General features: G+C 36.3%; 92 protein-coding genes, 8 tRNA genes and 1 pseudogene (2 of these 101 running past the window's edge). 51 read left to right on the top strand and 50 right to left on the bottom strand.

All coding sequences use genetic code 11. The annotated features are described in order from the left end of the window. From L6469_RS01835 to L6469_RS01825, 3 genes are all read left to right on the top strand, one after another. Window positions 1-1,771, top strand: partial view of a glycosyl hydrolase gene (locus tag L6469_RS01835; protein WP_006282934.1) — the 3' portion only. 893 nt of this gene lie to the left of the window's left edge; the window shows 1,771 of its 2,664 coding nt (coding positions 894-2,664); its start codon lies off the left edge, out of view; the stop codon is at window positions 1,769-1,771. Next, a complete protein-coding gene (gene uvrA, locus L6469_RS01830) occupies window positions 1,768-4,653 on the top strand; it encodes an excinuclease ABC subunit UvrA (RefSeq protein WP_006282935.1) in 2,886 nt (961 codons plus the stop codon). Before L6469_RS01835 ends, uvrA begins: the two co-directional genes overlap by 4 nt. Before the next feature lie 222 nt (window positions 4,654-4,875). Then, entirely contained in the window at window positions 4,876-5,865 is a 990-nt protein-coding gene (locus tag L6469_RS01825; protein WP_006282587.1) for an IS30 family transposase, read from the top strand. Between the two features lie 41 nt (window positions 5,866-5,906). On the opposite strand, the gene L6469_RS01820 is transcribed toward L6469_RS01825, so the two are convergent. Further along, entirely contained in the window at window positions 5,907-6,278 is a 372-nt protein-coding gene (locus tag L6469_RS01820; protein WP_006282936.1) for a 2-amino-4-hydroxy-6-hydroxymethyldihydropteridine diphosphokinase, read from the bottom strand. Window positions 6,279-6,414: 136 nt separating this feature from the next. Here L6469_RS01820 and L6469_RS01815 point away from each other — a divergent pair, with 136 nt between their 5' ends. The 4 genes from L6469_RS01815 to cdd all read left to right on the top strand — a co-directional run bounded on the left by L6469_RS01815 (window position 6,415) and on the right by cdd (window position 9,944). Further along, window positions 6,415-7,350: a glucosaminidase domain-containing protein gene (locus L6469_RS01815; protein WP_006282937.1), complete on the top strand. Its 936-nt coding sequence runs from the start codon at window positions 6,415-6,417 to the stop codon at window positions 7,348-7,350. 33 nt (window positions 7,351-7,383) lie between these two features. Then, window positions 7,384-8,625 (top strand): M64 family metallopeptidase, encoded by a 1,242-nt coding sequence (locus L6469_RS01810; protein ID WP_006282938.1) that lies wholly within the window; start codon window positions 7,384-7,386, stop codon window positions 8,623-8,625. 28 nt (window positions 8,626-8,653) lie between these two features. Continuing rightward, window positions 8,654-9,394, top strand: coding sequence for a tetratricopeptide repeat protein (locus L6469_RS01805; RefSeq protein ID WP_006282939.1), 741 nt, complete (start codon window positions 8,654-8,656; stop codon window positions 9,392-9,394). 64 nt (window positions 9,395-9,458) lie between these two features. Next, window positions 9,459-9,944 (top strand): cytidine deaminase, encoded by a 486-nt coding sequence (gene cdd / locus L6469_RS01800; protein ID WP_006282940.1) that lies wholly within the window; start codon window positions 9,459-9,461, stop codon window positions 9,942-9,944. A 57-nt stretch (window positions 9,945-10,001) separates the two neighbouring features. Here the strand turns inward: cdd and L6469_RS01795 are convergent, their stop codons facing one another. Further along, window positions 10,002-11,432 (bottom strand): choice-of-anchor Q domain-containing protein, encoded by a 1,431-nt coding sequence (locus tag L6469_RS01795; RefSeq protein WP_039870808.1) that lies wholly within the window; start codon window positions 11,430-11,432, stop codon window positions 10,002-10,004. Window positions 11,433-11,931: 499 nt separating this feature from the next. Between L6469_RS01795 and L6469_RS01790 the strand changes: the two genes are divergently transcribed. Genes L6469_RS01790 through L6469_RS01780 form a run of 3 tightly spaced genes read left to right on the top strand, consistent with a single transcriptional unit; the run spans window position 11,932 to window position 19,502 of the window. Beyond that, window positions 11,932-15,195: a SusC/RagA family TonB-linked outer membrane protein gene (locus L6469_RS01790; protein ID WP_006282942.1), complete on the top strand. Its 3,264-nt coding sequence runs from the start codon at window positions 11,932-11,934 to the stop codon at window positions 15,193-15,195. An 18-nt stretch (window positions 15,196-15,213) separates the two neighbouring features. Continuing rightward, window positions 15,214-17,262, top strand: a complete 2,049-nt coding sequence (locus tag L6469_RS01785; RefSeq protein WP_006282943.1) for a RagB/SusD family nutrient uptake outer membrane protein — start codon at window positions 15,214-15,216, stop codon at window positions 17,260-17,262. A gap of 23 nt (window positions 17,263-17,285) precedes the next feature. Continuing rightward, window positions 17,286-19,502, top strand: coding sequence for a hypothetical protein (locus tag L6469_RS01780; RefSeq protein WP_006282944.1), 2,217 nt, complete (start codon window positions 17,286-17,288; stop codon window positions 19,500-19,502). 683 nt (window positions 19,503-20,185) lie between these two features. On the opposite strand, the gene L6469_RS01775 is transcribed toward L6469_RS01780, so the two are convergent. Both L6469_RS01775 and spt read right to left on the bottom strand, forming a co-directional pair. Then, window positions 20,186-20,323, bottom strand: coding sequence for a hypothetical protein (locus L6469_RS01775; protein WP_155815432.1), 138 nt, complete (start codon window positions 20,321-20,323; stop codon window positions 20,186-20,188). A 351-nt stretch (window positions 20,324-20,674) separates the two neighbouring features. Beyond that, window positions 20,675-21,862 (bottom strand): serine palmitoyltransferase, encoded by a 1,188-nt coding sequence (gene spt, locus L6469_RS01770; RefSeq protein WP_006282945.1) that lies wholly within the window; start codon window positions 21,860-21,862, stop codon window positions 20,675-20,677. 182 nt (window positions 21,863-22,044) lie between these two features. Here spt and L6469_RS01765 point away from each other — a divergent pair, with 182 nt between their 5' ends. After that, entirely contained in the window at window positions 22,045-23,076 is a 1,032-nt protein-coding gene (locus tag L6469_RS01765) for a diacylglycerol/lipid kinase family protein (protein WP_006282946.1), read from the top strand. Here L6469_RS01765 and L6469_RS01760 read toward each other — a convergent pair. Then, a complete protein-coding gene (locus L6469_RS01760) occupies window positions 23,073-23,798 on the bottom strand; it encodes a tRNA1(Val) (adenine(37)-N6)-methyltransferase (protein WP_006282947.1) in 726 nt (241 codons plus the stop codon). The two genes, L6469_RS01765 and L6469_RS01760, sit on opposite strands and share 4 nt — an antisense overlap. 137 nt (window positions 23,799-23,935) lie before the next feature. Between L6469_RS01760 and lon the strand changes: the two genes are divergently transcribed. The 7 genes from lon (at window position 23,936) to L6469_RS01725 (ending at window position 32,415) form a co-directional block, all read left to right on the top strand. Beyond that, window positions 23,936-26,407: an endopeptidase La gene (lon, locus tag L6469_RS01755; RefSeq protein WP_039870810.1), complete on the top strand. Its 2,472-nt coding sequence runs from the start codon at window positions 23,936-23,938 to the stop codon at window positions 26,405-26,407. Then, window positions 26,404-27,531, top strand: coding sequence for a tRNA guanosine(34) transglycosylase Tgt (tgt, locus tag L6469_RS01750; protein WP_006282949.1), 1,128 nt, complete (start codon window positions 26,404-26,406; stop codon window positions 27,529-27,531). The genes lon and tgt overlap by 4 nt, the downstream gene beginning before the upstream one ends. Window positions 27,532-27,593: 62 nt before the next feature. Continuing rightward, a complete protein-coding gene (locus tag L6469_RS01745; RefSeq protein ID WP_223918700.1) occupies window positions 27,594-28,769 on the top strand; it encodes an LptF/LptG family permease in 1,176 nt (391 codons plus the stop codon). A gap of 52 nt (window positions 28,770-28,821) precedes the next feature. Then, on the top strand, window positions 28,822-30,489 hold the full coding sequence (locus tag L6469_RS01740) for a DEAD/DEAH box helicase (protein ID WP_006282951.1): 1,668 nt from the start codon (window positions 28,822-28,824) through the stop codon (window positions 30,487-30,489). A gap of 249 nt (window positions 30,490-30,738) precedes the next feature. Further along, window positions 30,739-32,073, top strand: coding sequence for an NADP-specific glutamate dehydrogenase (locus tag L6469_RS01735; protein WP_006282952.1), 1,335 nt, complete (start codon window positions 30,739-30,741; stop codon window positions 32,071-32,073). 170 nt (window positions 32,074-32,243) lie between these two features. After that, window positions 32,244-32,317: transfer RNA gene (locus L6469_RS01730), tRNA-Asp, on the top strand. A gap of 24 nt (window positions 32,318-32,341) precedes the next feature. Further along, a tRNA-Asp gene (locus tag L6469_RS01725) sits at window positions 32,342-32,415 on the top strand. 87 nt (window positions 32,416-32,502) lie between these two features. On the opposite strand, the gene L6469_RS01720 is transcribed toward L6469_RS01725, so the two are convergent. The 4 genes from L6469_RS01720 to L6469_RS01705 form a co-directional block, all read right to left on the bottom strand. Then, window positions 32,503-33,561, bottom strand: coding sequence for a glycosyltransferase family 2 protein (locus tag L6469_RS01720; RefSeq protein WP_006282953.1), 1,059 nt, complete (start codon window positions 33,559-33,561; stop codon window positions 32,503-32,505). Next, window positions 33,558-33,983, bottom strand: coding sequence for a hypothetical protein (locus L6469_RS01715; protein WP_006282954.1), 426 nt, complete (start codon window positions 33,981-33,983; stop codon window positions 33,558-33,560). The genes L6469_RS01720 and L6469_RS01715 overlap by 4 nt, the downstream gene beginning before the upstream one ends. 10 nt (window positions 33,984-33,993) lie before the next feature. After that, complete coding sequence (recR, locus tag L6469_RS01710; RefSeq protein WP_006282955.1) at window positions 33,994-34,605, bottom strand: recombination mediator RecR; 612 nt, start codon at window positions 34,603-34,605, stop codon at window positions 33,994-33,996. A gap of 113 nt (window positions 34,606-34,718) precedes the next feature. Continuing rightward, the gene (locus L6469_RS01705) at window positions 34,719-36,236 is read right to left on the bottom strand and encodes a carbon starvation protein A (RefSeq protein ID WP_006282956.1); all 1,518 of its coding nucleotides are present in this window, start codon (window positions 36,234-36,236) and stop codon (window positions 34,719-34,721) included. Between the two features lie 185 nt (window positions 36,237-36,421). On the opposite strand from L6469_RS01705, the gene L6469_RS01700 reads away from it, so the two are divergent. Next, entirely contained in the window at window positions 36,422-37,858 is a 1,437-nt protein-coding gene (locus tag L6469_RS01700; RefSeq protein ID WP_006282957.1) for a glycoside hydrolase family 10 protein, read from the top strand. Here L6469_RS01700 and L6469_RS01695 read toward each other — a convergent pair. Both L6469_RS01695 and L6469_RS01690 read right to left on the bottom strand, forming a co-directional pair. Next, the gene (locus L6469_RS01695; RefSeq protein WP_006282958.1) at window positions 37,845-39,425 is read right to left on the bottom strand and encodes a vWA domain-containing protein; all 1,581 of its coding nucleotides are present in this window, start codon (window positions 39,423-39,425) and stop codon (window positions 37,845-37,847) included. The genes L6469_RS01700 and L6469_RS01695 overlap by 14 nt on opposite strands. Window positions 39,426-39,612: 187 nt before the next feature. After that, a pseudogene (locus L6469_RS01690) lies at window positions 39,613-40,539 on the bottom strand (AAA family ATPase); the annotation flags it as partial. Between the two features lie 132 nt (window positions 40,540-40,671). On the opposite strand from L6469_RS01690, the gene L6469_RS01685 reads away from it, so the two are divergent. Beyond that, entirely contained in the window at window positions 40,672-41,169 is a 498-nt protein-coding gene (locus L6469_RS01685) for a T9SS type A sorting domain-containing protein (RefSeq protein WP_006282960.1), read from the top strand. Then, window positions 41,166-43,421: a right-handed parallel beta-helix repeat-containing protein gene (locus L6469_RS01680; RefSeq protein WP_006282961.1), complete on the top strand. Its 2,256-nt coding sequence runs from the start codon at window positions 41,166-41,168 to the stop codon at window positions 43,419-43,421. Before L6469_RS01685 ends, L6469_RS01680 begins: the two co-directional genes overlap by 4 nt. Window positions 43,422-43,743: 322 nt before the next feature. Here L6469_RS01680 and L6469_RS01675 read toward each other — a convergent pair. The 4 genes from L6469_RS01675 to L6469_RS01660 all read right to left on the bottom strand — a co-directional run bounded on the left by L6469_RS01675 (window position 43,744) and on the right by L6469_RS01660 (window position 45,951). Further along, a tRNA-Lys gene (locus L6469_RS01675) sits at window positions 43,744-43,816 on the bottom strand. Between the two features lie 26 nt (window positions 43,817-43,842). After that, window positions 43,843-43,915 (bottom strand) — tRNA-Lys (locus L6469_RS01670). A 262-nt stretch (window positions 43,916-44,177) separates the two neighbouring features. Next, a complete protein-coding gene (locus L6469_RS01665) occupies window positions 44,178-44,498 on the bottom strand; it encodes a hypothetical protein (RefSeq protein WP_143067200.1) in 321 nt (106 codons plus the stop codon). A 91-nt stretch (window positions 44,499-44,589) separates the two neighbouring features. After that, complete coding sequence (locus L6469_RS01660) at window positions 44,590-45,951, bottom strand: NAD(P)-dependent oxidoreductase (RefSeq protein WP_006282962.1); 1,362 nt, start codon at window positions 45,949-45,951, stop codon at window positions 44,590-44,592. Window positions 45,952-46,176: 225 nt separating this feature from the next. Between L6469_RS01660 and L6469_RS01655 the strand changes: the two genes are divergently transcribed. Next, the gene (locus L6469_RS01655; RefSeq protein WP_006282963.1) at window positions 46,177-50,313 is read left to right on the top strand and encodes a hybrid sensor histidine kinase/response regulator transcription factor; all 4,137 of its coding nucleotides are present in this window, start codon (window positions 46,177-46,179) and stop codon (window positions 50,311-50,313) included. 379 nt (window positions 50,314-50,692) lie between these two features. On the opposite strand, the gene L6469_RS01650 is transcribed toward L6469_RS01655, so the two are convergent. Then, window positions 50,693-51,556, bottom strand: coding sequence for an N-acetylmuramoyl-L-alanine amidase-like domain-containing protein (locus L6469_RS01650; protein WP_006282964.1), 864 nt, complete (start codon window positions 51,554-51,556; stop codon window positions 50,693-50,695). 47 nt (window positions 51,557-51,603) lie between these two features. Then, window positions 51,604-52,587, bottom strand: coding sequence for a Gfo/Idh/MocA family protein (locus L6469_RS01645; RefSeq protein WP_006282965.1), 984 nt, complete (start codon window positions 52,585-52,587; stop codon window positions 51,604-51,606). Between the two features lie 67 nt (window positions 52,588-52,654). Between L6469_RS01645 and yihA the strand changes: the two genes are divergently transcribed. The 3 genes from yihA to rho all read left to right on the top strand — a co-directional run bounded on the left by yihA (window position 52,655) and on the right by rho (window position 57,194). Then, window positions 52,655-53,257 (top strand): ribosome biogenesis GTP-binding protein YihA/YsxC, encoded by a 603-nt coding sequence (gene yihA / locus L6469_RS01640; protein ID WP_006282966.1) that lies wholly within the window; start codon window positions 52,655-52,657, stop codon window positions 53,255-53,257. Window positions 53,258-53,259: 2 nt separating this feature from the next. Then, window positions 53,260-55,041 carry an ABC-F family ATP-binding cassette domain-containing protein gene (locus L6469_RS01635; RefSeq protein ID WP_006282967.1) on the top strand — a complete coding sequence of 594 codons (1,782 nt, stop codon included), beginning with the start codon at window positions 53,260-53,262 and terminating at the stop codon, window positions 55,039-55,041. A 146-nt stretch (window positions 55,042-55,187) separates the two neighbouring features. Next, on the top strand, window positions 55,188-57,194 hold the full coding sequence (gene rho / locus L6469_RS01630) for a transcription termination factor Rho (protein ID WP_006282968.1): 2,007 nt from the start codon (window positions 55,188-55,190) through the stop codon (window positions 57,192-57,194). Between the two features lie 68 nt (window positions 57,195-57,262). Here rho and L6469_RS01625 read toward each other — a convergent pair whose 3' ends face one another. Together L6469_RS01625 and L6469_RS01620 are read right to left on the bottom strand one after the other, a co-directional pair. Next, window positions 57,263-59,464 carry a tetratricopeptide repeat protein gene (locus tag L6469_RS01625; protein WP_006282969.1) on the bottom strand — a complete coding sequence of 734 codons (2,202 nt, stop codon included), beginning with the start codon at window positions 59,462-59,464 and terminating at the stop codon, window positions 57,263-57,265. A 2-nt stretch (window positions 59,465-59,466) separates the two neighbouring features. Continuing rightward, window positions 59,467-60,372, bottom strand: coding sequence for an ABC transporter substrate-binding protein (locus L6469_RS01620; protein WP_006282970.1), 906 nt, complete (start codon window positions 60,370-60,372; stop codon window positions 59,467-59,469). A 61-nt stretch (window positions 60,373-60,433) separates the two neighbouring features. Between L6469_RS01620 and radA the strand changes: the two genes are divergently transcribed. Beyond that, a complete protein-coding gene (gene radA / locus L6469_RS01615) occupies window positions 60,434-61,855 on the top strand; it encodes a DNA repair protein RadA (protein WP_006282971.1) in 1,422 nt (473 codons plus the stop codon). On the opposite strand, the gene queC is transcribed toward radA, so the two are convergent. Beyond that, on the bottom strand, window positions 61,856-62,509 hold the full coding sequence (gene queC, locus L6469_RS01610; protein ID WP_006282972.1) for a 7-cyano-7-deazaguanine synthase QueC: 654 nt from the start codon (window positions 62,507-62,509) through the stop codon (window positions 61,856-61,858). A 181-nt stretch (window positions 62,510-62,690) separates the two neighbouring features. Between queC and L6469_RS01605 the strand changes: the two genes are divergently transcribed. Both L6469_RS01605 and L6469_RS01600 read left to right on the top strand, forming a co-directional pair. Beyond that, window positions 62,691-63,944: a phosphoglycerate kinase gene (locus L6469_RS01605; RefSeq protein WP_006282973.1), complete on the top strand. Its 1,254-nt coding sequence runs from the start codon at window positions 62,691-62,693 to the stop codon at window positions 63,942-63,944. A gap of 86 nt (window positions 63,945-64,030) precedes the next feature. Then, window positions 64,031-65,719: a putative transporter gene (locus L6469_RS01600; RefSeq protein ID WP_237851110.1), complete on the top strand. Its 1,689-nt coding sequence runs from the start codon at window positions 64,031-64,033 to the stop codon at window positions 65,717-65,719. A 59-nt stretch (window positions 65,720-65,778) separates the two neighbouring features. Here L6469_RS01600 and L6469_RS01595 read toward each other — a convergent pair whose 3' ends face one another. After that, window positions 65,779-66,579, bottom strand: coding sequence for a DUF4738 domain-containing protein (locus tag L6469_RS01595; RefSeq protein ID WP_006282976.1), 801 nt, complete (start codon window positions 66,577-66,579; stop codon window positions 65,779-65,781). Between the two features lie 250 nt (window positions 66,580-66,829). Here L6469_RS01595 and L6469_RS01590 point away from each other — a divergent pair, with 250 nt between their 5' ends. The 13 genes from L6469_RS01590 (at window position 66,830) to L6469_RS01530 (ending at window position 79,547) form a co-directional block, all read left to right on the top strand. Beyond that, complete coding sequence (locus L6469_RS01590; protein WP_027453401.1) at window positions 66,830-67,897, top strand: SPOR domain-containing protein; 1,068 nt, start codon at window positions 66,830-66,832, stop codon at window positions 67,895-67,897. Then, entirely contained in the window at window positions 67,897-68,436 is a 540-nt protein-coding gene (locus tag L6469_RS01585) for an FHA domain-containing protein (protein WP_006282978.1), read from the top strand. The genes L6469_RS01590 and L6469_RS01585 overlap by 1 nt, the downstream gene beginning before the upstream one ends. 201 nt (window positions 68,437-68,637) lie before the next feature. Further along, window positions 68,638-69,501, top strand: a complete 864-nt coding sequence (gene purU, locus L6469_RS01580) for a formyltetrahydrofolate deformylase (RefSeq protein ID WP_006282979.1) — start codon at window positions 68,638-68,640, stop codon at window positions 69,499-69,501. Then, window positions 69,501-70,112 carry an imidazole glycerol phosphate synthase subunit HisH gene (gene hisH, locus L6469_RS01575; RefSeq protein WP_006282980.1) on the top strand — a complete coding sequence of 204 codons (612 nt, stop codon included), beginning with the start codon at window positions 69,501-69,503 and terminating at the stop codon, window positions 70,110-70,112. The genes purU and hisH overlap by 1 nt, the downstream gene beginning before the upstream one ends. A 3-nt stretch (window positions 70,113-70,115) precedes the next feature. Continuing rightward, window positions 70,116-70,844 (top strand): 1-(5-phosphoribosyl)-5-[(5-phosphoribosylamino)methylideneamino]imidazole-4-carboxamide isomerase, encoded by a 729-nt coding sequence (hisA, locus tag L6469_RS01570; protein ID WP_006282981.1) that lies wholly within the window; start codon window positions 70,116-70,118, stop codon window positions 70,842-70,844. 9 nt (window positions 70,845-70,853) lie between these two features. Continuing rightward, window positions 70,854-71,621 carry an imidazole glycerol phosphate synthase subunit HisF gene (gene hisF / locus L6469_RS01565; RefSeq protein WP_006282982.1) on the top strand — a complete coding sequence of 256 codons (768 nt, stop codon included), beginning with the start codon at window positions 70,854-70,856 and terminating at the stop codon, window positions 71,619-71,621. Window positions 71,622-71,636: 15 nt separating this feature from the next. Then, window positions 71,637-72,287 carry a bifunctional phosphoribosyl-AMP cyclohydrolase/phosphoribosyl-ATP diphosphatase HisIE gene (hisIE, locus tag L6469_RS01560; protein ID WP_006282983.1) on the top strand — a complete coding sequence of 217 codons (651 nt, stop codon included), beginning with the start codon at window positions 71,637-71,639 and terminating at the stop codon, window positions 72,285-72,287. Window positions 72,288-72,302: 15 nt separating this feature from the next. Then, complete coding sequence (locus tag L6469_RS01555; RefSeq protein WP_006282984.1) at window positions 72,303-73,028, top strand: cell division ATP-binding protein FtsE; 726 nt, start codon at window positions 72,303-72,305, stop codon at window positions 73,026-73,028. A gap of 33 nt (window positions 73,029-73,061) precedes the next feature. Beyond that, entirely contained in the window at window positions 73,062-74,381 is a 1,320-nt protein-coding gene (locus tag L6469_RS01550; RefSeq protein ID WP_006282985.1) for an aspartate kinase, read from the top strand. Window positions 74,382-74,404: 23 nt separating this feature from the next. After that, the gene (gene lysA / locus L6469_RS01545; protein ID WP_006282986.1) at window positions 74,405-75,562 is read left to right on the top strand and encodes a diaminopimelate decarboxylase; all 1,158 of its coding nucleotides are present in this window, start codon (window positions 74,405-74,407) and stop codon (window positions 75,560-75,562) included. Window positions 75,563-75,614: 52 nt separating this feature from the next. Then, entirely contained in the window at window positions 75,615-76,757 is a 1,143-nt protein-coding gene (locus L6469_RS01540) for a glycosyltransferase (protein ID WP_006282987.1), read from the top strand. Window positions 76,758-76,867: 110 nt separating this feature from the next. Then, a complete protein-coding gene (locus tag L6469_RS01535) occupies window positions 76,868-77,563 on the top strand; it encodes a hypothetical protein (RefSeq protein WP_006282988.1) in 696 nt (231 codons plus the stop codon). A gap of 7 nt (window positions 77,564-77,570) precedes the next feature. Beyond that, complete coding sequence (locus L6469_RS01530; RefSeq protein WP_006282989.1) at window positions 77,571-79,547, top strand: fructose-bisphosphatase class III; 1,977 nt, start codon at window positions 77,571-77,573, stop codon at window positions 79,545-79,547. A 234-nt stretch (window positions 79,548-79,781) separates the two neighbouring features. Here L6469_RS01530 and L6469_RS01525 read toward each other — a convergent pair whose 3' ends face one another. The 14 genes from L6469_RS01525 to L6469_RS01460 form a co-directional block, all read right to left on the bottom strand. After that, a complete protein-coding gene (locus tag L6469_RS01525; protein ID WP_006282990.1) occupies window positions 79,782-80,243 on the bottom strand; it encodes a hypothetical protein in 462 nt (153 codons plus the stop codon). Window positions 80,244-80,321: 78 nt separating this feature from the next. Then, window positions 80,322-81,293 (bottom strand): F0F1 ATP synthase subunit gamma, encoded by a 972-nt coding sequence (locus tag L6469_RS01520; RefSeq protein WP_006282991.1) that lies wholly within the window; start codon window positions 81,291-81,293, stop codon window positions 80,322-80,324. Between the two features lie 5 nt (window positions 81,294-81,298). Then, window positions 81,299-82,885, bottom strand: coding sequence for a F0F1 ATP synthase subunit alpha (gene atpA / locus L6469_RS01515; RefSeq protein ID WP_074803288.1), 1,587 nt, complete (start codon window positions 82,883-82,885; stop codon window positions 81,299-81,301). A 6-nt stretch (window positions 82,886-82,891) separates the two neighbouring features. After that, window positions 82,892-83,428 carry a F0F1 ATP synthase subunit delta gene (locus L6469_RS01510; RefSeq protein WP_027453394.1) on the bottom strand — a complete coding sequence of 179 codons (537 nt, stop codon included), beginning with the start codon at window positions 83,426-83,428 and terminating at the stop codon, window positions 82,892-82,894. A gap of 8 nt (window positions 83,429-83,436) precedes the next feature. Then, on the bottom strand, window positions 83,437-83,943 hold the full coding sequence (gene atpF, locus L6469_RS01505) for a F0F1 ATP synthase subunit B (protein WP_006282229.1): 507 nt from the start codon (window positions 83,941-83,943) through the stop codon (window positions 83,437-83,439). Window positions 83,944-83,981: 38 nt separating this feature from the next. Next, window positions 83,982-84,227, bottom strand: coding sequence for an ATP synthase F0 subunit C (gene atpE, locus L6469_RS01500; protein ID WP_006282230.1), 246 nt, complete (start codon window positions 84,225-84,227; stop codon window positions 83,982-83,984). Between the two features lie 39 nt (window positions 84,228-84,266). Continuing rightward, complete coding sequence (atpB, locus tag L6469_RS01495; RefSeq protein WP_006282231.1) at window positions 84,267-85,352, bottom strand: F0F1 ATP synthase subunit A; 1,086 nt, start codon at window positions 85,350-85,352, stop codon at window positions 84,267-84,269. A 3-nt stretch (window positions 85,353-85,355) separates the two neighbouring features. Further along, window positions 85,356-85,781, bottom strand: coding sequence for a hypothetical protein (locus L6469_RS01490; protein ID WP_006282232.1), 426 nt, complete (start codon window positions 85,779-85,781; stop codon window positions 85,356-85,358). 1 nt (window position 85,782) lies between these two features. Continuing rightward, a complete protein-coding gene (gene atpC / locus L6469_RS01485; RefSeq protein ID WP_027453393.1) occupies window positions 85,783-86,022 on the bottom strand; it encodes an ATP synthase F1 subunit epsilon in 240 nt (79 codons plus the stop codon). Between the two features lie 47 nt (window positions 86,023-86,069). Continuing rightward, window positions 86,070-87,596, bottom strand: a complete 1,527-nt coding sequence (atpD, locus tag L6469_RS01480; RefSeq protein ID WP_006282234.1) for a F0F1 ATP synthase subunit beta — start codon at window positions 87,594-87,596, stop codon at window positions 86,070-86,072. Between the two features lie 228 nt (window positions 87,597-87,824). Beyond that, entirely contained in the window at window positions 87,825-88,802 is a 978-nt protein-coding gene (pfkA, locus tag L6469_RS01475; RefSeq protein WP_006282235.1) for a 6-phosphofructokinase, read from the bottom strand. Window positions 88,803-88,851: 49 nt separating this feature from the next. After that, window positions 88,852-90,198 carry an SLC13 family permease gene (locus tag L6469_RS01470; protein WP_006282236.1) on the bottom strand — a complete coding sequence of 449 codons (1,347 nt, stop codon included), beginning with the start codon at window positions 90,196-90,198 and terminating at the stop codon, window positions 88,852-88,854. A 353-nt stretch (window positions 90,199-90,551) separates the two neighbouring features. After that, window positions 90,552-91,532: a glycosyltransferase family 2 protein gene (locus L6469_RS01465; RefSeq protein ID WP_006282237.1), complete on the bottom strand. Its 981-nt coding sequence runs from the start codon at window positions 91,530-91,532 to the stop codon at window positions 90,552-90,554. Next, the gene (locus L6469_RS01460; RefSeq protein ID WP_006282238.1) at window positions 91,525-93,009 is read right to left on the bottom strand and encodes an oligosaccharide flippase family protein; all 1,485 of its coding nucleotides are present in this window, start codon (window positions 93,007-93,009) and stop codon (window positions 91,525-91,527) included. The genes L6469_RS01465 and L6469_RS01460 overlap by 8 nt, the downstream gene beginning before the upstream one ends. A gap of 44 nt (window positions 93,010-93,053) precedes the next feature. Between L6469_RS01460 and L6469_RS01455 the strand changes: the two genes are divergently transcribed. The 3 genes from L6469_RS01455 to L6469_RS01445 are packed head-to-tail and all read left to right on the top strand — an operon-like array spanning window position 93,054 to window position 95,976. After that, entirely contained in the window at window positions 93,054-93,938 is an 885-nt protein-coding gene (locus tag L6469_RS01455) for a glycosyltransferase family 2 protein (RefSeq protein WP_006282239.1), read from the top strand. Next, entirely contained in the window at window positions 93,893-94,870 is a 978-nt protein-coding gene (locus tag L6469_RS01450; protein WP_006282240.1) for a glycosyltransferase family 2 protein, read from the top strand. The genes L6469_RS01455 and L6469_RS01450 overlap by 46 nt, the downstream gene beginning before the upstream one ends. After that, window positions 94,867-95,976: a glycosyltransferase family 4 protein gene (locus tag L6469_RS01445; RefSeq protein ID WP_006282241.1), complete on the top strand. Its 1,110-nt coding sequence runs from the start codon at window positions 94,867-94,869 to the stop codon at window positions 95,974-95,976. Before L6469_RS01450 ends, L6469_RS01445 begins: the two co-directional genes overlap by 4 nt. 327 nt (window positions 95,977-96,303) lie before the next feature. Here the strand turns inward: L6469_RS01445 and L6469_RS01435 are convergent, their stop codons facing one another. After that, complete coding sequence (locus tag L6469_RS01435) at window positions 96,304-96,840, bottom strand: 30S ribosomal protein S16 (RefSeq protein ID WP_006282242.1); 537 nt, start codon at window positions 96,838-96,840, stop codon at window positions 96,304-96,306. Window positions 96,841-96,979: 139 nt separating this feature from the next. Beyond that, a complete protein-coding gene (locus tag L6469_RS01430; RefSeq protein WP_036858078.1) occupies window positions 96,980-97,615 on the bottom strand; it encodes a DUF4923 family protein in 636 nt (211 codons plus the stop codon). A 148-nt stretch (window positions 97,616-97,763) separates the two neighbouring features. Between L6469_RS01430 and L6469_RS01425 the strand changes: the two genes are divergently transcribed. Next, complete coding sequence (locus L6469_RS01425) at window positions 97,764-98,657, top strand: glycosyltransferase family 2 protein (RefSeq protein ID WP_006282244.1); 894 nt, start codon at window positions 97,764-97,766, stop codon at window positions 98,655-98,657. Here L6469_RS01425 and L6469_RS01420 read toward each other — a convergent pair. Further along, window positions 98,632-99,435: an MBL fold metallo-hydrolase gene (locus tag L6469_RS01420; RefSeq protein ID WP_027453385.1), complete on the bottom strand. Its 804-nt coding sequence runs from the start codon at window positions 99,433-99,435 to the stop codon at window positions 98,632-98,634. The two genes, L6469_RS01425 and L6469_RS01420, sit on opposite strands and share 26 nt — an antisense overlap. Window positions 99,436-99,525: 90 nt before the next feature. On the opposite strand from L6469_RS01420, the gene L6469_RS01415 reads away from it, so the two are divergent. Further along, a complete protein-coding gene (locus tag L6469_RS01415) occupies window positions 99,526-100,008 on the top strand; it encodes a hypothetical protein (protein WP_027453384.1) in 483 nt (160 codons plus the stop codon). On the opposite strand, the gene L6469_RS01410 is transcribed toward L6469_RS01415, so the two are convergent. Further along, complete coding sequence (locus L6469_RS01410; RefSeq protein WP_006282464.1) at window positions 99,962-102,160, bottom strand: BamA/TamA family outer membrane protein; 2,199 nt, start codon at window positions 102,158-102,160, stop codon at window positions 99,962-99,964. The genes L6469_RS01415 and L6469_RS01410 overlap by 47 nt on opposite strands. A gap of 127 nt (window positions 102,161-102,287) precedes the next feature. On the opposite strand from L6469_RS01410, the gene L6469_RS01405 reads away from it, so the two are divergent. From L6469_RS01405 to hisB, 3 genes are read left to right on the top strand one after another with little or no spacing between them, the layout of a single operon-like run. Continuing rightward, window positions 102,288-103,061 (top strand): RNA methyltransferase, encoded by a 774-nt coding sequence (locus L6469_RS01405; RefSeq protein ID WP_006282465.1) that lies wholly within the window; start codon window positions 102,288-102,290, stop codon window positions 103,059-103,061. Beyond that, on the top strand, window positions 103,042-103,899 hold the full coding sequence (locus tag L6469_RS01400) for a hypothetical protein (RefSeq protein WP_006282466.1): 858 nt from the start codon (window positions 103,042-103,044) through the stop codon (window positions 103,897-103,899). Before L6469_RS01405 ends, L6469_RS01400 begins: the two co-directional genes overlap by 20 nt. Further along, on the top strand, window positions 103,896-104,966 hold the full coding sequence (gene hisB / locus L6469_RS01395) for a bifunctional histidinol-phosphatase/imidazoleglycerol-phosphate dehydratase HisB (RefSeq protein WP_006282467.1): 1,071 nt from the start codon (window positions 103,896-103,898) through the stop codon (window positions 104,964-104,966). Before L6469_RS01400 ends, hisB begins: the two co-directional genes overlap by 4 nt. Here hisB and L6469_RS01390 read toward each other — a convergent pair. The 9 genes from L6469_RS01390 to nspC all read right to left on the bottom strand — a co-directional run bounded on the left by L6469_RS01390 (window position 104,963) and on the right by nspC (window position 109,758). Continuing rightward, the gene (locus L6469_RS01390) at window positions 104,963-105,562 is read right to left on the bottom strand and encodes a 4'-phosphopantetheinyl transferase family protein (RefSeq protein WP_006282468.1); all 600 of its coding nucleotides are present in this window, start codon (window positions 105,560-105,562) and stop codon (window positions 104,963-104,965) included. The genes hisB and L6469_RS01390 overlap by 4 nt on opposite strands. 27 nt (window positions 105,563-105,589) lie before the next feature. Continuing rightward, window positions 105,590-106,816, bottom strand: a complete 1,227-nt coding sequence (gene gldE, locus L6469_RS01385) for a gliding motility-associated protein GldE (RefSeq protein WP_081456332.1) — start codon at window positions 106,814-106,816, stop codon at window positions 105,590-105,592. A gap of 105 nt (window positions 106,817-106,921) precedes the next feature. Beyond that, window positions 106,922-107,347, bottom strand: coding sequence for a single-stranded DNA-binding protein (locus tag L6469_RS01380; protein WP_006282470.1), 426 nt, complete (start codon window positions 107,345-107,347; stop codon window positions 106,922-106,924). Window positions 107,348-107,378: 31 nt separating this feature from the next. After that, on the bottom strand, window positions 107,379-107,924 hold the full coding sequence (locus L6469_RS01375) for a hypothetical protein (protein WP_006282471.1): 546 nt from the start codon (window positions 107,922-107,924) through the stop codon (window positions 107,379-107,381). Window positions 107,925-107,994: 70 nt separating this feature from the next. Then, a tRNA-Gly gene (locus L6469_RS01370) sits at window positions 107,995-108,067 on the bottom strand. Window positions 108,068-108,094: 27 nt separating this feature from the next. After that, window positions 108,095-108,178: transfer RNA gene (locus L6469_RS01365), tRNA-Leu, on the bottom strand. 21 nt (window positions 108,179-108,199) lie between these two features. Then, window positions 108,200-108,281, bottom strand: a tRNA-Leu gene (locus L6469_RS01360). A 43-nt stretch (window positions 108,282-108,324) separates the two neighbouring features. After that, window positions 108,325-108,397 (bottom strand) — tRNA-Gly (locus L6469_RS01355). 194 nt (window positions 108,398-108,591) lie between these two features. Next, window positions 108,592-109,758, bottom strand: coding sequence for a carboxynorspermidine decarboxylase (nspC, locus tag L6469_RS01350; RefSeq protein WP_027453382.1), 1,167 nt, complete (start codon window positions 109,756-109,758; stop codon window positions 108,592-108,594). 108 nt (window positions 109,759-109,866) lie between these two features. Between nspC and L6469_RS01345 the strand changes: the two genes are divergently transcribed. Continuing rightward, on the top strand, window positions 109,867-110,475 hold the full coding sequence (locus tag L6469_RS01345; RefSeq protein ID WP_027453381.1) for a thiamine-phosphate pyrophosphorylase: 609 nt from the start codon (window positions 109,867-109,869) through the stop codon (window positions 110,473-110,475). Window positions 110,476-110,510: 35 nt separating this feature from the next. After that, window positions 110,511-111,452 carry a ribose-phosphate pyrophosphokinase gene (locus L6469_RS01340; protein ID WP_237851108.1) on the top strand — a complete coding sequence of 314 codons (942 nt, stop codon included), beginning with the start codon at window positions 110,511-110,513 and terminating at the stop codon, window positions 111,450-111,452. Window positions 111,453-111,533: 81 nt separating this feature from the next. On the opposite strand, the gene glgP is transcribed toward L6469_RS01340, so the two are convergent. Both glgP and L6469_RS01330 read right to left on the bottom strand, forming a co-directional pair. Then, the gene (gene glgP, locus L6469_RS01335; protein WP_237851106.1) at window positions 111,534-114,095 is read right to left on the bottom strand and encodes an alpha-glucan family phosphorylase; all 2,562 of its coding nucleotides are present in this window, start codon (window positions 114,093-114,095) and stop codon (window positions 111,534-111,536) included. A gap of 32 nt (window positions 114,096-114,127) precedes the next feature. Next, window positions 114,128-115,343 carry the 3' portion of a glycogen/starch synthase gene (locus tag L6469_RS01330; RefSeq protein ID WP_006282476.1) on the bottom strand. 446 nt of this gene lie beyond the right edge of the window, so the window shows 1,216 of its 1,662 coding nt (coding positions 447-1,662); the start codon falls outside the window, past its right edge; the stop codon is at window positions 114,128-114,130.

The following is a 115,343-nucleotide window of genomic DNA, read 5'->3' as shown; positions in this document are numbered from 1 at the left end:
AACTGATAAGACAGCCCAGCAAGTTATCATGGATTATCGTGAAACCATGAGTGAGATGCTGCTCCATAATTTTACACAAACATGGGCAAATTGGGCTCACCAACATGGTGCAATTGTAAGAAATCAAGCACACGGTTCACCAGCCAACCTTATAGACCAATATGCTACTGTTGATATACCTGAAATTGAAGGATTTGGTTTAAGCGATTTTGGAATTAAGGGGTTACGCAAAGACGAAGGAAAGACTCGTAAGAACGACAGCGACTTGAGTATGCTGAAATATGCTCCAAGTGCCGCACATATCACAGGCAAAAATCTAACTTCTAGCGAAACTTTCACTTGGCTTACAGAGCACTTCCGTACATCACTTTCACAAATGAAACCTGATTTGGATTTGATGTTTGTTAGTGGCGTGAATCGTATGTTTTTCCATGGTACTGCATATAGTCCTAAGGATGCTGAATGGCCAGGATGGAAATTCTATGCTTCTGTAGATATGAGCCCTACCAACACGATATGGCGAGATGCTCCTTTCTTAATGAAATATATTCAGAGAAGCCAGAGTTTCTTACAATGGGGTAAACCAGATAATGATTTTTTAGTATACTTACCAATCCGCGATATGTGGAGCAAGAATCTTGACAAAAAATTCATGCAATTTGCTATTCATAATATGGGACAGCGAGCTCCAGAATTTATCAAGGATGTACTCGCCATCGATGCACAAGGTTTCGACTGCGATTATATTTCTGAGAAATATATTCTCTCGACCCAATTCGTGAATGGTATGCTCCAGACTGAAGGTGGTACACGCTATAAAGGTTTAATACTAACTTCTGCCAACACCTTAATGTCAGAAGAAGTAAAAAAACATATAGCCAACCTGAAGGCACAAGGAGCTAATATCATTATCGGAACTGAAGCATCTGACATGAGCAAAGCTGCAAAAGCTGAAGAAATAAAAAGCAAATTAAAGCTGAAAATGATCAGACGATCTAACGATAATGGATACCATTATTTTATTGCAAATCTCACACCAAACAATGTAAATGAGTATGCAGCGTTGGCAGTACCTTTTAAAAACGCTATGTGGTTTAATCCTATGAATGGTGAACGCTATGCTGCAGATATCAAAGACGGTAAGATAAAGGTTAATCTGAGTTCTGGAGAAAGCATGATACTCGAAACCTTCACAAAAACTACACCAAAATTGATTCAGGATATTAAGGCGTTAGGACTCCGAAAGGATACTCCCTATGACAAAACCGGCAAATTGCTACGTGGAGGATGGACATTACATTTCCAGAATAGCATACCGGAACTTGATAATGCCTATTTCATCGACGACATTAAGACTTGGGAGAATATTAATGACTCTACCAAAAACCTAATGGGAACAGGTGTATACGAGACCAAATTAAAACTTACAGCAAAAGATTTGCAGGGTTCAGATACATGGGCCATAAATCTAGGCGACGTTCGCGAAAGTGCTCGTGTATATATCAATGATGAATTTGTGGGTTGCGCATGGTCTGTTCCATACGTACTCACCTTTACCAATAAATTGAAAGTTGGCACCAACAAAATTCGTATTGAGGTTACCAATCTACCAGCCAATCATATCGCTCAAATGGATCGTGATGGCGTAAAATGGCGTAAGATGAAAGATATTAATATCGTAGACATCAATTATAAAAGAACAACATATGCTGACTGGAAACCTGTTCCGTCAGGTCTAAACAGCAATATTCTGCTGTATAAAGTAAAATGAAAGAAAAAAGTAAACCAGAAGAATTCCTCCGCTCTAATAAAGACGAGGGATTCATCGAAGTAAAAGGTGCGAGAGTAAATAATCTGAAAAATATCTCACTCACCATACCACGAAATAAACTTATCGTGATTACGGGTGTGTCGGGTTCAGGTAAATCATCTCTGGCTTTTGACACTCTCTATGCAGAAGGACAGCGTAGATATGTAGAAAGTTTATCTGCTTATGCCCGACAATTTCTTGGACGTATGAGTAAGCCTGAATGCGACTTTATCAAAGGCTTACCTCCAGCAATCGCTATCGAACAAAAGGTTACTTCGCGTAATCCACGAAGCACTGTAGGCACAAGTACAGAAATTTATGAATATATGCGCTTGCTTTATGCACGCATTGGCAAAACTTTTTCACCTGTAAGTGGCAAAGAGGTGAAACGACACACCACAGAAGATGTACTAGAGTGCACTTTACAGTTTGACAAAGGCACAAAATTTGTTATACTGGCTCCAATGCATATCATTGAGGGTAGAACCATCGTAAGGCAACTCGAGATGGAATCTCAGCAAGGCTACAGTCGTATCTATATCGATGACGACTTTATGCGTATCGAAGACTATTTAGAACAGCATCAGAACGATGAGACGACTCAGACGGATCAGCCTATCTATATAGTTATCGACCGAATGTCAGTTTCAAACGAAAAAGATACTGTAGCCCGATTAATTGACTCTGCAGAAACGGCCTTTTATGAAGGTAATGGTGAGCTCAGACTACTATTTATGCCTAGCCAACAAGTATTCGACTTCAGTACCAGATTTGAAGCTGACGGGGAAACATTCGAGGAACCCACAGAGAATATGTTTGCATTTAACTCTCCCCTTGGAGCATGTCCTACATGTGAAGGCTTTGGTAGTGTAGTGGGTATCGATGAGAAACTGGTTATCCCCAACACCTCTCTCTCCGTTTATGATGGATGTGTGCAGTGCTGGCATGGCGAAAAAATGGGCATGTGGCAGAAAGAATTCATACGCAGAGCTGCTGATGACAATTTTCCTATCTTTAAGCCATATTATGAACTAACTCGTCAAGAGAAAGATATGCTTTGGCATGGTTTGCCGTCTGATAAGAAAAAAAATAAGGATATTCATAACCAGGTTAGCATCGATGCCTTTTTTGAAATGCTCAAGGAAAATCAGTATAAGATACAATACCGAGTGATGCTTAGCCGATTTAGAGGTAAAACTGTATGTCCAGACTGTCACGGCACACGCCTAAAGAAGGAAGCTACATATGTAAAGGTAGCCGACAAAAATATTACAGAATTGGTAGAAATGCCTATTCATAAACTCCGCACATGGTTTGACGAACTAAAATTATCTAAGCACGATGCAGAGGTGGCTAAAAGACTATTAACCGAAATTCGTAACCGTTTGCAATTCCTTGACGAGGTAGGCTTAGGGTATCTTACACTGAACAGAAAGAGTAATAGCCTTTCTGGTGGTGAAAGCCAACGTGTTAGTCTGTCCACCAATTTGGGAAGTAGCTTAGTAGGTAGTCTTTATATCTTAGATGAGCCTAGTATTGGTCTACACAGCCGAGACACCGATCGCCTTATCCATGTACTTCGAGAATTACAAGAATTAGGCAATACTGTCATCGTAGTAGAACACGATGAAGATATTATGCGAGCAGCAGACTACATTATAGATATAGGTCCTGAAGCAGGAAGACTAGGAGGCGAAGTTGTATACGAAGGTAATGTACCTGAGGATAAACAATTAACAGAAAACGGTAAACAGCTCTGTGAACAATATCCATCATCACATACCATTAAGTATCTTACAGGTACAGACATCATCACTGTACCAACAAGCAGAAGATCTTGGAATCAGTCAATCATACTTAAAGGTGCCCGAATGAATAATCTGAAAGGAGTAGATATTGAGATTCCATTGAATGCCTTTACCGTTGTAACAGGTGTTTCTGGTTCTGGAAAATCAAGCCTCATCAAGGGCACTCTATATCCTGCTTTGAAGCGCCATCTTGACGAAGTGTGCGATGCTCCTGGAGAATATTCCAAGTTAGAGGGTGACTGGAAAAAAGTGAAACATGTAGAATTTGTTGATCAAAACCCTATCGGCAAAAGTACACGAAGTAATCCTGTAACCTACGTAAAAGCCTACGATGCCATACGACAACTCTTTGCGGATCAACCTTTGAGCAAACAATTAGGCTTTACTCCACAATATTTCAGTTTTAATGCAGAAGGTGGACGGTGCGAAGAGTGCAAAGGCGCAGGTGTTATCACTGTAGAAATGCAGTTTATGGCAGATTTGGTCTTGGAATGTGATGCATGTCATGGTAAGCGATTCAAACAAGACATACTTGATGTACGTTTCCATGAGAAAAACATCAATGATGTGCTCAACATGACAGTAAATGAAGCTGTTGATTTTTTTGAGAAATATGAACAGAAAGCTATTTATGCTAGACTGAAGCCATTACAGGATGTAGGTCTAGGCTATATCAAATTAGGGCAAAGTTCAAGTACACTATCTGGAGGTGAAAACCAACGTGTGAAACTTGCCTACTTTATCGGACAAGAGAAACAGGAACCTACACTATTCATTTTTGATGAACCTACTACTGGTCTACATTTCCACGATATTCAAAGACTACTCAATGCCTTCAATGCATTAATAGAAAGAGGACATACCATTCTAGTTATCGAACACAATCTAGATGTAGTAAAATGTGCAGACTATCTTATAGACATGGGGCCAGATGGTGGAGACAGAGGTGGCCAAGTAATCTTTGCTGGTAAACCTGAAGATATTGTCAAAGAAGAAAAAAGTATAACTGGCAAATATCTAAAAGAAAAGCTATAAATAGTTGGCTATCATATAAAAATAACCGTATCCATTATTCTAACGGACACGGTTATTTTTATATGATAGCTCTTCCTTGAATTCAAATTGATAATGCAACAAATGTGTCAAAGAAGTAAGTGAGCAAGGAGCATGAAAAAAGGGACAAAAGTTCCACAAGATCTTTCGTCCCCAGCATTAAATGCTTACCTTTGCAGACAAACTTCCACATAAGTTGCAAATATGACAAAGCATCTAACTGCGCAGCAAAGGTACGAAATATCTTTCAGACTGCAAAAAAAAGAACGTTCAACAGACATAGCCAGGGCTCTTGGTGTGCACCGCAGCACCATTAGCCGAGAAATTAGGCGCAACAAGGCACCCCATGGCAGGTATAATGCGGAAAAGGCCCAGTGGCTGTCAGACAGGAGAATGAGCGCAAGAAAGCACTATACCGTCCTTACGGACGAAATAAAGGTTTACATTGACCATAAGCTCACACAGGAACAGTGGTCTCCCGAGCAGATATCCGGAAGACGGCGTGCACTGGGATTACCGCCCATCTCACACGAAACCATCTACAGATATGTGTGGGAGGAGAAGCACAAATGGGGGAAGCCTCTCTATAAGCATCTGCGCCACAGGGGCAGGCGCTATAACAAGCGCGGTTCATCGTATAAGTCAAGGGGAATACCTGGACGTGTCGGGATAGAGCAAAGACCTGCGGTCGTTGATGAGAAAGGAAGGTTCGGAGATCTGGAGATCGACACCATTGTGGGGAAGAACAGGCGGAGCGTCATCATGACAATCAATGATAGGGAGTCCGGGTTCCTAATCATGAGAAAGCTTCCTTCAAAAGAGGCAGAGCCTCTGGCGGAGGCAGCCATTGCCGCACTTAAGCCGATAAGAAAGGGATTGCATACCATGACCGCAGATAATGGTACAGAGTTCTCCAGGCACCAGCAGATTGCTAGAGCACTGAAAATAGACATCTTCTTTGCAAGACCATACCACTCATGGGAAAGAGGTGCTAATGAAAACACTAACGGTCTAGTCAGGCAATATTTCCTTAAAGGGAGTGATTTTACAAAGATAACAGATAAAGACATCAATATGGTACAGGACAGAATCAACAACAGACCTAGAAAGAGATTGAATTACAAAACGCCTGTCGAGTTTATCAGACAAAAATACGGAGAGAATAAAACAATTATAAAGTTGTTGCGTTATTAATGTGAATCCTGCTTCAAACAAAGAAAGCGAAACTTATTAAATTATAACAATACCATCAACTGTTTTACATAAGGACGCTCCCAGTCTTTAAGATGCAAACGTTTATCTCCATACTTTAAAATATCAATGTCCATATGGACAGTACCTCTTTCTTTATCTTCTGGCTGGCGACCACACAACTGTTCAATCTTCTTCAATTCAAACTGAAGTTTGTCTAAATGCATAGCAGTCATAGCTTCAGCCATACAGTTAACATATTTGTCGGATACAATACCAATAGGCTCAGTCCAAATCATCTCCGTGAAATGAATATTATCTAAAAGACACTTTAAAAGAGATTTGGCATAAAGCACATTTTCCATCTGATTCACATTTGAACCTATAGACAATATAATCTTAACAGAATTTGACATTGATACTATTCATGAATTCAATATGCAAAGATACTAAAAAAATGTACATAATAATATGTATATTCATCATTTTTTGCTAATTTTGCAAACGTAGGAATATTCAACCTATCTCACTTTACCCGGATTAGACTCTTATATGAAATATAAAAAAAATACCCATCACAATATTTTTATCATTAGCTTGCTTATGCTGACGTTATTACCTATACAGAAGGCACAAGCACAAATGCGATGGAATCAAGCCTACCAAAATTATATAGATCAATATAAAGAGCTTGCCATCAGACAGATGCAGAAATATCATATTCCTGCTAGTATAACCTTGGCACAAGGATTGTTTGAAAGCGGTGCCGGTTTAGGTAAGTTAGCTAAAAACTTCAATAATCATTTTGGTATTAAATGCCATAACTGGACAGGCAATAAAACTTATCATGACGACGATGAACAAAACGAATGTTTTAGGGCATACGACGATCCAAAAGAAAGCTACGAAGACCATAGCATCTTTCTACGCAATAACCAAAGATACGCTTCTTTGTTTACACTTAACCAAAATGACTACAAAGCATGGGCATATGGGCTAAAACGATGTGGATATGCTACCAACCCTGCTTATCCGCAAAAGTTGATACAGATCATAGAACTATATCATCTTAATGAATTGGATAAGGGCAGCAAAGATAAATTTATTGAACAGCATAGCGGATTTGACGTAGCTCAAGATAGGCTTCACCCTATAAAGATGTTCAATAAGAACTATTATCTATTAGCTAGAGAAGGTGATACATTTAAGAGTATCGGCAAAGAAGTGGATATTAGCTGGCGCAAACTTGCTCGCTATAACGAACGAGACAAGAAAGACGTGCTTCATGAAGGAGACATCATATTCCTGAAGAAAAAACGTAGCAAAGCTCCAAAAACATTCAAGAATGTACCTCACGTGGTAAAACCTGGGGAAAGTATGTACTTGATATCTCAACGATACGGTATAAAATTGAAGAGCCTATACAAGATGAATAACTTGTCACCAACTTATCAGATTTATCCAGGAGCAAAACTTAAAGTTAGATAAAATCCTTGACATCATTGAGGAGATAACATAAAAATGAGAAAAGTAATATTATTCATACTTTTTGCCTTAACGGGCACCACCATTGAGGCACAAAATTTTAATGAATTTTTCACAGACAATACACTTCGTATTGACTATACATTCGCTGGCAACAAACAAGAGCAACATATCGCTGTTGATCAACTAAATGCTATACCTAAGTGGTATGGAAAACGCCAACACCTTTCAGAACTACCAGTAGAAGGCAACGGACAGATAACAGTGAGAACGCATAGCACAGGCAAAGTTATCTATCGCAACTCGTTCTCTACCCTCTTTCAAGAATGGCTTTCATACGATGAAAGTAAATCTATATCTAGAAGTTTTGAAAATGTATTTCTCGTACCTATGCCTAAAGATACTGTGGAGGTAACACTAGAACTAAGAGACAACCGCCGTCAGGTGATGGCTTCTTTAACCCACCAAGTGGTACCAACAGATATTCTAATTAGACATATTGGCGAAAAAGACGTCACTCCATACATCACCTTGCAGCAGGCTGCAGATACAAACCGATGCATTCACTTAGCCTTTATCGCAGAAGGATATACGAAAGATGAAATGGCAACCTTTATTAAAGATGCCGATACTGCCGTAGAAGCAATGTTCGAACATGAACCATTCAAGAGTATGCGTGACAGATTTAATATCATTGCAGTAGAAGCTCCTTCTGCAGAAAGCGGAACCAGTGAACCTGCAAAGGGAATCTGGAAAAACACAGCTCTACATTCACACTTTGACACTTTTTATAGCGATAGATATCTAACAACTTTGCATCTCAAAGACTTGCATAATTGGTTGGCAGGTACTCCTTACGAACACATCATCGTTTTAGTTAATAGCAGTAAATATGGTGGTGGTGGCATTTTGAACAGCTATAACCTCACCTCCACCCATCATCTCTACTACAAACCAGTAGTAGTACATGAATTCGGACATAGTTTCTGCGGACTAGCAGACGAATACGCTTATGAACAAGAAGATATTCCAATGTATCCTCATGATATAGAGCCATGGGAACCTAATATTACAACAAAAGTAGATTTCGCCAAGAAATGGCAGGATATGCTTCACCAAAAAGACAAGGCTATCGGACTCTACGAAGGAGCTGGATACAGTTTAAAAGGCGTATATAGGGCATATCCTGATTGTAGAATGAGAACCAATCAGAATCCTGAGTTTTGTAAAGTCTGTCAGCGTGCCCTGATTCGACTCATCAACTTTTATACCAAATAACGAATAAGAATATTAAGAATATAATCATTTGAAATTCAAGAAACAACATATATTTTTATTTCAAAAATTCACTATCTCGGCACTTATTATTCTTTTAGCTGTACCCGTAAAAGTTCACTGTCAAAAGAAAGATGATGCTCGTAAATTGGGTATGGCTCTTGAATATTTCACCTCTGCCAAATATAGTGAATCTCTAGCTCTCTTTCAGGATCTGGATAAAAAATATCAACTAAATCCACGATACATAGCATATATTGGAGTATGTTATTATTATATATGGGATTATGAGAATGCCATTAAATATTTAGATGAAGCCATACCACAACTCGATCATTTCGCCCCTCATGAACGAAGTGTATACTATTACTGCAATGCAGAAAGTCATTTTAATCTGCAGAAATATCAAGAGTCAGTGCCCTTATACGAAAAAATGCTCGAGTTGTGTTATGACGAAGAAAAAGCCGATGTGCTATACCATTTAGGCTTCTGCTATATGTTTCAAGAAGACTGGCTATTGGCAAGAGATTATTATCGTATGGCACTGAAATACTACAAGAAGTACCTAAATATACCTGAGAAACAAGCTCGAATGGCTCAGATAAAAAATATGATAGCAGGATGCATAGAGCATCTTCCTCAAGAATTTAACTATTTACCCATCTGCAAATCCTTCGTGGAGGAAAAACTTAAAGCTGCTTTAAATACAGAAATCACGAAGCATTTATCCATTACAGATACAGATTCGATAAAAGTTTCTCAAATAGACTAATAAAAAGCTCATATTTTTTTGCAAATTCCTCAAAAGCTATTACTTTTGCAATAAATTCAATATTATGGAAGAAATCAAACTTGAAATAAAAATGGATTTCGCCCAAATGGACGAACTCAATGACATTGAACAGCAATTGATTAAGCGCGCTATAGAAGCCACTCATAATTCATATGCAAACTATAGTCACTTCTACGTGGGCGCAGCTCTACTTCTTGAAAATGGAGAAATCATGATTGGAGCCAACCAAGAGAATGCAGCTTTCCCATCTGGTCTTTGCGCTGAGCGCACTGCCATTTTTGCAGCCCAGGCAAACCATCCAGAACTGAAGATTACAACATTAGCAATCGCTGCTAGAAACGAAAATGGTCTCTTAAAATCTCCTATCACACCGTGTGGAGCATGTAGGCAAGTTATTCTGGAAATTGAAGACAGATACAAGAGTCCTGTTCGCATCTTATTATATGGTACAGAAGGTGTTTATATTATCAAGTCTGTAAAAGATTTACTTCCACTCTGCTTTGTAGATGAGAATATGCATAAAAAATAATTAAACAATAATATTATTAAAAAGGGAAATAACCAGAACGTTATTTCCCTTTTTCTGTTATTTTTCTGTCTCTTTTCTCACAAATTCATAAGCACCAATATCAGGTATACTATCTCTTAATGTACCATCATGATCATGAGAAGTTCCAGATGATTTATCTCCTGCATTAATAGCAGCTGACTTTTCAGACAAGTGAAAGTCATAAATCATATGACTCGTATCTAATAAGACAAAATGCTTACGACCATACATCGCGGTATCGCTTACATCCTCATATACAATATGAGTAAAACGTACACTATCATTTGTCGTTATCGTTGGGGTACGAATAATACAATAATCAAAAAAACAATTCTTTAGAGAATCACTTCCAGGAATACCTAACATTTCATCATCAGCATATCCTGTAATCAAACTATTACGAACATGCAACTTCACAAACGATTTCCAACTCTCATCAAACTTAAATGCATATTCACGATTAGCACTAAAAGGATAAAACTGAGCAAAAGTACAATGATTAAAACTAACGTCCCCCCCATTAATATCGACACAATTCCCCAATGTATTACTAAACTGCGAATTTACGATATCAAGTTTACAATTTACGGCATACAACCCTGCACCCTGACAGTTATGAATTATACTATTGCCCATAGTAACTGTAGAAGAATCTGCATAAACACCATTATAAGAACTATGAAGGTCAAGATGTTCTATACACCCCTGAGCACCAGGATTAAATATAACACCTTTCCATAATCCCGGAGTACGATCATATGGCAGGTAGTCAAAAAGGTTATCTAAACGATCACTTCGAAGGATAACAGGGTGACCTGCGGTTCCATCTACATGTAAAGCACCATCAACAGAGATACCAGCACCCTGATGAAAATAGACAGTTGTGCCTGCTCCCAATGTTAACGTAGCCATACTATCTATCTGAATATCATGCTTCAATACTATAGGTCGTGTACTACTTATCAAAGTATCTTGGGATATGTGCAGAGCATCGAGAAGATCAGCATCCCAACTATAACCACAAAGATTTACCACATGCTCCTTAGCACTCTCAAGAGTAAATATCAAATTATCCTCAACCAATTGCGGATCTTCCTTACCAGTTGTAGCAGATGTCAATTCTACAAACACACGAATACTGTCGCCCTTACGAATTTCTATATCATACAATCGATAATTGGAAGACGCACTCATATATGAGCCATTTACATTAACACGATATCCTGAACTTATACCATTTTCCAATCGCACAGAAGCCAAACGTAGACCAGCATTAGAATTATTGTATATCCAAAAGGAACGTGTAGTAGTTGGTACATTTGAAAAAGTCGTATCCATCCGAACAGTATCGGTTTCAAATGTAAGCACAGCAGATGGAGATGTAGTAAAGCTATCATCATCCATGCAGGAAGTAAAAAAAACTATCGCAACAAGAACAATTGCCAGAAATAAATTTCTATTTTTCATATTTACATAACGCAAAAATAAAATACTTATTTCATTAACTAGAGTCTTCCTTTGGAATTCCATGTACTCCCAATTAAAGCAAAAAGGCCGATAATAAACATCGATACTGATGGTATATATCGCCACCCATTACTTGCTGCTACATACCAAACTGACCCTCCCAAAAGGAGTAAAAGAATAAAGACTATAAGTACTTTTTTCATACTGTTGCAATTTGCGTGTAAAATTACGTTTTTTTGTGGAAAACGACTAATTTTAGAGCATAGAAATGAAAAGAAAAATAAGTTATAGGGGAATAATATCCAAAAATAGGGGTAAAATTATCGTTTTTGATCAAAATGTTATTTTTTATTTTGAATTCATAAAAAAATTAATACCTTTGCGGAATAAAAAATCGACTACAAAACTTAATAATCTGAAAATAAGTAGAAACCAGATTATAAAACCTAATATACGGAGAAAATTAAACTCTAAATAATTTTTAACTAAAACAAAACACATGAAGGACGCAAAAAAGCGAATGTGCAAATTGTGCCTTATTCCTGCTCTTGCCGCAACTCCCCTCTCGGGTATGGCACAAGGTGTAATTAAAGGTACAATTTATGACTCCAACAATGAACCGATTATTGGTGCATCGATTGTGGAAAAAGGTAATACCAAGAATGGTGCCGTAAGCGACCTAGATGGTAATTTCACCTTAACTTTGAAAAAAGGCAGTAAGGCTGTTATTTCTTACATCGGAATGATTTCTCAGGAAGTCGGACTTGGTGAGAAACAAATTATTGTTCTAAAGGACAATGCAAGCGATTTAGGTGAGGTTGTCGTTTTAGGCTATACCAGTAGAGCCCGTAAAGACCTTACTGGATCTGTTGGTTCTATCTCTGGAACTAAACTTGCAGCTGTACCCGTTACATCTGCTGCTGTCGCTCTCCAGGGTAAGATAGCCGGTGTACAGGTAACAACTGTCGATGGTCAACCTGGTGCTGATGTCAATATCCGTGTCCGAGGTACAGGTTCCGTAACTCAAAGTAATGACCCTCTTTACATCGTCGATGGATTTGAAGCACCCAACATTAACGATATACCTCCATCGGATATCGCTTCTATCGATGTTTTAAAAGATGCTTCGCTTACAGCTATTTATGGTGCCAAAGGTGGTAATGGTGTTATTGTCGTTACCACCAAAAGTGCGGCTGCTGGTAAAATTCAGGTTTCTTTCAATGGAAATCTTTCAATCAGTCACTTAGCTAAAAAACTCGATCTGATGAACAGTGCCCAGTTTGCAGACTACTGTTGGGATAGAGCCGCAGCTGGTAGTACACGTAGCAATGCAGCTAAGTATTTCCGGGCCAACTTTGGTAACCCTAATGATCTTGACATTTATCAGAGAGCAACCACTCACGACTGGCAAGACGAAGTAATGGGTGAAACACCTCTTAATTATTCAGCTAACCTCACTGTCGGAGGCGGTTCTGATAAGATTCACTTTAACACCTCACTTACCAATAGTCAGGATAATGGTATTATCCTTGGATCTGGTGTACGTCGTACTAATCTAAATATCAAACTAGAAGCTATACTCTCTCCTAAATTGACCTTGAAAATGAATCCAAAGTTCTCTTACCGCCGTGATATTGGTGCTGGTGGCGACAACATTGGTTCAGGAGGTGTAATTGACGTACTCCGCTATCGCCCAACAAACGGTTTGCGCGAATTTGCATTTTGGGATCCAGCAACTGTAGACCCTGACGAAGAAGCTAATTTTGCTTATACCAATCCGAAAAACGATATTCAGACCAATACGCAAAAGAAGCACAGTTACAATATTACTAATCAGATTGCATTAAACTGGAAACCAATCAAGGGACTTACAATAGAGACAAACTTCTCTTATCGTATGTACTTCAACGATACAAATCGTTTCTATGGCCCTTTGACCAAGACTGGACAGTCTAATAATAAGCTTCCAGTAGCTCAGATTACGAATTCTCATCGTGAGGCTTATACATGGACAAATACAGCCAACTATAATTTTAAGATAAATAAAGAACATGAATTTGACTTTTTGTTAGGCTCAGAAATTCAGAACGATCAAACCAAAACAACTTATCAATTTAATCGCTATTTTCCTCGTGAAATAGATTCTGAAACGGCACTCAACAATATGACTTTGGGTGTACCTTACCAGTCTACATCTAGCTTGACTACCCCTATTCGACAGGCTTCTTTCTTTGGTCAGGCCAGTTGGAATTATAAACATCGTTATCTGGCAGCTGTAACCATGCGTGCGGATGGTTCCACTAAGTTTGCTCCAGAGAATCAATGGGGATATTTCCCTTCTGTATCAGGAGCCTGGGTTCTCTCAGAAGAACCATTCATGAAAAATATCAAGTGGATTAACAATCTCAAGATTCGCGCTTCATGGGGTCTTGCCGGTAATAACCGTATAGACAATGATATGTGGCGTTATCTCTACTCTGTAAGTACTACAGGTGGTCCAGGATTCGGCGAAGCTACCGAAAATGGAGAACAATACTATAGCTTTGGCAATGGTAATAAGTTCACCAACGAGAAAGTAAAGTGGGAAACCAGTGTAAAACGAAATCTCGCTGCCGACATATCACTCTTTGATAATCGTCTGCAGATTACACCTGAACTTTATTGGAATACGACCAAAGACCTACTCTATCTTTCGGATATACCTTCTGCAACAGGTTACACGACACAGATGCGCAATATCGGTCAGGTTTCCAACACTGGTGTTGAGTTGACTGTAAACTACGATATCCTTCGTGGCAAAGATTATGTACTGAGCGCCAATGCAACATTCGGTTACAACAAATTTAAAGTAGATAAATTAAATGAAACCGATAATGTAATTTGGGACAACAACAGCCGTTGGTATTCTTCAAGTGCAGTTACCAATAATGACTATGCTATTCGTGTAGGAGATGAAGTTGGCTTGCTATATGGTTATGTATACGATGGTCTTTACTCTGCCGACGAGTTTGATTTTGATCCTAACCAAAACTTCCTGGCTATACCAAAAGAAGGCACAGTAATCATGGACGGCATATTCAATGACAGCCAAAGTGGTACAGCCACTTTACCTGGTAAAATAAAATTCAAGGATCTCGACGGTGATGGTAAAATTACAGAGGCCGACCGTACTAACATTGGCCATACCGTTCCACGATACGAAGGAGGTTTTGGCTTAAGCGGTCAGTGGAAAGGTTTCGACTTTGCTGCCAATTTTAACTATATGCTTGACTTTGACATTGTTAATGCTACTGCATACCAATTGTCTTCGTCTACATCAACCAGCAGTACATTCTATAATGTATTGAGTAAATTTGCAGACAACCGTTGGCGCTACACACGCATTTCAGACGGCGAAAACCTATATAAAAACTATTATATAGATGGGGCTTTGGAAGAATATATCAGCATGAATGCCAACGCAACATTGTGGAACCCTGCAGACATTACTAACAATGTACTCCACTCTTACTTCGTAGAGAATGCCTCTTTCCTCCGTTTGCAGGATGTTACAATTGGCTATACCCTACCTCGTAAACTAACAGCACGATGGGGTATAAGTAAAATACGTGTATATACCTCTGCTTCTAATCTCTTTGTTATCACAGGATATACGGGTTATGATCCAGAAGTCGACATCCAGACCAGTCTCTGCTCAGGTATGGACCTCAACCGTTATCCACGTAGCCGTAGTTTTGTATTCGGTGTGAATGTGACTTTCTAAATTACTAAAGAAAAAAATATGAAACTGAAATATATTTTTATGACAGGATTGGTTATGGCAAACCTCACATCCTGTAACGACTATCTAGACGTGGATACCCCTTCCAAATATGGTGATGATTACGTCTTTAGCACAAAAACAGAAATTGATCGTGCTCTTAATGGTGTATACGCACAACTGCTCAACAATAACCTTTACGGCGAAAAGTACCTTAAAGATTTGTGTTTGAACAGTGATGTAGATTTTGCTACATCTTCTGACGAAGCTGCAACCAGCAACGGTTTCCGTCGCTTTGAATGTACTGCCGACGCAAGTCAATTAAAAAATACATGGAACGCAGCATATCAAGGTATCGAATATGCCAACAACTTTATTTATCAGCTCGAAAAAAGCAATATCTATAAAGCCGGCGATGAAGACCTTTTCCAGAAAATGGGTGAAGCTAAAGTTATTCGCGCCATGTTTTACAATGATATCATAGATTTATGGGGTGATGTACCCTTCTCTTTCACACCTACTTCAGAAAAAGAAGATATGATTACTCCAATTGTTAATCGAGATACTATCCGAACTTTACTCATTCAGGATCTTCAAGCTATTGCACCTCGTATGAAGTATGCTCGCTCTTTGGAAAATACTATCGAGCATGTTTCTAAAGAGGCTTGCTGGGCAATGATATCACGTATGGCTCTTTCAGCAGGTGGCTATTCCCTTCGGCCAAACAAAAGTGATGTTACCAGTCATGGTACTATGGAGCGTCCTGCCAACTATCGTGAGTTTTACCAGATAGCTCGTAATTATGCAGATTCTGTCATTAAATCTAATACACATAGTCTAAACAAGAGCTATCGTAATGTCTTTATCGATGAATGTAACTTCATCGTAGACAATGGAGATGACCCAATTTTCGAAATTCCATTTGCCAAAAAAACAAGTGGTAACATCGGTTATATTCAAGGTCCAAAAGCCTCTCTTTCTTCAGGTGTCTCTATCCAGCCGAACGTATGGGGGGAAACTAGCGGTAGTGCTCAAATAAGTGCATTCTATGGTTATTCCTTCGATGAAAAGGATACTAGACGCGACTATCTGAATGGCATGTGGAGCTATACTAATCAAGGCGACTCTATTTGTGTTCCTGCAATTCAAGCCAATTATACAATGTATAATAATAAATGGTCTAAATTATGGTCACAAGCTGGTAACTTTGAGAATAACTCATCTGGTTCTACTGGTATCAACTATCCGTACCTACGTTATGCTGATGTCTTATTGATGTTTGCAGAAGCAGAAAATGAACTCAATAATGGTCCGACAGAAGCTGCCAAGAATGCATTGAAACAAGTTAGACGACGTGCTTTCTCAAGCGAAGATATTCCATTGAAAGTAGACCACTATGTCGACTCTGTTAGCGCTAATAAAGAGTCTTTTCTCATGGGAGTACTCAATGAGCGTAAATGGGAATTTGCAGGTGAAAATATGCGTTGGAAAGACTTGGTACGTAATAACCTCTATAGCGTAGAATGCTTCTATTCTTTCCTACGTTATTATGGTGTAGGTGAAAATGCTGGTGGTACATCTCAATACCTAGATTATGTTGCAGAGCATGATGGAGTAGAAACAAGCCGTTTCGACAAACTTCCATTCAGTGTATACTATCGTCGTATAGCCAATCCGAAAAATACAGATGTATATCCAAATACAGCTTTGGAAATTTTAGAGATTGCTAACCCATACACTAATCTCAACAAGAAACCTACAGACGATGAATCTATAACGAACGAAGAATATACATGGAAAGAATATCAAGGCAACTTCGGTTGGTGGAACGATGGTAAAGGAACTCCTACCAACCAATGTATGTATTCATTCTATGGTTTCATTCGTGGAAGTGAAAATGGCATGATATATCTGGTAGGAAATGATGGAAACACACAAATGTTAGGCGAGGTTACTGGCCACATGACAGCAGCTCAGCTTCCTGTAGTACGCTACATTCTACCTTATCCAAGTTCAGCCATCCAGCGTAGTGCCGGTGCATATAAGAACTATTATGGTTACGCTAACTAATCGAGTTCAAACATTAAGAATCTATGAAAAAAATATTTCTATATATAACGACAGCCCTCGCAATTATATCATTTAATTCTTGCTCTGACAAGGATTCTATAACCGAAGAGGCCGATCGTGAATTCATGACCATGTTCCGCACCGATGATAATACGGGACGTGGTGATAATGACCCTTATCGCTGTCAAGTCATTACAGTCAATGGACATAATAACAGTGTACACCTTTACTGGTATGGTGTAGATGACTGTGCGGGATATGAGCTAAAATGGGCACTTCAGCCTGCAGTTTCTTCCGGTCTTGCAAGCGATTGGGAAAATCCAGATAATATTATTAAGGATACTATCGTTTCTCCAGACTGCCTAGATATGGTTATCAATAATATGGAGTATAGTACTGACTACCGCTTTGCCATTCGTACCCTTTCTAAAAAAGGTGAAGGCTACCACTCTAAGTGGTATGGATATGGTAGTGGACGTCAGTGGGCTGAATATTGCGGACTTACTACTGGTAATCGTTATCCTGTTCCTGAAATTATTACTCAGAGTGCTCCTACAAAAACGAGTGTTCGCATTTATATTAACCCTTCTTATGAAGATGCTGTAAACAACTACACGGAGTCTGTTCCTAACGAATTTGATAAAAATTTTGAAGTCAAAGATGGTAAATTCGTTATGCAAAAACTCACTGTTAAACCTTCATCGGAAAACCCAAATGCCCCTGTTCCTGATGAATTTGCTAATTACGAACTGAGTGAAGCAGACTTCGAACGAGGTTATATTGATATTGAAGGCTTACAAGAAAGTAGTGTATATATTATCAATGTAGAGAATACTAATATTCCAGTTGCCGTTGATGCTGTTTATAATACTCTTTCTGTACGCACAGATGGCGAAGTTGGAGATCCTATTCTTATCACTCATGAAGTTACACCTAATGATACTTTGAGCGATGGTACCACATTAGTAGATATTTCAAGCTATAATGCTATGAGACTTGATGAAGTCTTCACTGACTATATCCACAACAACAAATTAGCTGAGGGGACAATCTTCGAGCTCGAAGGTGGTAAAGCTTACTATTTCAAGAACAATATGAGTCTTTCAAAAGGCCTTACACTCCGCACCCGACCTGAAGACATCGCTGCAGGAAAAGGTCGAGCTAAAGTTTACTTAGGTGGTCTCTGGAAAGAAGGAACCACAGTGAAGTCTAACAACTTCATGTTTGGTCGACAGCCATTATCGGGTGAAAACTATACATTGTTCGTGAAGTCGCTCGAATTTGAAAATATTGATTTCGACTGTCCACTAGCAGAGCATTTCAATGGTACAAGCAATGGTACAGGAAATTACTTCATTAACATGTACTCTAACGGTATGGCCGTAACTTTACAGTCATTTACCATAAAAGACTGCTCTTTCCGTCGTATGATTCGTGGATTTATACGTGTTCAGGGATCGAAAGTCAAACAGTTTGAGCATGTATTGGTAGAAGGCTGTGACTTCTATGACTGTGGTTACTACGACAACAATGGTCGTGGATATGCATGGGTAGCTGGTGATGGTGCTCAACCAAAATCAAATATCTTCAAGGATATGGTTTTCAGAAATAATACTTTCTATGATAGTCCACGCACTTGCATGATTACTGATAATGGTAAGGATTTAGACTGGCCTACATCTATTACTTATAATATTACAATAGAAAATAACACATTCGTGAATTTCTCTACTTGTAGTTCGGGCCGACAAATCATTGACTTGCGCTATCTACCTGGTGGTTCTAAAATTAGTATCAAGAATAACCTTTTCATTCTGACAAAGCAATCTGACGATGATCGTTACTTGTATCAGGGTGGTGCTGACATTCGCACAATTAATGGTTCTGGTGAAGCATCTTGGGATATATCAAATAACTGGTCTACCAACACATTCTTAACTAGTGGACAGATATTCACTGGTAACGCATTCAATGCTACCAAAAATAGTTTCGGAAAGTGGGCTGAATGGAACGTAGCTGGTGCTAGTGAACTTGAAGTTCATGTAGACAATATCTCACCAGAAGACTTGATGACAAGTCCTAATCCACCTCATAAACAGAGTGGTACAACAGGTTCTATCGATACACATACTATTGACAACCTAAATGGCCTATATTTCAAAAACACTTCTACTGTGAAGAACTCAAAAATATACCAGCTAGGTATTGGAGCTTCAAAATGGAGAGAAAGTGTAAAATAGTACATACGATCAAAATATAACAAAGCCATTCAAATTGGCAGTCTATAAAAAAAGCCTCCTTTTATTAGGAGGCTTTTTTTTATATAATACCGCCAATAAAAGAGTATTCTACATTAATTATATCCTACATTTGTCAAATAATATAGCAAAAAAACATAGCCACTAAAAATCATCATCTAGCTTAAAATATTCAACTTTTGATCAGCCTGTTTGGTCTTTTTTCTTCCCCTAGATTTTCTCTCCCGCCAAAACCACAGGTCCTAGGGGTCGAAACCTAAGACTTTGTTCGCTAAACTCTATGACCTTATCGCATCAACCCTAAGCTTTTACCCCCTAGGACCTATGGTTTTGTCGTCCATTTCTTAAACCGGTGGAGCGTTGAATGCATAACAAGTTGATATTCAAGAAGATACAAAAACACTTCAAAATTCGCGTATTTGAGGCATTCTTACATTGCCATTCCAAATTCGCAAAGCACAAGACAGTTTTTGTCAAGTAAATTCAAAAAAATATTAAAACTGTGCGATAAAGTACAAATAGTATCTCATGAGAGATAAACTAAAGCACATATATTATCATATACAGCATTAAATACAAAGCAAAAAGCAACTTCACCTCATGAAACTGCTTTTTGCTAATATAGTCTTAATTGATGTTTTACTACAACCTAAATACCAATATCATTAGTTAAACCAGATATCAGTTTTAAGTTCATCCCTAAATTCAATTGCTACATCTTCATCAGCTAAATCTTGGTCAATGTAGCTTTTTGCAGTAAAATCTTTATAAATTAACTGCTTTTTTAAATCTGTAACTGCCATAGTGCTGAAGTTTGAGTTGAATATATATATTTACAAAACAAAGCACAGATACATAATCTGCCTTATACGGTAACAAATATAACTTATAAATTGATATAAATCAAATAATTGGAGATTTTTCGTCTTTATTTAACTTTTATTGCACTATATATCTGTTTTATAACTAATTCAGTTCAAAAAAGCAGAAAAGTATAAAATAAAAACAAGTTAAAATAGAATATAATAGGAACGACAAGAAATCAAATCGAAGAACACAAAGTTCCTGATTAAAATTACAAGTATTTCCTAAAAAGAAAAAGGATGCAAACATAAGTTAGTTGCATCCTATTTTATTTAGTTGTAAAATTAGAATTACTTTATAATTCCTAAATCTACAAATACCTTCTTCAAAATCTGTACACCACGCTCAACTTCTTCCTTAGAATGAGAAGCCATTAGCGAGAAGCGAATCAATGTATCCTGAGGTGCACAAGCTGGTGGAATAACAGGATTAATAAATACACCTGCCTCAAATGCAGCCTGAGTAACCAAGAATGTTTTGTGAATGTCACGAACATATAGAGGAATAATTGGACTTTCACTATCACCAATTTCAAAACCCTCTTCCTGGAAACGCTTCAAAGCATAATTAGTAATATCCCAAAGATGCTCTATACGTTCAGGCTCCTCCTGTATAATATGAAGAGCCTCTAATGCTGCAGCTGTAGCTGCCGGAGTATCAGAAGCACTAAAAATATATGTACGGCTAGTATGACGCAAGTAATTAATAGTTTCCTTACCAGCGGCAATAAAACCACCAATAGAAGCCAAACTCTTAGAGAATGTACCCATAATCAAATCAACCTCATCTGACAAGCCGAAATGATCACAAACACCTCTACCCTGCTTACCAAATACACCAAGACCATGAGCCTCATCTACCATGATACTGCAGTTGTACTTCTTCTTCAAAGCAACAATTTCTGGTAATTTAGCCAAATCACCTTCCATTGAGAAGACACCATCTACAATAATCAACTTAACAGCCTCATAAGGAAGAGTTTTGAGCACACGCTCCAAATCATCCATATCATTGTGCTTATAATGCAGTGTACGGGCAAAAGAAAGGCGACGACCATCAACTATAGAAGCATGATCACGATCATCACAAATAATATAATCACCTTTTCCTACTACTGTAGCAATAACACCAGAATTAACCGTAAAGCCAGTAGAGAAGCAGAGAGCTTCATCCTTATGTACAAACTCTGCTAATTCTTTCTCCAACTGAACGTGAATATCAAGAGTTCCGTTAAGGAAACGACTTCCTGCGCATCCTGAACCATATTTATCAAGTGCTTTCTTAGCAGCCTCAATAACACGTTCATCTCCAGTCAAACCAGTATAAGCATTAGAGCCAAACATCAACACTTTGTGACCAGCCATTTCTACTTCTGTAGCCTGCTTACTTGTAATCTCACGGAAATAAGGATACACACCTTGTTTCATGTACTCTTGTGGTACACGATAATTTTTGTATCTTTCTTCTAACTGTCCCATTATAATAGGTATAGTATTTTTATATTTTTCTATTTTTCAGACTGCAAAGATACAAAAAAGTACTAACATACCATCTTTTTTACTAAGAAAGTTATCTTTACTACAAATTTTATGCGATTAAAACATGTATTTAATTGGATTTTATTAACTTTGCATTGCATAAATCAGCGTTATGTTATTTTATGAAGAAAATTTTGTTTATCATGAACCCTATATCTGGTACCATTAGTAAAGCTGGTATTCCAGAAATAATAGAAAAAACTTTAGACAAAAAAAAGTTTGACTATCAAATACGCTTGACAGAATATGCAGGGCATGCTTCGGAAATAGCAATTGACGCTAAAAACAATGGCTATGACATTGTTGTTGCCATCGGAGGTGACGGTACTGTCAACGAAGTGGCTCGCGCACTAGTCCATTCTCAGACTGCTCTTGGAATTATACCATGCGGATCTGGTAACGGATTAGCAAGGCACCTCATGATACCAATGAACATAAAAAAAAGTATAGAAATAATCAATAAAGCCGAAATTCATGATTTAGATTACGGTGTAATTAATGATTACGATTTTTTCTGTACTTGTGGTATGGGATTTGATGCGCTTATCAGTATGAAATTTGCAGAAAGCGGCAAACGTGGGCCTATAACCTACATGGAAAACATTTTGAGCGAATGGCTCAAATACGAACCAGAAACTTACGAAATAGAGGACGAGAGCGGAAAATATAAGTATCAGGCGTTTCTCATATCCATAGCTAACGCTTCACAATATGGTAATAATGCGTACATAGCTCCTCAGGCATCTATGTCTGACGGATTAATGGACGTCATCATTATGGAACCTTTTGACATACTTGAGGCTGGACAAATGAGTTTTGATTTATTCAACAAAACTATGGATAAAAACCCACATATCAAAACATTCAGATGCAAACAACTCCATATCCATAGAAGTCAGCCGGGCGTCATCCATTACGATGGTGATCCAGTGATGACAAATCAGGACATAGATGTAAAGATTGAGCCAAGTGGAATTAAAGTTGTTGTCAACCCAAATGCAAACAAGCAACAAAGAAGACCTAATATTTTACAAAATGCCTTTACTGACTTCTTTAACAACTTGCATTCTGTAAGAACAGACATTACCAAAACTGGGAAAAAAGTTGAAGTTATCAGTAAAGCCATCCAAAGAAAATTGAATTCAAATTTTTAATATAAATAAAAATCAGACGTCATATTAGCAAACCAATCTGTACGCTTTCCATCTGAGTTCATCAAACAAAATACTTGTTCGTCTATTGTCCCAGGAAACATTAATTTAAGCTCTAATAAATAGCGAGAAGGTTGTTTTCGAGACACCGTTTTTATCGCATGTTTCCGAGATAAATAATATCCTTTTGAACAAGCTATAGAAACAAACGAATCAACCGTTTCCGCCGGTAATATCACTGACAAAGAACCATCAACCTTTAGCAAATTCTTAGATACTTCTAACAATTCGCTATAAGGCAACGATTCCGCATGACGTGCCATCATACGTTGAGAATCAGGATTTTTTAAACTATTTACAAAATATGGAGGATTAGAAATAATACTATCATATTTTTTGACATCTCCAGAATTACCCTGCAAAAAAAGATAATATTTTTGTAAATCCATAAAATGCACACAAATTTGGTCATGAAAAATACTATTCCGAACATTCTCAACAGCCTGCCTACACGCCGCATCATCTATATCTATCGCATCAACAAATGCATTAGGATAACGTTGAGCCATCATTAATGCCAACAATCCGGTACCTGTACCGATATCAAGAACGTGATCTCCGCCTAAAGCCCAAGCACCAAGGAGAACCCCATCAGTACCAACTTTCATACCACAATGTTCTTGTTTAATTTCAAACTGTTGAAAAGTAAAGCTATTATTTTTCATACCACTTAAACGAATATTCTCACAGTTTATTATCTTTTCACAGGCAAATACACCTTATTTAAAGAAATTAAAAGAATAGCGCCCCCATATTCGAATTAAATTTCTTATCTTTGCACACTAAATGACAATTTAAGACAATGAAGAGAAAATCAAATACACAATTTCAGATGATTGCTGATTATGATGGGGATTTATCTGCACTTATGGGAACAATGGAGACAGGTGAATACCCTATTTTAGCAACAAGAAACCTGGTTCTCTTTCCTACAGTGATTAGTCCAATTCTTGTAGGTCGCGAAGCCAGTGTAAACTTAATAGAAAAGCTGAAAGACAAAGAAGGTACAGTCTTTGCCATTTTTTGCCAAAAAGACCAAAATGTAGACAATCCACAACAAGAGGATTTATATGAGACCGGAGTCTTTGCTAAAATTGTAAAAGTAATGGAAATGCCTGGCTCTGGTGCTAATACTACAGCTATCGTCCAGGGACTTGGACCATGTAAGCTAGTCAATCTGACTAAAACCCGTCCGTATTACAAAGGCATTGTTGAACCAATTGAAGAAGTCATTCCAAACAATGACAATAAAGAATTCAACACACTTATCGATACCCTTAAGAAAACCGCCATTCAGTATATTCGCCAGAATGACGAGATTCCTGATGAATCTGAATTTGCTTTAAAAAATATATCCAACAATGTCATGTTGGTAAATTTCATCTGCGAAAATTCTCCTTTCAGCATTCCAGACAAAATAAAAATGTTGGAACAGAAATCGTTTGTCAACAGGATCTACATGACATTAAAACTACTCAACAATGAACTCGAACTAAACGACATCAAACAACAAATTAGACGCCGTACTCATGAGGATATTGATGAGCAGCAAAGACAGTATTTCCTGCAGCAGCAAATCAAGAAAATTAAGGAAGAGCTCGGCACTGACTCTGGATCACCAGAACGTGCTGAATTAATGGAAAAGGCTAAGACCAAAAAATGGAATTCTGATATTCAGGAGGTATTCTACAAAGAAGTAGAAAAACTCGACATGCTCAATCCACAGAGCCCAGAATATTCGGTTCAATATAATTATTTGAGAACTCTGGTAAGTCTGCCTTGGAATGAATTCACAACAGACGATCTTAACTTAAACCATGCAAAACGAAAGTTGGAACATGACCACTACGGCATGGAAAAAGTTAAGGAACGTATTCTTGAATATATAGCAGTTCTAGCTCTCAAAGGTGACATGAAATCACCTATTATCTGTCTGTACGGTCCTCCAGGTGTTGGTAAAACCAGTCTTGGAAAAAGTATTGCTGCCAGCATGAAACGTAAATATGTACGCGTTTCTCTTGGTGGTGTACACGATGAGGCAGAAATCAGAGGACACAGAAGAACTTACATAGGCGCAATGCCTGGCCGAATCATCAAGAGTATCCAAAAAGCGAACTCAAGTAACCCTGTATTTATCCTTGATGAAATTGATAAAATCTCACAGAATAACATCAATGGAGATCCATATTCCGCGCTTCTTGAAGTTCTCGATCCAGAGCAAAACAAAGCTTTCCATGACAACTACATGGATGTAGATTATGACTTATCAAAAGTATTGTTTATCGCTACAGCAAACGATTTAGGTTCTATTCCTCGTCCACTACTCGACCGTATGGAAATTATCGAAGTTAGTGGCTATATCACAGAAGAAAAGATAGAAATTGCTAAACGCCACCTTGTACCAAGGGAAATGGAAAATACCGGCCTTGATCAATTAGAAGACAAACCTACATTCAGTAAAGCCGCATTAGAATATATCATCGAAAATTATACCCGAGAAAGTGGTGTACGCCAGTTGGAAAAGCAAATCAATAAAGCTCTCCGCAAGATGGTTTATACAAGAATGAGAGACGGCAAACTACCTTATACCAAAATTACACCTACAGCAATAGAAGGTATATTAGGCAAACCTCCATATTATAGAGATATTTACCAAGGTAATGACTATGCTGGTGTTGTAACAGGATTAGCATGGACAAGTGTGGGCGGCGAAATTTTATTTATCGAGACTTCACTTAATAAGGGTAAAGGTGAGAAACTTACCATTACTGGTAACTTGGGAGATGTCATGAAAGAATCGGTAGTCATAGCAATGCAGTATGTAAAAGCTCATATTGAAAAACTTGGTATAGACTACAAGATCTTTGACTATTGGAATGTTCATGTACATGTTCCTGAAGGAGCAACACCTAAGGATGGTCCTTCTGCAGGTATCACAATAGCAACAAGTATTGCTTCAGCTATTACACAACGTAAAGTACGCAAAAATACAGCTATGACCGGTGAAATTACACTTCGCGGTAAGGTGCTCCCTGTAGGTGGTATCAAGGAAAAAATTTTAGCTGCAAAACGCGCCGGCATTACAGATATTCTCATGTGTAAAGACAACAAGAAGGACATCGATGAGATTCCTGATAAATACCTAGAAGGTGTATCTTTCCATTATGTAGAAAATGTACAAGATGTTTGGGATTTTGCTCTTACAGACGAAAAAGTAGATAACGCCATCAATTTCACCATTCCCGAAGAGAATAAAGAAGAAGAAAATAAATGAAATTCGAGTTACAACATACAGACAGCGCATCTGATGCAAGAACTGGTATCATAACAACAGACCACGGACAGATCAAGACTCCTATTTTCATGCCCGTGGGTACTGTTGGTACTGTAAAAGGTGTTCACTTTAATGAATTGAAAGAGCAGGTAAAAGCTCAGATCATATTGGGTAACACATATCATTTGTATCTCCGTCCTGGCTTGGACGTATTGAGAAAAGCTGGAGGGTTACACAAATTCAATGGTTGGGATCGTCCAATTCTTACTGACAGTGGTGGTTTCCAAGTATTTTCACTGACAGGCATTCGTAAATTGTCAGAAGAAGGTTGCGAATTCCGTTCACACATTGATGGAAGCAAGCACTTCTTCACACCAGAAAACGTAATGGACACAGAACGTATTATCGGTGCTGACATCATGATGGCATTTGATGAATGTCCTCCAGGAAAAAGTGATTACCAATATGCCAAGAAGAGTTTGGAGATGACACAAAGATGGCTCGATCGCTGTATCAAGCGCTTTAACGAAACAGAGCCTCTTTATGGATACAATCAGAGTCTCTTCCCTATTGTTCAAGGATGTACATATAAAGACCTTCGACAAGAAGCAGCCAAGTATATCGCAGACAAAGGTGCTGACGGAAATGCAATCGGCGGACTCGCTGTGGGTGAACCAACAGAAATCATGTACGAAATGATAGAGGTTGTCAATGAAATATTACCAAAAGACAAACCTCGTTACCTTATGGGAGTAGGTACACCTCAAAATCTTTTGGAAGGTATTGAGCGCGGTGTCGATATGTTCGATTGCGTAATGCCAACTCGAAATGGTAGAAATGCCATGTTGTTCACCTATAATGGAACCATGAACATGCGTAATAAGAAATGGGAAGATGATTTCAGCCCTGTAGATCCAGATGGATGCGAAATAGATCGCATTACAACAAAGGCATATCTTCATCATCTGTTTAAAGCGCAAGAGTTACTAGCTATGCAGATAGCAAGTATACACAATCTGTCTTTCTATCTAAGACTTGTAACAGATGCTCGTCATCATATAGAGCAAGGTGACTTTGTAACGTGGAAAAGATCTATTATAGATCAACTCGGTAGAAGAATTTAACAAAAGAAATGGACTACACGAAATTAAGAAAATTCCATAAACTTTTTAGGCTAGGCAAAACTATGAAAGATAGGTTTGCCTGGCTTATCAAGTTTTGTAAATGGTTAGGTATAAAGCTTTCTTTTTTAGGTTTTCTAAATCTCCGTCGATACATCAAGCGTTTAGACTGGTATATCATCAAGAAATTCATCGGAACATATTTCTTTTCAATTATCTTGATTATTTCCATCTCTATCGTTGTCGATATCAATGAGAATCTGGCAAAATTTACAGAATATCACGCCCCTTTAAAGGCAATTGTTTTTGATTATTACGCCAACTTCATCCCATATTTTGCCAACCTTTTTAGCGCTTTATTTGTTTTTATCGCCGTTATTTTCTTCACTTCAAAATTAGCAGGGAATTCGGAAGTTATAGCAATTTTAGCCGCTGGAGTATCTTTCAAACGACTCATGAGGCCATATATGATTTCTTGTGTCTTGATATCGATGCTCAACTATTATTTATCAGCCTATGTCATTCCCCACGGAAACGTTGTAAGACAAAATTTCGAGTCCTTATATAAAAACAAAAAGAAAATTACTTCTGCAGATAACGTAATGCTACAAATAGACAAAGGTGTCATTGTGTATATACAGCATTATGACGACAGACTAAAAAAAGGGTTTGGCTTTTCTCTAGATAAATTTGAAAACAAAAAACTTGTAGACCACATGACAGCTATGGAAATACAGTATGACACAATTTCTGATAGTAAATATCATTGGCGTATGAGCAACTGGAAAGAGAGACATTTAAGAGGATTACGAGAACATATTACAAACGGGAACCAAAAAGATACGACATTATATATGGAACCTACTGATCTCGTATATTCTAAAGGACAACAAGAAACTTTTACAAGCCCACAACTAAAAGAATATATCTCAAAACAAAAAAATAGAGGTTCTGGAAATGTAGTACAATACGAAGTAGAATATCATAAACGAATAGCCTCATCCTTTGCATCTTTCATTTTAACCATCATTGGCTTGTCTCTATCTTCACGCAAACGAAAAGGAGGAATGGGTATGTACCTAGGAGTAGGCTTGGCATTAAGTTTTGCTTATATCATGCTCCAGACCGTAAGTTCTACATTTGCTATTCAAGCTGATGCCCCACCTATGTTGGCAGCATGGATACCAAATATGATTTTCGCAATCATAGCCCTATTCTGCTATAAACGAGCACCAAGGTAAAAAGATTAAAGAGATAAATATTATAATTAGAAACAAATAAAATCAGATAATAGTGAGATTTGAAAATTTAGACTTAAATGATAATGTGCTTGATGCACTATACGATATGAGGTTTGATTCATGTACACCAATTCAGGAAAAAACCATCCCTGAGATATTAAATGGACATGATGTATTAGGTGTAGCTCAAACAGGAACAGGAAAAACTGCAGCATATTTGTTACCTGTATTAAGTAAATTAGATGATGGTGGCTATCCTGAAGGAGCAATAAACTGTGTTGTCATGAGCCCTACAAGAGAATTAGCTCAGCAGATAGACCAAGCAATGCAAGGATTTGGTTATTATCTGCAAGGCGTAAGCAGTATCGCTGTGTATGGAGGAAATGATGGCAACCGTTACGATCAAGAAGTAAAAAGTCTTAAACTCGGAGCAGATGTTGTTATAGCTACTCCAGGACGTTTGATATCACATATAAGTTTGGGAAATGTAGACTTGAGTAAAGTTAGCTTCTTTATTCTAGACGAAGCAGACCGAATGCTCGACATGGGGTTCGCAGATGATATTAAAGCTATTGCTAAAGAACTTCCTCAAACTTGCCAAACTATCATGTTCTCTGCAACTATGCCTGAAAAAATCGAAGACTTGGCAAAAACACTGCTAAAAAACCCTATTGAAATTAAATTGGCTGTAAGCAAACCAGCGGAAAAAATTAAGCAAAGCGCCTATATCTGCTACGAAACACAAAAATTAGGCATCATTAAAGATATATTCAAAGCTGGAGATCTAAAAAGAGTTATCGTTTTCTGTGGCAGTAAAACAAAAGTAAAACAAGTAAATAGTGCTTTACAACGTAAACATATTAATAGCGGAGAAATGCATTCGGACCTGACACAAGAAGAACGCAATGATATTATGTATAAATTCAAAGCAGGTCAGCTAGACGTACTTGTTGCTACAGATATTGTTTCAAGAGGTATTGATATTGATGACATAACCATGGTCATCAACTATGATGTACCACACGATACAGAAGACTATGTACACCGCATAGGTAGAACAGCACGTGCAGATAGAGACGGAGTTGCAATTACACTTGTAAGTGAAGAAGATCAATTCTATTTTCAACAAACCGAAAAATTTCTCGAAAAAGAAATCCAAAAGAATAAGTTACCAGAAAATTTAGGTGATGGACCTGAATACAGAAAACAGGGAAAACCTAATAAGAACAACAATTCTGCCAAAAACAGAAGACGCAAAGATCGAAACCAAACTTCACATAAAGATAAAAAACAGCATTGTCACCAGAAAAATAACGACATAACTGAGCGCACATCAAATCCACAAAACAAAAGGACCAACCCGATGTATCGCGACCATCAATATGAAGGAAAAAAGACAAACGAAAACAGAAGAAATAAAAAGTCATCTGAAGCTAATAAAAATAAGGTAAGAAAAGAGCAATACAATCCAAACCAAGAGAATACTCAGAATAGAAATACGAACGCCCAAAACAGAAGTAGCAATTATCCAAAGCCAAAACGAAAAGGGAACATAGAAGGCAACTTTAAAAAACGCCAAAATAGCATTAAGGATAATAAAAAGCAAAACTATAATGCAAAACAAAATAAAAAAGTAGCCCCAATACAAGAAACGACTGTTACTAAAAAAACAGAAAGAATCAAAGGTTTCATAAAGAAATTATTTGGCTTTAGAAAATAACATAATGTAAAGTTCTGGAAGTAAATGCTTTCAGAACTTTATTGTTTTTTACGTAAGAAAAAAGAATAAAATGGCTACTTTTACACCTAACAAGTTACTTTTTATAATCTTTTCTTAAAAAAAAGTGTCTTTTTTCTTGTTTTTTAAAAGAAATCCTTTAACTTTGCAACCGCAAGTCAAATATTAAGAATTACTTTCTTAAAAAGTAGCTTATTATAGAATTTATAAACCAATAAAGGATTAAGAAATATGAAAGCAACAGAAGTCATTGAAAAGCTCAAGGCTAAATTTCCAGGTCAGCCAGAATACATTCAGGCTGTAAGTCAGGTTCTTGGTACTATAGAAGAAGAGTACAATAAGCATCCTGAATTTGAAAAGGCAAACCTGATTGAACGTCTTTGCGTTCCAGATCGTATTCTTCAGTTCAGAGTTTCTTGGGTTGACGACAATGGAAATGTACAGACAAACTTGGGATATCGCGTACAGCACAATAATGCTATCGGCCCTTATAAAGGTGGTCTTCGTTTCCACAAATCTGTTAACGCTTCTATTTTGAAATTCTTGGCTTTCGAGCAGACTTTCAAAAATTCCCTCACAACTCTTCCTATGGGTGGTGCCAAAGGTGGTTCAGACTTCGATCCTCACGGAAAGAGTGATATGGAAGTTATGCGCTTTTGCCAAGCATTCATGAATGAGCTCTACCGTCTTATCGGTCCTGACGAGGATGTTCCTGCTGGTGATATCGGTGTTGGTGGTCGTGAAGTAGGCTACATGTTTGGTCAATATAAAAAGTTAACTCATCAGTTCCAGGGTATTTTAACTGGTAAAGGTCTTGAATTCGGTGGTTCTTTGATTCGTCCTGAAGCTACTGGTTATGGTAATGTTTACTTCCTTGAGGATATGTTGAAGACTCGTGGCGAAAGTCTCGAAGGTAAGACTGTTTTGGTTTCTGGTTCTGGTAACGTTGCACAGTACACCATCGAGAAACTTCTTCAGTTGGGTGCAAAACCTGTTACATGCTCAGACTCTAACGGTTATATATATGACCCTGATGGTATTGATGCAGAAAAGCTTGCATTCATCATGGAATTGAAGAATGTTAAACGTGGACGTATCAAGGAATATGCTGAGAAATATGGCGTTAAATATGTAGAGAATGCAAGACCTTGGGGCGAGAAAGCCGACATTGCAACCCCTTGCGCTACTCAAGACGAAATTAACGAAGCTGAAGCTAAAACTCTTATAGCAAATGGCGTATTTGCAGTATCAGAGGGTGCTAACATGCCTACAGAACCTGCAGCTATCAAGGTATTCCAGGATGCTAAGATTCTCTACTGCCCAGGTAAGGCTTCTAATGCTGGTGGTGTTGCAACTTCTGGTCTTGAAATGTCTCAGAACTCTGAACGCTTGAGCTGGACTCGTGAAGAAGTTGATACCAAACTCCATAACATCATGGACGAAATTCACGCTAATTGTGTGAAGTATGGTACAGAACCAGATGGATATATCAACTATGTCAAGGGTGCTAACGTAGCAGGCTTCATGAAAGTTGCTAAAGCTATGATGGCTCAAGGCATTTACTAAGATTTTTTATATCTACATTAAAATACAAAGGGTTATCGTAGTTTTTACGGTAACCCTTTCTATTACCATAAAAGCCATGTTTTTTTACAAAGAAAAATACGAATAAAAATTTGGCAGAATCAAAATAAATTACTATCTTTGCACTCGCAATTCAGAAATGATGTACAATTGGTGCGTTAGTTCAGTTGGTTAGAATGCCTGCCTGTCACGCAGGAGGTCACGAGTTCGAGTCTCGTACGCACCGCAACTACATCAGCAAGAATTAACTGGTGCGTTAGTTCAGTTGGTTAGAATGCCTGCCTGTCACGCAGGAGGTCACGAGTTCGAGTCTCGTACGCACCGCAAAGTCTTCAGAATTATCTGAAGACTTTTTTGTTTATCTCCTAACCCATAGATTAAGGATACCATTTTAGTGCAACCTTAATTTTATCAAAGATCATCGAAAATTACATCACTTGGTGTAATAACCATTTTTTTGTCCTTATATAAAAAAGCTATCGGACGTTTATGATCAGAGTTAGCAAGTTGCTTAAGAATCTCTCTGTATTCCATATTTTGTGTATCACACACTAGAAACTCTTCCAATGTATCAGAAGGAATCTTTTTCGAAGAAACAAAACCTAAACTTCGATTTAAATTTTGAGAAAGCATAGAGATTGTTGCCCAAAAAGCTTTCACATAAATAGCAAGCTTAATTGGAATACTAAACAACAAATTCATAGCACTAAAATGCTTTTTGAAGAAAATAAACATAGCCCCATAAAACACATGAACATAGCGGAATGAAGATTTCTCAGTACTTTCACCTTTATAATGAAGTATCTGTTCTGGGATATAATAATTATGATAACCACCCTTTAAGATTCGATAGCTCAAATCAATATCTTCACCATACATAAAAAAATCTTCATCAAGCAGTCCTACTTTATCCAAAGCTTCTTTACGCAAAAGACAAAAAGCACCACTAACAATCTCTATTTCACAGGGCTTATCCCAAGGTAAATAGCTCATATAATACTTTCCAAAACGTTTACTTTTTGGAAAACGATTACAAAGGCCAATCATCTTATAAAACGCAGTCATAGGAGAAGGGATACCTCTTCTTGACTCCATAGCTACAGTGCCATCAACATGAAGCATCCCTACTCCTACAGCACCTGCATCAGCATGTTTATCCATAAAGTCAACAGCATGAATCAGCGTATCTTCACCAACAACAGTGTCAGGATTAAGCAAAAGTACATACTTACCCTTACATTTTTTTATAGCAAGATTATTAGCACGAGCAAAACCTAAATTATGTCTACTTGCTATAAATTGTACATCACGAAACTTTTCTCTCAAGTATTCGCAACTACCATCCTTACTATGATTGTCAACAACAATTACCTCACTATCTATTGTAGATAAAGCACGTTGTAAAGAAAGCAAACACTGCTCCAAATAATATTTAACGTTATAACTAACGATAACTACCGACAATTTCATTTTTCTGAATTATTATTTATTTCAGCATTACATCTTTCTTTACTCGGATTCACAAAAAAGAGACAAAGAAATAATATGATAGCTAAATAAGCAAAAGCAGGAGAATAAGATTGATAGTAGCATACCAGATTAGCAAACATTGGAATCTGCAGAAGAGACAAGCGAACTAACCCCCACTTTAATAGAGCCTTTTCTTTACGATTTATCAGTTCTTGATGTATTCTATCAAAAGTGAATAGACGTAATGCAAGTGGAATACAAACTATTGAAAAAAGCTCCAATAATACTTGACTAATAAAAACTCCATTACTGCTCATCACAGGCAATACTATCATTTCCGTCTCAGCCAAAAGAACCAACAGACCACTTGCACCAAGAAGACCCCAAAAAAAGAATAATAATTTTTGTTGTATAGTATTCATATCAAAAATTCTACTTACCAAAAGGTGTACGATTAAGAATAGAACGGCCCAAAGTCACTTCATCAGTATACTCCAATTCATCACCTACCGAGATACCACGGGCAATAACACTCAATTTAACAGGAAAATCGGCCAATTTCCGTGATATAAAAAAATTTGTTGTATCCCCTTCCATCGTTGAGCTCAAAGCAAAAATAATTTCCTCTACATGTCCTTCAGCTACACGATTGATAAGAGAATCTATTTCAATATCAGCAGGTCCTACTCCATCCATAGGTGAAATAATACCACCCAAAACATGATATAAACCGTGATATTGCTGCGTATTTTCTATCGCCATAACATCTTGGATATTCTCTACCACACACACTGTAGAAGCATCTCGACGAGGATCAGAACAAATTGGACATACATCAGTATCGCTGATATTATGACATACCTTACAATATTTTACCTCCTTTTTCAAATGCGATATAGCAGATACAAAACCATCTACATCCTCATTTGTTTGGCGAAGCATATGCAAAACCAAACGCAAAGAAGTTTTACGTCCTATTCCCGGTAATCTTGAAAATTCAGAAACCGCCTTTTCTAAAAGGCGAGAAGGATATTGCTTTTCCATAACTGCAAAGATACAATATCTTTTGTAGAAAATTGACAATTCAACTTAAAAAGGTGAAACTTCTATTACGAAGTTTCACCTTTTCCCTTTCCTTTAAAACATTTACTAACAATTTATCTGGTTGTTACTTTGCGATACCAAGCAAAAAAGCCACTTAGAGATAATACTAAAATAACAGTAGCTATACCATATCCAATAGACGTATTAAATCCGAATGCTTGAGGGCTCATAACCAAGAACGAAGAGCATACAATCGTCATAAATAATGCTGGAATCAAAGTGATAATAAATGGCTTTTTTTTCTGCACCAAGTAGACTGTAAGCGTCCATAATGTAAACACACTCAAAGTTTGATTAGCCCATCCAAAATATTGCCAAATAACATTAAATCCATTAGGATTCTTCATTTGCCATACTAGAAGAGCTACGACTACAGCAAATAATGGTATACTAATATAAAAACGATTTTTCACGGATTGCTGATCCAATCCAACAAAATCAGCAATAATAAGTCGAGCACTTCTCAAAGCAGTATCCCCACTAGTTATAGGGGCAGCAACAACACCTAGTAGAGCTAAAATTCCTCCAAATACACCTAACCAACTTGAGCAAATCATTTTGACAACCACCGGAGCATCAAAGAATTGAACCAAGGTTTTACCTTTACCATGATCCCATTGGGCAAAGAAAGTCTGTATCTGATCTGCAGGAACAACCTCTCGCCATCCGTCATTATAAAAAAAGAAAATAGATACGGTAGCCCAAATCAAAGCCACTACACCTTCAGTAATCATTGATCCATAAAAAACAGGACGACCAAGTTTTTCACTTTCAACACACCTCGCCATTAAAGGGCTTTGAGTAGCATGAAAACCACTAATTGCACCACACGCTATTGTAATGAAGAGGCAAGGGAAAATAGGATTATTACTTGCAAACTCTTCTACGCCCAATAATTCAGATGACTCCTTGGTACCTAAGCTTGCTACATCAGACCAAAGTTCAGGAAGTGCTGGCATCTTGATGAAAAGCCCAACCATCAATGCTATTGCCATGAAGATAAGAGAGAAAGCAAATAAAGGATAAATTTTACCGATAATCTTATCTACTGGCAACATAGTTGCAACTACATAATAAACAAATATAACAACAATCCACATGATTTTTTCACCCCAAATTCCCTCTAAAATAATAGCAGGACTTAAAACAAATACAGCTCCTACCATCATTAATAGTAAAACGGAGAATATCAGCATGACCGTCTTTGTACGCTGTCCCAAATAGTTACCTACCAAATCTGGTAAATTAGCACCACCATGACGAATACTTAACATACCAGATAGATAATCATGTACAGCACCTGCAAAAATGCATCCAAACACGATCCAAAGATAAGCGACAGGACCAAACCACGCCCCCATAATAGCGCCAAAAATAGGACCTGTTCCGGCAATATTAAGGAATTGAATCATAAAAATCTTCCAACTAGGAAGAGTCATAAAATCTACACCGTCGCATTTAACGACAGCTGGAGTTGGTCGATCATCAGGGCCAAATACATGCTCTACAAAATGGCCATAAATAAAATAACCTATAATTAGAGCTAAGAGACTTAAAGTAAATGAAATCATAAAATGATTATTTATTGGTTTTATGTTTAAATTCAAATGCAAATATACAAATTTACTTTCAGAAAGAAAATAAAATTAGCCAAATAATAATAATTTACTATCCCGTAATCTTTCAAGAAGAAATAATCATTTTTACATATAATAATTATTTTGTACCTTTGCTTTCAAAATTTACAAATAAGAACATGAAACATCATTTGCTATTGCTAATCTTGGCATATATCTATATTCCATCTTGGGGACAAAATCAAAGTATCTACTATAATAGTTACAAAGAAAAAAACGAAGATACTAATTATTTTAACACAAATATCCCTAAACGAGAAGTTCGTGCCGTATGGCTCACCACTATCGGCGGATTAGACTGGCCTCACTCCTATTCGCAATCAGAACGATCTGCACAAAAACAAAAGACCGAACTCTGCCACTTACTTGATTTATATCAGCAAGCCGGTATAAACACCATTTTGATTCAGACCCGAGTAAGAGGTACCATGATCTATCCCTCAGCGTATGAACCTTGGGATGGATGTCTTTCCGGATTTCCTGGTAAATCTCCAGGATACGATGCCCTTGCCTTCGCTATTGACGAATGCCACAAAAGGGGAATGGAATTACACGCATGGATTGTAACTATACCTGTTGGTAAATGGAATAGTCTTGGGTGTATAACATTAAGGAAAAAATTTGGAAACCTCATCAAAAAGATTGGTATTGATGGCTACATGAACCCAGAAGATGCTAGAACTGGCGACTACCTGGCTAAGATTTGTGCGGAAATAACGCAAAATTATGATATCGATGGTATCCATCTTGACTATATACGATATCCTGAAGACTGGAAACTCAAAGTCAACAAAGAGCAAGGAAGAGCCTATATTACTTCTATTGTAAGCAAAATAAACAAAGCTGTAAAGCCTGTTAAACCATGGATAAAAATTAGTTGCTCACCAATAGGAAAATACAACGACTTACCACGTAATTGGGCTCATGGATGGAATGCTTACGAGAGGGTATGTCAAGATGCACAAGGTTGGCTTCGTGATGGTTTAATGGACGAACTATTCCCGATGATGTATTTCAAGGGAAATAATTTCTATCCTTTTGCCATAGACTGGAAAGAAAATGATAATGGACGAATTATAGCACCTGGATTAGGTATATATTTTTTGTCTCCTAAAGAAAAGAACTGGCCTATAGAAGAAATTACAAGAGAAATGCAAGTTATTCGTCAACTTGGCATGGGACATACGTTCTTTAGAGGAAAATTTTTCACAGACAACACAAAAGGCATCTACGAATATACTAAGAATTTCAATGCCTATCCAGCTTTAGTACCTGCCATGACTTGGGAAAAGAAAGTGCCTACTGATACCTTGTATAATATATACGCTTCTAACCAATATCCAGTGAATACCGCTGATGCTCGAAATCTAGTGATTGGAAGAATTCCTAAAAAAGAACTAAATCACTATCTTCAAAAAGTATCATCTTACCATTATGCTATTACTCGCATGGATAGGTTCGGTAATGAGACACCATGGATTGAAAAAAAGTCTTATGCAATAGAAGCTCAGCAAAAGCTAGACATCGTTAAAAGGAAGATATTCAATATCTTCTAATTTGGCGATACCGAATAGTATAAATCTTATGAAATAAGTGTTCCCACTCATTTTCATGTTTTTCATCTGAAGAGATTATTCGAAGTCCATAAAACTTGGTTCCTGTCTTTTTATACTCTTCCCATTTTTTAAAATATCGAGTTTGCTCTGGCATAGGAATTAAGAAGTCGGTGATCCAAAGCACATCTGCATTTATATAGGCCTTACCATCATTGTCCAAAAGTTCCATCATGGTATCAAGCATTAATTTGGCACTAGTACCCCCACCGATAAAAGGAAGTCCTTCTTTTCGATTTCGCTCTTGAACACTCATGCGCTTATTTCTATCAGATAATCCTATTTTTTGCAACCGCTGTTGATGCAATTGCTCTAATAAATCTACAGGATGAACACTTACGGAAAAATCGATAAGAAAACAGTCTCTCTGAAGCTTTTCTGCAGAATCTTCTAACAAAGATATAAGAGAAGACTCAATACGCTCAGGCATACCATACATACTTGCAGACGTATCAATGCACACGATCATAGGTCCCTTACGAGTAGCATGCACAAAACCTAATTTTCTAGAAGGTTTTGTTATTTCCGACTTATAACGTAATGTCTGCAACCCTTTCGTGAGATACTTGTAAATAAAAGCATCGCCCAAAAGCTCATCACCATACTGTGCCAATTCTGCAGGTAAGAGGGCATTAAGATCATTACCAATAGTTACTCCCTCGATATCACTTCCAGAAGAATGTTCTATCTTCATGGAATATCCAGCTGCTACAGTTAATCTTTCTCGACCTGAAGCATCTTCTATCCGGCCCATACGACTTACAATCTCTCCGATTTCTGGATATCTGTCCTGAAGACGGATCTCACGCAATTTACGTTCAAATTCCGTTTCTGTCCATGTACCTTCCATCTGATCAAAAGCCTGAGAAGCTTCTGCCTCACTAATATTTTTCTCACGAATATGCTGAGTCATCTGATCCATCAATAATCGAAGATTAGTTTCAAAACCAGCCTTACGAGCTTTGATATGATTCTCGACTATACGACGATGCCCATGATTCAAGGATTCCCGCCAATCTCTTACTAATAATTCCCAATTTAAAAGATTAGCAGCACCCTCTAACTCATTATCTTTTTCTTGCGAAAAAAGTCGAATAAAAAAATCTTTATCAAAACCATCATCATGGTGGTTCCGATCTATTTCATGAAGTAATTCCATCCATGTTTCACGATCCCGACGCTTAGCTTCCCCCCATTCCAACACTTTTTTCATCTTATTCTGTTCTGTCCAAGAACGCATATTTTGGAACTTCAGGTAATGGATATTATCAACTATAAATTTACCTACTTCTGTATAAAACAACTTTCCCCTTATTCGGCTGTTTCTAACCTGAGCTTGATAATGTGAATCAGCCATGAGTTCATACAAATAATCCATCAAAGCATCATCCAAATGAATCCATGGTTGTTCCACTGCCTCAACTTTTTTACGATCAGGAATAACGCCTTGCTGACAATATGCCTGTAAAACATAGAGATAACGACTACTTTCAACTAAATCTTTATTCATAAAGCTTGGACGTATCCTGACGGGTAAAAGCTAATTCTTTATAAAAATCCTTCAAATACTCTTTAATCCTAATCTTATCAGAATTTCCAATAAAAATATTGTTTTGGATAGACTGATCACGATTTTGTAATTGATCAGCAATTGCTTCAATTTCACTTACATAATCACGATTACAATGGTGATAAAGAATATCTTTAGCCAAATCATCTTTAAGAGTAGCCAACTGCTGTGCTAAATTTAAGAATAATGTACGAATTACAATATTTCTAACTTCATCACGCTCTTCAGGTTCCTGCCATAAGCAATGATAAATAGGAAAAATATCTACTATCTGTACCTCGTCACGATCTTGCAACATCGCAGATGTCCTTAACAATTTAACGATTTGCTTCCATCTTCGATCGCTTACATAAATACGACGACGTTCATCAGCAGGGTCTATATTTACAGCGCGAAGCTGCTTACGTATCTGCAAAATAAGCGACATCGCTTCATGAGAGATGGAAATATCAGAAAGTTTACTTTGCCATTCTTGATATTGAGCATTAGTTATCTTCCATTTCTCGCTAACTTCGCACTCGCGATCTTCCCCTATAAGCATCTGCTCAAAATTACGCTCATCGCGGATAGGAGTACTCTCTAAGCGGATAACAAAGCGATCCCATAATGCCTCTAGACCTTCGCCCTTTGCAGGTAATTCATTACTTGCAGCAATTAATAATTTAAGAGGAAGTTGATATTCCTGAGTACCATTACGAAATATTTTTTCATTAACAACTGTCAAGAGCGTATTCTGAATAGCAGGGCCAGCCTTCCATATTTCATCCAAAAATACAACATCAGACGTAGGAAGATAACCATCAACAGATCGCTCATAAACACCATCCTGCTTGAGACGAGATATACTCACAGGACCAAAGATTTCATCGGGGGTAGAGAAACGAGACATCAAGTATTCAAAACTCCTTGCTCCAAGAAATGCAAGTTTCAAACGACGTGCCACCATACTTTTTGCAACACCAGGAGGTCCTAGTAAAAGGATACTTTCTCCAGCGACCGCTGCCAACAATGAAAGAGATATCTCTTGCTGCTTTTCGTATATTCCTTGATTCATCTCCCGAAGAAGATTTTCTATTTGTTCCTTCATAATCTGCAAAGTTACATATTTTTTTATGTCTTAACCAACCTTTTTCTTTTAATAATTTGGATAAACCAATGCCTTTATATATTTTTGCAAATAAACTTAATGAAAAACAAACTATTAAACATGAAAAAAAACCTAAAATTGTATAGATTGCCATTGTTTGTTGCGTTAGTTTTTAGCATTGGAACATCCAACGCATGGGCAGCCAATGACACAAATCCGACAGTAACCATCAACGGAATTCAAGTAGAAGAAACATTAAGTAAAATAACATTTGATGGAGACCATGTTATTTTACATTTTAACGCTAACGACAGCCAGCAAAGCGAAGATATGGAAGATGTCACAATAACCTGGAACCAAACTGCTGGTATAAGCTCTATAAAGACTTATCAAAACCTCTCAAATATCACCGGAAACACTCTTAACTTGCAAGGTATAGCACCTGGTGAACGCATCGAACTTTTTGATACATCCGGAAAAAAATGCTTTCAAACCAGAGTTTCTTCAGAAAGTATAACTCTCCCTTTAGAGCATCTAACAAAAGGTATCTATATCATTAAAGTTGGTCACACATTTATAAAATTCCAAAAAAAATGAAATACTCTTATATACTATTCTCGACACTTCTTGTATCACAATCGGCTTTAAGCCAAAATGAAGTAAATATTACTCTTCAAAATGGTAAAATCGACAATTTTCAAACGGCTAACCTCAATAGTATTGAATTCAACCAAGATCAAATAACAGTTAATCCAATAAACGGCAATACAATAACCTATGACGGAAATGTAAGCCAAATTAAATTCAAGAAGATTGCTGAAGGAAATATCACAATCAGTGAAGCAAAGGGATGGCTTGAATCTGCTTATGCAGAATGGGCCATTATGAAAGGAGCAGAAAGCTACAATGTATATATAAAAGGTGGAAACATCAACGAATATAAACAAATTGACAATGAACTTGTACGTCAATATACCGATTATGTTCGAGCTGATGTGGTTGGACTTCAAGCAGGAGATTATCAACTACGCATCGTACCTGTTATCAATGGTAAAGAAGTAGAAAACAAAGCTAGCGAAACAGACGTATTGACAGTAAAGGGATATACTCGTTCTGGATTTGCACACCTAAATTATTCAGGAGTAGGTGCCTACAAAGATGATGGTACGCTTAAAGAAAATGCCGTCGTTGTATATGTAAATGCTAACAATGCAAAAACTGTTACTGCTAATTTAAGTTCTGGTACTTTTACTGGACTGCAGTCTATCCTATCTGCCCTTGAAAAGGGTAATGTTACTAATCCGGTAGCTATTCGTATCATTGGTTGTATTAAGGATGGACAACTAGATTCATACGGAAGTAGCGAAGAAGGTGTTCAGATAAAAGGTAAAAAAGCTAACAGCGAGTTAAACCTAACTATCGAAGGTATAGGCGAAGATGCAACCATCAAAGGATTTGGTTTTTTAGTAAGAAATTCAAAAAGCGTAGAATTCCGAAACTTAGGAATTATGCGACAAATGGATGATGGTATTTCGCTTGATACAAATAACTCCAACATTTGGGTACACCATATTGATGTCTTCTATGGTAAAAGTGGTAGCGGAGACCATGCCAAGGGCGATGGATCCATTGATGTAAAGTCTGATTCAAAATATGTCACTATCGACAATTGTCACTTTTGGGATTCAGGAAAATCAAGTATGTGTGGTATGAAGAGTGAAACTGGGCCAAACTATATCACTTATCATCATAACTGGTTTGATCATAGCGATTCTCGACATGCTCGTATCAGAACCATGTCTGTACACATGTGGAATAATTATTTCGATGGTAACTCGAAATACGGTGTAGGTGTAACTACAGGAAGTGACGCTTTTGTGGAAGCAAACTATTTCCGCAATTGTAAATTCCCTATGCTGACATCTCTACAAGGCAATGATGTATATGATGGTTCTAGTTCCTATAAACTGGATAATGCTACTTTCTCTAATGAAACTGGCGGAAGTATCAAGAGTTATGGCAACAAGATTGTATGCACAAACAATACCGTGAGCTATTGGCCTTACGGAGCTTCAACATTACTCACTAAAGGAAAAGAGGTTACTGCAGAAAGTCTAAACATCGACACAAAAACTAACTTTGACGCTTATGAGGCAAGCAGTAGAGATGAGAAAGTTCCTGATATCGTTAAGGCACTAAGTGGCGAAGATACCTATAACAACTTTGATACAGATACATCACTTATGTACTCTTATACCCCTAACGCGGCTGAAGATGTACCATCTATCGTTACTGGATATTATGGAGCAGGACGCCTGAATCATGGTGATTTGCAATATACTTTTTCTGACTCCGAAGATACCAGCTCTGACGTAAACACAAGTTTGGCAAACCTGATTGACAATTATACGGGTCTTAGTGCTAACTCTGATCAACAACCATCAGCAAATACACAAGATGGTGATTCCACTTCAAATGATCAAACCGATCAAGATACAAATCAAGCAATAACAAAAAGTCTTATCTGTAGTTTTGATAAAACAGGTGTTCCTTCAAATCCATTATTTACGGTTATTGGCAATGGTTCAAATAGCAAAGGAACAGCTACCTATAACGGTACAACCTACTCTACTTGCTTAAAAATGGAAGGTAGTACGAGTATAAAGTTCACAACGACTAAAGAAATGGAACTGACGCTTGTTTTTGGAGACAACGAAACTGCATCATTCAAACTTAATGGAACCAGCTATACTGGCAACACAAGCATTTATAAAATAACAATAAGTCCAGATAGTTATGAAATCAAGAAAAAAGACTCTCGAAATCTTTTCTTGATTACATTAGAATAAGAGAGTTTTCCAAACACAATAAAATGTCTAAGTGCCAATTCCTTTTTCAAGAATTGGCACTTGCTGTTTTAGTCGATTAAGACTTTCTTTCTTACACAGAATAATAGAGAGGTTTCTCGGGGCTTTATGCTTCCGGTCAAAACGACCGACACCTTAGGTTATCTCATGTGGTAACGGTTTTGCAGAAGCCTGGTAACGGTTTAGTAGCATATATATGAATTTTCGTACGCTCATATAGTTTTTTGCGAAACAACAAAAACTGCCGGAAAGCCCATATATACGAAAAAAGGCTGATGTATATAACCATCAGCCTTCTTCTATGTACACCCTTAGGGATTCGAACCCTAGACCCACTGATTAAGAGTCAGTTGCTCTACCAACTGAGCTAAGGGTGCATAAATTTCAGAAATTCCATACAATGTACACCCTTAGGGATTCGAACCCTAGACCCACTGATTAAGAGTCAGTTGCTCTACCAACTGAGCTAAGGGTGCATTGTTTCAACACTAGCAAGTAGTGTATTTCTGAATTGCGAGTGCAAAGGTACTATTTTTCTTCCATACTGCCAAACTTTTCAAAGACTTTTTTTGAATTATTTTTAGAGCGTTTTTCTATATCATACATAAATATCACTAAATCAACCACTTATAGCATTTATCAAAAATTAGAAAAAAACGAGCTAAATATACATTTATCACTTACACCATCCATATATAATACATAAAACTATTTTTGCAAAGCAGTACTGAAATTAAATCATTTCATGATGTTTAGACTATTTACTTGTTGTTTTACCCGTTCTTCGTTAATCAGAAAAACTTTACCAAGAACACCCACAGAAGTACTTACTTCAGAACCACCAATAGTCATGCGCCCTACAGTACAAAAATAATAATCATCCACATACAACGAATGATCAACTGTAAAATCTATCATAGCATTATTCAACTGCTTTGAAGCACCAGTCCTCTTCATCAACCGTGATGACATTAATTGACGTAATTCTTCCTTTACTCGGTCACGATGAGCATATCCATCAGGAGCTGATATAATAAAAACAGCTAAAACTAAACCCACGCAAATTGCTACAAAATAAAATTTCCTATCTTTCATAAAGCAAAGATAGGAAATTTTATAATAAATAACAAATATCTTAACGATACTTATATTAATCTTCAGATTCCTCAGCAGCATCAGCTTCCACTATCTTGGCAGCTTGCAACAATTTAATAGCATCAACATACTGCATCATACTCGCAGCGACCTCTTTAGCAGCCTTCATAGCCAAGACTACAGTTTGCGGACGATGTACAACATCACCACCAGCAAAAAGTCCTCTACGAGTGGTCATACCAAATGGGTAATCTACCACCTTCACATAACCTTTTTCGTCAACTTCAATACCCTCTGTAGTACTAACAATACGATTAGCAGGACGGCTACCTATAGCAAGATAAATACGATCAAAATTTTCTTCGCACTCACCTTCTGGAGTAACCAACTTACATTTTCCAAGACGACCATTAGGACCTGCAATAAATTCCGAGACAGAAGTTTCCCATTTAAACTTCACCCCTTCATTTACAGCTTCTTCATATTCACTTTGAATAGCAGGCATTTCCTCTTGTGTTCGTCTATACAACACCGTTACATCAGCCCCCAATCGAATGGCTGTACGTGCAGCATCCATAGCCACATTACCACCACCAATGACACCTACTTTCTCACCTGTTCGCAAAGGCACCATTTCACGACCAATAACGCCCTCATTATATGCATTTACATTGTGAAGAAAATCAGTACTCTGAGTTACACCCCGTAAAGTAGCACCAGGGGTATTATTCATATTTTGAGGTATTGCTGTACCTGTTCCCATAAAAATAGCATCAAAGCCCTGTTGGAAAAGGCTATCAACAGTAATACCATTTTCACCAACCAAAGTGTTACAAATAATATTTACACCCAAAGCTTCAATTTTAGCAATTTCAGCACGTACTACTTTCTTAGGCAAACGATATTCAGGTATACCAAACATCAATACTCCACCAGGCTCTTCTTGACCTTCAAAAATAGTCACAGAAAAGCCTTGACGTGCCATGTCACCAGCAACGGTAAGACCAGCAGGACCAGAACCGATAACAGCAATTTTTCCTCTATTTTTTTGAGGAAGTTTATCACGAGTAAGGTTCATCTTTGTATCAAAGTCTGCAATAAACTGTTCGAGCTTTCCTATTTGAATAGGATTGCCCTTTTTGTTCATTACGCAATGACCTTGACACTGCTTCTCATGAGGACAAACTCGTCCGCAAATAGCAGGCAAATTACTCTTATTATTAATAATGCTCATGGCTGAACCTATATTTCCCATGGATAACTCATGAACAAAATCAGGAATATCATTACCTATAGGACACCCCTTTTTACACTGAGGTACCTTACAATGCAAACAACGTTTTGCCTCATCTATTGCTTCTCTGGTTGTAAACCCTTCATGTACTACTTGAAAGGCCTTATACTCTTCATTACTCATGCCTAAATATTTACCCTTTACCTTTTATCAAAGTAATCTAAACTTTGCAAAAATACATTATTCTTAATAGATATTGTATTATTTTCTTCTCAATTTAGCAACCTTTAACAAATTTACCCTTCAAAACATGGTCTAATTAGTACCAAATTAGAAAAAATGTTATTTTTATTTCCTTATTTCACATTTTTTTATTATATTTGGAAAATCAAACATTTAAATAGAACAATGATGAACACATTAACTCCTATCAAATATTTCGTAATGTTTCTGCTATTAACATGTTCAGCGCAAAAAATAATAGCAGCTAATTGCGATTATATTAATGTGAAACATATCGGACTTGAAGAAGGCCTTTCTAATGAATTTGTCAATGACATCACATTCGACAAACAAGGATTCACATGGGTTGCAACTGATTATGGACTAAATCACATCGTTGGAAGTCATATCTATATGTATAGATATAAGACTTCTCCTATCGTAAGCAGCATTATCAATAAGCTTTTTTACGATCATTACAACAATTTATTATATTGTGTATCCAGCAAACGAGGGATAAGCATTATTAATTGTATTACTCAAAAATTTGATACTTTAACCACAAACAATGGACTCCGAACAAATGGAGCAACGAGCATAGCTGGTGCCGGAAAAGGACGAATTTGGATAGCCTGCGACAATGGAGATATTTGCATGTATGATGCAGCCACTAAAAAAACTTCACTCATGAAAATTAATTCCTTCAAAAAAGGACTTGCCAAACCAACATCTATTCTCGATGATGGTAATGGGCATCTTCTTGTCGGAACCTGGCGCTCAGGTCTCTATTCTGTAGATCAAAGAACAAAAAATACACGCCACTATTTAGCTAACCAGTCTGTTAGAGACGTTTTCATAGATCACTTACACAATGTTTGGGTTGCCACATCAAATGGCTTATTCCTTGTTAATTTGAATGATGGTAGTTACATACAATACACTTTCACTGGAAATGATTTTGGCTTGATGAGTAATAATGTACATCAAGTTAGAGAAACTAAAGAACACAAATTGGTCATTACGACTGACTATGGTGGTAATATTATCGACCTGAATGTATATACCAGCCCACAGCTACAACAGATTAAATTTGAAAATATTAGTAATATTGTCGGTAAATTATCTTCACCAAACTTACGAGTTGTACGAATAGACCAATATGGAAACATTTGGGCCGGACATAAAGGTGGAGGTATAGATTTTATATCTAAGCTAGCCTCTCCATTCCACATTCTCAACAGAAACTCTGAGGATAAAAATAATAATAAGCTGTACAATCCGGTATATGGCTTAAAAGGGTTCCCAGATGGCAGTATTTTTGTAGGAAGACAAAACGAATTTTCACTTTATAAGAATTTAAAAGAGGTAAAAACTTGGAATATTTTACCTTACATCAATGGAAATCTTACTCAAGTTATATGCTTTCAAAAGGATAATAATGGTAGAATTTGGATTGGACTTCGTGAAGAAGGTGCTCTTGTCATGGATGCGAAAACGGGAACTTTTTTACCTCGTATTCCTGAATTAAGCCATTGCGACGTTAAAGACTTCTTCACAGAAAAAGACGGTTCTATGCTTATAGCGACTAGTAATGGAATATACTCCGTTAAAGGCAATACCTGCAGACCGCTAAAAGCTATCAACAGCCAGCTTAACACAACTTCCACAAGTGCAATCATACGAGACCATCAAGGCAAGCTCTGGGTAGGAACCACTTCTGGAGGTTTTACCGTTTTTGATCAAAATAACAGAATAATCATATCTAGAAACACAGGAAATAATTTCGCTACCGGTGTAAACCAGTTCTTACTAAACAAAAAAGGGGGGATCTGGATTGCTTCAACCTATGGTCTATTAGAAATAAAAGATACTAAATATCCTCATCGTATCATCCGATATGGATTACCTGACGAAAACGGTGATAATAATTTCAGGAGTATCCAAGAAGATGCCAATGGCAATTTATGGGGCTGTACATACGATGACATTATTTGTCATAATAAACAAACTAGTACAATCACCTTTTATGGGTCACATAATGGATTACCTAAGGGAGACTTTATGGAAAAAGCTGTTGCTTTCACTCCCGATGGCACTCTATTCTTTGGCTTTACTAAAGGGGCTTGCTATTTTAAAATAAAAGAAACAAAGCGTAAAATGAATATATCGCCTATCGTTATCGATGGTATTATAGGATTTACCCCAAAAGAAGAAGGCAAATATATTTTAGGTCACGACCAAAATACTTTCTCTGTTCGTTTTAGCGTTAACAACTATGCACAAATTGAATTTGTAGAATATGAATATAGAATGCTTGGTCTAAGCAAAGACTGGATCGCTATTAATAATGCTGATGATGTTTCTTTTCTAGAACTCAAACCTGGCACGTACACTTTCCAGGTAAGAGCAAAACTCAAAAGTGACACTTGGGATAAAGCCAAGGTTAGCGAAATTGAAATCACGATTAATTCACCATGGTATTGGTGCTGGTGGTCTATATTATTATATGCTTTACTAGCAGGTACCGTTATCGGCTATGCCGTATGGAGCTATTATCATCACTTATATTTAAAAGCTGGCTTAAGTCTAGAAAAACAGAAAAATGAAAGTAGAGAGCAAGAAATAAAAGACAGAATGCGTTTCTTCACCTCTATTACTAATGAATTGAGAACTCCGCTAAGTCTCGTTATGAGCAGATTGGAAGACTTGAAAAATGATAAAGAACTTTCCAACAATTTAAAAGAAAAAATCGAATCAATTCATAATAGCAGCATGCGCTTGCTCAACTTGATCAACCAGTTACTCGAATTCCGAAAAACTGAAAATAAAATTCGAGAATTAATTGTGAAATATGGCAGTATAAACAAGCTTATTGCTGATCTTGGCGAAAAATACAAAAAAGCCAATAAGAATTCTAAAGTAGAATTCATTATTGACATAGATAGCAATTGTCCTGATATATGGTATGACAAAAATGCGATCACGACTATCGTAGAGAACTTACTTTCTAACGCTGTCAAATATACATCTAAGGGACATATCACTCTTTCTCTTAAAGTAGATAATGATAAATTAAAATTAAACATATCAGATACAGGTTTCGGCATTGATAAAGAATCTCTTCCACATATTTTCGAAAGATTCTACATGGTAAATGGCAAGCACCAATCAAAAGGTACAGGTGTGGGTCTTTCCTTGGTAAAGAATTTGGCTGATTTGCACCAAGTTACTATTGATGTAACAAGTGAGATCGGTAAGGGTACATCTTTCACTCTTTCGTTCAATATTAATGCAACTTATCCAAATGCCCTTCATGAGGAGCCTGAGGTAAAGACGTTTACACCGATCAAGGATGATACGACGAATGCTGAATTCGCAAATAATTCCGTAACAATTCAGGACTCACCACAAGATTATCCTAATAATAAGAATGAGAAATCACTATTGGTAGTTGAAGACAATGCCGATATTCGTCAATATGTTGCAGACATCTTCAGCGATAACTTTACCATTTACCAAGGTGTAAATGGTAAGGAAGGCTTGGAATTAGCTGTTACTAAAACTCCTAGCCTCATCATTAGCGATATCATGATGCCTGTCATGGATGGCATAGAAATGACTCGTCTCATAAAGAGCGATATTCGTACTAGCCACATTCCTGTAGTCTTATTAACGGCAAAAGACACGATAGAGGATCAAGCTAAAGGTTACGAAATTGGAGCTGATTCATATCTAACCAAACCGTTTAGTGGGAAACTACTAAAAGCCCGTGTTCTCAATATTTTCAAGGCTCACGAGCGTATGGTAGAATTGCTAACTTCTGACACAAGAAGCAGACGCTTTAATCAAGTAGATAATACAAAAGCCATAGAAGTATCTGCAGAAAATAATTCTAATTCCGAAGAATACCATAACAGCACTTATAATGACAGTACTACAAATGACAATATCGGGAAAAATGAAGACCAGATAATAGAATTAAGACTATCTCCTATAGACCAAGAGTTTATGGATAAATTTAATCAGATGATCAATGACAATATTGACAACTTAGATTTAGACATGAATTTCATGACAGACAAGATGTACATGAGTGAATCTACCTTGTATAGAAAAGTTAAGGGCTTGACCGATCTAACACCAAAAGAGTATGTCAGAAAAAAAAGAATACAGTATAGTATGGAATTGCTAGCTACAAGGAAATATAGTGCTAAAGATGCTGCTCATATGGCAGGATTTAACAATATAGGAAGTTTCCGAGATGCTTTCAAGAAAGAATATGGAAAAAATCCTTCTGATTTCTTGAAAGAAATAAATGGATAATAAGAAAGAGTTGCGCTTTGCGCAACTCTTTTCTTTTTTATTATACCTGCGACTAATGTTTTTTGATTTTAATTGACATGAACCGTCTTGTAATTTGTCGTTTTGTAAAACTGATAAATGCATGGTAAAACTATAGTGTTTATAGGTTAAAAACATGATGTTTATACTGCGAAAGTATAGTGTTTACCAGCCTAAGTGTAAGCTTTTCCCTCTTTGGCTATGGAATTGCTGGATGTGAGGATAAAGCGTCATAATAGTATACAAAAAAATACCCTGTTCTACCTATAGAAGTCAACAACAGATTTATAATTATCGTCGTAACCGAATTCTATGTATCGAATATCATTCTATACTCTATTTTAAAGTACTATTATTTGAGTCATTTATATAAAGGTCTAACCACGCGAACACCAATTTGTGATGGATGTTTTTGCATATATTTAAACAAAGTCATCGGTTCTTCTATCACTTTTTTATGAACACTTGAAGCATTCAGCATATGTAATCCATCTTTATGCCAACTGGCAATACCAATATGCGATGTATCAAGTCCCTTTTTATTCGTAATCATAACTAATATATCTCCATCATGAATCGTCCTTCTTAACAAAGAGGTATTAGAGATTTTCTCCTTTGGTATATATCGATAAACCTTGCCATTTATATCATTCTCCATCGTTTGAATACCATGAACCCAAGCAGGATGTGCTTTTAGCATTTTATACAAGCTAATATGAGTAGTCATATAATTTACATGAATCGTCTGTTTTGACGAAAATGGAGGAACAGGTCCTTGAACATCTTTTACCAAGCCTTGTATAACATTGTCATTTATCCAAGTAGTAAAATAATGCTGGCGCTTAACATAACTAATTTGACCATCAATATACCGGATATTCTTCATATATGACAGAAAATCATTCCAACTATATTTATGGTGAGAGGCACACTGACTTAAAGCAAGTACTTGCTCCACAAATGTAGTACAATCCAACTGTCTAAGATTAATTATAAGATTTTCCTGCTCACCATCATCAAGGACTCCACCTACATAGGGAACACCTTGCAGTTTTCTACCAAAATAGAGCATCCAGCTCACATTCTTCTCTTTATTCTTCTGAGCCTCTTTAAGAAGTCGAACGACTTGAATACTATCTGCTTGAGAATAAATAGTATGCTGAGCTTTCACAGGAGTACTCAAAAATCCAAGACATAATCCGACCCAAATCAATAACCGCTTCATCTTACAATAAATGCCACATTAATCATCAAAAATCACTCACCACTCTTTTAATTTTTCCATAGGATACGATCAAGAACCCAATTAGCTGGGGTTGCAGAAACACTAGTACAACTACAATGACCTATTCCCTGCAAATCTTCAATAACACTACGAATTATTGGCAACTGAACATATGGTGGATTATCAACCGATATATTCTGTGTTCCATCACTTGTAATCAAACGAATAGGATCATAATGAAAAACAGAAAAAGAAAGGGTTCCTTTATCACCAATAACTTCGATACAATCCTCTTTCGCACTTTCATGACCAACAAAACACCAACTTCCACTTCCAGGGATTCCACTTTCAAAGAAGAAGCAAGCTGAGATTGTATCTTCAGGAGCATATAGATGTGCGCGATTACTTGGATAACCATGAGCACGAGTTATAACACCAAATAAATCTTGTAACATATCGATCTGGTGTGGTGCTAAATCATAAAAATAGCCTCCTCCAGAAATATCAGGTTGTAGACGCCATGGTAACTCCTTCTCTGAAGAGTAGTCTAATTCTCTTGGCGGTACCGAAAAGCGTAGTTGAACGTTAAGAACATTACCAATACAACCATCATTTAGAAGTTGCTTTACCTTTTGAAAATAAGGAAGATACCTTCTATAATAAGCCACAAAACAAGGAACTCCTGTCTGTTCACTTACTCGATTAATACGAATACAATCTTCATAACTTGAAGCTAATGGTTTCTCAATATATACAGGTTTACCTGCATTCATAGACATAATAGCATACGTCGCATGAGACGATGGCGGTGTTGCTACATAAATAGCATTCACATCAGGATCGTCTATAAGTTCCTGTGCATCAGTATACCACTTTCGAATATGGTGTTTTTCTGCATAAGCACGAACCTTATTTTCATTACGTCCCATAACTGCCACAACTTGCGAACCTTCCACTTCATTAAAAGCTGGTCCTGATTTTTTTTCAGTTACTTCACCACAACCAATAAATCCCCATTTGATTTCTTTCATATTAAGCAATGTTTAGTGCAAAGATACTGTTTTTTTTTGTAACTTTGTAGCCTAAATTAGTAAAAACATGATTATCAAAAAATCAGAATTCACAATATCGGCTCCTACTGTCAGTAAGTGTCCGAAGGATAACAAGCCAGAGTATGCTTTTATAGGCAGATCTAATGTTGGAAAATCAAGTCTTATCAATATGCTCTGCAACCATAAAGGTTTGGCCAAGACATCAGCTACTCCTGGTAAGACTCTACTCATTAACCATTTTATTATCAATAATGAGTGGTATCTTGTAGACCTTCCGGGATATGGATTTGCCAAGCGCTCGAAATCGGTTCAGCAAAAGCTGGAGCAAATGATATCTTCCTATATATTACAACGACAGCAACTGTATAACGTATTTGTACTCATAGATGTACGTCACGAGCAACAGAAGATTGACCGAGAATTTGTAGACTGGTTAGGAAAAAGTCAAATACCATTTGCCATAGTTTTCACCAAAGCCGATAAACTAGGTCCTGTAAAAGCCAAAAAGAATGCGGAAGCATGGATGAAGCAATTACAAGACACTTGGGAAGATCTTCCACCATATTTTATTACCAGTAGTGAAAAGAAACTTGGTAAAGAAGAAATTCTAGATTATATCGAACAATGGAATAAGACTCTTGCAAAGTAAATATGGCACAGAATATACCTTATCTTGACGTCCAAAATTTATCAAAGAGATTTGGAGCCGAAATTCTCTTTGAAAATATATCATTTTCCATCTCAGAGGGGCAAAAAGTTGGTTTAATAGCCCAAAATGGAACAGGAAAGTCTACTCTTATCTCAGTCTTAACAGGCAAAGAAGGTTACGAAAGTGGAGATATAATATACCGCAGAGACCTGAGAATCGGTTGTCTGGAACAAGCCCCTGACTTTGATGAAAACGAAAGCGTCCTAGATGCATGCTTCAATCATCATGGCGATCCTGAAAAAGTTATTAAGGCTAAGCAAATTCTCACACAATTAAAGATTAAGAATTTAGACCAGCCTATGGGGCAACTAAGTGGTGGACAACAAAAACGAGTTGCCTTAGCTAATGTACTGATAACCGAACCAGATTTTCTAATCTTAGACGAACCTACTAACCATCTAGATTTAGATATGATAGAATGGTTGGAAGGATACCTTAACCGAGGAAATAAAACCCTCTTGATGGTTACTCACGACCGTTTCTTTTTGGATCGTGTTTGCGACATTATTCTAGAACTCGACAACAAACAGATTTATACATATAGAGGTAATTATAGTTATTATCTTGAAAAGCGACAGGCACGAATGGATAATCTCAGAGCTGAGATTCAACATTCCAAGAATTTATATCGCAGAGAACTTGAATGGATGAGACGGCAGCCTCAGGCCCGTGGTCATAAAGCACGATATCGCGAAGAAGCATTTTATGATTTAGAAGCAAAAGCCAAACAGCGAATTGAAGATCGACAAGTACGATTAAAAGCCAGCAACGTATATATAGGAAGTAAAATTTTTGAGTGTCAGTATGTTTCAAAAGCATGGGATAATACCGTCATTCTGAAAGACTTCTATTATAATTTTTCCCGATTCGAAAAAATGGGTATTGTCGGCAATAATGGTACAGGAAAGTCTACATTTATAAAAATGCTTCTTGGACTGGTACAGCCAGATAGCGGAAAATTTGATATTGGCGAAACTGTTCGTTTCGGATACTTTTCTCAGGAAGGATTAAAATTTGATGAAAATGATAAGGTTATCGATGTTATTACCAAGATAGCTGACTATATAGACCTTGGAGGTGGTCGACATATGACAGCTTCACAATTTCTACAATTTTTCCTTTTCACACCTGAAGAGCAATACAACTATGTATACAAACTAAGTGGAGGACAGAAAAGAAAACTTTACCTCTGCACGGTATTGATGAAAAATCCTAATTTCCTTGTACTTGACGAGCCTACCAACGATCTCGACATTCAGACTCTACAAGTTTTAGAGGAATATTTACAAGATTTCCCTGGTTGCGTAATTGTAGTAAGCCACGATCGATACTTTATGGATAAAGTAGTAGATCATCTCCTCGTTTTCAAAGGTGAAGGCGAAATCAAAGATTTTCCAGGCAACTATACTCAATATCGAGAATGGAGTGCCCTTAAATCAAAAGAAGAAAGCGAACAGGGAAAAAATACTGAGAAAAAGGAGAAAAAAGACTATCATCAACAGATAAAACGTAAACTTACCTACAAAGAAAAACAAGAGTTTGAGCAACTCAGTAAAGATATAGAATCGCTTGAAAAAGAACAGAAACAAATCGAGGAAGAACTCTGCTCTGGTAATTTAAGCATCGAGGAACTTACTGAAAAGAGTAAACGATTACCTCAAATCAAAGATATCTTAGATGAAAAAGGTATGAGGTGGCTTGAATTATCGGAATACAATGTATAATATACATTAATTTGTTAGGCAAAAAATTTGGATAAACCAATTTTTTTGCCTAACTTTGCGTCGTTAATTCAAAACAAGTATGCTTCCGTTCTGGAAGCATATAATTTCAAATTCAGAAATTCATCATACCATATTACATACTAAATATGTATAGTAAAGAAGAACTATTATCCAAAAGTAACGCTGAGTTACAGGGTATCGCTAGTGAACTTGGTGCACACTTTAAATCAAGAAGTACCAAGGAAGAATTAGCTTATGCTATCCTTGACCAACAAGCGGCAGAAGGTGCGAAAGCTCCTACCACTAAGCGAAAAAGAGTAAGAATCTCCGCTAAAAAAGAAGACAGAGTTTATTCGGTAACAGGAAAAGATGGAGAAAATTTTGATGTACTCAAAAACCAAGCTAAAGGACCTGTAGTACAAGAATCTTCTCTCTTCAAAGAAGATGACAAAAAACAAGAAGAAACTACAGCGTCAACCAAAAGACGTACACGAAAAACCGTAAAAGCCGTCCAAGAAGATCCTGTTTCTTCTGAACAGGAAACGGCTACCAATGAAAAAGTCGAAAATATAGAGACCTCCAAGGTATCAAGAGTAGCAGAAGCACTTAATGAAGCTTCTGATGTACTCCACTCAGAAGAACAAACTCAACCAGAAGAAATCTTACCAGACCTTGTACCTGAGGCAGCTTTTGAACCTAACGAACCAAAAGCTGGCGATGAAGACGATGAAAACAGCGCACTATTAGCAAAATTACAAGCAAAAATTCAAGCTCACAATGAAACAATGGAGCCTAAGAATATTGCAGAAAATAATGACGCAGCTGTACCTAATATGTCTCAAGCAAGTATGACTCAAGTTTGGGAAGGCGATCCTGGTGACGGTACTGACTTTATTACGGTTGTTGACATACCTATTGAAGATCAAGGGGCTGTTCCTAATTTCGACATGTTCGATCGCCCTACTACTCCAATGGCAACATCTGCATATCTACCAGTGAACAATCCTGTTGTAAACAAAGCTAAATATGATTTTGCAGACTTGATTACAGCAAATGGTGTACTCGAAGTAATGCCTGACGGATATGGTTTCTTACGCAGTAGCGATTACAATTACCTTTCATCTCCTGACGATGTATATGTAGCAGCAAACCAGATTAAACGTTATGGATTAAAAACTGGTGATGTAGTATTATGCCATGTACGACCACCTCATGATGGAGAGAAATATTTTCCTCTTACATCCATTGACAAAATCAATGGTAGAACACCTTCTGAAGTAAGAGACAGAATTCCATTTGAACATCTTACCCCTCTATTCCCTGATACTAAATTTGAACTGTGCGGAGATAGAGAAACAACAAACCTGAGCACACGAGTAGTTGATTTGTTCTCACCTATTGGTAAGGGACAACGTGCACTTATTGTAGCACAGCCAAAAACAGGTAAGACCATACTGATGAAGAGCATTGCTAATGCAATAGCTGCCAATCACCCAGAAGCCTATCTGATGATGCTTCTTATCGATGAACGTCCTGAGGAAGTTACTGACATGAAACGTACTGTGAACGCTGAAGTTGTAGCTTCAACTTTTGATGAACCAGCAGAACGACATGTCAAGATTGCCGGTATTGTTCTCGAGAAAGCAAAACGTATGGTAGAATGTGGACATGATGTCGTTATCTTCCTAGACTCTATTACTCGTCTCGCTAGAGCATACAACACAGTAAGCCCTGCTTCTGGTAAAGTACTTACTGGTGGTGTTGATGCAAATGCTCTCCAAAAACCAAAAAGATTCTTTGGAGCTGCTAGAAATATCGAAGGTGGAGGTTCTCTTACTATTATTGCAACGGCTCTCATCGATACAGGTAGTAAAATGGATGAGGTTATCTTTGAAGAATTCAAAGGTACCGGTAATATGGAGCTTCAACTTGACCGCTCACTTAGCAATAAACGTATCTTCCCTGCAGTTAATTTGGTTGCTTCAAGTACCCGTCGAGATGACTTGTTACAAGACAAGACTACACTTGACAGAATGTGGATATTACGCAAATACATATCAGATATGAACCCTATAGAAGCTATGAATTCCATTCATGATAGAATGGTTCACACACGTAATAATGAAGAGTTCTTATTGTCTATGAACGATTAAATCTAAAATAAATATCCTCAACAAAAAAGCCATTCTTTTTAGAATGGCTTTTTTGTTGAGGATATCATTTAAGCTAATAAATCACTCATTATATTCATATCTATATCTGTAACATGATTTAGATAAAGCAAGTTCTTATCTTTGTGAAAGATAGATAAGATTAACGATTTTCGCTTAGTTACCTTTTTCAATTCAAAATAAGACTTAAAAGACTGAATAGCCTCTGGCATTTTTCCCTGTATCCACAAACTATATCCCCTATTGATGAGGTCTTCCGCAGAAATTCCTGATTTATCAGCAACTAATGTATCATAATAAGATTGGGCTTGCTCTACCTTTTGTTGAAGCATCAGTCCCCAAGCCAACACACGCATTACTGTTGTATCTTCGGGATATTCAAAATTTAATTTAAATAATCGCTGTACACCCTCTTCTACATGCTCATTATAAAGAGAAGTTAAGCAGAAATAGATTTCATGACTCTTATTATTTGGATAATATTCAACTAACTTTTGAGAATAAGAATAAGCATCTTCATACTTTCCATTATTAAAACTATTACGAGCCAAACACTTTAATGTTTTTTCGGAATGCTCATCAATCTCCAAAGCTTTCTCAAATTTACTCGTTGCAAAAGGAAGATCTTGTATTTCATCTACCAATCCTGCAAGCATATAAAAATTGAACCTATCTGCCTTCGAAAATTTTAAAGCATCAATATTATCCAACAATATTTCTGCATTTTTATATGATTTATTTTTATACAAAAATTTGGCTAAATCCAAATAACCCAGATATAGAGCATCTATCCCCCTAAAAACTCGGTGAATGATAAACAAATAATGTTTAAGACGACCATTATCTGAAAAAGGATTAACAAAGGAACTTGAAAAGCGATAGATTCGATAAAATCTAAAGAGGTCCTGTAAATAAGAACGACGTATAAAAGACGGAGCATTCTGATCTATATCCACAACACCTCCAGCCATAGAAGAAGAACTACCCAAAAGTTCTTTCATTTCAGCCGGTATCGTCCGTATAACACTAGATAGGGCTAACATAAAAGAATATTTATCGCTTGAGCAAAACGGATTTATTTCTAATATTCGAGAAAAGATCTGTTTATCTTTTGGATCCTTTATTAGACTAACAATCTCTGGATGTTCTGAATAAAAAGGCATAAACCAATTTGAAACCGTCTGGAAAAATGGAAAAGATTTCATCTTAGCAAAACCTCCAAAAAAGATATCACTTCCTTGCTTCTGCATATCCATCATTTTCCGAAAACTCGCTTCAGCCTTTTCTATTTTTTCTTCCTCTTCACCTGAATGCAATATATCATTCAATGTATCAGATTCCTTCTCAGAAATACCAAATCTTGTTATATTTAAATTACTATTTTGTGTAAGATTTGGCATAATATCAGTTTCTATTTTTTTGATATCGCTATCAACATTCATACAATAGAATATCTGCTTCTGCAAATCTATTATTTCTGAATAGGCATTATCATCAGTCAAATACAACTTTACCGTTTCGCTTATTTGATCATCATAGAACGTCTTTTCTACAGGTAAAGACAAAACCCATCCAACTAAAGATCTAGCATGAATATGTATATCCGAAGATAATGATGCTACCTTAATTAAGGTCTTGAACTTGAAGAAATCAAAAACATTTAGACAAGAGATTGTTATCGCACTAATAAGTAACTGAGCGTCTGCAGAATCAATAATCGGAGAAGTAAGAAGGTCTGAATAAAAAGAATATTCAGACTCACCCCACAAAGAGCTCACTAAGATTTGGTTAAATAACCCATCAAGGTCTTTTTGATGTTTCTGATAAACCAGACGGGACTTTTCTTCACGATTTCCTTCAGGTTCTAATCCTATCAAAGCTAAATCTGTTACAAAATTCTCCAAAGAATGCTTGATACTATCAAAATCAGAACTATAAAGCGAAGCGCGTGTAGCAGCATTTCTGTATACCTCAACCTCTGAGATGTTGATTTTAATTCGTATATTATCAATGAGACGGTCTAAACGATATAATAAAGATGTATAAATATCCTCACGCTTCGGATCTTTAAAGCCTCGTCCTATAAAATCAAGCATTAAGTGGTAGTCGTGTTTGATATTATCAAATTCCTCCACAACTTCAGAAACCATATTAGCTTGAAGATAATTATCCAATTCTGCAAAACAACCACCGATATCCTTACTCTTATAAAGCAACGACTTTATCAATTTTATTTTTTCAATATCAAACATGATTAATATCTATTTTCCGCAAACTTCAAATCCTTTCTTCGTGGCGAAGAAGCATAAGCAAAATGAAGCTTTGGCAAAGCATTTACTGTTTTATCATCTATGCCACAATATTTCTTTACCAAATATCCATAATGTTTTACACCATTCTTATTGATACTATCACAGGCCATATTATAAGCCTTAACAAATAGCTTCAACTGCTTTTGGCGTTTTACATCTTTCAGAGAATTTGAACGAAAAGCGAATACACCAAATTGCATATCTCGATCGCGTGTATCCATTAATACTGGATTTTGATAAAGACGAGCTTTTGTAGCTTGTGGCTCAGTCAAGAACATAGCATCCATTTCTTTGTTCAATAACATATCCAAACGGACGCCAACATCATTGACTTGAATACGATAAACTTCATATTTTGGTTTAACACTATCGATAGCCAAACTCGTAAGAAAATCTGTAACAGAATAGCGGGTCATAGCAACCATTTTATCCTCTAATTGCTTGATTTCAGTAATACGAGCCTTACGATTGCTTATCAATTGCCAATAAGCATTAGTAGCTATCGGATAATTTAGCAATACTCCTCGTTTACGAAGACGTTCTGCTCGAAACAAATCTGTAACAGAACCTTCTACTCGCTCATTAATTAAGGCTGTATCACAGTCCATCTGAGACTTAAAATACTTAAGATGAACACTGACACCTAAAGTATCAAACAATCGTTCTTCCTTGGCTATATATAAAGGAAGACAATCCAAAGTCGGCATAACACCAACCTTCAATGATGCTTTATCTATACTATCTAATCGAGCACGATCTTGCTTAGAGATTCTCTGCTTTTCTTGGTAAGACTGTCCACAAGAACTCACCAAGATAATTGCAATTAATAAAGGGAATATCTTTTTCATTAACTGCAAAAATACAAATAAATTTTGTTATCCAAAAATATATTAGTATTTTTGTTGAACTATGGCAAAGGATAAAATCGTATACGTTTGCAGTAACTGTGGACAAGAATCAGCAAAGTGGATTGGGAAATGCCCTAGTTGCAACCAATGGAACACTTTCAAACAAATAAGAATAACTGATAGTACTGGTAGTTCTGCAGCTAAAAGTGTTGCAATTCAAATGCGACATGGTGGAGCTGATATGCTTTTCGGAGCCAATACAGGTAGCGAAGAAAAGCCACGAAAGCTTACTGAAATCAAGGCTGAAGACGAGCCTAGACTAGATATGCACGATTCAGAATTCAATCGGGTTTTAGGTGGTGGAATGGTACCAGGTAGCATTACTCTTTTAGGGGGAGAGCCTGGAATAGGTAAGAGTACTTTAACTCTTCAAACTATTATCAACATGCCTGAACGAACGATCTTATATGTTAGTGGAGAGGAAAGTGCTCACCAAATAAAATTGCGTGCAGAAAGATTAAATAGAAACCACACAAATACCGAGCACATCAGTATTCTTTGTGAAACCAATCTTGAAAAAATTTTTCAACGCATTTCAGAATATAAACCCGACTTCATTATTATTGATTCTATTCAGACTATATCTACAGAAAACGTTGATAGCAGTCCTGGTAGTATCTCGCAAGTTAGAGAATGTGCTGCGGCCCTACTCAGGTTCGCTAAAACTAGCGGCATTCCTGTAATTTTAATTGGTCATATCAATAAAGAAGGAACTTTAGCTGGACCTAAAATATTAGAACATATTGTAGATACAGTTATACAATTTGAAGGCGATCAACATTATATGTATCGTATTCTTCGCAGTATTAAAAACAGATTTGGAAGCACATCAGAACTTGGTATATACGAAATGACACAGGGAGGATTACGTCAAGTAAATAATCCTTCTGAGCTTCTTCTAACTCAAGACCACCAAGGTCTTAGCGGCATAGCTATATCGTCGGCCATAGAGGGAGTACGCCCGTTTTTAGTTGAAACACAAGCCCTAGTTTCCAGTGCTGCATACGGTACTCCACAACGTATAGCTACCGGATTTGACCAAAGAAGACTTAACATGCTATTAGCTGTCCTCGAAAAAAGAGTCGGTTTCAAGCTCATGCAAAAAGATGTTTTTCTCAATATTGCAGGTGGACTTCGTGTTACAGACCTAGCTATGGATCTCAGCGTAATAGCAGCAGTTCTTAGTAGTAATGTAGACACCGCTATTGAATCTGGGTGGTGCATGTGTGGAGAAGTTGGTTTGAGTGGAGAAGTTCGTCCTGTAAACCGAATAGAACAAAGAATAGCTGAAGCTGAAAAATTAGGCTTCAGCCATATGATTATACCAAAATATAACCTAAAGGGTATAGATCCTCAAAAATTTGAAATAGAACTACACCCCGTACGAAAAGTCGAAGAGGCTCTTCGAGCTTTATTTGGCTAATTACTCTATGTATTCTGTAGGATCTTGTACACCTGCCAATTCGAAAGCCTCTTTTCGTTCTGTGCAGGTGCCACATTTCCCGCAATGTATATCACCACCCTTATAACAACTCCAAGTATCTTCATAATGAATACCTAAAGCAGAACCACGTTTTACAATATCAGCCTTGGTAATATTGGTATAAGGAGCTTCAATTCTAACATTTTCATATGTTCCAGCTTGAGCTGCATTGTCTATCGCTTGTATAAACTCTGGACGACAATCCGGATATATCGTATGGTCTCCACCATGATTAGCTATAAAAATTCTTTTTAAGCCGTGACTTTCCGCCAAACCAACAGCAATGCTTAACATGATTCCGTTTCTGAAAGGAACTACTGTTGATTTCATATTCTCTTCGTCATAATTTCCTTCAGGAATAGCATCACCACCTTCTAAAAGACTACTTTTAAAATATTGATGCATAAACTCCAAATTGATGGTAATATGCTTTATTCCTAAACGTTCGCAATGCATTTTGGCAAATGGAATCTCTTTGCTGTTATGATTAGACCCATAATCAAAACTAATACCTAAAGCAATCTCAGCTTGCTTTTCATATAATAATGTGATAGAATCCAATCCACCACTTACTACAATAACAGAATCTTTCATATCTAACTTTTTCCTTTTTCACTGCAAAGATACATCTTTTTGTAAACTCCACGTTACATATAGACAATTAAATTATTAAAATTTCATGAAATGTGACGATTTATTTTTTTTATTATATTAAAAGTGTTATTTTTGCGAAACAATTGATAACAGAAATATTAACTATTTAAATAATAGAAGAATGAAAATCAATGACTTTAACTTTGCCGGACACAAGGCAATTGTACGCGTGGACTTCAATGTACCATTGAATGAAAATGGAAATGTAACAGACGACACTCGTATCAAGGGTGCTCTGCCAACACTGAAGAAGATTCTTTCAGATGGAGGTTCTGTCATCATGATGAGCCACATGGGCAAGCCAAAAGGTAAGGTTAATCCAAAACTTTCTCTTAGCCAGATTGTAAAGAATGTTTCTGATGCTTTAGGCGTAGATGTAAAATTTGCAGAAGATTGTGGTAATGCATCTGACGCTGCTGCAGCTTTGAAACCAGGTGAAGCATTATTGCTCGAAAACCTTCGTTTCTATGCAGAAGAGGAAGGTAAGCCAGTAGGTATCGACAAAGCAGATCCTAAGTATGACGAGGCTAAGAAAGAAATGAAAGCAAAGCAGGAAGAATTTGCAAAAAAACTTGCTTCTTATGCTGACGTATACGTAAACGATGCTTTCGGTACTGCCCATCGTAAACATGCTTCTACAGCTGTTATCGCTGATTATTTCGATGCAGATCACAAAATGCTTGGTTTCTTGATGGAGAAAGAAGTAACTGCTATCGACAATGTATTGAAGAATGCTCAGCATCCTTTCACTGCTATCATCGGTGGTAGCAAAGTTTCTTCTAAACTCGGTGTAATCAAAAACTTGCTCGATAAGGTTGACAACCTGATTATCGGTGGTGGTATGGGTTATACATTCATTAAGGCTCAGGGCGGTCACATCGGTAAGTCTCTTCACGAAGATGATTTGATCCCAGAAGCACTTAACGTAATGAAGGTAGCTAAAGAAAAAGGTGTAAACTTGAGTCTTTCTACTCATACTGTATGTGCTAAAGAATTCAGCAATGATGCAGAGCGCGTCGTTTACCCTATCGGCGAAATTCCTGAGGATTACGAAGGTATGGATGCAGCTGAAGAATCTGTTAAGGTATGGCAGGATATCATTCTTAACTCAAAGACTATCCTTTGGAACGGTCCTGTTGGTGTATTCGAGCTTGACAACTTCGCTGTTGGTACAGGCGAAATCGCTAAGACTGTTGCAAAAGCAACTCAGGAAAATGGTGCTTACTCACTCGTAGGTGGTGGTGACTCTGTAGCAGCTGTTAACAAGTTCGGCTTGGCAGATAAAGTAAGCTATGTTTCTACCGGTGGTGGTGCTATGCTTGAAGCTATCGAAGGAAAAATTTTACCAGGTGTAGCAGCAATTGAAGGAAAATAATTTCATACTATAAAACAAAAAGATGCATAAATAAAATGTTTATGCATCTTTTTTTGTACCTTTGCAGCCAAGAATAAATTATTATCATGGATTGGTTATTAGATCTATTTAGAACACAAGACAGTGTAGCGCACATCGTCTTACTTTATTCCATTGTAATTGCGGCAGGTGTATACCTTGGCAAGATTAAAGTAAAAGGCATTTCTTTAGGCATTACTTTCGTACTGTTTGCAGGTATTTTAGCAGGGCATATCGGTTTTACCGCTCCTACCCCAGTACTTAACTTTTTGCAGGATTTTGGTTTAATCCTCTTCGTTTTTATGATTGGTCTTCAAGTAGGCCCAGGCTTCTTTGAAAGTTTTGGAAGAGGTGGTATCAAACTCAACATGTTAGCAACTTCTTCTATCATTCTTAATGTTGCCGTAATGTTTGCTTGCTACTTTATTTTCTTTGATACAAGCAACGTTGACAACTTACCTATGATGGTTGGTACAATGTATGGTGCAGTTACCAATACTCCAGGCCTAGGTGCTGCAAGTGAAGCTTTACATTCAATAAGAACTGGCCAATTGCCTCTTATTGCGAATGGATACGCATGTGCATACCCACTAGGTGTTTTAGGTATTATTGGTGCTACTCTACTTGTCAAAGCTATTTGTAATGTAAATTTTGACGAGGAAAATGCTGAACTTAATCAAAAGGAAGCTGAAAATCCACACGCAAAACCTCACTCATTACACCTCAAAGTTACAAATGATTATATCGTAGGTAGAAATCTAAAACAAATTTCAGATTTCCTTAATCGCGATATTGTGGTTACTCGTATACTTCATGAAGGCAAGTTAGAAGTTCCTAGTCGTGACACTATCTTTGAAAAAGATGATGAAATCCTGCTCGTTTGTGCAGAATCAGACGCAGAAGCCATTCAAGCTTTTATCGGTCCGGAAATTGATACAGACTTCAAAGAGGATGACCAGCAGCAACCTATGATTTCTAAGAGAATCATTGTTACAAACAGTTCTATGAATGGTAAGAGCCTTGGAAAAATGCATTTTTCAAGCCTCTATGGAGTTAACGTAACACGTATTACTCGTCAGGGAATTGACTTGTTTGCAAGCCGAAACCATCACTTCCACGTTGGAGATAAAATCATGGTTGTTGGCCCTGAAGAAAATGTTAATCGTGTAGCAGAACTGATGGGAAATTCACAAAAGAAGCTGAATGCTCCTAATATTGCTACAATCTTCATAGGTATTATAGTTGGTATTCTCTTTGGAAGTTTACCAATTGCGATACCAGGCATGCCTGTTCCTCTAAAATTAGGTTTAGCAGGTGGACCTCTCATCATCGCCATACTCATCGGAAGATATGGATACCGCATGGGACTTGTCACTTACACGACGACATCAGCGAACATGATGCTAAGAGAGATCGGATTAGTGTTATTCCTTGCATCAGTTGGAGTAAAAGCCGGTGCAGGCTTCTGGGACACCGTAGTAAAAGGTGACGGTTTGTGGTATGTACTTACAGGATTCTTGATAACTATCATTCCTATCTTCATTATAGGAACAATTGCTAGAAAGAAATATAACTTTAATTACTATACTATCATGGGTATGATTGCTGGTACATATACTGACCCACCAGCATTAGCTTATGCAAGCTCTATTTGTCCAGGAGAAGCTCCTGCTATTGGATATTCTACAGTATATCCATTAAGTATGTTCCTAAGGATTTTCTTTGCGCAGATAATAGTTTTATTCTGCTGCTCTTAATGATATTAAAAAAAGCATGGTAGTTTCAACCATGCTTTTTTTATATCAAAAGAATAATACTATCGAGAACTTCTCATTGTTAACTTTCCATCAAAACCTATAATGAGTTGCACTTCATATACACTTGGACTATCAGGTATGCACAATTGTGCTGTATAATGCGCTCCATCTGAACTAATTTCCATAAACAGGATATCACTCAATATGCTTTGAGATAATACATCTTCTCTAACTCTACCCCTAAAATCCATCTTATGAAAATCGCGAGAAAAAACACAAGACGCACCATGAAAAAGACTGATATGAATAATATTGTCATAATAAATATTGTCAACCTCAACACCATCGTCATTTACATACGACTTATAGACCTTGTATGAAGTAGGATTCACCTGCACATAACTATGATATTGCTGCCCATGAATATGAACCACTGTATCCCGCTTAATAAGTTGACCCTGATTGAATTGATTTATTGCAACAGGCTGATCCACATTAAAAGCTTTAACATCATTAGGATCGGTACTTTTTACCAACTTAACTAAATCGCCCGTTTGATTTTTAAATTGAAATAAATGAGGAGCCTGCTTTACTATATAATACTTAACATCATGAGTACCATGCATAATCAAAGTATCACGTCGAATTACAAAATAGCAAGGTCGACTTGTAGAATCGGGATAATAAATGGTATCGCCCTTAACACGGAATGCAATTTCTTCATCATCTTCACTAATCCAAACACCTTGAAGCATTTTTTTAGCGTTAGTGTCTTCTTGGACCTCATTCTTTACAGGATTCTGCCTGCAACTATATAAGCCTAAGACAAGGCAAAATAACAGAATTAATTTTCTTTTCATTATCAGTTTTGATTACTGTACTTTCCGTATTAAAAATACGATCAAACGAAACTCACATGCAAATTACAAATGAAATTAAGCCATAAAGCCTATTTCGTTCGAAAGTTACACTTACACAAATATTTAAAAGCGAAAACAAAGATAGTTTTTTTTAAAAGAATAACAAAACAAATATACATAATTATTGAGTCATATGTTTTTTTACGTTAATTACTCGCTTTTTACAAGAAAAAATATTAATTTTGCAATCGTGATAAATTTGAATAGACATATAGAAATCCTTTTGCTCAACAACGATTGTGTTATAATCCCAGACTTTGGAGGTTTTATGGCTCATCATGTTGAAGCTAAATATGATGACAAGAATCAAATATTCTTGCCACCTCTTCGTACGATTGGTTTTAATCCGCAATTAAAAATGAATGATTCATTGCTTGCCCAATCATACGTTGAAGCTTATGACATTAGCTATCCTGAAGCATTAATTAGGATAGAAGATGAAGTAAACGAACTAAAACAAAGATTAGAAATAGAAGGTAACTTTACCCTTACCGATATAGGTACTCTTACCTTAACAGAAGATGGTAAATATAATTTCGAACCTTGTGAAGCTGGTACATTGACACCAAGCTTATATGGATTATCAAATTTTGATTTTCCAATGCTTCAAGAAGTAGAAACGACACAAGATATCACTAACTATAAAGAAGTAATGATATCTAAAGACGCTATACCTTCTAACAATACTACATCAAGAACCTTAAATAGTATATTGAACGAAGAGCAAGAAGACAAAACAAAAGAAAGAACTATAAGCATTCGCGTAAGTGTATTAAGAAACTTAGCAGCTGCTTGTATTGTACTTATTGCATCTCTCTTCTTTGCTACACCTTTAGGAAACTATCAAAGTTCAAAAGTTAATCAAAGCAGTATTGATACAGGTATTCTATATCATATTTTACCTAAGGATATTTCTTCAAATATCCCATTAAAGCTAAATACAAACAAAACAGCAAATAGTAAGAAGGTTAATATAGAACTTTCTTCTCTGAATAATAATTCAAAGACATCTGTTCCTACATCAGAATACAGCATTGTAGTAGCTAGTCACACTACAACACAAAATGCAGAAGCCTATGTAAACATTTTACGCAAACAAGGCTATGTTTCTGCAAGAGTATTAACAAACCAAGGAGCTACTAAAGTTGTATTAGGACATTATCGAAATGAGAAAGAAGCTCTTAAAGCTTTGAATACACTCAATAATGAAGAAGAATTTGCTGGTGGTTGGGTAATAAAAATTAATAAACAGATATAATGAAACGAGTTCGTTGTCCTAGATGCGACCAATATACCTTTTTTGATGAGACCAAATATGAATCTGGTCAATCATTAGTATTCCAATGTCCACAATGTGGAAAAGAATTTGGAATAAGATTAGGTGTATCCAAACTCAAAAATACTCGTAAAGAGGAAAATATTGAAGAGGAAGCTAAGGAAAATGAAACTGGATATGGCTCTATAGTCGTCATCGAAAATGTGTTTCATTACAAACAAATAATTCCACTACAATTTGGAATTAACAAAATAGGACGCTATATGAAAGGGAGTAAAATTAATTGTCCTATAGAAACCGTTGATCCAAGTGTAGACATGACACATTGTACTATCAATGTAACAAAAGATAAAAAAGGAAAACTTAAATATATTTTACAGGATGGTCCAAGCTATACTGGAACTTTTGTAGATAATGAAATCTTAGGAGACAAAGAAAAGAGAGTTATTTATGATAACACTCTCTTTACTATAGGTGCTACTTCTATCATTCTTCACTCTGCTGAACATTCTGATGAATAAATGAGCTCCCCCTCTTAAAGACTGTAAGCTAAACTAGCACAAATACTATAATTTTCACCTTTTCTACACCGAAAAGTAAGAAAATATATCTATATTGCTTTCATTTGAAAGAAAAGTTGTACCTTTGCAATATATGATGGTTTAAAATCACCAGAAATTAATTACAAAGTGAATTTTCGGATAATAATATAGCAATAAAGAATGAAACCAACGGCAATACTATTGCTCCACTGCCCAGACAAACAGGGCATCATCTCAGATGTTACAAAATTTATCACAGATAACAAGGGCAACATCGTTTATCTCGATCAATATGTAGATCGAGAAGACGCAATGTTCTTTATGCGTATCGAATGGGAACTGGAGAATTTTCTAATACCTCGAGAGAAAATTCAAGATTTTATTAATACTTTGTATGCTCAAAGATACAAAATGGAATTTCAATTATATTTTAATGATGAAAAACCTAGAATGGCTATCTTTGTCAGCAAACTAAGTCACTGCTTATATGATTTATTAGCTCGATACAAAGCTGGTGAATGGAATGTGGATATACCATGTATCATTAGTAATCATGAAGACCTCAGATATATTGCCGATCAGTTTAAAATACCATATTATGTTTGGTCAATAAAAAAAGATCATAGTAACAAAGCTGAAGTCGAGAAAGCAGAAATGGAACTTTTAAAAAAGGAAAAGATTTCTTTTATCGTTTTAGCTAGATACATGCAAATAATTAGTGATGACATGATAAAAACATATCCAAATCATATCATCAACATTCATCACTCTTTCTTACCTGCTTTCATTGGTGCAAAACCTTATCACCGAGCTTGGGAGCGAGGCGTAAAAATTATAGGTGCCACAAGCCATTATGTAACAGCAGAACTAGATGCTGGTCCTATTATAGAACAAGATGTAACTAGAATTACACATAAAGATACTCCAGAAAGTTTAGTACTCAAAGGAAAGGATATTGAAAAAATAGTTCTTAGCCGTGCTGTAACAAAACAAATAGAACATAAAATACTCACCTATCATAATAAAACAATTATCTTCAGTTAATGAATTTAGCTATAGTAAAATATAATGCAGGTAATATTTACTCTGTTGTAAATGCAATAAAAAGACTTGGAATTGATCCAATTTTGACAGATGATGTAGAGGAATTATCAAAAGCAGATGGTGTTATTTTTCCAGGACAAGGTAATGCACATGAAGCTATGGAATATCTAAAAGCCCATAAACTTGATGAAGTTATACGTAACCTGAAACAACCCGTCTTGGGAATATGTGTGGGACAACAATTGCTTTGTAAATACTCTGAAGAGGGTAACGTTGATTGTATCGGAATATTTGATGTTCCTGTCAAGAAATTTATACCCCAAAAGCATGAAGACAAAGTACCAGCCATGGGATGGAATGAATTAATTTTATCTCAAAATGAAGATAATCGTTTATTAAAAAATTTAGGTAATCGCCCATACGTTTACTTCGTACATAGCTATTACGTACCTATATGTAAAGATACAATAGCTGAAGCAAATTATATCGAAAATTATAGTGCTTGCCTTCACAAAGACAATTTCTATACTTGTCAGTTCCACCCAGAAAAAAGTGGGAAAGTAGGTGAACAGATATTACGCAATTTTATAGATATCATTAATCAAAGATAAAACATGACAAATAAGATTGAACTTATTCCTGCCATTGATATTATCGGCGGACAATGTGTAAGGCTGACCAAAGGTGACTATACTCAAAAGAAAGTATATAATACAAATCCTATCGATGTCGCTTTAGAATTTGAATCACTCGGATTTAAGAGACTTCATGTTGTGGATCTTGATGGAGCAAAATCAAAACATATCGTCAACAAAGAAGTCTTAGAAGCTATATCAAAATCGACTAACTTAAAAATCGATTTTGGTGGTGGAATAAAAACTAAAGACGATATCGAACAAGCTTTTGAACATGGAGCATCCATGGTAACAATAGGCTCTATTGCTGTTACCCAACCAGACTTATTTATAGAATGGATAAATAAATATGGAGCAGATAAACTTATTCTTGGTGCAGATGTCAGAAATGGCAAAATATCGATAAACGGATGGAAAGAAGACTCTAGTGAAGACCTTCTACCCTTCTTAAAAAAATACATAGATAAAGGGGTTAAAAATGTATTATGCACAGAAATAAGTAAAGATGGAACTCTGCAAGGTCCTGCGATAGAATTATACAAACGCATCATGCAAGAATATCCAGACCTTCATTTAATAGCAAGTGGAGGAGTTTCTAGTAACCAAGATATCACCGAACTGGAAAAAGCTGGAATTCCTGCTGTTGTCTTTGGCAAAGCCTATTACGAAGGGAAAATAGATATTCAAAAATTAGGATTGAAAAAATAATACGACTCCATGATCAATAAAGGATTAGCAAAAAGAATAGTTCCATGCCTCGATGTTAAAAATGGAGAAACCGTCAAAGGTACTAATTTTATTAATCTTCGCAGCGCTGGCGACCCAGTAGAATTGGGAAAAGCATATAGCGATGCAGGAGCAGACGAGCTTGTCTTTCTGGATATTACTGCAAGTTTTGAAGAAAGAAAGACATTTACAGATATGGTAACTCGCGTTGCTGCTGAGATTAATATTCCATTTACAGTAGGTGGCGGTATCAATGAAATTACCGATGTAGATCGCTTACTTAATGCTGGTGCCGATAAAATAAGCATTAATAGCGCTGCTATCAGAAATCCTAACCTCATCGATGAGATTGCGCATCACTATGGATCACAGGTCTGTGTATGCGCCATTGATGCGAGACTAGATGAAGACGGCTGGTATTGCTACGTTAAAGGAGGTAGAGAACGTACAGAATTACCACTTTTTGAGTGGGCTAAAGAAGTTGCTGATAGAGGAGCCGGAGAAATCCTATTTACTAGCATGAATCATGATGGAGTAAAACAAGGATTTGCAAATGAAGCACTTGCACAATTAGCTGATGAAGTTAGTATACCTGTTATAGCAAGCGGTGGTGCAGGAAATATGGAGCATTTTAAAGATGTCTTCGAATTAGGAAAGGCAGACGCAGCATTAGCCGCTAGCGTATTTCACTTTGGCGAAATTACTATTCCTGATTTAAAAAGATACCTTAGAAAAGAAGGTATTAATGTAAGAATTTAAATATCTAACAGATATATGGAAATAGATTTTAAAAAAATGAATGGACTTGTTCCAGCAATAATACAAGACTATAAAACTAAGAATGTTCTCATGCTTGGTTTTATGAATGAGGAATCTTATAACAAAACAATAGAAACAAAAAAAGTTACATTTTGGAGTCGCTCTCGAAATTGTCTTTGGACTAAAGGTGAAACTTCAGGTAACTTCTTGAATTTAGTTAGCATAAAAGTTGATTGCGATAATGACACTTTACTTGTAGAAGTTATACCAAATGGTCCAACTTGCCATAAAGGAACTGATACATGCTGGGGCGAAGAAAATAAATATAATCCTATCCTCTTCTTATCAGAACTTCAAGATTTTATCACGAAGCGTCATCAGGAAATGCCTGAAGGAAGCTATACTACAGCCCTTTTCAACAAAGGAGTAAAACGAATAGCACAAAAAGTTGGCGAAGAATCACTAGAAACTGTTATTGAAGCGGTATCAGGAACAGATGAAAAACTGATCTATGAAGCTTCAGATATTCTTTATCATCTAATTGTCTTGTTAGAAGCTAAAGGACTAAGAATCGAAGATGTAGCAGCAGAATTACTTAAACGTCACCAACCAGATTGGGATAAAGACCGAAGATTGGCTAAGTTTCTAGGAACATACAAACGATAAAAAAAATTACGCATTATGTTAATAGATTACGAGAAGGTAAATATTTACCAAGAAGACAATTTAATTCTAAAAGACGTCAACTTCCATGTAGATGAGGGAGAATTCATATACATTATCGGTAAAGTGGGCTCTGGAAAAAGTTCGTTATTAAAGACATTTTATAGCGAGCTGGATCTAATAAAAGACGAAACAGAAAAAGCAGAAGTTCTAGGTCGTAACCTCATTGCGTTAAAAAGAAAAGAGATTCCTGCACTTCGCCGAGAAATTGGAATCATTTTCCAAGATTTCAAACTACTGCATAGATTAACTGTACGCGAGAATTTACAATTCGTACTAAAAGCTACAGGTTGGAAGGACAAAAAAGATATCGAAAAACGTATCCAAGACGTACTAGAAGAAGTCGGAATGACTGATAAAATTGACAGACTGCCACATGAATTATCTGGTGGCGAACAACAACGCATCGCAATTGCACGAGCTTTGCTTAACCATCCTAAAATGATAATTGCAGATGAGCCTACTGGTAATCTAGATTCAGAAACAGCATATAAAATTATCCAACTTCTTAAGGATATAACAAACATGGGAACAGCAGTGATTATAACAACCCACAACATACCACTGCTCGATAAATTTCCAGGAATTGTTTATCGCTGTAAAGACGGATTAATAAAAGATGTCACAAATGAATACAATCACCTTGACTTAACAGAAGATGCAGAGACAGGTGAGGAAAGTTAAAAGAATAAGAATTTAAACTTAAAAGATACGATTATGAAGGTAATGAAATTTGGAGGTACTTCTGTTGGCTCTCCTGAGCGCATGAAGGGAGTAGCCTCATTAGTCACAGAATCAGGTGAACCAACATTCGTTGTTCTCTCAGCTATGAGTGGAACAACTAACTCTTTGGTAGAGATTAGCGATTATCTATATAAAAAGAATCCTGAAGGTGCCAATGAAGTTATCAATAAACTTGAAGCAAAATACATGCAGCATGTAGAGGAACTGTATTCTAAAGAAGAGACTAAAAAGGCTACACGTGAGTTTCTTGCTGGCGAATTTGATTATCTTCGTTCCTTCACTAAAGATCTTTTTACTTCATTCGAAGAGAAAAGTATCGTAGCACAAGGAGAAATCATGAGCACCAATATGGTTGTAAACTATTTAAATGAAATTGGTGTTAAGGCTGTGCTCCTCAATGCACTTGACTTCATGCGTACTGACAAAAATGCAGAACCCGACACTCAGTACATCAAAGAGAAGCTTCATGACGTTATGGAAGCCAATACTGGTTACCAAATTTATATAACACAGGGATTTATCTGCAGAAATGCTTATGGCGAAGTTGACAATCTCCAGCGTGGAGGTTCAGACTATACCGCATCACTTATTGGAGCTGCTCTTCCTGCTGAAGAAATACAAATCTGGACAGATATCGATGGTATGCACAATAACGACCCTCGTATTGTAGAAAAAACAGAAGCTGTTAGACAACTTAATTTTGAAGAAGCAGCAGAGCTTGCTTATTTTGGAGCTAAAATTCTGCATCCTACATGCGTTCAACCTGCTAAATATGCAGGAATTCCAGTGCGCTTAAAGTATACCATGGACCCTAAAGCTGATGGTACTATCATTGACAACGTTATTGTTCGCGGAAAAATTAAAGCAGTTGCTGCCAAAGATAATATTACAGCAATTAAGATAAAAAGTAGTCGAATGCTTTTGGCAACAGGTTTCTTAAGAAAGGTATTCGAAATCTTTGAGAGTTATCAAACTCCTATTGATATGATTACAACTTCTGAGGTTGGAGTTAGTATGAGTATTGACAATGATTCACACCTTAACGAAATTGTTGACGAATTAAAAAAATATGGTACTGTTACAGTGGATAGTAACATGTGTATCGTATGCGTTGTAGGTGACCTAGACTGGAGTAACCTTGGTTTCGAAACAATAGCAACCGATGCCATGAAGAATATTCCAGTTAGAATGATTTCATATGGTGGTTCAAACTATAACATATCATTCTTAATTAGAGAAGCTGATAAGAAGCAAGCACTTCAGAACCTTAGTAAGGTGCTATTCAATAAGTGATAATATTTTTCAAAAGGAGAATAATGAAAGGAAAATTCCAGGTAGAAAAGTTCAAAAATATACGAACTCCCTTCTACTATTACGACACAAACATTCTCAGAGATACACTAAAAGCGATTAAATCTGAGACTGACAAACATGAACATTTTATGGTTCATTATGCCATAAAGGCAAATGCTAATCCAAAAGTACTAAATATCATCTGCCAAGCTGGTCTCGGTGTAGACTGTGTCAGCGGCGGTGAGATAGAAAGAGCATTAGAAGTAGGATTTCCTGCAAATAAAATCGTTTTTGCCGGTGTCGGCAAAAGCGATTGGGAGATAGAACTCGCTATCGACAAAGATATTTTCTGCTTTAATGTGGAAAGTATTCCTGAACTAGAAGTAATCAACCAAATTGCGCAAGAAAAAGGAAAAATTGCTCATGTTGCATTTCGTATAAACCCAAATGTTGGCGCCCATACACATGCTAACATTACTACAGGATTAGCAGAAAACAAGTTCGGTATCGCTATGTGCGATATGCTAACTGTTATAGAGGAAGCCAAAAACATGAAAAATGTAAAGTTTGTTGGTCTTCACTTTCATATAGGCTCCCAAATACTTGATATGGGTGATTTTGAAGCGCTCTGCAACCGCATAAACGAACTTCAAGACACTCTTGAGCGAAACAATATCAAAGTTGAACATATAAATGTCGGTGGTGGCCTAGGTATCGACTATGAACATCCAAACCAGTCTCCTATTCCTGATTTTAAATCTTATTTTGAAACATACTCAAAATTTTTGAAACTAAGAAACGGCCAACAGGTACATTTCGAATTAGGAAGAGCCGTAGTTGGACAAATGGGAACATTAATTACAAAAACATTATATGTCAAACAAGGTAGTGCTAAAAAATTTGCTATTGTTGATGCTGGTATGACAGATCTTATTAGACCTGCTTTATATCAAGCTTATCATAAAATAGAAAACATTTCCAGCAATGCACCAACTGAAGCATATGATGTAGTAGGCCCTATTTGTGAATCAAGCGACGTATTTGCGAAGTCAATAGACTTAAATAAATGTCAAAGAGGTGACCTCATCGCAATTCGTTCTGCAGGAGCATACGGAGAAATCATGGCCAGCCAATATAATTGCAGAAAAATGCCACAAGGATATATCACCGAAGAACTGTAAAATTTATCAGAAACATATTTGCAAAAACAAAATAATTATTACCTTTGCAAATATGTTAATAATTGATGAAATAACAATCGTACTCTGTATAATAGTGATTTTATTAGCGATCATGGCATCGCTAATAAATCCACTATTACATCGCATTTCTGTTGTAGATAATGAATATGTAGCAGATCAGCTACCACCAATATCGATTCTTATACCAGAACATGATAACGCTAAAGAACTTGATCAAAATTTAGCCTTATTTTTAAACCAAAAATACCCAATCGACTATCAAATAATAGTCATCACAGAAGAAGGACATGGCGATACAGAAGATGTTCTAAAGAAATACTCAAATAACAGCCATCTCTATACTACATATATTCCGCAATCCTCGCGCTATATGAGTAGGAAAAAACTACAAATTACCTTAGGAGTAAAAGCTGCTAAACATGAATGGATACTTTTAACTGACCCTAGCTGCAAACCATTAAATGAGAATTGGTTGGCAACTATGGCATCGAAATGCAACAATCAAACCAATATTGTTCTTGGATATACGACATTAGAAGAAGGTACTAATGAATATAGACGATTTGAGCATATTAATACTGCTCATTACATTCTAAATCAAGCAAATAGAGGACAAGCCTATATTACGAATATGCAAAATCTCATGTTCAGAAAAAGTGAGTTTTTACAAAAAGGAGGCTTTCTAGGTAACCTAGACCAAATAAGAGGTGAATACTATTTCCTCGTTAATAAATTTTCTGAAGATTCTAAGACTAAAATAATAACAGATAGAGATAGTTGGCTTGAAGAACAAGAACCAAGTGATAAGGAATGGAACAACAGACATCTATACTATCTAGCAGCCCGCAAAGATTTGAAACGAAGTAAAAAAATCCATTATAAAATGCTTGTTAACGAGATTATACCACACTTGAGTATATTAACAAGCTTAGGCATTATAGTCTATAGTGTAAATTCTCAAAAATGGCTACTTACAGCTTGTAGTATTTTATCTATAGTAATCCTTTTCTTTGCTAGAAGTATCATAGCCTCCAAAGCTATAAAACCATTTTACGGTGACCTCGCTATTTGGAAAATACCATTCTATGAATTATCACTAATTTGGCATAGAATATATTATCACATTTCATATATGAAAGCCGACAAACGAGATTTTACTACCCATAAACTCTAATTAATAAAAGCACCATATTGAAAGTCTATCTACATATATCAAAAAGTCTTTTGAAAAAAAGCATACACCGTGATTTAATATCCATATTGAGAGAAAATCTATCTCAAGACATGGATATAGTAGATAATCTTGCTGATACTGATATCGTTTATATCTTCGGTGCATGGAGAATGCAAGATGCAATATTTGCAAGAAAAGTAAGGCAAATGGGTATTCCTTATATCCTTATTCCTTTGGGCCATATTAGCAGATGGAATATAGAACATTATCTTATTAAAAGAATAATACAATCTGTACTCTATCAAAAATTATTAGCAAAAAAGGCAGGCTGTATTATAACAACATCAAAACTGGAGGACACATATTTAAAAAAACTCAAGTGGAACCAGAATATTATCTATGTTACTAACTGTCTGTATTCTCAAGTTACAACTAATTCTGAAACAGCAAACGAGATTTGGCAATGTGGTAATAAGATTCTCACAAGTTTTACACAAGAAAAAGAAGAAAAGATACATAAGATAACAGACGATGAAATCATTTATCAAATACTATTGATAAAAAATAGAATGCCACACCAAAATATACCTTTTCAAATGGTAGACCAACTACACTGTCTGCTAAAAAATACAGAATATAATGATGACGAACTGGAAGAAAAGATAGAGAAAATGAAACTAAAAAAATTTTCAGAATCTTTATTTGCTGTCGCTATGGAAAAAACAGGATTAACAGAAGGTTTTATACCATTTCCACAAAAGGTAAACAAACTATCAAAAAAGATAAACAAATATATAAAATTTTAGATCTACTATGACTCAAAGCAAAGTTGAACAAGACATAAAATATTTGAAACTTTTAGCTAAAAGTTTTCCAACCATTGCAGAAGCAAGCTCTGAAATTATCAACCTTTCCGCTATATTGAACCTTCCCAAAGGAACAGAACACTTTCTTGCAGATATACATGGAGAAAATACAGCTTTTCAGCATGTTCTAAAAAATGCTTCGGGAAATATCAAGCGAAAAGTAAATGAACTTTATGGAAACACATTAAGAGAAGCTGAAAAAAAGGAACTTTGCACACTCATTTATTATCCTGAAGACAAACTCCAACTAATAAAGACTAAAGAGAAAGACATCAAAGATTGGTACAAGATTACCCTTCATCGCTTGGTTGCTGTATGCAGGGATGTTTCCTCTAAATATACAAGAAGCAAAGTAAGGAAAAGTCTACCTCCAGAATTTAGCTATATCATAGAAGAACTTCTACATGAACGTACTGATGATAGTAACAAAGCCGCTTATGTTGATACTATCATAGATACAATTATATCAACAGGTAGAGCTGATAATTTTATTATAGTTATATGCCAAGTTATCCAAAAACTTGCAATAGACCAACTCCACATTTTGGGTGACATATACGACCGTGGCCCAGGAGCTCATATTATATTAGATACACTTGATAAATATGGAAAATGGGATATTCAATGGGGAAACCATGATATTTCATGGATGGGTGCTGCTGCTGGCAACAAGGCTCTCATATGTAATGTAATTAGGTTGTCACTAAGATATTATAACTTAGCAACTCTCGAAGAAGGATATGGCATAAATCTTGTGCCATTGGCTACATTTGCTATGGAAACTTATGGCCAGGATCCATGTATTGAATTTCAACCAAGATTAAATGGAGGAGCAATCAAACAGGACAAGAAAACGACCCAGCTAACAGCGCTTATGCATAAAGCTATTACGATATTACAATTTAAAGAAGAAGCCCAAATCTTTGATCGTAATCCACAATGGCACATGGAGAATTGTGAAATGCTTAAGTGCATAGATTATGAAAAAGGAACTATTAAAATAGATAATCACGAATATCAATTAAGTTCTTGCAATTTCCCAACAATAGATCCAAAGAATCCATATAAACTAACCAAATCAGAAGAGATTCTTATGGCAAAACTTGTGAGATCCTTCAAAAAAAGTGAAAAATTACAGCGGCATATTCAGCTATTGCTTCAACATGGTTGTATGTATGCCATATATAATAGCAATTTATTATTTCATGCAAGTTGTCCACTTAATAAAGATGGAAGCTTGCGAGAAGTGGAAGTATATCCTGGGAAGAAATATAAAGGTAAAGAACTCATGCACCAAATTGGAATGCTTATCAGGACGGCATTCCAAGATGAAAGAGATGAAATCAATAAAAGATATGCTATTGATTATTTTCTTTATCTTTGGTGCGGTAAAGATAGTCCGCTATTTGACAAATCTAAAATGGCGACTTTCGAAAGATATTTTATTAAGGACAAATCTACTTGGAAGGAAGAAAAAGGAAGTTACTATACTCTTAGAGAAAATCCAAATATTGTCGACTCTATATTAGATGCTTTTCAGGTACAAGGAGAGAATAGACATATTATCAATGGCCATGTGCCAGTACACGCAGCAAATGGAGAAAATCCCATTAAAGCTGAAGGTAAACTTATGGTTATTGATGGTGGATTTAGCCAAGCCTATCACCAAGAAACAGGTATAGCAGGATACACTTTAGTATATCATAGCCGTGGTTTCCAACTCGTACAACACGAACCTTTTACAAGTGCAGAAGAAGCAATTATAAAAGGAACAGATATTAAAAGCACTACTCAAATTGTCGAAATGAGTAGTCACAGAATGCTTGTCGGAGATACAGACAAAGGCTACGCTATAAAGGAACAAATTAAAGATTTATCTGAATTATTATTTGCCTATAGGCATGGCTACTTAAAAGAAAGGTAAAACCTTTGGTATATTCCATTATGGGTTTGCTGATAACTTACTTTGTTATCGGCATCTAGCACGAGGATGAAAAGTTATATATCGATGAAATATACTCTTATAGCTAACAATATAAGCCATCAGAATGTTCGTATTACTGATGGCTTACACATGATATTATAACAATACCCCACTTAAAGTCGGACATAAACAAGAGAAAACTATACTGTCAGAAAGCTGCTAAATACACTATCATTACTTTTTATTAGATTCAGCTCTAAAACCAAATTCATGGCTTTCCAAATAAGCTCTTTGAAAATACTTACCTTTATTTTCAATTTCGCTTAAAAATCTTCCTTCTAACAGAGATGTTAACTCTTTCTGGTACGTTTTAATCATCACATCATAAAGTTCTTTGCTCTGACAAGCATAACGCAAAAGAAGTTTCACTGGAGTATCATTACTAAAATGATGCTTATTCATATCTGCCATTGCAGCTTCATAACTATCAAAATTGATTGATAGAAGAATCGGAAAACTAACATTACAGAAGAAAATCGAAAAATGCTCATAATAATCAGAAGCAATCTGTTTTATTAATACCGCATCATTTTCATTATTTCTCCATGCGGGCTTTCTTTTATCTAAAATACCTGATATGAAGCCACAATAAAAACCTGATATAATATCTTTTAATATTTCTTGTTTTTCTTCCATAAAAATAAAAATAAAAATAGGAAAGACTCATCCTTCCAATAGAGAGCTCTCCTATTTTATTATTCATATACAGATAAATCAGTTATTGGCTGATCCACCTACTATGTCAAGCAATTCATTAGTAATGGCTTGCTGACGACTCTTATTATACTGTAAGCTGAGTTGACGAAGCAACTCATCTGCATTATCACTTGCTGTTTGCATAGCTACCATTCGTGCAGCATGTTCACTTGCATTACTATCAAGAAGGGCTGTATAAACCATCAAATTTAACTGCTTCGGAATTAAACTATCCAAAACCGACTCCAAATTTGGTTCTACAATAAAGTCATCATTAAGAGGTTTAACAGCTTCAACCTTTGCCACACGTTCTTCATCCTTTTGGCGAAGATATTCCTGAGCCTTTGCTGTAGCAACATTACTAGTTAAATCACGATCATTTTCTGTGCCAATACTTTCTGTTGAAAGGTCTATTGGTAGCATCGTTTTACACGTTAAGATTTGGGAACCGGCACTCTTAAAATGATGATAGATAAGATCAACTTTATCCAATTCACCCGCTAAAAATTTATTCATTAGCTCTTGAGCAATATCTCCACATTCACGTGCATTAGGTTTTTCGGCCAAATCCAAGAAACTACCACCAGACTTAATACTATGCTTCTTGATATAATCTTCAACTTTCCTACCAATAGGATAAACCATAATATCTTCAACACCAGAAGCCTGATAATTATCAACAACTGTCTGAAGTTCCTTAAGCACATTATTATTAAATCCTCCACAAAGAGAACTATTACTGGTAAATGCAATAATCGCTACACGCTTAATCTCTTTGTGTGAAGACGCCAATGGAGAATCAATATTTGGAGTAGAAACCAAAAATGATTTCAAAATATGCTCCAACAAATTTTCATAAGGAAGCATATTTTGAATCGCCATTTGAGCATGATGCAACTTACTAGAAGCAACCATTTTCATAGCACTTGTAATCTTACGAGTACTATTTACACTGGCTATACGATTTTTTATCTCTTTTAATGAAGGCATAGGCTTTATGCTTTATATTGTCCAGCAATATCAGCCATTGTTTCCTCAATAACTTTTGTTGCCTCTTCTGACAACTTTCCATCACTAAGGATCTGTAATGTATCTGAATGCTGTGTACGCATCTTATCCAAGAATGAATCCTGACAAGAACGAACTTGCTCTACTGGAACATCATGCATAAGACCATGAACTCCGCAATAAAGAATGGCAATTTGCTCTCCTACTGGCATTGGGGAATATTGAGGTTGTATAAGAATCTCATTATTCTTACGTCCTCTGTCCAATGTCATAGCTGTTACAGGGTCCATATCAGAAGAGAATTTAGAGAAGCTCTCTAATTCACGATACTGAGCCTGGTCAATTTTCAAAGTACCTGCAACCTTCTTCATACTCTTGATTTGAGCACTACCACCTACACGTGATACTGAAATACCCACATTGATAGCTGGACGGAATCCTTGATTAAATAAATCTGTCTCCAAATATATCTGACCGTCAGTAATAGAAATTACGTTAGTTGGAATATATGCAGAAACATCACCAGCCTGAGTCTCAATAATAGGAAGCGCTGTAAGTGAGCCTCCTCCTTTAACTTTACCCTTTAATGATGCAGGTAAATCATTCATTTGCTCAGCAATTTCTTGCTGATCGTTGATACGAGCAGCACGCTCCAACAAACGACTATGAAGATAGAACACATCACCTGGATAAGCTTCACGACCAGAAGGACGACGCAAAATCAATGATACTTCACGATAGGCAACAGCCTGCTTAGACAGATCATCATATACAACAAGAGCATGATAACCTCGATCACGGAAATACTCACCAATAGCAGCACCAGCAAAAGGAGCATAATACTGCATAGCTGCAGGATCGGCTGCTGTAGCACTTACAACAATTGTATAAGGCAGTGCCCCATGATCTTCCAATGTCTGAACAAGAGATGCAACAGTAGAAGCCTTCTGACCAATTGCTACATAGATACAATAAACAGGTTTGCCTGCTTCATAGTTACTTTTCTGATTGATAATCGTATCAACTGCAACTGCAGTTTTACCTGTCTGACGGTCACCAATAATAAGTTCTCGTTGTCCACGACCAATAGGAATCATAGAGTCTACAGCCTTCAAACCTGTCTGGAGAGGTTCTTTCACAGGCTGACGGAAAATCACACCTGGAGCCTTACGATCCAAAGGCATCTCTATAGCGTCAGTAAGATCTATAGCGCCCTTACCATCTATTGCCTGACCAATAGGATTAACAACGCGACCAAGAAATTTATCATTGACGCGAATAGAAGCAATACGATGAGTACGCTTAACCTTCTGTCCTTCTTTGATACCAGCAGTTGGCCCCATGAGCACACAACCTACGTTGTCTTCCTCAAGGTTCATGACAATAGCCATGGTGCCATTCTCGAATTCAAGCAGTTCAGAAGCCTCAACATTGCGCAAACCATAAACATGTGCTACACCATCAGCTACAGTAAGTACAGTACCTACTTCATCAAACTGATTAGCTTCGTTGATGCCTTTCAACTCTCTTTCGAGTACTTCAGACACTTCGCTTGGTTTTATTTTTTCTGACATTATTCATTATTTTTTTAATTCACTAAGGATGCGATTAAGTTTAGTTTTAACACTAGCATCCATTCGATAGGTATCATACTCGAGGACAAACCCACCAATAATAGAGGGATCCACCTCGGTAGTGAACTCTACTGTTCCCTGAGTTTTTGCCTCTACCATCTGTTTCATCTTCTGCTCTACAGCATCTGATACAGCAACGGCAGTAGTCAGTTTACCGCGGGTGATATTCTTCTGTTGTCTATAAAGAGTGATATACGAATTAGCCATGAATTGCAGGGCGCTTTCCCTATCCTCTTTTAAAACGAGTTCCAAAAAGCGTACGCTCAACTGCTGAGGGCTTTGACCGAGAGCAGTTGTGAGCAAATGTAATTTTTTAGAACGTTGGAGCATAGGGTTATCTATCGTAGAACGAAGACTAGGCACATTAATATAGCAATCTGAAAGAGATACCATATTTTGATATACCAAATCCGCATTCTTCAGCTCTGTAGCACTCTTAAGGAGAGCCCGGGCATATCTTACCGATATTACACCTAAATCCATAAGCCTACTTATATTTTCTTATTATCAGAAGAAACTTCATCCAGCAGTCTGTCGATTAATTCCATCTGCTTGGCATCAGTAGAGAGATTCTGCTTAAGAACCTTTTCTGCAACAAGAATACTAAGTTCTGCAACCTGTGAACGTATATCACGAATCGCATTTTGCTTCTCAGTTTCAATTTGAATTTTTGCTTCGTTTACGATGCGAGCACCTTCTTCACGAGCTTTATCCTGTGCATTCTCTACGATAGCATCACGAGTTTCAGCTGCTTCTTTAAGAATAGCAGCCTGTTTCTCACGAGCTTCTTGCAGTATGGATTCACCTTCTTTCTGAATGTTGGCAAGCTTCTCATTTGCTTCATGCGCCTTACGTAGTGAATCATCGATAAAAGCCTTACGGTCATTCACCATCTTGATTATAGAAGGAAAACCCCACTTAAGCAAGACTAGGAAGACGATGATGAAGACGATGGTCATCCAAAAAAGCAAGCCGCTTTCAGGCATTAATAAATCCATTCGCGCTGGTTTAAGTTATTTGATAATGTGAATACTCTTTATTTCATTACAACGGCCAAAAGGGCTACAATCACCGCCAAGAAGGCAACACCCTCTACAAGAGCAGCCGCTATGATCATAGATGAACGAAGATCACCCATTTTCTCTGGTTGACGAGCCATGGCATCCATAGCCTGACCACCAATTTTACCAATACCGATACCTGCACCGATTACTGCAAGACCTGCGCCAATTGCGCCACCCATTTTTGCAACTTCCGCTGCTAATAATAATGCTGTTAACATAACTATAACTTTTTAATTATTATTTATTACTTAATGATATTATTCATGTTCTTTTACATGTGCCAACGAGATAAACACCGCTGATAACATGGTAAATACAAGAGCTTGGATATAACTTACCAAAATTTCAAGTAACATCATGAATACACTTAATGCCACTGATATTATGGACATACCCGAACCTGCTAAATTATTGACTACATCGTCTGTCGTTAAATGAAACATGATGAAAATCATACCCGCAAAAGCTAATGCTATAGCATGACCTGCCATCATATTGGCGAATAATCGAATAACAAGAGCTAATGGCTTTGTAAATATACCAAAAAGCTCTATTACTGGCATCAAAGGTACAGGAACTTTTAACCAAGCAGGAACATCTGGCCAAAAAATTTCTTTCCAATATTCCTTCGTACCCGTGAGATTCGTAACCAAGAAAGTTGCTACACCCAAAAAACAAGTACAAGCAATATTTCCTGTCAAGTTACCACCTCCTGGGGGAAATGGTACTATACCCATTATATTAGCTATGAAGATAAAGAAAAAACATGTCAACAAATAAGGTGCATACTTATCAGCCTCCTTACCCATAACAGCCTTAATCACATCATCATACACCGACATAACAAACATATGCATCAATCCAACAAAACCTCTTGGAGCAGGATCATCTACTTTATGATTTCGGCACCAACGTGCTGGGATGAGTATACAAAGTAACAAAATAAATGCATCGATGAATAACACACAAGTGGTCTTCGTTATGGAAATATCCAATGGACGAACTTCTGTATTACCAACTTTTTCTACTATTTTATTCGGATATGTCTCGTCTTCACTACCCTTGATATAAAGCCCATAAGGTCCACGACGATTGCCCTCTGAATCAGGATTTTCTTCAAACTGACTACTACAAAAGACATGCCATCCTGTAGAACTTTTAACTATCACAGGCAAATGGATAACGACAGGTGTTTCACCCAAATTCGTTACATGCCACTCATACGAATCTTTGATATGTCCCCATAATATCTCTTTCATATCAATATCTTTTTGCACAGCAAAACTTGACATTGCTGCAAAAAAGAAGATAACTATGAAGAAATACCTCTTTAGATGTCTCATATCTTAATCTTTTCTTTTTTGTTTCTGCTTCTCCACAATAGAGAAGAACGTTGTTTCAAATATAAGCGAACATATATAGAATAAAGCGAAAGTAATCACAAAACCAAGCATCATATCCTGCCTCTCATAAAGGACAAACATACCTGCCAAAACTACCATTAATGCCAATAGCATTCTTATTGAACCACATGCCATGTAATAACGGTTCATCACATTAGGCGAATGAACCGCGACATATCGCCAAGCACATATAGAAACACTATTAATCACCAATTGGTATAAGCTACAGAAAGCGACACTATAAACATGATCTTTTAGATCACCTACCGATACAAAAAAGAAACCGGCTAGAGCCATTCCACACACCATCCATATAGACAACAGACGATAACGATGAACGATTCGCTTGATTCTTTCACTTCTTTCCATATTATACTTCTACACAGAGAGACACCTCGTTTCGTTTCACTTCAACAAAGCCTCCCAATACTTCTAAACATTGTTCTCCTTCTTGCGTTTTATACTTCACTCGGCCTTTTTCAAGACTTGAAATAATAGGGGCATGATTAACTAATATCTCGAATTCACCGAGAGTACCAGGAACCGTAACACTTTCTACATCTCCCGTGAATACAACTTTTTCGGTAGAAACAATTTTGAGTTTCAACATAGATACAATCATTTTAGGTAAAAAGAAATAAGTACTATACTCTTAACTTAAGCATTGGCTGCAGCCAAAAGTTTCTTACCTTTCTCCTTAGCATCCTCAATTGTACCAACATTCAAGAAAGCCTGTTCTGGAAGATCATCAACCTCACCATCCATAATAGCATTAAAGCCCTTAATAGTATCTTCAATACTAACCATAACACCAGGCGTACCTGTAAACTGTTCTGCTACAGCAAATGGCTGAGAAAGGAAACGCTGTACGCGACGAGCTCGTGCTACCGTAAGCTTATCCTCATCAGAAAGTTCATCCATACCCAAGATTGCAATGATATCTTGAAGCTCATTATAGTGCTGAAGTAACTCTTTAACGCGCTGAGCACACTCATAATGCTCCTTACCAACAATAAGTGGGTCCAAAATACGAGAAGTACTAGCCAATGGATCAACAGCAGGATAAATACCAAGCTCAGCAATCTTACGACTAAGCACTGTTGTTGCATCCAAGTGAGTAAAAGTAGTTGCTGGAGCAGGGTCTGTCAAGTCATCAGCTGGCACATAAACTGCTTGCACTGAAGTAATAGAACCATTTTTTGTTGAAGTAATACGTTCCTGCATTTGACCCATTTCTGAGGCCAAAGTAGGCTGATAACCTACCGCAGAAGGCATACGTCCCAAAAGAGCAGAAACCTCAGAACCGGCCTGAGTAAAGCGGAAAATATTATCGATAAAGAACATAATATCTGAAGCTTCACCATTTGCACCACCATGATCACGGAATTCTTCTGCTACGGTAAGTCCTGAAAGAGCTACAGCAGAACGTGCCCCAGGTGGTTCATTCATCTGACCATAAACTAGTGTTGCCTGTGACTTTTTAAGTTCTTCTGGATCAACAAGTGACAAATCCCACTTACCTTCATCCATAGCTTTGCGGAACTTTTCACCATACTTGATTACACCAGATTCAATCATATCACGAATAAGGTCGTTACCTTCACGGGTACGCTCTCCTACTCCGGCAAATACAGAATAACCATTATGTCCCTTAGCAATATTATTGATAAGCTCCATAATAAGAACGGTCTTTCCTACACCAGCACCACCAAAAAGTCCGATTTTACCACCTTTCATATAAGGTTCTAGAAGATCGATAACTTTTATACCAGTAGCGAGCATTTCCTTATGAGTAGAAAGATCTTCAAACTTAGGAGCCTCACGATGAATAGGATAAGAGCCCTCCATATTCAGGTTACTCATTCCATCAATAGGCTGTCCAATTACATTCAGCATACGACCCTTAATCTGCTCACCTGCAGGCATAACAATAGGTGCACCTGTCGAGATAACTTCCAATCCTCTCTGTAAGCCATCGGTGTTATCCATAGCAACACAGCGCACAGTATCTTCGCCAATATGCTGCTTTACCTCCATGACCAAATATTGCCCAGTAGGTCCTTTTACCTTTAGAGCCTCATTAATCTTAGGAAGCACCTTCTCTGGTTCTTCGCCTTTTGTATCGAAATAGACATCGATAACTGGACCAATAATCTGAGAGATGTGCCCATTAATTTGTGACATAAGCTTTACTATTAAAATATATTTTTTTTCAAATTAAATCAATATTCATTAGTCTTTTACAAGGGCTTTTTTATTATGTAGCCAAAGGCAAATTTACTGCAAAAAATTGTAAGTTACAAATTAATACAACAATTTATTCGTAAAAAAGCCACTTTTTAATACCTTTTTAATAAAAAAGCGACTCTTTTCAGAGCCGCTTTTTTTATATTCTTAGAAAAAAACTAAAACTTAAATACTTAACTCATCAAGTACTTGAATTAGTTTCTTATCAAATGGTTTATCACTACGAATAGCCTCAGAGAATGGTACATATACTATATCATTATTACGTATACCAACCATCACATTACGCTGTCCTTGCATAATAGCCTCAATTGCACCTACTCCTGTACGACTTGCCAAAATACGATCATGCGCTGAAGGACTACCGCCACGCTGTAAGTGACCCAAAATTGAAACACGAACATCGTAATCTGGAAATTCCTTATGTACACGATCGGCATAATACATAGCACCACACTTAGGACTTTCAGAAACGATAACAATACTACTTTTCTTTGACTTGCGGAAACCACGCTGCATGAACTGGGTTAGCTGGTCAACATCCGTGCTATCTTCAGGAATAATTGCAGCTTCTGCACCAGTAGCGATTGCACTGTTTTGTGCTAAGAAACCAGCATCACGTCCCATAACTTCTATAAAGAAAATACGCTCATGACTCTGAGCTGTATCTCGAATACGATCTACACAAGACTGAATTGTATTTAGCGTAGTATCATATCCAATAGTAGAATCAGTACCATAAAGGTCATTATCAATAGTACCAGGAAGACCGATACAACAAATATCATGTTCTGCTGCCAACTTCATTGCACCTGTCAAGGAACCATTACCGCCTATAACAACCAAGGCGTCAATTCCTTCCTTCTTAATATTTTCATAAGCCTTAGCACGACCTTCTGGAGTGGTAAACTGCTTTGAACGAGCTGTTTTAAGAATAGTTCCACCATGAGCGATAATACCACTTACACTTTCAGTCGTAAAAGGTTTAATTTCATCATTAATCAAGCCATCATAACCATGATAAACACCCTTTACCTTGAAACCGTTATAGATTCCAGCACGAGTGACTGCACGAATAGCTGCATTCATACCTGGAGCATCACCTCCAGACGTCAAAATGCCTATAGTTTTAATTTTTGCCATAACTGTTAATACCTTACAAGTATTTATTCAAAATGTTTATAATTATTCTTTAACCTATAAAATACATTGCACATAGACCTAAGATAAAACCAACTGCGGCCTTATAGCCAACATTTCTGAAAAACCATCCTACATGCATACGTTCCATCCTAGCAAGAGCTAAACCGCTCATCGATCCGATTGTCAGTACATTTCCACCGATTGCTGTTGAATAAGCTATTACCTTCCAATAAATATTACTTTGCGACTGTACGTCATATATTGAAAACATATTCATCGCCAAAGCAAAATTATCTAAGAATGTACTAATAAGTCCAGAAATCAAACCTATTATCCATACATTCCTTATATTAGTATTTAAAAGATTTGCCAACACATCAAATGCACCAGTTTCTTTTACGACTCCAAGTGCCAACATCATTCCCATAACAAATAGAATCATTTGAATGACTCCATATTGCAAAATTCCAGAGACACGACTTTGAAGCATCTGATCAGCATTAAATAACTTCCTATTAAAGATTTCATTTACAATCCACAGAATAGATACTACACATAATGCACCTAAAAATGGGCTTAACTTTGTAATATTATGAAAAGTCGGTATAAACCAAAGACCTCCGATCCCAACGAAAAGCATAAGCAATCGTTGCCACACATTCAGATTCGTATCATTGCCTCTAAAAGGTAAAACATTCCATTCTGTTTCTACATGATTTGGTAAGCTATAAGCCAACCAAAACGTTGGTAATAACCAGGCTATCAAGCAGGGCAAAAGTAATGATAAGGAATAATCAGTAGGTGTAACAGCCCCTATATTCCACATTACGAGCCCAGCAGGACTACCAATAACTGTCAAAATGCCACCACTGTTAGCAGCTAAAACTATAGCCGAACCATAAACCATTCGCTGGCGACGATTAGGTATAATCTTATGCATGATCGTGAGCATCATAACTGTAGTAGTAAGGTTATCCAAATTAGCAGATAGCAAAAACGTAACTACGGATAATGTCCACAACATACGTTTACTACTTCTAGTCTTTAATAATTGAGAGATAAAATCAAAACAACCATTATTATTCAAAATCTCCACAATTGTCATTGTAGAAAGTAAAAATAATACTACTTCTGATGCTCTACCTACATACTTCAAAAAAATATTTGAAGCTATATACTTTTTAACAGCGATACTATTTGCCGACATACCATCCAAAAAATTCAGGTATTCAGACGGATGCTGACTCATCACAAAATCTGAACCATAACAAATGTAAAGCACCCATCCTACTGTTCCCGCAAAAATTGCGACAGCAGCTTTATTTACGTTAGTTACACTCTCTGTTGCTATAAGAATATAAGCTAACAACAATATGACGACAATTACAAGAGTCATAGACAAATTTTTCAAGTGGCAAATATAACAAATGATTATTAAATATACAAATTGAAATCTCAAAAAATACACGTTTCACCAAGGAAATTGACAAGTATCAAGAACGCATACAATAGAAATGTAACACAGACTTTACAAAACATAACCCCAAAACACTTTTATCCCAACTAAGCCTAGATTATGATTCTTTATTTCAAAAAAAATGTACGTTATCAGCATCTAACGAATTACACGACAATCTCTACACAATGCCCCCATAAATATTTAAAAACTCGCCACAAAAAAAAGAAATACAAGATTCTGATGATCAGAAGTTTACCTTATATCATAAGTATTTCAACATAATGACAACACTACATAAGATGAAGAATTTTCTTCAGAAAAAAATAAATTTCTTCTTGCACCCGAAAACAAAACCAACTCGAACGTATTGGTACATATCCAAATTTATAACGAGTAGAAATTTGATTAACTTCGATTTGTTTCCATGATGCCTTTATTATATCCAAACCATATTCGTTATCAACATCACTCATTCGCTTACGATTGCAGAAATAAAACATATAAAGATCAATGATATTAAGCCACATAACATTTTCATATATTCTCATAACTCGATTTGGCAAATTCAAACGTAGCAATTGCCTTTTCATACTCTGATTGGCCAAAAGGTAGTCGTATCGGCTTACACTTACTACATGGGTTATGGATTTAGGATTCTGATAATAATGATAAATACCACTACAACATCTCACCTCTCGAGAATTGAGATAATGAAGCCGAGTCGTATTATCATCACTATATGTTCTACAACTATCATCATAGGGATACAATGCATGCAAATTCGCTTTTACAGCATACCAACCATGAATTTTCCATGTCAAACTATCAAGAAAAGCCTCTTGTCCACTTTTCACATCAAAAGGTTTCATAAGGTAATGATGATTCTGCTGAATATCGTTATACACGTATTCTACATCAAACAATACTGTATCTGTTTTTAGAAATTTTTCGAAAACCTCTACAGCTTTTTCTAAAGCATCTGAATCGAGCCAATCATCACTATCTAAAAATGCTACATATTTACCTTGCACATGTTTTAATGCTACATTTCGTGCATATGCAGGGCCATGATTATCAGGTAAACAATAAATTTCTATACGTGAATCGAAAGATTCATATTGCCTTAATATCTCAACAGAACGATCTACAGAAGCATCATCAACGCATATTATTTGTATTTCTTTTAAAGATTGTCCTATCAAAGACTTTAAACATCTATCTATATATTTTTCTGCATTATAAACAGCTACTAGAATCGAGAATTTAACCATGAAGCTTATTTTTGATTGAACTTATAATCTGACTGAATATTTCTGTATATTTTTGAAAAAAGAAACAAGAAATTCCTACACTCAAAACAAAAAGAATTGAACCTGAAATCCAATACCAAAAGCTATCCAAATAAGATACTATCAAATAGGTCAATACTCCCAGCAAACTTTGCACAAAAAAGAATAAAAAGCTTCTTTTATCAAGAGTATACCGATAACGTAATTTCATATAAACATTCAAAGTAAGATAATCCAAGAATGCAGCTATAACCATACCATACCCAGCTCCCTTTAATCCAAATAGAAAATACATCAATAGCACAAATACGATCATCATTATATCATCTATAGATTCCATTAGCATATATGACTTAGAGTTTCCTTTAGCCAAGGGTATATAAGCCAAGGGCAATTTTGCCGCTCTCAAATACATCGCCAAAATCATAATTTGGGATAATTCCAAAGCTGGTAAAAATTTCCGACTTAAAAATAATGGTAAAATAACAGGTAGACACACACTATATAACACAAGCAATGGCGAAAGCAAAAAAACAGAGGCATTTATCTGATGATTTACAAGCTTACTCATCTCGCTCCCTATAGATTTTATTGCAGACAATCTAGGAAAATAATCTGTCTCCATGGCTGCAAAAATCATACCTGCGTAAACCATAGTCATCATATAACCAGCATTAAATAGACCAACTTCCGACAGAGAACCCACGTTGTTAATATAAGAACGTATGATAAAATCGCATCCGCTTCCCATCAAACCTGCTACAAGAAAAGACATCCCTAATTTCATCATATTATAACCACGAATCATAAAATGCGCCCTAAGCCTAATGCGATATGGATAAACACGTGATGAATAGAAAATAGTAACAAGCATTTGTATCAATGCTACCAAAAACATAGTGGGTATTATGGCTTTATCACGCCAGATGTAGAAGATAGGAATAGAAATAATGAGATTAAGAATAACGTTATAAATCGAAATAATAGCTAAAATTTTCAAGCGACGTATCCCCTTTAATATAGCAAGTTCTCCTCCTGACAAGGAAACAAGAGCTATTATTGGAGAAAGTAAAATAAAATGCAATGTATGATCGCCCCAATTAAAAGTCCAGCTATTCAATAGTGGACTCACCAGAATGCAGACTAGCATACCAAAGATCGCAGTAAACAAACTCCAGGTTCGAACAAGTTGTATCTCACTGATAAGTCGATCTTCATTTCCACATTCAAATGCTGACGAGATATTTCTTACACTGCTCATAGATAGACCAAAGTTGGTAGAATCTGAAACCAATTTAATTGTAGAATTAAATAGAGAAACCAGTCCCATGCCCTCCGGCCCTAATAACAACGCAACCAATTTATTACGAATAATGCTGACCAAGATATTTACACCCTGGACTCCACCAAATATACTAGTATATTTTAAAATATGAGAATAACCATCTTCTTTTTTCATCAAAATTTAAACGTCAACAAAGTTTTTTTATTATCTTTGTACACATGAAATTATCAATAGTCATACCTGTTTACAATGTTGAAAACACACTAGAAAGATGCTTGCAAAGTGTGTGTCAACGACTTATTCCTAATTTCGAGATTATACTTATCAACGATGGTTCTACTGACAAAAGTCTTGCGATATGCAAGCGATATGCATCAAATTATGTAAACATCCGTATTTTTAATCAAGAGAATCATGGTCTGAGTTACGCAAGAAATAAAGGTATCGAGGAATGTTTTTCTGAATATATTACATTTATTGATAGCGATGATTATATCGATCCGGAAACTTTTCCTTCACTCATGACAATATTAGAGAAGCATCCGGAATATGATATTTTAGAGTACCCTATTTTAGAACGAAAAGGGAGTACACGAGAAAAAAAAATTCAGTTTTCCAATAATGAATACCACGATTTTAAAACATATTGGCTGAACTGTAAAGCTTACTTACATAGCTATGCATGCAATAAGATATATAAAAGGAAACTATTTAATGACATTAGATATCCTGTAGGAAGAAATTTTGAAGATATATACATCTTACCTGATTTAGGGAAAAAAGCAAAAGTTATAGCAACTACCAATCGTGGACTCTATTACTATTGCTGGAACAATAAAGGTATAACAGCAACAGCATCTGCCAAAGATATGGAAGATTTATTAAATTCCCATCTTAGAGTTCTTCCACTTTATCATGATGAAGACTATTATCTCCACGTGCTAAATATTCAGTTAGACGTCTACGAGATGACTAAACATACTCCTACACTACCTATTTATCCATATAAAAAACATCCAAAACTTAAAATAGCAAACCTCTTAGGAATTAATACAACATGCAAAATCAATTATCTACTTCACAAAATATACAGACGCCACTAGTTACGTTCATCATAACTATATATAATCTACCAACTGAACTGGTAAGGGAATGTATAGAAAGTATCTTAGCACTATCATTGGCACCAGCTGACCGCGAAATTATTGTCATAGATGACGGATCAGATACCCCTATTATAGAATGTCTTCATGACATCGAAAATGATTTTTTATATGTAAGACAACCTAATCAAGGTCTTTCGATAGCAAGAAATACGGGCATTCAAATCGCTTCTGGTAAATATATTCAATTCGTAGATGGAGACGATTATCTTATTCAAGCTCCATATGAACACTGTCTCGATATTGCAAGATATCATAATCCTGACATGGTATGTTTCGAATTTACACATAGTAAAAAACAAGAAACCTCTTTAACACTCAATAAAGCCATTAGTGGTATCGCATATCTACATAATTACAATCTACATGCAGCAGCTTGTGGATATCTGTTCAAAAAAGAGAAATTAGGCAAACTAAGATTCACACCTAAAATATTTCACGAAGATGAAGAATTTACACCACTTCTTTTACTAAGAGCAGAAACCGTGATTCGTACAGATACTAAGGCATATTTCTATAGGATGCGTAACCAATCTATTGTCAACGATTCCAATAAAAAACACATATTACAAAGATTAGAGGATACACAAAAAGTGATTTTTAGGCTTAAAGAAGTGTCTGAATCTATTCCTGAAACCGCACGAATAGCATTAGAAAGGAGAATAGCACAGCTCACTATGGATTACCTATACAATATTATCAAACTAACCAAAAATCAAAGATATTTGGAAAAAGCTATAAGTCAACTTCAAGAGAAAAAACTGTATCCGCTTCCAGATAAAAAGTATACGAAGAAATATTCGGCTTTTCGTCGCGTAATCAATAGTAACTTAGGTAAAAAAATTATGATCGCAACACTACCAAGACTATGAAAATATTATTTATAGGAGAATATAGCAACGTTCACTGGACTTTAGCACAAGGATTAAGAAAGCTGGGACACCAAGTTACTGTCTTATCTAATGGAGATTTTTGGAAAAATTATCCTCGAGATATAGACCTGACTAGATCATATAATAAATGGGGAAATATTCTTTACATATTAAAACTAGCTAAAATTCTTCCTCTTCTAAAAGGATTTGACATCGTACAACTTATCAACCCTATGTTTTTAGAACTAAAGGCCGAAAAAATATTGCCAATCTATAAGTTCCTGCGTAAACATAACAAAAAAATAATACTAGCTGGATTTGGTATGGACTACTATTGGGTCCATGAATGCATTACAACAAAACCCTTAAGATACAGCGACTTTAATGTGGGAGATGAGTTACGCACTGACGACAATGCTCTAAAAGAAAGACAAGACTGGCTGGGTACGACAAAAGAAAAACTCAACAAATACATTGCACAAAATTGTGATGGCATTGTAACAGGTCTTTATGAATATTGGACATGTTACTACCCTCATTTTCCATCCAAAACTACTTTTATCCCTTATCCCATCATAAGCGAAAACGGTATTCATGCAGAAGAAACTGTACCTAAAAAAATAAAACTTTTCATCGGAATCAGCAAAAACCGAAGTACCTATAAAGGAACTGATGTCATGCTACAAGCAGCCGAAGATATACAAAAAAAATATCCCAACTTTGTTGAACTTCGAATTGCAAACGGTATTCCTTTTCAAAAATATACCCAAATGATGAATGGAAGTGATGCTATTCTTGATCAACTATACAGTTATACACCTTCCATGAACCCGTTGGAAGCTATGAGCAGAGGTATCATTTGCATAGGAGGAGGCGAACCTGAAAATTATGAGATTATCCACGAGACTAAACTCAAACCTATAATCAACGTATTACCTAATTATCAAAGCGTTTATAATGAACTTGAAAAATTAATATTAAAACCTGAAAGAATACCAGAACTAAAAAAACAAAGCATAGAATACATAAGAAAGCACCACGACTATATCAAAGTTGCAAAAGAATATATAAAATTTTATCAAAATGTCCTGGAAAATAAAATATAAATGTTCACAATGTGGATATACAACAGATATCTATCAAGGCAAAGGGTTTATGGGACAAGAGATTATCTCTATATCATGTCAAGACTGTAAATCGATACAACCTCTTATCAAAGGTGGAGCAATAGGACAAGTTGCACCCTCATATAACTCCCTTATAGACAGATTATGCCTACAATGTGGATCCAAAAATATAAAAACTTGGGATGGAAAGACATGTCCAAAATGCAACAGTTGCATGCACCCTACAGGTGAAAAAGAATTTTGGACATAAAAAAAGCCATAATGTAAAAAACATTATGGCCAAATTCCTTTTGAAGAATTCTTGAATTAAGCTTCAGCAGGTGCAGCTTCTTCAGCAGCAGGAGCTTCAGCAGCAGCTTCAGCCTCTGCTTTAGCAGCAGCCTCAGCAGCCTTCTTGTCAGCTACCTTCTTAGCGATTGCTTCATTCACCTTCTTTTCAGCTTCAAGATTCTTAGCAGCAGCTTCTTTCTTTGCTTTAGCACTTGCCTCTGCTACAGCAGTAGCCTGCTGTTCTTTGCTAGCTTTCCAAGCATCGAAACGCTTCTGTACTTCAGCTTCATCAAATGCGCCCTTCTTAACACCACCACGAAGATGCTTCATCAAATATACACCTTCTGACTTAAGGATGTTGCGAACAGTATCAGTTGGCTGAGCACCATTCTCTACCCAAAAAAGAGCACGATCGAAATTCAAATCTACTGTTGCAGGATTGGTGTTTGGATTAAAAGTACCAATCTTCTCTGTAAACTTACCATCACGTGGAGCTCTTACGTCAGCGATAACGATTCTGTAGAAAGCATAGCTTTTACGACCGCCACGCTGTAATCTAATTTTTGTTGCCATTTTTTTTATTTATTTAATTAGGTTTGAATTTTATACTGCCAACTCGTGACAGCGAGTGCAAAGATAACTAAAAAAATATTAGTAGAAGTAACAAATTTATTCTTTAACGCTCAAAATACAAAAATTTTCGATTCATTAACTATTTATTAAATCTAAATCCCACTTGCATGCCCTCATAACTGCTCACAAGAGAACCTAATGAATTCAATGTAGAATTACCTGTCAATGCACCAATAGACTTAGCATATTTCAACAATTTAGAAGCATCCATAACAAAAAGCAGATTATTTCCATCTACCTGTGTCGTACCAACTTGACTAACCAGTCCAGCATATTTTAGGCTTATATTTTGACCACTTAAAGAATAAGTTCCACGAATTTTCTTCTTACCTATAGTCTGAGTAAAATTACCAGACTTATCAAATACCATAGACATTTGTCCTTTCTTAATTCCCAATTTGGCAAATTGTGTCTGCAGTTTTTTCTCTATAGCTGCAGCTGCCAATTTTCCACCAGCATTTTTTAACAAATTGCTACTTTTAAATACAATGGCAGGCTCCGTATATTTCCAAGTACCAACCAAATCAGCCACTGTTGCAACCTTTGAAGCATTAAATATAGATGTTAATCCAGAAACAATACTTGATTCTGAATTTTTAGCAGTTGACGCAACCTCTCCTGCTGCACTTTTAAGAATACTTGAGAAACTTTGAGCTTGTACACTCAACCCACCCAAAAACAAAATAACCAAAAGGGTACATTTTCGAAAATTCATTTTCATCTCAATTTAAAATATAACAATTTTAATAATATCTTCGCCAAATTTCTCGCAAAGAAACAAAAAAATAATAAGACAACAAAATATTTTCAGTAAATCATTAGTTATTTTCTGTGAAGTTGCTTTTATCTCCCAAATGCACATTATGAAAAAAAAGTTATCTATCCTAATTCCAGAATACAACACTTGTTGTATCAAACTTGTAAAGTCTATACAAGAACAAGTCTCTTTGATTAATGATTTAATCTACGAAATCATTGTTGCAGATGATGGCTCTACAAATGAAAAAGAATGGGCTTCTAATCAAAGCATTAGCAATTGGAGCAATTGTCTTTTTATTCGCAGAGATGTAAATGTGGGAAGAGCAAAAATCAGGAACTTTCTTGCTCAAAAAGCAAAATACCCATGGCTTTTATTTATAGATTGCGACATGAGTATTCAAAATTCAGATTATATATCTAAGTATCTTCAATCGGAAGGAGATGTAATTTATGGTGGTTATTTAACAGATAACAACCCAAATAAACATATAAACAACCTAAGATATATATATGAAAAAAAGGCAGAACGCACTCACACTTACCTAGAAAGACGCAAAAATCCATATCAGGATTTTCACACCTCGAACTTTCTTATCAAGAGAGAGATCATGATTCGTATACCTTTCGATGAAAGGTTTGAGCATTATGGATATGAAGATGTTGTATTTGGACGTCAGCTAAAAGAAAATGGTATTCGCATCAACCACATCAATAATCCTGTTATATTCGAGGATTTCGAAGATAATGAACATTTTATAATCAAAACCGAAGAAGGTCTACAAACACTCTCAGCATTTTCTAATGACTTAAAAGGATACTCTACCCTAATTAAAATAACAACATTTCTTCAAAGATATCATCTGATAAATATTATTCGAATGATATATAAAATAACACAAAAAAGAATAAGAAAAAGCCTAATAGGAAATCATCCCAAGACATTTTTCTTTTCCTTTTACAAACTAGGCTATTTCATTTCAATTCATAAATTTCACTAGGAGTTCGCCGCTTAAGCACCTCTAATTTAAAATCTTTCCCAACAATAATACCATAACTTCGCAAAACACTTTCTACTGTTTTGCGAGCTAATTCCGGATGATTATTCTCTTCGCTTAAATGGCAAAGCCACACTTGTTTTAATTTTTCTGTGGCATTTTCAGCAAGAGCTAATCCACAATTATTATTACTTAAGTGACCTGTATCACCTAGTATTCGAGTTTTTAGATACATAGGATAAGGCCCTTGGCGAACCATATCTTCGTCATGATTAGACTCAATTACAAGATAATTAGCACTGCCTATATAGCCTTTCATTTCATCTGTAATATGGCCCACATCAGTCATCAGACAAAATGTAACACCTCCTACAACAATACTATAGCCTACATTATCAGTACTATCATGTGGCACGCCAAAAGGAGTAATCTCAAAAGATCCCAAAGTGAAACTTTTACCTTTTTCTATTACTTTAATGCGCTCCGGAGCAATTTTACATCTCACACAACAGTTGTGATCTATACCAGTATGCACACGGTGCGTGGTATAAATATCTAAGCCATAATCTCGACTCAAACTTCCGACAGACTTCACATGATCAGCATGATCGTGAGTTATTAAGACATGTTGAATATCCTTAAGCTGCATACCATAATTATGGAAATGCTTCTTAAGCGTTCTTATTCCTACTCCTATATCTATCAATAAAGAATCCGTTTCGGTATATAGATAATAGCAGTTACCACTGCTACCGCTACCGAAGGATATAAATCTTAGCATCTTTAATTTTTAAATTTTAAAACAAAGGTAATAAAAAAAATTGTAACTCAAAAATTTTATATATCTTTGTCTAAAATAATAAAGCGAAATATGAAAATTTTATTTTCTACAAAATATTGTCTTCTTATTATTATCATAGCATTATGCATGATATTTACTAACTCCTGTAGTGAAAAAGAATTGAGCAAAGAAGAACTGTTAATAGCGCAAGTTGATTCATTTGCTTATTATTATTATAATTGGAGATTTAAAGATGCCATGCCATATTGCACATCAACATCAGAAAAATGGCTGAAATATGCTTCTTCTAATGTTCACGATGTAGATATAGATACTTTAAGAAATCAAACAGAGGGTGCTTCATGCGAAATCGAAGATGTCGAAATCAATGATAACACCAATACTGCAACTGTAAAAATTACAGTAAAAAACTTCCTCCAAATGGACACGATAGGCACGTCATGCCATATGATTAATGAAGGTTCTTTTACTCTTCAGGCTATCTATATTAACCGAAACTGGAAGATTAGAATGGAAGGCCTACCGCAAAATGAAAAGCAAAATCACGATTAAAGTTTGGATGAAATATTGCATAATGCTCTTTGCTGGTCTGGTAAGCCGGATTGATAGCTTTCATACCCATATCAAAACGAAGTATAAAGTAGCTGAAATTAAGACGTAAACCTAATCCATAGGCTACCGCAATTTGCTTATAAAATTCACTAAACTTAAATTGCCCTCCAGGCTGTTCCTCATAATTTCGTAAAGTCCAAATATTACCAGCATCCACAAAAAAAGCACCATCAAATTTCCAAAATAAATGCGAACGTAATTCTGCATTTAGGTCTAATTTCATATCACCTGTCTGATTTACAAAGTCTATTCGTCCATCAGTTCCTCTAAACCTACCTGGTCCTAATTCACGCACACTCCATCCTCTTACAGAATTCGCTCCACCTGAAAAATATCTCTTTTCAAATGGTAATATCGTACTGTTACCATAAGGATAAGCTATTCCAAAAGCAGCATGTAAAGCTAACGTATTTCTATTATCAAACTTAAATAAATGAGTATAATCAAAATCAAATTTTGCATACTGAGCATAAGCTATATTAAACAACGTATACTGTTGATCGTCATTCTTCTTAAAATTACCGATACTAGCCAATCCACTCAACAAATTACCTGCAGTTTCTACATTAATTCTAAATGCATCTATTCCATCATTATAATTAACTCCAAAACCTATCTTCATAATAAAAAGGTCCTCATAATTATAACGCAAAATAGCATTTCTGTTACTTACACTATCTAGATAATCATGCTTAAATGTTTCTGAAATCCAAGGCATATAAACATAATTCAAATCTAGAAGATCTAGACGATAACTGATAGAATGACTAGGTTCATTCCACCGATATCTCCAAGCGCCAGAAAATACTCGACGGTGAAATTCAGGTCTATTTTGCAAATTCCATCCCACTGACAATTCAGATGTTGCGTTTTGTTTCTGAAAACTTTTTGATAAGAACGGAGCTACAAATCGTGGAAACTGGAGTTTAGATTCTATAGAATATTCTTGATAATCCTGATCTTGATATCCTTCCAAGCCGGTAATTGCCTCATAAGCACCTCTTAAAGTTACGCTAAACTGTTCACTTCCACGAAACAGATTTCTATTGGTATAAGTTAAAGATGCAGCAGCTCCCAAATCACCAGCAGTATTAGTCCCTTCCGGCAAAAAAGATATGGTAGAAGGCTTATTCGTACTTATCTGAATATTACAATCTAAAAGATTTGTATCAGGAACTTCTAAAAAACGGATATTCGTATACTTTACCGCTTGTAATCTACTAAACTTATTATAGGTCCGATGTAAATCGGATGAATTATAATAATCGCCAGGCGTAAGAAAAGTTGCATTCTCCAACACTCTCTTGCGTATATGAAATCCATCTGAGTCATTCGTTAAGAAATTAACATTTCTCAAACGGTAACGAGTATGAGGAACTTCAACTGAATTCGAGCTAGCACGATATTTATACAAATGAAGAGTAACTCCAACCTCTTTACTCCCTTGAATAGTATCAGCTGTATATTGTATGAAGTCCTTATGAAAACGATAATAGCCACTATCCTCAAGAATCGAAGTTATCCTTTTACGCTCATTATCTAAAACACTCACCACAAATTGCATTCCTGGCTTCAATTTTCTATTCGATAGAATATCCAGCCTCAACACTTTTGCTATATTTTCATCTTGGATATCATAGTTCACTTTACCAATATAATATGATTCTCCAGGATATAAAGTATAGATAGCCTTAATTTTTTTCCCACGGATTTTTGTTTTTAAATCCACAGAAGCATTCAAATAGCCAAGATTATGCAATGCAAGACGAAGATCTTCACATGATAACTTAGCCTGAGCTGTATCATATATAACAGGTTTTTCACCAATATTTTGTAATGTACGATTTATCCATTTAGATGTATCTCTACCTGAAAGAGAATACGCACCAAGAGGGACCTTGAATATTGAAAACCATTTAGAATTTGCTTTTTGCCTTACATAAGAACTAAGTGCCGAAAGATTTAAGTCCTTCTGATCAGACTTGAGTTCGACTGCGTCTAAAAGATACTCTTGTTCCGGAACAAATTTTGAAGCAGAACAAGCAGTCAAAAACAATAACAAAAAAAGTATATAATAATTGGATTTCTTCACTTGGAATGTTTATTTGCTGCAAAGGTATAAATAAAAAGCGAATACAGGGTTTAAGATTTGGGAAAAAATAAAATTTCTGATATTCAACAATCGTTGTATCTGTTCTTTTTATTATCTTTGCAATGAAATGATTAGTAAAGCAAAGATTAAATACATCCACTCGCTGGAACAAAAAAAACATCGCAAAGAAGAAGGTGTTTTTGTAGCAGAAGGACCAAAGATCGTAGGTGATCTTTTAAAACTTCTCAACCCTACCCTTATAGTAGCCACTCAGAAATGGCTACTGGAAAATAATGTTAGTCACAATTGTGAGGTTATCGAAGCAACTGCTGAAGAACTTCGAAAAGTAAGTTTCTTACAACATCCACAGCAGGTATTGGCTGTTTTCCCACAATTCAAAAACGAAACTGACAAGAATTTGGTTTCCTTACCCACACAAAAACTAACTTTAGCCCTCGATGATGTACAAGACCCCGGAAATCTTGGTACAATTATTCGTATTGCTGATTGGTTTGGTATAGAAAATATTGTTTGTAGTATGGATACTGCAGACATTTATAATCCAAAAGTCATACAAGCAACTATGGGTAGTATCGCAAGGGTTAAGATTACTTATACTGATCTAAAACAATACTTAAAGCAAATAGATAAGTCAACACCTATATATGGAACACTTCTTGATGGTAAAAACATTTATCAACAAGAATTAAGTAGCCACGGACTGATTATTATGGGAAATGAGGGGAAGGGTATTTCTCCAGACATTGCAGCTATGGTTACACACAAATTGCTCATTCCAAATTATCCTGAAGGAAAAGACACTGCAGATAGTTTGAATGTAGCAATCGCTACTGCGATTACTTGTTCAGAATTTAGAAGATATGGAAATAGACATTTTTAAAAATCGAAGTTTTTCTTCATGCATGCATGAAGCGTTTAAATTTATTACAACAAACTTTCAAGACCTCATTAAGAAGACTTGGTTTCCAATTTTATTATGTTCATTTCTAACCAGTTTTCTTATTTATAGCCAACTGCCTAACAAGCAATTAACAGAATGGAGTACAGCCCATATCATGCCAACTATCTATATCGGGCTTTTACTTATTATTTCTGTAATTACCAGTTTTATATACTATATTGCTTCTTTTTTGAAATTTTTCGATGGTTTTTCTCTAAAATCACATTTTAAGAAGGTTACCGCATTTACTATATTTGCAATTCTTGTAGCAATTGTTGCAATAGTTGCTTGCATGTATGGAGGTATAGCGATAGCTGCAAAAATGAATCTAAGACACTTACAATTTACCCTTATAATAAGTTTGGTTGCTCTTATAGTAATGATAATTTCTGCCCCTATTTCTTATTCCTTTTTCAAATATAACAATAATAAGTGTAATTTTATTCAGGCCATAAAATCTATTAAATTAGGTTTTAAACATTGGGGCATAACTACAGCGACATTATTTCTTAGTTCATTGATAACAGGAATCATCATATCAATAATAGCGATTCCTGTATGGATACTATTTATCACGCAGGCTGTATCTCAACTAGGTGCTCTAGATGGCGATCCTCTTGGCACCCCTGTCTACTTTACAGTCTTATTAATAGGAACAAATACGATTATTAATGCTATCACATTTTTTGCTATATATTGGCTACTGGCAGCTCTCTATTTTACATTTGGTTCTATAGAAGCACAAGAACTAGAAAAATCAACACACCTAATAAAATGAAAAAGTTACTATTTATTGACAGAGACGGTACTCTTATAGAAGAACCTGAAGACGAACAAATTGACAGTTTTGCTAAACTAAAATTTACCAAAGGCGTTTTCAAAAATTTAGGATTTATACGAAGTAAACTTGACTATGAATTTGTAATGGTAAGCAACCAAGATGGTCTTGGAACAGAATCATTTCCCGAGGATACATTTTGGCCTGTCCATAATTTCATACTCCAAACGTTAGAGAGTGAAGGCATTACATTTGATAATATCCTAATAGATCGTCATTTTCCAGAAGACAATTCTCCCATGCGTAAACCAGGAACTGGAATGTTGACACAATACATAAATAATCCCGAATACGACCTTGCAGGAAGCTATGTTATCGGTGATCGCGAAACAGATGCAGAACTCGCCAATAATCTTGGATGCAAATCACTCATTCTGGGAAAAGATAACTTAACATGGGATAAAATCGCTGAAATTCTTTTCGCCGGCGAAAGAATAGCAGAAGTTAAAAGAACGACCAAGGAAACTGATATCTATATAAAAGTTGACTTAGATGGTTCTGGCAAATGTGACATTTCTACGGGATTGGGCTTTTTTGACCATATGCTTGAACAAATTGGAAAACATGGCAAAATGGACCTGACCATCCACACTAAGGGAGATTTGCACGTTGACGAGCATCACACTATAGAAGATACAGGCATAGCCTTGGGCGAATGCATACTCAAGGCTTTAGGCGATAAACGTGGTATCGAACGATATGGTTATTGTCTACCAATGGATGACTGTTTGTGTCAGGTTGTTCTTGACTTTGGCGGGCGCCCATGGCTGATATGGGATGCTGAATTTAAGCGAGAGAAAGTCGGAGAAATGCCAACCGAAATGTTTATCCACTTCTTCAAGAGTTTTAGTGATGCAGCAAAAATGAATTTAAATATTAAAGCAGAAGGATTTAATGAGCATCACAAAATTGAAGGTATATTTAAAGCTCTAGCCCGTGCCTTGAATATGGCAGTCAAAAGAGATATTTACCATTTTGAACTGCCAAGTTCTAAGGGTATGCTTTAATAGGAATATGCAAGAACATATTGACTATTGGTGTCAAAAAAGACATCAATAGTCTTTTTTATTTTCAAATCATCCACTAAAGCATGAGATGAAGATAAATCATGTAATCTCATTTCGGAATATTGCAAATCCTCCTCAGAGAAATACTTATAGACCGTTTCCTTAGCACACCAGTTTTTCAACTGAACTTCTATTGTACTGGAATCTTCATCAGAGCGAATAAACTTATCCACAATTTTACTTACTCTATCGCTCACATATTCAATATCTACAGCCACATTTCTTGTTTTAGACATGATAACTGCAGCATAACCTTTTGTATGACTTATACTAATAAAATATCCCTTTAACAATGGTTTACCTGAAGGTTCATGTGAGATACGTTTAGATGATTCTTCATGAGTCATTTCATACAATAATGCTCTTACTGCAAGTATTTCTTTTTTTCGCCCTTCGTTCTTGTACTTCTCATCTAAATACACTTTAAGATCCTTCAAATGGGGATATTGTTCAAATAACTGTTCTACAGTTTCCTCTATTGCCCAAATACCTAAATTAACATCATCCCAAAGATGACGAATAGAAAGTAATGCCATATCCTATAATGAATAACGAATAAAGAACTACAAATTACGATGAATAACAACTTTTACCTTACTGATTCTGCGTTCATCAACTTCCATAACTTCGAAGGAATAATTTTTGAAATCTATACGTTCGTGCAAACTTAAAAAATCACCTTTCAACTCAAGTAAAAGTCCAGCTAAAGAATCAGCATCGCCCTCTACTTCTGCAAACTCATCATCATCTATTTGCAATATCTTGCAAAAATCGGTCAATAACGTTTTACCTTCAAAGACATAGGTATTATAATTAAGCTTTATGTAAAACTTTTCTTCCTCATCATACTCATCGTTGATTTCACCAACTATCTCCTCCAATATATCCTCTAATGTAACAAGCCCGCTTGTTCCACCAAATTCATCTACCACGATAGCAATGTGCACCTTATTTTCTTGAAAATCTCGAAGCAAATCATCAATTTTTTTGGTTTCCGGTACAAAATACGGTGGACGAATTAAACTCTGCCATCTAAAATTAGCAGGTTTATTAATGTGAGGCAACAAATCTTTTATATAGAGAACACCTCTTATTTGATCATCATTATCCTGATATATTGGAATACGACTATAATTATTCTCTACAATACTTTTCAATACTTCAGCGTAAGAACACTTGATATCCAAATCGACCATGTCTTGACGAGGAGTCATAATCTCCTTTGCTGTCTCATCACCAAACCGAATGATACCCTGTAACATACTTTGCTCATCTTTAATATCATTCTTATCAGTTAACTCCAAAGCCTGTTCAAGATCATCTACACTTAACTGTCTATTCTCTTTGGGAACAGCTTTTTCTGCAATTACACCGCTACGAAGCAATACTGTTTCGAGTGGCCAAAAAATTCGTTGAAGAATTAAAATACCTCCTGCAGCAAAACGACAAAACTTCAAGGAATTTTGACGACAATACACTTTAGGCATTATTTCTCCAAAAAGAAGCAATAGAAAAGTGAGTAAAATGGTAATACACAATATTTCTAGCCACTCTACTTTAAATATCACTATCGAATTGAATATATAATTACTCAACATCACAATAGTAACATTAATAAAGTTATTAGCTATCAATATCGTTGCCAACGTACGCTCAGAATTTTCTCTTAACTGACAAACTTTATTATCAGCAGGCAATTTACTTTCTTCAAGTTCTTCTATATCATTGGGAGAAAGACTAAAAAAAGCAATTTCTGAGCCACTGGCATAAGCAGAGCATAAAAGTAACATAGCAGCTAAGATAGCTGCTACTATAATTTCAAAAGTAATTGGTCGAAATTCTACGAAATTACTAAATTGTATAAATATATCTGTATCCAAGTTTTCTGAATAACATTAAAATGGTAATTTTTTAGCGGTATCATCTTTCATTTGATCCCCCTCAGATGCTTTTGTTTCGGATGTCGTTTGTTTCTGAGCAGCTGAAGATTCTGAATGACCAGAAAGCATTTCCATGTTAGAAACAATAATTTCTGTTACATTATGCCTTCTTCCCTGCTGGTCACTATAGTTGCGATATCGTATTCGGCCCTCAATATAAAGCTTTTCGCCCTTACGGACATATTTCTCTACTATTTTAGCCAACCCACTATAAAAAACAAGATTATGCCAGTCTGTATGATCAGGAACTACTGTACCATTTTGAAGAGTATATCCCCTTTCGGTTGTAGCCAAAGGCAATTGTGCAACTGCCTGATCTGCATCATAGTAATGTACATCAGGATCTTTACCGACATTACCTATAAGCATTACTTTATTCATCTCTTATCAGATTTGCAAAAACCTCATACAATTACTTCCACATTCCAAGATACTTGAAATGGAAATTTTTTCCTTTTGCAGAAGGAAACTGACTACGACTATCTACGTGATCACGAAGATACTCTACAATACGATTATAACAATCCTGCCCTGATACAGCCTTTACATCAGCAACGAAATGAGTATCTCTATATTCATGCTTACCTGTAGCCGGTATCATTACTACACGTTTAAAATCCAAAGATCCTTCATACCACCCCGGAACTTCTTCTGTTAACTTTGTTACTACTGTATTGTTCATTTCTTTATGCTCATTTGATACTGCTGCAGGTCGTATAGCTTTTTTCTCTTTAAAATCCTGCATATTAGCAGCAGTTGTCTTTATTACTATAAAATATACACGAGGACGAACCTTATATCTTTTAGGGAAAAAGACATCACTAGCAGCATATTCCCGAATATCTGCTTCAGTTTCCTCATCAAGAGCTATTTCTGAAATAGAACGTAAGAAACCTATAGCATCATCAACGCTACTAACCAATATCTCTTTATCAAAGTATCTTAAATATAAATTCATTTTAAATCAGATAATGAGTAAAAAAATTTTCCTTAAAACAAGAAAAATGAAAAAGATATAAGGAAAACAGAGCGGAAAACGAGACTCGAACTCGCGACCCCAACCTTGGCAAGGTTGTGCTCTACCAACTGAGCTATTTCCGCAAGAAAAACGATAAAACATATTACTAGTGAAGAGGAGGAGACTCGAACTCCCACGTCACAATTAACACTACCCCCTCAAAGTAGCGCGTCTACCAATTCCGCCACCTCTCCATTGAAGTAATTAACAAAAAGTGCCCAGAACAGGACTCGAACCTGCACGTTGAAAAACACACGCACCTGAAACGTGCGCGTCTACCAATTCCGCCACCTGGGCCTTTTCGTGAAAGAAAAATCTTTCATGTCTTATCCAATAAATGAGCGGAAAACGAGACTCGAACTCGCGACCCCAACCTTGGCAAGGTTGTGCTCTACCAACTGAGCTATTTCCGCATAAATTCTATAAAAATAGAAGCACTTCTCTCAATGCGGTTGCAAAGATAACCATTATTTTTTAACCAGCAAACTTTTCAATCGTTTTTTTTCAAAAATAGATATTTTTTTTATACAGTAATTTCGTCTATTATCTTAAAATTATTACCTAAATAAAGCTCCACTTGATATCAAGCAGAGCTTTATTTAGGTAATTAATCCATTCTATCACGATAATCTTCATAACCGAAATCCTTCAAGATTTCAAGTTCTCCATTAAGATGAACAATACCAATTGAAGGATGTGTAATACCATTAAACATATTTGTTTTCACTGTCGTATAATGAAGCATATCTTCAAAAATAATATTTTCACCGATTTGAAGTTCATGATCAAATTGCCAACTTTCCATAAAATCTCCACTCAAACAGGAATTGCCACCAAGTCTGTATAAATAAGGTATAGACTTATCATATCTTCCTTCTATAACTTTGGCATTTCTAACAGATGGCCAATAAGGCATCTCCAAACAATCTGGCATATGACAGGTAAAACTTACATTTAATATTGCAGTTTTTATCCCCTTATCTTCTACGACATCAACAACTTGAGAAACCAAAGAGCCTGTTTGCCAACCAAAAGCACTACCAGGTTCCAAAATCACATGAAGATTAGGATATTTTTTTTTGAAATCGGTTAAAATTTGAATAAGCAAAGGTATATCATAATCTTTACGAGTCATAAGATGTCCGCCACCAAAATTTATCCACTTAATTTGAGGAAACCATTTAGCAAACTTATCTTCGATATGAGTTAATGTTCTCTGAAAAACATCAGAACCATTTTCACAATGACAATGACAATGAAAGCCCTCTATATCCTCAGGTAATATTTCTGGTAATTTATCAGCCGACACACCAAAACGAGTACCTGGTGCACAAGGATTATATAAATCTGTTTCTATTTCAGAATATTCAGGGTTAATTCGTATACCCAAACTTATTTCACTATTGGCTTGTCTTACTCTCTGATGATATCTCTGATACTGACTCAAAGAATTAAAAGTTAAATGACTTGAGCAATGCGCTATTTCGTCAATTTCATAATCTGTATAAGCAGGAGAAAACGTATGAGCCTTACTGCCGAATTCCAAAAGAGCTAATTTTGCTTCACTTAAAGAACTCGCAGTTGTTGCACGAATATATTCACGAAAAATAGGAAAAGTTTTCCACAAAGCATAAGCTTTAAAAGCAAGAATAATATCAATTCCACCAGTTCGTGCTACCTCTGAAATCAAAGATAAATTGTTACGAAGTCTCTGTTCTTCTAATACATAAACCGGTTTATTTATCTGTTGAAACGTGTCCAAATTGACTTTCATAATTTGACCAAAATTAATTTTATCGTGCAAAGATAGCTTTTTATCATGGATAATATTGCTCATTTCTGAGATTTTTTATACTTTTGCACTCGAAAAGATTAACAGACGATGAAGCTAGTAATAATGACTAAATCCACATTCTTTGTGGAAGAAGACAAAATACTTGCCACGCTCTTTGAAGAGGGAATGGATAACTTACATTTGTACAAGCCAAATGCTGAACCAATGTATTCAGAGCGCCTGCTATCTTTACTATCTGAAGACTTCTATAAGAAGATTACCGTTCACAACCATTTTTATTTGAAACAGGAATATAATCTGGCAGGAATCCATTTGGATACAATGACAGAGAGTTTGCCTAGTGGATATAAAGGTACATTTAGCAGAACGTGTACAGATATTGAGCAACTCAAGGAGCTTAAGAAAAAAACTAATTATGTTTTTCTAAAAAATATTTTCGACGGAATTGAGGCTCCTCAACAAAAGGCTTCTTTTACGTTGAACCAACTAGAGTATGCTGCGAATAAAGGGCTTATAGACAAAAAAGTTTACGCCTGTGGCGGTATGACCCTTGAGAATATTCGCTTTGCTAAAGAGTTAGGATTTGGAGGAGTTGTTATTTGCGGTGATTTGTGGAATAAATTTAATATCCATAGCGAAACTGATTTTAAAGAACTTATTTCACATTTCAACAAAATAAGAAAAGCAATAGGCTAGAATATCACACTTTAATAAATATAAACGCTAAGGTAATGAGTGAACAAAACTCTAAATTTTTGGTATTCTCAGGTACAAACTCGAGATACCTTGCAGAAAAAATTTGTCAGAGCCTAAATTGCCCTTTAGGTAATTTGGTCGTAACCAAGTTTTCTGATGGTGAATTTGCCGTATCATACGAAGAATCTATTCGTGGACGCGACGTATTCTTGGTACAGAGTACATTCCCTAATTCAGACAATTTGATGGAACTACTCTTGATGATTGATGCCGCAAAACGAGCTTCTGCGCGTCATATCATTGCAGTAATTCCTTATTTCGGTTGGGCTCGTCAAGATCGTAAGGACAAACCAAGAGTTAGCATCGGCGCTAAACTTGTTGCCGATCTTCTGAGTGTTGCTGGTATTGACCGATTGATTACAATGGATCTCCATGCTGATCAAATCCAGGGATTCTTTGATGTACCAGTCGACCATTTGTATGCTTCTGGTGTATTGCTCCCTTATGTTCAATCCCTGAAATTGAAAGATTTGGTTATAGCATCTCCTGACGTTGGTGGTTCTAAGCGTGCCAATACCTATGCTAAGTATCTCGGATGCCCACTTGTACTCTGCAATAAGACACGTGCTCGTGCAAATGTAGTTGCAAGCATGCAGATTATTGGTGATGTCAAAGACAAGAATGTTGTCATTGTTGATGATATGGTAGACACTGCAGGTACAATTACTAAAGCTGCTGACATTATGAAGGAAGCAGGTGCTAAAACTGTTCGTGCTCTTGCATCTCACTGTGTAATGAGTGGCCCTACTTCTGACCGAGTTCAGAACTCTGCTTTGGAAGAAATCATCTTCACAGACTCTATCCCTTATACTAACCGCTGCTCTAAGGTTAAGCAGATTTCTATTGCTGAAATGTTTGCTGAAACTATCCGTCGTGTAGAGGATAATCAGAGCATTTCTTCTCAATACTTAGTATAAATAAGTAATGATATAACTAAAAGACAGGTCGCTTCTTTTACGATTCGACCTGTCTTTTTTATTTATAATTTTACACAAAGATTAATCCAACCATTTTACATAGCAGAAATCCTGACGATGAGGTAATTCCTTATTTTTAGGGAACATTCTTACTCCCGTACGGAAAGTACCAGCTTCATTCGGTTCTACTTCAACCTCAAAGGTATAATTATTACCTTCATGGCCTACTACCTTAAATTCATCAACAGAATAAACCTGATGGTCAGAATGACTATGCTCATTATTTAACGTTACAAGTTCCAAACCAACAGCATCATCAAGTCCCTGCTCATCGATAACATACTGTAATTTGTACTTCACACCTGTTTCTGCTCCATTAGTCAGCACCTCATCATTCTTAGAAACCACATGGATAGAATCCCAACGCTCTGCAACAGTTTCTTTCCACAAAGCAATTTGCTTAGCCAACTGATTATCATTAGCTGAAAGTTTCTTGAAGCGAGCTGCCTCTTTAATATAGAACTTATCATAGTAATCGTCTAACTGTCGCTTCATCGTATAATGAGGAGCAATTGTAGCAATACTATTCTTTACAACTTTAATCCAGTCTTCACTATACCCCTTTTCGTTCTTACTATAATACATTGGGATAATATCATTTTCGAGTAAGCTATAAATAGTTGCAGCATCCAAACGATCCTGATATTCCTGATTCTCGTAAGTACGTTTCTGTGGTAAAGCCCAACCAGCACCTTCACGATATCCTTCTACCCACCATCCGTCAAGAACAGATAGATTTACAACACCATTCATCTCAGCTTTTTCACCAGATGTACCAGATGCTTCCAAAGGACGGGTTGGCGTATTCATCCAAATATCTACACCTGAAACTAAACGACGCGCTAAACGCATATCATAGTCTTCCAAGAAAATAATTTTACCCAAAAATTCAGGACGCTGACTAATTTCAAAAATTCTTTTAATCAAGCCTTGACCTGCACCATCAGCTGGATGAGCTTTACCTGAGAAGAAGAACAATACAGGGCGCTCAGGATCATTAACAATCTTAGAAAGACGATCAAGGTCAGTAAAGAGCAAGTGTGCACGCTTATAAGTTGCAAAACGGCGACAGAAGCCTATCATCAAGGCATTTGGATTGATACGCTCTAACAAAGAGACTACTCTAGAAGGATCACCCTGATTCTTCAACCAAGCCTGAGTAAACTTTTCTCGAATATATTTCACTAGTTTTTGCTTCAGAATCATACGAGTATTCCAGATTTCATCATCAGGAACATTATAAATAGCATGCCATATATCCTCGTTACTCTGATCACTCATGAAAGATTCATCAAAATACTTATCATAAAGCTTACGCCACTCTGTTGCACACCAAGTTGGGAAATGCACACCATTAGTTACATAACCCACGTGGTTTTCTTCTGGGAAATAACCTTTCCAATAAGAAGCAAACATCTTTTGGCTTACCCAACCATGCAACTTACTTACACCATTAACTTCCTGACAAGTATTACAAGCAAAAGTTGACATACAGAAACGTTCTCCATGATCATCAGGGTTTGAACGGCCCATACCAATGAATTCATCCCAAGAAATGCCTAACTTCTGAGGATATCCACCCATATATTTACCAAATAACTGCTCGTCAAAATAATCATGCCCTGCAGGAACTGGTGTATGTACTGTATATAATGAAGAAGCACGAACTAACTCCATCGCCTGATTAAAGGAAAGCCCACTCTCTACATAATCGCAAAGACGCTGTAAGTTACAAAGAGCTGCATGCCCCTCATTGCAATGATAAATCTGCTTGCTAATACCTAACTTTTTCAAAGTTAAAATACCACCAATACCAAGAAGTATCTCCTGCTTCAGACGATTTTCCCAATCACCACCATAAAGAGAGTGTGTAATAGGCTTATCATATTCTGAATTTAATTCATTATCAGTATCCAGTAAATACAATTTTATTCGGCCAACATTTACTGCCCAAACATAAACATGCACCTGATAGTTCATATAAGGTACATCTACTACGAGAGGATTGCCATCTTTATCAAGTACACGCTCAATAGGAAGAGAATTAAAATCCTGAGCATCATACTTTGCAATCTGCTGACCATCCATATTTAAGGTTTGTGTAAAATAGCCGTATCGATAGAGAAAACCTTCTGCACATAAGTCCACATTACTATCAGAAGCCTCTTTCAAATAGTCACCAGCCAACATACCAAGGCCACCCGAATAAATTTTTAAGACCTGATTAAGACCATATTCCATACTAAAGTATGCAACAGAAGGACGCTTTGAATTCGGTTTGACATTCATATAGTTACAGAACTTATCATAAACCTCCTTCACCTTTTTCATTAAGTTTTTATCCTTAACAATAGCTTCCTTACGTTCATAACTTAAACGGTCTAAAAGCAAAACGGGATTATGACTTACAGACTCATAAAGCGGTTCATCAAGACTTTTAAACAGGTTACGAGCTTCGTAATTCCAAGCCCACCACATATTGTGAGCTATCTCATCAAGGCATTTGAGCTCTTCTGGAAGACGAGACTTAATGGTCAATTGCTTCCATTGAGGCTCATTAGCATAATCTGCTTTAATTTTCATAATTTGTTCTATTAGTAATTATATCTCTAAAATCAATTTTCATTTCTCTTATTAGCAGCTTTCAAAGCAAAATCATAAGCCGTTTCATAATAGGCTATAAATTTGCTCCAAAGTGCCTTCTTCGAAAGCTTATCAGCATGCTCCCTGCACTTTTTTACTTCTTGAGCTGACATGTGCGAATATTTTTCAATAGTACATTTTATCGTATCAACAACGTCTGAATAATTAGAATCAGTACGATGTATTACCTTTGCGCCATCTTCAATCTCACTATAAGTACCCTTGACTTTATTAGCCCACAAACCAAAACCTGCCAAATCTGTAGTAATACAAGGAACTTTAAAAGCGACAGATTCCAAAGGTGTATAGCCCCATGGTTCATAATAAGACGGATAAACACACAAATCATTACCCAATATTACATCATAATAAGGCATATTAACAATTCCATCATTACCAACAAGATAAGTTGGAATAAAAATAACCTTAACTTGATCGTCCTTACAATTATGCATATCCAGATAATCCATCATAGACAACACGCGATCTTCATTAAAATTATAAAGATTATGAGTAATACGAGGATTATCAAGTGCTGTATCAAATTCATGATCAGCTCTCAAACGCTCTACCAAGTCTTCTCGAGCATCTGCAACCCAACCTGGCACCATCAAAAACGCTACGACTTTATGATTTAACGATACAGAATGGCGTAATCGGTTCATAGACTCGATAAAGACATCTATACCCTTGTTTCTAAACTCATAACGTCCACTCGTAGATATAATCATCGTATCCTTATCAAAATGATCACCGGTCAAAGCATTTGCAATCTTCAATAGTCTTTTACGAGCTTTCAATCGAGCGGAAGTAAAAGCACTACCCTTAGGTACAAAATTATTTTCAAATCCATTAGGTAATACGACATCTACAGGCTTATCTAAAAGCTGCTTACATTCTGCAGCTGTAATATCACTTACTGTAGTAAAACAATCAACATACAGTGCTGTTTGCTTTTCAATAGATTGCTTACTTTCCATATTCAGTTCTCTTGCCATCTGGTCACCATTATAATTATAAAAATATTCATATAATGGTTTATTGTTTCCAGCTATACTACGACCAATACTTGTTGCATGAGTAGTAAATATTGTAGCAACCGTTGGCAAATATTTACGAATATAGAGTATACCTAATCCAGTCATCCACTCATTACCATGATAGATAACTTTACTCTTTTCTAAATGA

It is taken from the genome of Segatella baroniae B14, assembly GCF_022024235.1.
Taxonomy (GTDB): domain Bacteria; phylum Bacteroidota; class Bacteroidia; order Bacteroidales; family Bacteroidaceae; genus Prevotella; species Prevotella bryantii.
This window is presented reverse-complemented; position numbering and strand designations above follow the sequence as displayed.

Excerpts from the sequence above, each read along its gene's own strand:
- uvrA (WP_006282935.1), top strand. The coding sequence starts at position 1,768 with ATGAAAGAAAAAAGTAAACCAGAAGAATTCCTCCGCTCTAATAAAGAC.
- L6469_RS01825 (WP_006282587.1), top strand. The coding sequence starts at position 4,876 with ATGACAAAGCATCTAACTGCGCAGCAAAGGTACGAAATATCTTTCAGA.
- L6469_RS01820 (WP_006282936.1), bottom strand. The coding sequence starts at position 6,278 with ATGTCAAATTCTGTTAAGATTATATTGTCTATAGGTTCAAATGTGAAT.
- L6469_RS01815 (WP_006282937.1), top strand. The coding sequence starts at position 6,415 with ATGAAATATAAAAAAAATACCCATCACAATATTTTTATCATTAGCTTG.
- L6469_RS01810 (WP_006282938.1), top strand. The coding sequence starts at position 7,384 with ATGAGAAAAGTAATATTATTCATACTTTTTGCCTTAACGGGCACCACC.
- cdd (WP_006282940.1), top strand. The coding sequence starts at position 9,459 with ATGGAAGAAATCAAACTTGAAATAAAAATGGATTTCGCCCAAATGGAC.
- L6469_RS01795 (WP_039870808.1), bottom strand. The coding sequence starts at position 11,432 with ATGAAAAATAGAAATTTATTTCTGGCAATTGTTCTTGTTGCGATAGTT.
- L6469_RS01790 (WP_006282942.1), top strand. The coding sequence starts at position 11,932 with ATGAAGGACGCAAAAAAGCGAATGTGCAAATTGTGCCTTATTCCTGCT.
- L6469_RS01785 (WP_006282943.1), top strand. The coding sequence starts at position 15,214 with ATGAAACTGAAATATATTTTTATGACAGGATTGGTTATGGCAAACCTC.
- L6469_RS01780 (WP_006282944.1), top strand. The coding sequence starts at position 17,286 with ATGAAAAAAATATTTCTATATATAACGACAGCCCTCGCAATTATATCA.
- L6469_RS01775 (WP_155815432.1), bottom strand. The coding sequence starts at position 20,323 with ATGGCAGTTACAGATTTAAAAAAGCAGTTAATTTATAAAGATTTTACT.
- spt (WP_006282945.1), bottom strand. The coding sequence starts at position 21,862 with ATGGGACAGTTAGAAGAAAGATACAAAAATTATCGTGTACCACAAGAG.
- L6469_RS01765 (WP_006282946.1), top strand. The coding sequence starts at position 22,045 with ATGAAGAAAATTTTGTTTATCATGAACCCTATATCTGGTACCATTAGT.
- L6469_RS01760 (WP_006282947.1), bottom strand. The coding sequence starts at position 23,798 with ATGAAAAATAATAGCTTTACTTTTCAACAGTTTGAAATTAAACAAGAA.
- lon (WP_039870810.1), top strand. The coding sequence starts at position 23,936 with ATGAAGAGAAAATCAAATACACAATTTCAGATGATTGCTGATTATGAT.
- tgt (WP_006282949.1), top strand. The coding sequence starts at position 26,404 with ATGAAATTCGAGTTACAACATACAGACAGCGCATCTGATGCAAGAACT.
- L6469_RS01745 (WP_223918700.1), top strand. The coding sequence starts at position 27,594 with ATGAAAGATAGGTTTGCCTGGCTTATCAAGTTTTGTAAATGGTTAGGT.
- L6469_RS01735 (WP_006282952.1), top strand. The coding sequence starts at position 30,739 with ATGAAAGCAACAGAAGTCATTGAAAAGCTCAAGGCTAAATTTCCAGGT.
- L6469_RS01720 (WP_006282953.1), bottom strand. The coding sequence starts at position 33,561 with ATGAAATTGTCGGTAGTTATCGTTAGTTATAACGTTAAATATTATTTG.
- L6469_RS01715 (WP_006282954.1), bottom strand. The coding sequence starts at position 33,983 with ATGAATACTATACAACAAAAATTATTATTCTTTTTTTGGGGTCTTCTT.
- recR (WP_006282955.1), bottom strand. The coding sequence starts at position 34,605 with ATGGAAAAGCAATATCCTTCTCGCCTTTTAGAAAAGGCGGTTTCTGAA.
- L6469_RS01705 (WP_006282956.1), bottom strand. The coding sequence starts at position 36,236 with ATGATTTCATTTACTTTAAGTCTCTTAGCTCTAATTATAGGTTATTTT.
- L6469_RS01700 (WP_006282957.1), top strand. The coding sequence starts at position 36,422 with ATGAAACATCATTTGCTATTGCTAATCTTGGCATATATCTATATTCCA.
- L6469_RS01695 (WP_006282958.1), bottom strand. The coding sequence starts at position 39,425 with ATGAATAAAGATTTAGTTGAAAGTAGTCGTTATCTCTATGTTTTACAG.
- L6469_RS01685 (WP_006282960.1), top strand. The coding sequence starts at position 40,672 with ATGAAAAACAAACTATTAAACATGAAAAAAAACCTAAAATTGTATAGA.
- L6469_RS01680 (WP_006282961.1), top strand. The coding sequence starts at position 41,166 with ATGAAATACTCTTATATACTATTCTCGACACTTCTTGTATCACAATCG.
- L6469_RS01660 (WP_006282962.1), bottom strand. The coding sequence starts at position 45,951 with ATGAGTAATGAAGAGTATAAGGCCTTTCAAGTAGTACATGAAGGGTTT.
- L6469_RS01655 (WP_006282963.1), top strand. The coding sequence starts at position 46,177 with ATGATGAACACATTAACTCCTATCAAATATTTCGTAATGTTTCTGCTA.
- L6469_RS01650 (WP_006282964.1), bottom strand. The coding sequence starts at position 51,556 with ATGAAGCGGTTATTGATTTGGGTCGGATTATGTCTTGGATTTTTGAGT.
- L6469_RS01645 (WP_006282965.1), bottom strand. The coding sequence starts at position 52,587 with ATGAAAGAAATCAAATGGGGATTTATTGGTTGTGGTGAAGTAACTGAA.
- yihA (WP_006282966.1), top strand. The coding sequence starts at position 52,655 with ATGATTATCAAAAAATCAGAATTCACAATATCGGCTCCTACTGTCAGT.
- L6469_RS01635 (WP_006282967.1), top strand. The coding sequence starts at position 53,260 with ATGGCACAGAATATACCTTATCTTGACGTCCAAAATTTATCAAAGAGA.
- rho (WP_006282968.1), top strand. The coding sequence starts at position 55,188 with ATGTATAGTAAAGAAGAACTATTATCCAAAAGTAACGCTGAGTTACAG.
- L6469_RS01625 (WP_006282969.1), bottom strand. The coding sequence starts at position 59,464 with ATGTTTGATATTGAAAAAATAAAATTGATAAAGTCGTTGCTTTATAAG.
- L6469_RS01620 (WP_006282970.1), bottom strand. The coding sequence starts at position 60,372 with ATGAAAAAGATATTCCCTTTATTAATTGCAATTATCTTGGTGAGTTCT.
- radA (WP_006282971.1), top strand. The coding sequence starts at position 60,434 with ATGGCAAAGGATAAAATCGTATACGTTTGCAGTAACTGTGGACAAGAA.
- queC (WP_006282972.1), bottom strand. The coding sequence starts at position 62,509 with ATGAAAGATTCTGTTATTGTAGTAAGTGGTGGATTGGATTCTATCACA.
- L6469_RS01605 (WP_006282973.1), top strand. The coding sequence starts at position 62,691 with ATGAAAATCAATGACTTTAACTTTGCCGGACACAAGGCAATTGTACGC.
- L6469_RS01600 (WP_237851110.1), top strand. The coding sequence starts at position 64,031 with ATGGATTGGTTATTAGATCTATTTAGAACACAAGACAGTGTAGCGCAC.
- L6469_RS01595 (WP_006282976.1), bottom strand. The coding sequence starts at position 66,579 with ATGAAAAGAAAATTAATTCTGTTATTTTGCCTTGTCTTAGGCTTATAT.
- L6469_RS01585 (WP_006282978.1), top strand. The coding sequence starts at position 67,897 with ATGAAACGAGTTCGTTGTCCTAGATGCGACCAATATACCTTTTTTGAT.
- purU (WP_006282979.1), top strand. The coding sequence starts at position 68,638 with ATGAAACCAACGGCAATACTATTGCTCCACTGCCCAGACAAACAGGGC.
- hisH (WP_006282980.1), top strand. The coding sequence starts at position 69,501 with ATGAATTTAGCTATAGTAAAATATAATGCAGGTAATATTTACTCTGTT.
- hisA (WP_006282981.1), top strand. The coding sequence starts at position 70,116 with ATGACAAATAAGATTGAACTTATTCCTGCCATTGATATTATCGGCGGA.
- hisF (WP_006282982.1), top strand. The coding sequence starts at position 70,854 with ATGATCAATAAAGGATTAGCAAAAAGAATAGTTCCATGCCTCGATGTT.
- hisIE (WP_006282983.1), top strand. The coding sequence starts at position 71,637 with ATGGAAATAGATTTTAAAAAAATGAATGGACTTGTTCCAGCAATAATA.
- L6469_RS01555 (WP_006282984.1), top strand. The coding sequence starts at position 72,303 with ATGTTAATAGATTACGAGAAGGTAAATATTTACCAAGAAGACAATTTA.
- L6469_RS01550 (WP_006282985.1), top strand. The coding sequence starts at position 73,062 with ATGAAGGTAATGAAATTTGGAGGTACTTCTGTTGGCTCTCCTGAGCGC.
- lysA (WP_006282986.1), top strand. The coding sequence starts at position 74,405 with ATGAAAGGAAAATTCCAGGTAGAAAAGTTCAAAAATATACGAACTCCC.
- L6469_RS01540 (WP_006282987.1), top strand. The coding sequence starts at position 75,615 with ATGTTAATAATTGATGAAATAACAATCGTACTCTGTATAATAGTGATT.
- L6469_RS01535 (WP_006282988.1), top strand. The coding sequence starts at position 76,868 with ATGGATATAGTAGATAATCTTGCTGATACTGATATCGTTTATATCTTC.
- L6469_RS01530 (WP_006282989.1), top strand. The coding sequence starts at position 77,571 with ATGACTCAAAGCAAAGTTGAACAAGACATAAAATATTTGAAACTTTTA.
- L6469_RS01525 (WP_006282990.1), bottom strand. The coding sequence starts at position 80,243 with ATGGAAGAAAAACAAGAAATATTAAAAGATATTATATCAGGTTTTTAT.
- L6469_RS01520 (WP_006282991.1), bottom strand. The coding sequence starts at position 81,293 with ATGCCTTCATTAAAAGAGATAAAAAATCGTATAGCCAGTGTAAATAGT.
- atpA (WP_074803288.1), bottom strand. The coding sequence starts at position 82,885 with ATGTCAGAAAAAATAAAACCAAGCGAAGTGTCTGAAGTACTCGAAAGA.
- L6469_RS01510 (WP_027453394.1), bottom strand. The coding sequence starts at position 83,428 with ATGGATTTAGGTGTAATATCGGTAAGATATGCCCGGGCTCTCCTTAAG.
- atpF (WP_006282229.1), bottom strand. The coding sequence starts at position 83,943 with ATGGATTTATTAATGCCTGAAAGCGGCTTGCTTTTTTGGATGACCATC.
- atpE (WP_006282230.1), bottom strand. The coding sequence starts at position 84,227 with ATGTTAACAGCATTATTATTAGCAGCGGAAGTTGCAAAAATGGGTGGC.
- atpB (WP_006282231.1), bottom strand. The coding sequence starts at position 85,352 with ATGAGACATCTAAAGAGGTATTTCTTCATAGTTATCTTCTTTTTTGCA.
- L6469_RS01490 (WP_006282232.1), bottom strand. The coding sequence starts at position 85,781 with ATGGAAAGAAGTGAAAGAATCAAGCGAATCGTTCATCGTTATCGTCTG.
- atpC (WP_027453393.1), bottom strand. The coding sequence starts at position 86,022 with ATGTTGAAACTCAAAATTGTTTCTACCGAAAAAGTTGTATTCACGGGA.
- atpD (WP_006282234.1), bottom strand. The coding sequence starts at position 87,596 with ATGTCACAAATTAATGGGCACATCTCTCAGATTATTGGTCCAGTTATC.
- pfkA (WP_006282235.1), bottom strand. The coding sequence starts at position 88,802 with ATGGCAAAAATTAAAACTATAGGCATTTTGACGTCTGGAGGTGATGCT.
- L6469_RS01470 (WP_006282236.1), bottom strand. The coding sequence starts at position 90,198 with ATGACTCTTGTAATTGTCGTCATATTGTTGTTAGCTTATATTCTTATA.
- L6469_RS01465 (WP_006282237.1), bottom strand. The coding sequence starts at position 91,532 with ATGGTTAAATTCTCGATTCTAGTAGCTGTTTATAATGCAGAAAAATAT.
- L6469_RS01460 (WP_006282238.1), bottom strand. The coding sequence starts at position 93,009 with ATGAAAAAAGAAGATGGTTATTCTCATATTTTAAAATATACTAGTATA.
- L6469_RS01455 (WP_006282239.1), top strand. The coding sequence starts at position 93,054 with ATGAAATTATCAATAGTCATACCTGTTTACAATGTTGAAAACACACTA.
- L6469_RS01450 (WP_006282240.1), top strand. The coding sequence starts at position 93,893 with ATGCAAAATCAATTATCTACTTCACAAAATATACAGACGCCACTAGTT.
- L6469_RS01445 (WP_006282241.1), top strand. The coding sequence starts at position 94,867 with ATGAAAATATTATTTATAGGAGAATATAGCAACGTTCACTGGACTTTA.
- L6469_RS01435 (WP_006282242.1), bottom strand. The coding sequence starts at position 96,840 with ATGGCAACAAAAATTAGATTACAGCGTGGCGGTCGTAAAAGCTATGCT.
- L6469_RS01430 (WP_036858078.1), bottom strand. The coding sequence starts at position 97,615 with ATGAATTTTCGAAAATGTACCCTTTTGGTTATTTTGTTTTTGGGTGGG.
- L6469_RS01425 (WP_006282244.1), top strand. The coding sequence starts at position 97,764 with ATGAAAAAAAAGTTATCTATCCTAATTCCAGAATACAACACTTGTTGT.
- L6469_RS01420 (WP_027453385.1), bottom strand. The coding sequence starts at position 99,435 with ATGCTAAGATTTATATCCTTCGGTAGCGGTAGCAGTGGTAACTGCTAT.
- L6469_RS01415 (WP_027453384.1), top strand. The coding sequence starts at position 99,526 with ATGAAAATTTTATTTTCTACAAAATATTGTCTTCTTATTATTATCATA.
- L6469_RS01405 (WP_006282465.1), top strand. The coding sequence starts at position 102,288 with ATGATTAGTAAAGCAAAGATTAAATACATCCACTCGCTGGAACAAAAA.
- L6469_RS01400 (WP_006282466.1), top strand. The coding sequence starts at position 103,042 with ATGGAAATAGACATTTTTAAAAATCGAAGTTTTTCTTCATGCATGCAT.
- hisB (WP_006282467.1), top strand. The coding sequence starts at position 103,896 with ATGAAAAAGTTACTATTTATTGACAGAGACGGTACTCTTATAGAAGAA.
- L6469_RS01390 (WP_006282468.1), bottom strand. The coding sequence starts at position 105,562 with ATGGCATTACTTTCTATTCGTCATCTTTGGGATGATGTTAATTTAGGT.
- gldE (WP_081456332.1), bottom strand. The coding sequence starts at position 106,816 with ATGTTACTTTTATGCTCTGCTTATGCCAGTGGCTCAGAAATTGCTTTT.
- L6469_RS01380 (WP_006282470.1), bottom strand. The coding sequence starts at position 107,347 with ATGAATAAAGTAATGCTTATAGGTAATGTCGGTAAAGATCCTGATGTA.
- L6469_RS01375 (WP_006282471.1), bottom strand. The coding sequence starts at position 107,924 with ATGAATTTATATTTAAGATACTTTGATAAAGAGATATTGGTTAGTAGC.
- nspC (WP_027453382.1), bottom strand. The coding sequence starts at position 109,758 with ATGAAAGTCAATTTGGACACGTTTCAACAGATAAATAAACCGGTTTAT.
- L6469_RS01345 (WP_027453381.1), top strand. The coding sequence starts at position 109,867 with ATGAAGCTAGTAATAATGACTAAATCCACATTCTTTGTGGAAGAAGAC.
- L6469_RS01340 (WP_237851108.1), top strand. The coding sequence starts at position 110,511 with ATGAGTGAACAAAACTCTAAATTTTTGGTATTCTCAGGTACAAACTCG.
- glgP (WP_237851106.1), bottom strand. The coding sequence starts at position 114,095 with ATGAAAATTAAAGCAGATTATGCTAATGAGCCTCAATGGAAGCAATTG.